Origin of the sequence: Methylosinus sp. Ce-a6, assembly GCF_009811655.1 — a bacterium.
Lineage (GTDB): Bacteria > Pseudomonadota > Alphaproteobacteria > Rhizobiales > Beijerinckiaceae > Methylosinus.
The window spans coordinates 110166-217916 of the sequence record NZ_BGJX01000002.1 but is presented as its reverse complement, the minus strand read 5'-3'; the positions used below and the strand labels follow the sequence as shown (position 1 = coordinate 217916).

Annotated in this window: 120 protein-coding genes and 1 tRNA gene (2 of these 121 running past the window's edge); 75 read left to right on the top strand and 46 right to left on the bottom strand. The window is 66.4% G+C overall.

The genetic code is table 11. The features are described from left to right. A protein-coding gene (locus Mspo_RS02510; protein WP_159726484.1) for a TonB-dependent receptor crosses the window boundary here: on the bottom strand, positions 1-2095 show its 5' portion. Its footprint begins 170 nt before the window's first position; only the first 2095 of its 2265 coding nucleotides appear in the window; the start codon lies at positions 2093-2095; the stop codon falls past the left edge of the window. Between the two features lie 114 nt (positions 2096-2209). Continuing rightward, the gene (gene nikR, locus Mspo_RS02505) at positions 2210-2668 is read right to left on the bottom strand and encodes a nickel-responsive transcriptional regulator NikR (RefSeq protein ID WP_159726482.1); all 459 of its coding nucleotides are present in this window, start codon (positions 2666-2668) and stop codon (positions 2210-2212) included. A gap of 171 nt (positions 2669-2839) precedes the next feature. Here nikR and Mspo_RS02500 point away from each other — a divergent pair, with 171 nt between their 5' ends. Then, complete coding sequence (locus Mspo_RS02500; RefSeq protein ID WP_244613063.1) at positions 2840-3958, top strand: HupE/UreJ family protein; 1119 nt, start codon at positions 2840-2842, stop codon at positions 3956-3958. A gap of 86 nt (positions 3959-4044) precedes the next feature. Here the strand turns inward: Mspo_RS02500 and Mspo_RS02495 are convergent, their stop codons facing one another. Further along, positions 4045-4224: a hypothetical protein gene (locus Mspo_RS02495; protein WP_159726480.1), complete on the bottom strand. Its 180-nt coding sequence runs from the start codon at positions 4222-4224 to the stop codon at positions 4045-4047. 156 nt (positions 4225-4380) lie between these two features. On the opposite strand from Mspo_RS02495, the gene Mspo_RS02490 reads away from it, so the two are divergent. After that, positions 4381-5085, top strand: a complete 705-nt coding sequence (locus Mspo_RS02490) for an RluA family pseudouridine synthase (protein ID WP_159726478.1) — start codon at positions 4381-4383, stop codon at positions 5083-5085. Further along, on the top strand, positions 5082-5726 hold the full coding sequence (locus tag Mspo_RS02485; protein WP_159726476.1) for a GDSL-type esterase/lipase family protein: 645 nt from the start codon (positions 5082-5084) through the stop codon (positions 5724-5726). Before Mspo_RS02490 ends, Mspo_RS02485 begins: the two co-directional genes overlap by 4 nt. On the opposite strand, the gene Mspo_RS02480 is transcribed toward Mspo_RS02485, so the two are convergent. The 3 genes from Mspo_RS02480 to Mspo_RS02470 form a co-directional block, all read right to left on the bottom strand. After that, positions 5692-6126 carry a heme-binding protein gene (locus tag Mspo_RS02480; RefSeq protein ID WP_159726474.1) on the bottom strand — a complete coding sequence of 145 codons (435 nt, stop codon included), beginning with the start codon at positions 6124-6126 and terminating at the stop codon, positions 5692-5694. The two genes, Mspo_RS02485 and Mspo_RS02480, sit on opposite strands and share 35 nt — an antisense overlap. 305 nt (positions 6127-6431) lie before the next feature. After that, complete coding sequence (locus Mspo_RS02475) at positions 6432-7745, bottom strand: cytochrome-c peroxidase (RefSeq protein ID WP_201281608.1); 1314 nt, start codon at positions 7743-7745, stop codon at positions 6432-6434. A 121-nt stretch (positions 7746-7866) separates the two neighbouring features. Further along, positions 7867-8370, bottom strand: coding sequence for a DUF2165 family protein (locus Mspo_RS02470; protein WP_159726472.1), 504 nt, complete (start codon positions 8368-8370; stop codon positions 7867-7869). Between the two features lie 366 nt (positions 8371-8736). Between Mspo_RS02470 and lysM the strand changes: the two genes are divergently transcribed. Next, the gene (gene lysM / locus Mspo_RS02465) at positions 8737-9234 is read left to right on the top strand and encodes a peptidoglycan-binding protein LysM (protein WP_159726470.1); all 498 of its coding nucleotides are present in this window, start codon (positions 8737-8739) and stop codon (positions 9232-9234) included. Between the two features lie 54 nt (positions 9235-9288). Here lysM and Mspo_RS02460 read toward each other — a convergent pair whose 3' ends face one another. Both Mspo_RS02460 and pyrE read right to left on the bottom strand, forming a co-directional pair. Then, complete coding sequence (locus Mspo_RS02460) at positions 9289-9618, bottom strand: cytochrome c (protein ID WP_159726468.1); 330 nt, start codon at positions 9616-9618, stop codon at positions 9289-9291. 11 nt (positions 9619-9629) lie between these two features. Continuing rightward, entirely contained in the window at positions 9630-10235 is a 606-nt protein-coding gene (pyrE, locus tag Mspo_RS02455) for an orotate phosphoribosyltransferase (RefSeq protein ID WP_159726466.1), read from the bottom strand. 346 nt (positions 10236-10581) lie between these two features. On the opposite strand from pyrE, the gene recA reads away from it, so the two are divergent. The 4 genes from recA (at position 10582) to Mspo_RS02435 (ending at position 16409) form a co-directional block, all read left to right on the top strand. Continuing rightward, positions 10582-11661: a recombinase RecA gene (gene recA / locus Mspo_RS02450; protein ID WP_159726464.1), complete on the top strand. Its 1080-nt coding sequence runs from the start codon at positions 10582-10584 to the stop codon at positions 11659-11661. Between the two features lie 336 nt (positions 11662-11997). Next, positions 11998-14664 carry an alanine--tRNA ligase gene (alaS, locus tag Mspo_RS02445; protein ID WP_159726462.1) on the top strand — a complete coding sequence of 889 codons (2667 nt, stop codon included), beginning with the start codon at positions 11998-12000 and terminating at the stop codon, positions 14662-14664. After that, complete coding sequence (locus Mspo_RS02440; protein WP_159726460.1) at positions 14661-15935, top strand: cyclic nucleotide-gated ion channel; 1275 nt, start codon at positions 14661-14663, stop codon at positions 15933-15935. Before alaS ends, Mspo_RS02440 begins: the two co-directional genes overlap by 4 nt. 45 nt (positions 15936-15980) lie before the next feature. Beyond that, positions 15981-16409, top strand: coding sequence for a universal stress protein (locus Mspo_RS02435; RefSeq protein WP_159726458.1), 429 nt, complete (start codon positions 15981-15983; stop codon positions 16407-16409). A gap of 25 nt (positions 16410-16434) precedes the next feature. Here Mspo_RS02435 and Mspo_RS02430 read toward each other — a convergent pair whose 3' ends face one another. Both Mspo_RS02430 and Mspo_RS02425 read right to left on the bottom strand, forming a co-directional pair. Continuing rightward, entirely contained in the window at positions 16435-16893 is a 459-nt protein-coding gene (locus Mspo_RS02430) for a hypothetical protein (protein ID WP_159726457.1), read from the bottom strand. Between the two features lie 53 nt (positions 16894-16946). After that, entirely contained in the window at positions 16947-17438 is a 492-nt protein-coding gene (locus tag Mspo_RS02425) for a Spy/CpxP family protein refolding chaperone (protein WP_159726455.1), read from the bottom strand. Between the two features lie 400 nt (positions 17439-17838). Here Mspo_RS02425 and Mspo_RS02420 point away from each other — a divergent pair, with 400 nt between their 5' ends. Then, positions 17839-18447, top strand: a complete 609-nt coding sequence (locus Mspo_RS02420; RefSeq protein ID WP_244613061.1) for a transglutaminase-like cysteine peptidase — start codon at positions 17839-17841, stop codon at positions 18445-18447. A 19-nt stretch (positions 18448-18466) separates the two neighbouring features. Here the strand turns inward: Mspo_RS02420 and Mspo_RS02415 are convergent, their stop codons facing one another. Next, positions 18467-18994 carry a gamma carbonic anhydrase family protein gene (locus Mspo_RS02415; RefSeq protein ID WP_159726451.1) on the bottom strand — a complete coding sequence of 176 codons (528 nt, stop codon included), beginning with the start codon at positions 18992-18994 and terminating at the stop codon, positions 18467-18469. A gap of 324 nt (positions 18995-19318) precedes the next feature. Between Mspo_RS02415 and Mspo_RS02410 the strand changes: the two genes are divergently transcribed. Beyond that, the gene (locus Mspo_RS02410; protein WP_159726449.1) at positions 19319-19975 is read left to right on the top strand and encodes a hypothetical protein; all 657 of its coding nucleotides are present in this window, start codon (positions 19319-19321) and stop codon (positions 19973-19975) included. Positions 19976-20041: 66 nt separating this feature from the next. Here the strand turns inward: Mspo_RS02410 and Mspo_RS02405 are convergent, their stop codons facing one another. Together Mspo_RS02405 and Mspo_RS02400 are read right to left on the bottom strand one after the other, a co-directional pair. Continuing rightward, on the bottom strand, positions 20042-20437 hold the full coding sequence (locus Mspo_RS02405; RefSeq protein ID WP_159726447.1) for a DUF3126 family protein: 396 nt from the start codon (positions 20435-20437) through the stop codon (positions 20042-20044). Between the two features lie 190 nt (positions 20438-20627). Further along, positions 20628-21161 carry a hypothetical protein gene (locus Mspo_RS02400; RefSeq protein ID WP_159726445.1) on the bottom strand — a complete coding sequence of 178 codons (534 nt, stop codon included), beginning with the start codon at positions 21159-21161 and terminating at the stop codon, positions 20628-20630. A 198-nt stretch (positions 21162-21359) separates the two neighbouring features. Here Mspo_RS02400 and Mspo_RS02395 point away from each other — a divergent pair, with 198 nt between their 5' ends. The 6 genes from Mspo_RS02395 (at position 21360) to Mspo_RS02370 (ending at position 26996) form a co-directional block, all read left to right on the top strand. Next, on the top strand, positions 21360-21977 hold the full coding sequence (locus Mspo_RS02395) for a DNA-3-methyladenine glycosylase I (protein ID WP_159726443.1): 618 nt from the start codon (positions 21360-21362) through the stop codon (positions 21975-21977). After that, the gene (locus tag Mspo_RS02390) at positions 21965-22585 is read left to right on the top strand and encodes an HD family hydrolase (RefSeq protein ID WP_159726441.1); all 621 of its coding nucleotides are present in this window, start codon (positions 21965-21967) and stop codon (positions 22583-22585) included. Before Mspo_RS02395 ends, Mspo_RS02390 begins: the two co-directional genes overlap by 13 nt. Positions 22586-22632: 47 nt before the next feature. After that, entirely contained in the window at positions 22633-23145 is a 513-nt protein-coding gene (locus Mspo_RS02385) for a tyrosine phosphatase family protein (RefSeq protein WP_159726439.1), read from the top strand. A 38-nt stretch (positions 23146-23183) separates the two neighbouring features. Next, on the top strand, positions 23184-24182 hold the full coding sequence (locus tag Mspo_RS02380; RefSeq protein WP_159726437.1) for an NAD regulator: 999 nt from the start codon (positions 23184-23186) through the stop codon (positions 24180-24182). A 76-nt stretch (positions 24183-24258) separates the two neighbouring features. Beyond that, on the top strand, positions 24259-25041 hold the full coding sequence (locus Mspo_RS02375; protein ID WP_159726435.1) for a hypothetical protein: 783 nt from the start codon (positions 24259-24261) through the stop codon (positions 25039-25041). Between the two features lie 320 nt (positions 25042-25361). Then, entirely contained in the window at positions 25362-26996 is a 1635-nt protein-coding gene (locus Mspo_RS02370; RefSeq protein ID WP_244613060.1) for a DUF882 domain-containing protein, read from the top strand. Positions 26997-27006: 10 nt separating this feature from the next. Here the strand turns inward: Mspo_RS02370 and Mspo_RS02365 are convergent, their stop codons facing one another. Continuing rightward, positions 27007-27639 (bottom strand): hypothetical protein, encoded by a 633-nt coding sequence (locus tag Mspo_RS02365; protein ID WP_159726431.1) that lies wholly within the window; start codon positions 27637-27639, stop codon positions 27007-27009. Between the two features lie 254 nt (positions 27640-27893). Between Mspo_RS02365 and Mspo_RS02360 the strand changes: the two genes are divergently transcribed. Beyond that, on the top strand, positions 27894-28193 hold the full coding sequence (locus Mspo_RS02360) for a hypothetical protein (RefSeq protein ID WP_306344916.1): 300 nt from the start codon (positions 27894-27896) through the stop codon (positions 28191-28193). A gap of 79 nt (positions 28194-28272) precedes the next feature. On the opposite strand, the gene Mspo_RS02355 is transcribed toward Mspo_RS02360, so the two are convergent. The 3 genes from Mspo_RS02355 to Mspo_RS02345 form a co-directional block, all read right to left on the bottom strand. Then, positions 28273-29625 (bottom strand): (Fe-S)-binding protein, encoded by a 1353-nt coding sequence (locus tag Mspo_RS02355; protein ID WP_159726427.1) that lies wholly within the window; start codon positions 29623-29625, stop codon positions 28273-28275. 135 nt (positions 29626-29760) lie between these two features. After that, positions 29761-30594 (bottom strand): class I SAM-dependent methyltransferase, encoded by an 834-nt coding sequence (locus Mspo_RS02350; protein ID WP_159726426.1) that lies wholly within the window; start codon positions 30592-30594, stop codon positions 29761-29763. 87 nt (positions 30595-30681) lie between these two features. After that, a complete protein-coding gene (locus tag Mspo_RS02345) occupies positions 30682-31488 on the bottom strand; it encodes a bifunctional 2-polyprenyl-6-hydroxyphenol methylase/3-demethylubiquinol 3-O-methyltransferase UbiG (protein WP_159726424.1) in 807 nt (268 codons plus the stop codon). Positions 31489-31653: 165 nt separating this feature from the next. On the opposite strand from Mspo_RS02345, the gene Mspo_RS02340 reads away from it, so the two are divergent. Beyond that, complete coding sequence (locus Mspo_RS02340) at positions 31654-32325, top strand: sulfate transporter family protein (protein WP_159726422.1); 672 nt, start codon at positions 31654-31656, stop codon at positions 32323-32325. 170 nt (positions 32326-32495) lie between these two features. On the opposite strand, the gene Mspo_RS02335 is transcribed toward Mspo_RS02340, so the two are convergent. Next, entirely contained in the window at positions 32496-33500 is a 1005-nt protein-coding gene (locus Mspo_RS02335) for a complex I NDUFA9 subunit family protein (protein WP_159726420.1), read from the bottom strand. A 186-nt stretch (positions 33501-33686) separates the two neighbouring features. Here Mspo_RS02335 and Mspo_RS02330 point away from each other — a divergent pair. The 8 genes from Mspo_RS02330 (at position 33687) to lptA (ending at position 39083) form a co-directional block, all read left to right on the top strand. After that, positions 33687-33771, top strand: a tRNA-Leu gene (locus tag Mspo_RS02330). 271 nt (positions 33772-34042) lie between these two features. Next, the gene (locus Mspo_RS02325; protein WP_201281607.1) at positions 34043-35440 is read left to right on the top strand and encodes an RtcB family protein; all 1398 of its coding nucleotides are present in this window, start codon (positions 34043-34045) and stop codon (positions 35438-35440) included. Positions 35441-35442: 2 nt separating this feature from the next. Continuing rightward, positions 35443-36036 (top strand): hypothetical protein, encoded by a 594-nt coding sequence (locus tag Mspo_RS02320; protein WP_159726416.1) that lies wholly within the window; start codon positions 35443-35445, stop codon positions 36034-36036. A 16-nt stretch (positions 36037-36052) separates the two neighbouring features. After that, positions 36053-36526 carry a CYTH domain-containing protein gene (locus tag Mspo_RS02315; RefSeq protein WP_159726414.1) on the top strand — a complete coding sequence of 158 codons (474 nt, stop codon included), beginning with the start codon at positions 36053-36055 and terminating at the stop codon, positions 36524-36526. 51 nt (positions 36527-36577) lie between these two features. Beyond that, the gene (locus Mspo_RS02310; RefSeq protein WP_244613059.1) at positions 36578-36892 is read left to right on the top strand and encodes a helix-turn-helix transcriptional regulator; all 315 of its coding nucleotides are present in this window, start codon (positions 36578-36580) and stop codon (positions 36890-36892) included. A gap of 78 nt (positions 36893-36970) precedes the next feature. Beyond that, complete coding sequence (locus tag Mspo_RS02305; protein WP_159726410.1) at positions 36971-37585, top strand: ribonuclease D; 615 nt, start codon at positions 36971-36973, stop codon at positions 37583-37585. A gap of 230 nt (positions 37586-37815) precedes the next feature. Then, positions 37816-38517 carry an LPS export ABC transporter periplasmic protein LptC gene (lptC, locus tag Mspo_RS02300; RefSeq protein ID WP_159726408.1) on the top strand — a complete coding sequence of 234 codons (702 nt, stop codon included), beginning with the start codon at positions 37816-37818 and terminating at the stop codon, positions 38515-38517. Next, positions 38514-39083, top strand: coding sequence for a lipopolysaccharide transport periplasmic protein LptA (lptA, locus tag Mspo_RS02295; RefSeq protein ID WP_159726406.1), 570 nt, complete (start codon positions 38514-38516; stop codon positions 39081-39083). Before lptC ends, lptA begins: the two co-directional genes overlap by 4 nt. A 188-nt stretch (positions 39084-39271) precedes the next feature. Here the strand turns inward: lptA and Mspo_RS02290 are convergent, their stop codons facing one another. From Mspo_RS02290 to Mspo_RS02275, 4 genes are all read right to left on the bottom strand, one after another. Then, on the bottom strand, positions 39272-39733 hold the full coding sequence (locus Mspo_RS02290; RefSeq protein ID WP_159726404.1) for a YbhB/YbcL family Raf kinase inhibitor-like protein: 462 nt from the start codon (positions 39731-39733) through the stop codon (positions 39272-39274). Positions 39734-39755: 22 nt separating this feature from the next. Next, on the bottom strand, positions 39756-40871 hold the full coding sequence (gene ald / locus Mspo_RS02285) for an alanine dehydrogenase (protein WP_159726402.1): 1116 nt from the start codon (positions 40869-40871) through the stop codon (positions 39756-39758). 12 nt (positions 40872-40883) lie between these two features. Beyond that, the gene (locus tag Mspo_RS02280; RefSeq protein WP_159726400.1) at positions 40884-41531 is read right to left on the bottom strand and encodes a phosphoribosyltransferase; all 648 of its coding nucleotides are present in this window, start codon (positions 41529-41531) and stop codon (positions 40884-40886) included. 75 nt (positions 41532-41606) lie between these two features. After that, entirely contained in the window at positions 41607-42173 is a 567-nt protein-coding gene (locus Mspo_RS02275; RefSeq protein ID WP_159726398.1) for a cold shock domain-containing protein, read from the bottom strand. A gap of 112 nt (positions 42174-42285) precedes the next feature. Here Mspo_RS02275 and Mspo_RS02270 point away from each other — a divergent pair, with 112 nt between their 5' ends. The 3 genes from Mspo_RS02270 to Mspo_RS02260 are packed head-to-tail and all read left to right on the top strand — an operon-like array spanning position 42286 to position 45888. Beyond that, a complete protein-coding gene (locus tag Mspo_RS02270) occupies positions 42286-42933 on the top strand; it encodes a dienelactone hydrolase family protein (protein WP_159726396.1) in 648 nt (215 codons plus the stop codon). A 31-nt stretch (positions 42934-42964) separates the two neighbouring features. Beyond that, positions 42965-44479: a ribose-phosphate pyrophosphokinase gene (locus tag Mspo_RS02265; RefSeq protein ID WP_201281606.1), complete on the top strand. Its 1515-nt coding sequence runs from the start codon at positions 42965-42967 to the stop codon at positions 44477-44479. Continuing rightward, positions 44476-45888 carry a nicotinate phosphoribosyltransferase gene (locus Mspo_RS02260; RefSeq protein ID WP_159726394.1) on the top strand — a complete coding sequence of 471 codons (1413 nt, stop codon included), beginning with the start codon at positions 44476-44478 and terminating at the stop codon, positions 45886-45888. The genes Mspo_RS02265 and Mspo_RS02260 overlap by 4 nt, the downstream gene beginning before the upstream one ends. On the opposite strand, the gene Mspo_RS02255 is transcribed toward Mspo_RS02260, so the two are convergent. After that, a complete protein-coding gene (locus Mspo_RS02255) occupies positions 45846-46883 on the bottom strand; it encodes a hypothetical protein (protein ID WP_244613057.1) in 1038 nt (345 codons plus the stop codon). The two genes, Mspo_RS02260 and Mspo_RS02255, sit on opposite strands and share 43 nt — an antisense overlap. Before the next feature lie 47 nt (positions 46884-46930). On the opposite strand from Mspo_RS02255, the gene Mspo_RS02250 reads away from it, so the two are divergent. Together Mspo_RS02250 and Mspo_RS02245 are read left to right on the top strand one after the other, a co-directional pair. Beyond that, a complete protein-coding gene (locus tag Mspo_RS02250; RefSeq protein ID WP_159726392.1) occupies positions 46931-47542 on the top strand; it encodes a nicotinamidase in 612 nt (203 codons plus the stop codon). A gap of 3 nt (positions 47543-47545) precedes the next feature. Further along, on the top strand, positions 47546-47947 hold the full coding sequence (locus Mspo_RS02245) for a DUF3775 domain-containing protein (protein ID WP_159726390.1): 402 nt from the start codon (positions 47546-47548) through the stop codon (positions 47945-47947). Between the two features lie 119 nt (positions 47948-48066). Here Mspo_RS02245 and Mspo_RS02240 read toward each other — a convergent pair whose 3' ends face one another. Beyond that, on the bottom strand, positions 48067-49023 hold the full coding sequence (locus Mspo_RS02240; RefSeq protein WP_159726388.1) for an endonuclease/exonuclease/phosphatase family protein: 957 nt from the start codon (positions 49021-49023) through the stop codon (positions 48067-48069). 66 nt (positions 49024-49089) lie between these two features. Further along, the gene (locus tag Mspo_RS02235) at positions 49090-49611 is read right to left on the bottom strand and encodes an Hsp20/alpha crystallin family protein (protein ID WP_159726386.1); all 522 of its coding nucleotides are present in this window, start codon (positions 49609-49611) and stop codon (positions 49090-49092) included. Positions 49612-49906: 295 nt separating this feature from the next. On the opposite strand from Mspo_RS02235, the gene Mspo_RS02230 reads away from it, so the two are divergent. Beyond that, complete coding sequence (locus Mspo_RS02230; RefSeq protein WP_159726576.1) at positions 49907-50830, top strand: metallophosphoesterase; 924 nt, start codon at positions 49907-49909, stop codon at positions 50828-50830. A 20-nt stretch (positions 50831-50850) separates the two neighbouring features. Here the strand turns inward: Mspo_RS02230 and Mspo_RS02225 are convergent, their stop codons facing one another. Further along, positions 50851-51339, bottom strand: coding sequence for a CDP-archaeol synthase (locus tag Mspo_RS02225; protein ID WP_159726384.1), 489 nt, complete (start codon positions 51337-51339; stop codon positions 50851-50853). Positions 51340-51504: 165 nt separating this feature from the next. On the opposite strand from Mspo_RS02225, the gene Mspo_RS02220 reads away from it, so the two are divergent. The 4 genes from Mspo_RS02220 (at position 51505) to Mspo_RS02205 (ending at position 54939) form a co-directional block, all read left to right on the top strand. Then, a complete protein-coding gene (locus tag Mspo_RS02220) occupies positions 51505-51699 on the top strand; it encodes a hypothetical protein (protein WP_159726382.1) in 195 nt (64 codons plus the stop codon). 103 nt (positions 51700-51802) lie between these two features. Further along, positions 51803-53335 (top strand): FAD-dependent oxidoreductase, encoded by a 1533-nt coding sequence (locus Mspo_RS02215; protein ID WP_159726380.1) that lies wholly within the window; start codon positions 51803-51805, stop codon positions 53333-53335. A 385-nt stretch (positions 53336-53720) separates the two neighbouring features. Continuing rightward, positions 53721-54131, top strand: a complete 411-nt coding sequence (locus Mspo_RS02210) for a MucR family transcriptional regulator (RefSeq protein ID WP_159726378.1) — start codon at positions 53721-53723, stop codon at positions 54129-54131. A gap of 265 nt (positions 54132-54396) precedes the next feature. Next, positions 54397-54939: a L,D-transpeptidase gene (locus tag Mspo_RS02205; protein ID WP_244613055.1), complete on the top strand. Its 543-nt coding sequence runs from the start codon at positions 54397-54399 to the stop codon at positions 54937-54939. Positions 54940-54992: 53 nt separating this feature from the next. On the opposite strand, the gene Mspo_RS02200 is transcribed toward Mspo_RS02205, so the two are convergent. Next, positions 54993-55370: a gamma-butyrobetaine hydroxylase-like domain-containing protein gene (locus Mspo_RS02200; RefSeq protein WP_159726376.1), complete on the bottom strand. Its 378-nt coding sequence runs from the start codon at positions 55368-55370 to the stop codon at positions 54993-54995. A gap of 231 nt (positions 55371-55601) precedes the next feature. Between Mspo_RS02200 and moaA the strand changes: the two genes are divergently transcribed. From moaA to Mspo_RS02120, 16 genes are all read left to right on the top strand, one after another. After that, entirely contained in the window at positions 55602-56642 is a 1041-nt protein-coding gene (gene moaA, locus Mspo_RS02195; protein ID WP_159726374.1) for a GTP 3',8-cyclase MoaA, read from the top strand. Next, a complete protein-coding gene (locus tag Mspo_RS02190) occupies positions 56639-57406 on the top strand; it encodes a transporter substrate-binding domain-containing protein (protein ID WP_159726372.1) in 768 nt (255 codons plus the stop codon). Before moaA ends, Mspo_RS02190 begins: the two co-directional genes overlap by 4 nt. A gap of 102 nt (positions 57407-57508) precedes the next feature. Beyond that, positions 57509-58399 carry an NAD(P)-dependent oxidoreductase gene (locus Mspo_RS02185; protein ID WP_159726370.1) on the top strand — a complete coding sequence of 297 codons (891 nt, stop codon included), beginning with the start codon at positions 57509-57511 and terminating at the stop codon, positions 58397-58399. 171 nt (positions 58400-58570) lie between these two features. Continuing rightward, positions 58571-58801, top strand: coding sequence for a hypothetical protein (locus tag Mspo_RS02180; protein WP_159726368.1), 231 nt, complete (start codon positions 58571-58573; stop codon positions 58799-58801). A gap of 166 nt (positions 58802-58967) precedes the next feature. Beyond that, entirely contained in the window at positions 58968-59813 is an 846-nt protein-coding gene (locus Mspo_RS02175) for a DUF692 domain-containing protein (RefSeq protein WP_159726366.1), read from the top strand. Then, complete coding sequence (locus Mspo_RS02170) at positions 59810-60601, top strand: DNA-binding domain-containing protein (RefSeq protein WP_159726364.1); 792 nt, start codon at positions 59810-59812, stop codon at positions 60599-60601. Before Mspo_RS02175 ends, Mspo_RS02170 begins: the two co-directional genes overlap by 4 nt. 400 nt (positions 60602-61001) lie before the next feature. Beyond that, positions 61002-61859 carry a 2,3,4,5-tetrahydropyridine-2,6-dicarboxylate N-succinyltransferase gene (gene dapD, locus Mspo_RS02165; protein ID WP_159726362.1) on the top strand — a complete coding sequence of 286 codons (858 nt, stop codon included), beginning with the start codon at positions 61002-61004 and terminating at the stop codon, positions 61857-61859. Further along, on the top strand, positions 61859-62341 hold the full coding sequence (locus Mspo_RS02160; protein ID WP_159726360.1) for a hypothetical protein: 483 nt from the start codon (positions 61859-61861) through the stop codon (positions 62339-62341). Before dapD ends, Mspo_RS02160 begins: the two co-directional genes overlap by 1 nt. A gap of 40 nt (positions 62342-62381) precedes the next feature. Then, positions 62382-62576 (top strand): type II toxin-antitoxin system HicA family toxin, encoded by a 195-nt coding sequence (locus Mspo_RS02155; RefSeq protein ID WP_159726358.1) that lies wholly within the window; start codon positions 62382-62384, stop codon positions 62574-62576. 5 nt (positions 62577-62581) lie between these two features. Continuing rightward, positions 62582-62869, top strand: a complete 288-nt coding sequence (locus tag Mspo_RS02150; protein WP_159726356.1) for a type II toxin-antitoxin system HicB family antitoxin — start codon at positions 62582-62584, stop codon at positions 62867-62869. Positions 62870-63013: 144 nt separating this feature from the next. Continuing rightward, positions 63014-64009 (top strand): HlyD family secretion protein, encoded by a 996-nt coding sequence (locus tag Mspo_RS02145; protein ID WP_159726354.1) that lies wholly within the window; start codon positions 63014-63016, stop codon positions 64007-64009. Next, positions 64006-64932, top strand: a complete 927-nt coding sequence (locus Mspo_RS02140; protein WP_159726352.1) for an ABC transporter ATP-binding protein — start codon at positions 64006-64008, stop codon at positions 64930-64932. Before Mspo_RS02145 ends, Mspo_RS02140 begins: the two co-directional genes overlap by 4 nt. Further along, positions 64929-66077: an ABC transporter permease gene (locus Mspo_RS02135; RefSeq protein ID WP_159726350.1), complete on the top strand. Its 1149-nt coding sequence runs from the start codon at positions 64929-64931 to the stop codon at positions 66075-66077. The genes Mspo_RS02140 and Mspo_RS02135 overlap by 4 nt, the downstream gene beginning before the upstream one ends. 151 nt (positions 66078-66228) lie before the next feature. Then, positions 66229-66408, top strand: coding sequence for a hypothetical protein (locus Mspo_RS02130; protein WP_159726348.1), 180 nt, complete (start codon positions 66229-66231; stop codon positions 66406-66408). Between the two features lie 33 nt (positions 66409-66441). After that, the gene (locus Mspo_RS02125) at positions 66442-66879 is read left to right on the top strand and encodes a hypothetical protein (protein ID WP_159726346.1); all 438 of its coding nucleotides are present in this window, start codon (positions 66442-66444) and stop codon (positions 66877-66879) included. A gap of 220 nt (positions 66880-67099) precedes the next feature. Continuing rightward, positions 67100-67405 carry an alkylphosphonate utilization protein gene (locus tag Mspo_RS02120; protein WP_159726344.1) on the top strand — a complete coding sequence of 102 codons (306 nt, stop codon included), beginning with the start codon at positions 67100-67102 and terminating at the stop codon, positions 67403-67405. A 21-nt stretch (positions 67406-67426) separates the two neighbouring features. On the opposite strand, the gene Mspo_RS02115 is transcribed toward Mspo_RS02120, so the two are convergent. Beyond that, a complete protein-coding gene (locus Mspo_RS02115) occupies positions 67427-67945 on the bottom strand; it encodes a TIGR00645 family protein (protein WP_159726342.1) in 519 nt (172 codons plus the stop codon). 618 nt (positions 67946-68563) lie between these two features. Between Mspo_RS02115 and Mspo_RS02110 the strand changes: the two genes are divergently transcribed. The 11 genes from Mspo_RS02110 (at position 68564) to Mspo_RS02060 (ending at position 78919) form a co-directional block, all read left to right on the top strand. Further along, positions 68564-70336 (top strand): acetolactate synthase 3 large subunit, encoded by a 1773-nt coding sequence (locus tag Mspo_RS02110; RefSeq protein ID WP_159726340.1) that lies wholly within the window; start codon positions 68564-68566, stop codon positions 70334-70336. An 85-nt stretch (positions 70337-70421) separates the two neighbouring features. Further along, positions 70422-70973, top strand: a complete 552-nt coding sequence (gene ilvN / locus Mspo_RS02105) for an acetolactate synthase small subunit (RefSeq protein WP_159726338.1) — start codon at positions 70422-70424, stop codon at positions 70971-70973. Positions 70974-71029: 56 nt separating this feature from the next. Continuing rightward, positions 71030-71308: an AbrB/MazE/SpoVT family DNA-binding domain-containing protein gene (locus Mspo_RS02100; RefSeq protein ID WP_159726336.1), complete on the top strand. Its 279-nt coding sequence runs from the start codon at positions 71030-71032 to the stop codon at positions 71306-71308. Next, entirely contained in the window at positions 71305-71688 is a 384-nt protein-coding gene (locus Mspo_RS02095; protein ID WP_159726334.1) for a type II toxin-antitoxin system PemK/MazF family toxin, read from the top strand. Before Mspo_RS02100 ends, Mspo_RS02095 begins: the two co-directional genes overlap by 4 nt. 143 nt (positions 71689-71831) lie before the next feature. Continuing rightward, positions 71832-72851, top strand: a complete 1020-nt coding sequence (gene ilvC, locus Mspo_RS02090; protein ID WP_159726332.1) for a ketol-acid reductoisomerase — start codon at positions 71832-71834, stop codon at positions 72849-72851. Between the two features lie 103 nt (positions 72852-72954). Next, positions 72955-73413, top strand: a complete 459-nt coding sequence (locus Mspo_RS02085; RefSeq protein WP_159726330.1) for a nuclear transport factor 2 family protein — start codon at positions 72955-72957, stop codon at positions 73411-73413. 29 nt (positions 73414-73442) lie between these two features. Then, positions 73443-73904, top strand: coding sequence for a nuclear transport factor 2 family protein (locus Mspo_RS02080; protein WP_159726328.1), 462 nt, complete (start codon positions 73443-73445; stop codon positions 73902-73904). Between the two features lie 13 nt (positions 73905-73917). Then, positions 73918-74829, top strand: a complete 912-nt coding sequence (locus tag Mspo_RS02075; RefSeq protein WP_159726326.1) for a PhzF family phenazine biosynthesis protein — start codon at positions 73918-73920, stop codon at positions 74827-74829. Further along, positions 74826-75536, top strand: coding sequence for an NUDIX hydrolase (locus tag Mspo_RS02070; protein ID WP_159726324.1), 711 nt, complete (start codon positions 74826-74828; stop codon positions 75534-75536). The genes Mspo_RS02075 and Mspo_RS02070 overlap by 4 nt, the downstream gene beginning before the upstream one ends. Before the next feature lie 46 nt (positions 75537-75582). Further along, positions 75583-77388 (top strand): 3-dehydroquinate synthase, encoded by a 1806-nt coding sequence (gene aroB, locus Mspo_RS02065; protein WP_244613053.1) that lies wholly within the window; start codon positions 75583-75585, stop codon positions 77386-77388. A 235-nt stretch (positions 77389-77623) separates the two neighbouring features. Further along, complete coding sequence (locus Mspo_RS02060; protein WP_159726570.1) at positions 77624-78919, top strand: HlyC/CorC family transporter; 1296 nt, start codon at positions 77624-77626, stop codon at positions 78917-78919. A gap of 359 nt (positions 78920-79278) precedes the next feature. Here the strand turns inward: Mspo_RS02060 and Mspo_RS02055 are convergent, their stop codons facing one another. Then, positions 79279-79962, bottom strand: a complete 684-nt coding sequence (locus Mspo_RS02055) for a GNAT family N-acetyltransferase (RefSeq protein WP_159726322.1) — start codon at positions 79960-79962, stop codon at positions 79279-79281. 78 nt (positions 79963-80040) lie between these two features. Between Mspo_RS02055 and Mspo_RS02050 the strand changes: the two genes are divergently transcribed. Next, complete coding sequence (locus Mspo_RS02050) at positions 80041-80697, top strand: DsbA family protein (RefSeq protein WP_159726320.1); 657 nt, start codon at positions 80041-80043, stop codon at positions 80695-80697. Positions 80698-80836: 139 nt separating this feature from the next. Here the strand turns inward: Mspo_RS02050 and Mspo_RS02045 are convergent, their stop codons facing one another. Then, positions 80837-81490 carry a response regulator transcription factor gene (locus Mspo_RS02045; RefSeq protein ID WP_159726318.1) on the bottom strand — a complete coding sequence of 218 codons (654 nt, stop codon included), beginning with the start codon at positions 81488-81490 and terminating at the stop codon, positions 80837-80839. After that, positions 81487-82896 carry a sensor histidine kinase gene (locus Mspo_RS02040; RefSeq protein WP_159726316.1) on the bottom strand — a complete coding sequence of 470 codons (1410 nt, stop codon included), beginning with the start codon at positions 82894-82896 and terminating at the stop codon, positions 81487-81489. Before Mspo_RS02040 ends, Mspo_RS02045 begins: the two co-directional genes overlap by 4 nt. Before the next feature lie 206 nt (positions 82897-83102). Here Mspo_RS02040 and Mspo_RS02035 point away from each other — a divergent pair, with 206 nt between their 5' ends. Further along, a complete protein-coding gene (locus tag Mspo_RS02035; protein ID WP_159726314.1) occupies positions 83103-83600 on the top strand; it encodes a hypothetical protein in 498 nt (165 codons plus the stop codon). 125 nt (positions 83601-83725) lie between these two features. Here the strand turns inward: Mspo_RS02035 and Mspo_RS02030 are convergent, their stop codons facing one another. The 3 genes from Mspo_RS02030 to Mspo_RS02020 form a co-directional block, all read right to left on the bottom strand. Next, on the bottom strand, positions 83726-85354 hold the full coding sequence (locus Mspo_RS02030; protein ID WP_159726312.1) for a CTP synthase: 1629 nt from the start codon (positions 85352-85354) through the stop codon (positions 83726-83728). Positions 85355-85479: 125 nt separating this feature from the next. Further along, positions 85480-86004 (bottom strand): preprotein translocase subunit SecG, encoded by a 525-nt coding sequence (secG, locus tag Mspo_RS02025; protein WP_159726310.1) that lies wholly within the window; start codon positions 86002-86004, stop codon positions 85480-85482. Positions 86005-86121: 117 nt separating this feature from the next. Next, a complete protein-coding gene (locus Mspo_RS02020) occupies positions 86122-86589 on the bottom strand; it encodes a hypothetical protein (RefSeq protein WP_159726308.1) in 468 nt (155 codons plus the stop codon). A 290-nt stretch (positions 86590-86879) separates the two neighbouring features. Between Mspo_RS02020 and leuB the strand changes: the two genes are divergently transcribed. Further along, positions 86880-87992 (top strand): 3-isopropylmalate dehydrogenase, encoded by a 1113-nt coding sequence (gene leuB, locus Mspo_RS02015; RefSeq protein ID WP_159726306.1) that lies wholly within the window; start codon positions 86880-86882, stop codon positions 87990-87992. Positions 87993-88099: 107 nt separating this feature from the next. Continuing rightward, entirely contained in the window at positions 88100-88396 is a 297-nt protein-coding gene (locus tag Mspo_RS02010) for a type II toxin-antitoxin system HicB family antitoxin (protein ID WP_159726304.1), read from the top strand. Here Mspo_RS02010 and Mspo_RS02005 read toward each other — a convergent pair whose 3' ends face one another. After that, the gene (locus Mspo_RS02005; protein ID WP_159726302.1) at positions 88397-88591 is read right to left on the bottom strand and encodes a type II toxin-antitoxin system HicA family toxin; all 195 of its coding nucleotides are present in this window, start codon (positions 88589-88591) and stop codon (positions 88397-88399) included. It lies immediately after the preceding gene. A gap of 302 nt (positions 88592-88893) precedes the next feature. Further along, positions 88894-90792, bottom strand: coding sequence for an ATP-dependent zinc metalloprotease FtsH (gene ftsH, locus Mspo_RS02000; RefSeq protein ID WP_159726300.1), 1899 nt, complete (start codon positions 90790-90792; stop codon positions 88894-88896). Positions 90793-90948: 156 nt separating this feature from the next. On the opposite strand from ftsH, the gene Mspo_RS01995 reads away from it, so the two are divergent. From Mspo_RS01995 to Mspo_RS01985, 3 genes are all read left to right on the top strand, one after another. Beyond that, entirely contained in the window at positions 90949-91368 is a 420-nt protein-coding gene (locus Mspo_RS01995; protein WP_159726298.1) for an archease, read from the top strand. Positions 91369-91495: 127 nt separating this feature from the next. Further along, positions 91496-92065: a DUF2939 domain-containing protein gene (locus Mspo_RS01990; protein WP_159726296.1), complete on the top strand. Its 570-nt coding sequence runs from the start codon at positions 91496-91498 to the stop codon at positions 92063-92065. Positions 92066-92152: 87 nt separating this feature from the next. After that, positions 92153-92551: a nuclear transport factor 2 family protein gene (locus Mspo_RS01985; protein WP_159726294.1), complete on the top strand. Its 399-nt coding sequence runs from the start codon at positions 92153-92155 to the stop codon at positions 92549-92551. A gap of 50 nt (positions 92552-92601) precedes the next feature. Here Mspo_RS01985 and Mspo_RS01980 read toward each other — a convergent pair whose 3' ends face one another. Then, positions 92602-92973, bottom strand: a complete 372-nt coding sequence (locus tag Mspo_RS01980) for a hypothetical protein (RefSeq protein WP_159726292.1) — start codon at positions 92971-92973, stop codon at positions 92602-92604. A gap of 222 nt (positions 92974-93195) precedes the next feature. Next, the gene (locus Mspo_RS01975) at positions 93196-94032 is read right to left on the bottom strand and encodes a hypothetical protein (protein ID WP_159726290.1); all 837 of its coding nucleotides are present in this window, start codon (positions 94030-94032) and stop codon (positions 93196-93198) included. A 309-nt stretch (positions 94033-94341) separates the two neighbouring features. Here Mspo_RS01975 and Mspo_RS01970 point away from each other — a divergent pair, with 309 nt between their 5' ends. Next, positions 94342-94647 carry a hypothetical protein gene (locus Mspo_RS01970; protein ID WP_159726288.1) on the top strand — a complete coding sequence of 102 codons (306 nt, stop codon included), beginning with the start codon at positions 94342-94344 and terminating at the stop codon, positions 94645-94647. A gap of 12 nt (positions 94648-94659) precedes the next feature. On the opposite strand, the gene Mspo_RS01965 is transcribed toward Mspo_RS01970, so the two are convergent. Next, positions 94660-94905, bottom strand: a complete 246-nt coding sequence (locus Mspo_RS01965; protein WP_159726286.1) for a hypothetical protein — start codon at positions 94903-94905, stop codon at positions 94660-94662. Positions 94906-95128: 223 nt separating this feature from the next. Here Mspo_RS01965 and Mspo_RS01960 point away from each other — a divergent pair, with 223 nt between their 5' ends. From Mspo_RS01960 to Mspo_RS01950, 3 genes are all read left to right on the top strand, one after another. Beyond that, the gene (locus Mspo_RS01960) at positions 95129-95605 is read left to right on the top strand and encodes a MarR family winged helix-turn-helix transcriptional regulator (RefSeq protein ID WP_159726284.1); all 477 of its coding nucleotides are present in this window, start codon (positions 95129-95131) and stop codon (positions 95603-95605) included. Between the two features lie 77 nt (positions 95606-95682). After that, positions 95683-98871, top strand: a complete 3189-nt coding sequence (locus tag Mspo_RS01955) for an efflux RND transporter permease subunit (protein ID WP_159726282.1) — start codon at positions 95683-95685, stop codon at positions 98869-98871. Continuing rightward, positions 98868-100145 (top strand): efflux RND transporter periplasmic adaptor subunit, encoded by a 1278-nt coding sequence (locus Mspo_RS01950; RefSeq protein WP_159726280.1) that lies wholly within the window; start codon positions 98868-98870, stop codon positions 100143-100145. Before Mspo_RS01955 ends, Mspo_RS01950 begins: the two co-directional genes overlap by 4 nt. Before the next feature lie 99 nt (positions 100146-100244). Here Mspo_RS01950 and Mspo_RS01945 read toward each other — a convergent pair whose 3' ends face one another. The 6 genes from Mspo_RS01945 to Mspo_RS01920 all read right to left on the bottom strand — a co-directional run bounded on the left by Mspo_RS01945 (position 100245) and on the right by Mspo_RS01920 (position 106919). Beyond that, on the bottom strand, positions 100245-100493 hold the full coding sequence (locus Mspo_RS01945; RefSeq protein WP_159726278.1) for an exodeoxyribonuclease VII small subunit: 249 nt from the start codon (positions 100491-100493) through the stop codon (positions 100245-100247). Positions 100494-100606: 113 nt separating this feature from the next. Further along, complete coding sequence (locus Mspo_RS01940) at positions 100607-101959, bottom strand: cytochrome P450 (RefSeq protein WP_159726276.1); 1353 nt, start codon at positions 101957-101959, stop codon at positions 100607-100609. A 131-nt stretch (positions 101960-102090) separates the two neighbouring features. Continuing rightward, complete coding sequence (locus tag Mspo_RS01935; RefSeq protein WP_159726274.1) at positions 102091-103716, bottom strand: hypothetical protein; 1626 nt, start codon at positions 103714-103716, stop codon at positions 102091-102093. 9 nt (positions 103717-103725) lie between these two features. Next, a complete protein-coding gene (locus Mspo_RS01930) occupies positions 103726-104706 on the bottom strand; it encodes a hypothetical protein (RefSeq protein WP_159726272.1) in 981 nt (326 codons plus the stop codon). A gap of 42 nt (positions 104707-104748) precedes the next feature. After that, positions 104749-105414 carry a hypothetical protein gene (locus tag Mspo_RS01925; RefSeq protein WP_159726270.1) on the bottom strand — a complete coding sequence of 222 codons (666 nt, stop codon included), beginning with the start codon at positions 105412-105414 and terminating at the stop codon, positions 104749-104751. Between the two features lie 101 nt (positions 105415-105515). Continuing rightward, positions 105516-106919, bottom strand: a complete 1404-nt coding sequence (locus Mspo_RS01920; RefSeq protein WP_159726268.1) for a cation diffusion facilitator family transporter — start codon at positions 106917-106919, stop codon at positions 105516-105518. 127 nt (positions 106920-107046) lie between these two features. On the opposite strand from Mspo_RS01920, the gene Mspo_RS01915 reads away from it, so the two are divergent. After that, on the top strand, positions 107047-107622 hold the full coding sequence (locus Mspo_RS01915) for a TlpA disulfide reductase family protein (RefSeq protein ID WP_244613051.1): 576 nt from the start codon (positions 107047-107049) through the stop codon (positions 107620-107622). Between the two features lie 73 nt (positions 107623-107695). Here Mspo_RS01915 and Mspo_RS01910 read toward each other — a convergent pair whose 3' ends face one another. Continuing rightward, positions 107696-107751, bottom strand: partial view of a cob(I)yrinic acid a,c-diamide adenosyltransferase gene (locus Mspo_RS01910; RefSeq protein WP_159726266.1) — the 3' end only. Its footprint extends 523 nt past the window's final position; only the last 56 of its 579 coding nucleotides appear in the window; its start codon lies beyond the right edge, outside the window; its stop codon occupies positions 107696-107698.

Sequence of the window (107751 nt, the reverse complement as noted above, 5' to 3'; positions counted from 1 at the left end):
GGTCCGAGCGCGAATTCGCGACATTGAACGCATCCGCCTGAATTCGCCAGCCATTGTCGAAGCGGTAGCCGATGCGCAGATTGAGGCTTCCCGTCGCCGGCGATTTGAAGACGCCGTCCTCGGTCAATGGCCGCGCGCCGAAGTAGCGGTAGCGCAGCGCGCCGAACCAGCCGGTCGTCTCGCCGATCTCGATCGCGCCCGTCGCCACGATGTTCGGCGCCTCCGGAATGAAATTGCCGGGCGCGTTGCCGACATAGGTCCCATATTCGAAGGAGCCCGGCTGCAGCAGATCGACCCAGGCGAGCGCCTGCAGCTGATCGACGCCGCGAAAGCGGGCGTGGGTCAGAGCGACGTCGCCGTCGAAATGCAGCCAGGAGGTCGGCGAATAATGATTGGCGATCTCGACGCCGTAGCGGCGGCTCGGGCGCCCGAAGACCGTGCTGCCGGTGTCGCCCTCGAAATGATTTTCCGAATCGAAGTCGAGCCACCAGAAGCTCACCGACGAATCGAGCCCGTCGATGATCTTCGTGCGCGCGCCGATCTCGGCGCCGCGTGATTTCACGAGCAATGGAGTCGACGCGACAAAGGAGCCGTCGGCGGGGCCGAGATGGGAGACTGTTCCGCGCGCGTCGGTCGAATGGAAGCCCTCGCCGAAATTCAGGAAGAATTCGGTCTGCGCGAAGGGGCCGAGAATAATCCCCGCTTTGGGGCTGGAGAGGCCCCCGCGCTTGGAGCCGGCGTTCCAGGGGCCGGTCCAGATCGGCATGCCGGTCGCCGGGTCCTTCGGCGCCGAGAAGGGATCTTGGACGCCGCCGACCGAGGCCGCGTAATAATCGAGCCGCACGCCGGCGACGGTGCGCAGCCACGGCGTCCAGCCTATCGTCGTATCGGTCCACAAGCCGACGCTGCCCTCCGCGACCTGATTATTGCTCACAGTGTCAAAGGGCTGGCGACGATAGGAGTCTTGCAGGCCGAGGCGGATATTGTCGTAGCGGCTCTGCAATCCGACGCGCGTCTCGAAGGAAAGGCCGGCGACGTCATATTCGACCGAATGTTGCGCATTGACGCCGAGCACGGTGCGGCGGTCGAATTGGCGGAACTGGTCGCCGATGTCGGGCTGCGCGAGGAAATAGCTGAAGTTGTTGTAGAGATCGAGCGTCGAGCGGATGGCGAAGGCTTCGACGCGCGTCGAATGCGCGCCCTCCGTCTGGCTCCAGCGCCCCGAGAGGCTGAAGCGCGACACGTCGCCGCCGTCGGTGCGGTCTATATTGCCCCAGAGCGGAATGACGCCGCCATAGACGGCGCGCTCGGGGATCTGATCGGTCGAATACCAGCGATTGGCGTAGGCCATTGCGGTGATGGAGACGCCATCCTGCTGCGTGCCGCGCGACCAGCGCAGGACGGAGTTGATCTTGCGCACCTCGTCCGGCCGCGTCCAGGGACCGCTGTAGATGTTGGATTCGACCGCGGCGAGCAGATTGCCGCCATTCGTCTCGAAGGATTTCATTCCGAGCAGGCGGCCATAGGCGAAGCTGCCGCCGGTCGCCGAGAAGAGCCCCGTGTCGACCTTGTCGATATATTGCATGTCGACGGCGCCGGCGGAGGCGAAATCGCCCCGGTCGGCGAAATAAGGGCCCTTGCGGACGAAGACCGAGGACAAGAGCTCCGGAATGAGGAAATTGGCGTCGGCGTAGCCCTGGCCATGGCCATGGGTGCGCATGTTGATCGGCATGCCGTCGAGGGTCAGCGCCAGATCGGCGCCGTGATCGAGCTGAAAGCCGCGCAGCATGTATTGATTGGCCTTGCCCTCGCCGCTGTGCTGGGTGACGACGAGGCCGGGAACGACTTCCAGCGCCTCGCCCGGGCGCGAGAAAGGAATGGCGTTGACCTGCGCGCCGGTCAGCAGCTTCTGGCTCGACGCCGTGATCGGAACGCCGCCCTCCGCCTTCGCCGGAGCCGCTGTCGAGGCGCCCGAGCCGCCGTCCGCGGCTCCGACGTCGATATCGGGAAGAGCTTCCTGAGCGACGCTCCCGCCGCTCCAAAAGGCGGCGGTCAAGACCAATGCGGACCATCCCGCGCGACGCCGGCTGTTCATGCTTCCCCCGAGGCCCGGTATGTTTTTTTTCTTATTCGATCATACGGTGGCGGCGCCGGTCAAGAAGGCGCTCCGCGGAATTGCCGCGGGCGTCACAATTTGGTCACAGCCGCGTCAGTCGTGGCTGTGGCTATGACGAGGCCGGCCCTCCGGCCCCTGGTCGACGGAATGCGCCTCCGCCGGCGCGACGACGAGCTGGCCGTAACGCACGCCGCGCTCGCCGATCACATGCCGCGCGAAATGCTCGACCTCCGATTTGCGGCCGCGCAGCAGCGAGACCTCGAGACAGGTCTCCGCGTCCACATGCACATGCAGAGCGGCGATGGAGAGATCGGCGTGGCTGTGATGGTCGTGCGTCAGCCGCTTCGACAATTGCCGCGTCTCGTGATCGTAGAGATAGACGAGCGCGCCGATGCAATGGCGGTCGCCGTCGTCGCTTTTCGGCTGTTTCGAAAGGCCCGCGCGCACGAGATCGCGCACCGCCTCGGATCGATTCTGATGCCCTCCGGCCTCCATATATCGGTCGAGAGCGGCCATGAGATCGTCGTCGATGGTCATGGTCACACGCTGCATATGGAACGCCCCCCGCGCCGTCGTCCAGGCTCTGCCGCATGTCCTTGTTTTTACCTATCCGAACGCGGCGCCGCAATCGCGGCCGCGACCGACGGCGGGCGCCTTGTCCATTTTCACGGCGTCGGGCATTGTGCGCGGCCTGTCCCTTAGGCTTTGCCGGAGTCCGCGAAAATGAGTTGGTCGTTGAAGCGCTTGCCGATCGTCGTCGCCGCTTTGCTCGCATTCGCCGCGCCGGCCTTCGCCCATACGGCCGATATTTCGACGGCCAGGATCGCGCCGGACAAGGACCATGGCTATCGGGTCGACGTCGGCTTTCTGGCGACCGATCTCGAGCGCATCTTCGCGGAGACGATGACGGAGCGCGCCGGGGCCGATCTTTCCCAGCCGGGCGTGCTGGAGACCGAGATCGGAAAGCTGATCCAGCGCCGCGTCTCCATGCATGACGCGGAGGGACACGCCTGCGCCGGCCATGTCGAATATGCGGGCGAGGATCCGACCAATGCCGACAGCGCATTGGTGAAGCTGAAGTTCGATTGCGCGAGCGTCCCCGGCCAGATCTTCTATGACGCCGCCAAGCTGCTGAAGGCGGCCGGCGCCAAGGCCAAGCATCTCGTCACGCTCAGCGGCGCGAACGCCGGCGAGACCATGCTCTATCCCGCCGATCCGCCGCTCGACCTTTCAAAGCCGCTGGAGACCGTCTGGCAGCTGATGTGGAAATTCACCCAGGCCGGCGTCGAGCATATTCTCACCGGCTATGACCACATCTCCTTTCTGATCGCCATTCTGCTGTGGGCGACGCGCGTCTGGCCGGTGGTGAAGATCGTCACCGCCTTCACCGTCTCCCATTCGGTCACTCTGTCGCTCGCCGCGCTCGATATCGTCACGCTGCCCTCGCAATGGGTGGAGGCGGCGATCGCCGCTTCGATCGTCTATGTCGCGGTCGAGAATTTCTTCTCGCGCCGCGTCGACGGACGCTGGCGCGACACGTTTCTCTTCGGCTTCGTTCACGGTTTCGGCTTCGCCAGCGGCCTGAAGGAGCTCGGCGTGCCGTCGGGCGCCGTGCTGCCGGCGCTCGCCTCCTTCAACATAGGCGTCGAGCTCGGCCAGGTGGCGATCGTGCTCGTCTTCGTGCCGCTGCTTCTCTTCATCGACAAGCAGACCCACGGCAAGCGCAGCGCGCGGCTCGTCTACTCTCTCTCGGCGGTCATCGCGCTGCTCGGCGCCTATTGGCTGCTGGAGCGTCTCGGCGTGCTGGCTTTCGTGCTGGCGCATGTCGGCCGTTCGGCCTGACGTGCGCCGCGGCGGGGCGTGGCCGCGGCGATGGCCGCGCCCCGTCCGAGCGAATTGCTCGGCGACGTCGTCACTGCGTCACGACATCATTTGGTGACGATGAAGGACCCGAGAATTGCTCCGAGCAGGGCGCCGATGATCACCGCCCCGATGGCGGCGGGAAAGCCCACGACGCCGGCTCCCGTCACCGCGCCGAGCACGGCTCCCACTCCCCCGAAAATATAGGCGTTTCGCGTCAGCATGCGGTCGACTTGGTCTTCGGCCATGGTTCTCTCCATCGGTCTGTATCGCGCGGTCTGTATCGCGAGCCCTGCGAGAAGGGCCGGTTCCGCCAGTCTCTAGCTAGCGCGCCAATAGCGGCGGCAAGGGCCGAAGGCGCCGAGGCGGGCGAAATCGCCGCAAATTTCGCGTAAGGTGACGCAATGACACCGGACGAACTCGTCTCGCGCCTCCTCTATAGGGACGGGCTGATGCTCGTCGTCGACAAGCCGGCGGGCCTTCCCGTGCATCGCGGCCCCAAGGGCGGCGAGAATCTCGAGGAGCATTTCGACGCGCTGCGTTTCGGACTGCCGCGCCCGCCGGCGCTCGCTCATCGGCTCGATCGCGACACCTCGGGCTGCCTCGTGCTCGGCCGCCATCGCAAGGCGCTGGAGCGGCTGGGCAAGCTGTTCCGCGACGGGCGCATGAAAAAAACCTATTGGGCGGTCGTCGAAGGCGCGCCGCAGGCGGAGGAAGGCCATATCGACATGGCGCTCGGCCGGCTCGATTCCTCGCGCGGCTGGTGGATGCGGCCCGATCCGCTGGGCCTGCCGGCGCAGACGGATTGGCGCGTCATGGGCCGCGGCCGCGACGCCGAGGGCAGGGACCTCGCCTTTGTCGAGCTGCGGCCGCATACGGGCCGCACGCATCAGCTGCGCGTCCACGCCCAAGCGATGGGCTGGCCGATTCTCGGCGATCCGGTCTATGGCCATGGCAAGCGCGAGGGCGCGCCGCCGCTGCATCTTCACGCGCGCGCGATCGACATACCGATGCGCGAGAACAAGGAGCGCGTCGCCGTCCGCGCCCCCGCGCCTTCACACATGCTCGCGGCGCTCGCCCTCTGCGGCTGGAGCGGCGAGGATGAATGACCGGGCCGCTTCGCATCTGCTTTTTCGGCGATAGTTTCGTCAACGGAACGGGCGACGACGACGGCCTCGGCTGGGTCGGCCGGCTCGTCTCGCGCGCGCGGCGCGCGGGTCGGGACGTCACCAGCTACAATCTCGGCGTTCGTCGCGACACGAGCCTCGACATCGCCGCGCGTTGGGAGGAGGAGGCGCGTCGCCGCCTGCCCGACAATTGCGACGCGCGTTTGCTGTTTTCCTTCGGCGCCAATGATTGCGCCGAGGACGAGGCGGGATGTGCGCGCATCTCGCTCGAGGCGACGCGCGCGGCCGCCGCGACCATTCTGCGTGGAGCGGCGTTGCGCGCGCCGGTTCTGATGGTCGGACCCTTTTTGCCGGGCGAGGCGCGCGTCGAAGCGCGCATCGATCGACTCTGCGACGAAATGCGCGGCCTCTGCGCCGAGCTGCGCATTCCTTATGTCGAGACGCGCTGTTTCATCGCGGGTTGCGCGGTCTTTCGGCGGGAGGCGGAGGCCGGCGACGGCGCCCACCCCAATCGCGGCGGCTATGAGGCGCTGGCCGATTTCATCGGCGCGGCGCCGGCCTGGGAGGCGTGGCTCGACGGCGTCTCGCTCATGTCCGCCAGGGATGCGCCGGCAGATCGCTGACGCCGACGACGGCGACGCCGGCCTTGGCGACGGCGTGGTCGTTCTCCACCGAGCTGCCGCTCACGCCGATCGCGCCGACGAGCACGCCGTCTTCATCCACGATGGGCAGGCCGCCGGGGAAAGTGATGAGCCCGTCATTGGAATGCTCGATGCCGAAGAGCGGGCCGCCCGGCTGCGACAATTTGCCGATCTCCCCGGTCGGCATGCCGAAGAAGACCGCCGTTTTCGCCTTCTTGATCGCAATGTCGATGCTGCCGACCCAAGCGTCGTCCATGCGATAGAAGGCCTTGAGATCGGCGCCGGAATCGACGACGGCGACGCACATTTTCGTGCCGAGCTCGGCGGCGCGTCTGCGAGCGGCGGTGATCGCGGCTTCCGCCGCGGCGATATTGACATGCATGGGAAGAGACCTCCTCGGCGAGCGAGCGCTTCGACACCCCTCAAATGGCTGCGTCGAAGGCGCTTTCAAGGGGTCGCCGCGAACGGCAGTTCGCGTAGATACAGCGCAATAGCGAGATATTTTCGCTTAGGCGCGAAAATCTCGCTGTCGGCAAGGCGCGTCACCTCTGCGCGATCGGCGGCGGCTGGTCGGAAACGCGTCGAGACAAAAGCCCAGAGTCTTTCCGTGTTTCAATGAAACACGGAAAGACTCAAAGAGGCGCCATCCGGCCCGATGCTCATGTCCTTTTCGCGGCGAAGGCGGCGCTATTTCTCGGCCTTGGGCAATGGCGCGGCGCGATCGCTCAGCGTGTGCAGAAAGGCGACGATCGCGTCGATCTCCGCATCGTCGAGCCGCGGCGTCTCGCCTGGCTTACGATCATAGGGGACTTCCTCGACATTCACATTGTGGCGGAACTTTTCCGGCAGATCGTCGTATTTCGCGGTCGCGCTGTCCTTCTTCGGATACCAGCGCGAAGGATCGGTGTCGCGCGTCGCATAGAAGGCGACGACGTCGCGCAGAGTCGTGAAGACGCCATTGTGCAGATACGGCCCCGTCACGGCGATATTGCGCAGCGTCGGCGCCTTGAACTGCCCGCAGAGGCTCTCGACATCGAAGCCCTCGGGCGCGACCTTGGCGAGGCCGTCGCGCACGCATAGGCCGAGATCGATGTGAGCGGGGTCCTTATTATCGGGGATCGCGGAATTGCGCGGCGCGCCCAGCGCGTCATAGCTGAAATCGGTGAAGAGCCAGTCCTGTGGGCGGCGCGACTTCTCCTCGCCGACATGGCAGGCGATGCAATTGCCTTTCTTCTTGTCCTTGAACAGCGCGAAGCCCTGCGCCTCTTGCGCCGTCAGTCTCTCGCGCCCGCGCAAAAAATCGTCGAATTTCGACGAGAAGGGATGGAACCGCTTCGAGCTCTCATAGGCCGCGACCGCGCGCGCCAGTCTCTCGAAAGCGGAATCGCTCTCGAATATCCTCTCGCCATAGACACGCCGCGCGAGATCGGCGTAGACGCCCGTTTTGATCTTCTCGACGACGGCCGCCTTGGACGGATTGTTCATCTCGCGCGGATTGAGCAGCGGCCCTTCGACCTGCGTGACGAGATCGTCCGCGCGTCCGTCCCAGAATTGCCCGCCGACGGGAACGGGCTTCGTCTCGCCGGTCGCCTCGTCCTTCTTCTTCATGAAGTGAAAGCGCGGGCTGAAGGAGACATAGGCGAGCGATGGCGTCTTGCGCGTTCCGAGCGCATCCGGCCGGCTGCCGCGCGCGAGAGCGGCGATGGGCGAGCCATTATTGCCTTGAAAGGCCTTGGACGGATCGTGACAGGAGGCGCAGGCGACGCCGGCTGGCTCGGAGAGGCGCTTATCCTCGAAAATCCTCTTGCCCAGCAGCTCGCGCGGCGAGAGGCCGGCGTCGTCCGCATTCCGCGCGTCGCTCGTCACGGTTTCGAGACCCGCGGCCGGCGCCGCGGCGGCGAGGAGAAAGAAAAACGCGCGCGACAAGATCGAGAGGCGCGATCGGATCGTGGGCGCCAGGACATTCTTCGCGTGCGCCAATAAATCCTCCACGAGCGCCATGAGAGACTCCAATCGAGAGAGCAGGCCCTCCGAATGAGCGAGGCGCGAAATCTAGTGAAGGAGCGATAATCCCGTCAAACTCCATGAATTGGATAGGTTCCAAACAATGCGCGTCGTCGCCTCAGGCGCGCTTGTCGCGAGCGGGCTCCGGCAGGGCGACGAAGACGAGGATGAAGCCGAGGGAGCCGATGAATCGAAAGGCCGGCTGCTGGAAGTTCCAATCCGCGGAACGCCACATCTGGAACCATTCTCCGCCGACGATCATGAAGCCGAAAAAATAGAGCGCGAAGCCGAGCGCGAGCCCGCCTATGGCGAATTGCTTCGCCGCGTCGAAAGTCGCCGCATCGTCCCGGCGTGCGCCAAAAAGCCGCAGCGCGCCATAGATGCAGAGCGCGCCATAGGCGAGCTCCGTCGCGATGATGGCGGCGTAGATCAGCCGATAGAGCATGTCGGAGAGGATGGCGCGGCTCATCAGAGCGGCGGAGGCATGGGTCGTGTCCATGGAGGCGACATGGCGAACGACCTCGAAATTCGTGTCATAGTCGAAAATATTGCCGAGCCCGCTGACGAGGCCGAGCAGGCCGGCGCAGGCGGCGAGCAAAATCTTGGCGGCGCGGACGATCATGCGTGCTTCCTTCCCAAGCTCGATCCCAAGCTCGATCCCAAGCTCGATCTATGTCACGGCCGTGACGCTTACGAGTGGGGTCGGCCCGTGATCGCGACGCTCGCGCAGAAATTTTTCGCTGTCGCTTTGCTCGTCCTTCTCGCCGGCGCGTCCTTCTCGGCGGCGCGCTGATCATCGTCTCGGACGCGCCCGCGGCGCGCTTTCTCCGCATTGCGATCCATGGGTCGCGCGCCTGCGGCCGCCGTGGTCTCCCTCGCGATCGAAACGCCTGAGCATGGCGCGCCCCATGTTGCGCCCCATGTAACGCCGCGCGGCGTCGTCTCGCGGCGCTCGCGTTCATGTCTGATCGCGAAGGAGGTCGAAGCAATGGGTCTCTTCAATTTCTGGAACCACTCGAAGAGCGGCGAGCCGATCGCCAAGGACGCGCCTTCGCCCAAGGGCGCGACCGACAGCGCGGCCGCTCCCGCCGACGAATTGAAGAAGGAGATCGAGAAGAAGGGTCTCGACGCCTCCAAGATCGAGATTTCGGTCGAGGGCGACAAGGTGAAGCTCGGCGGCAAGGCCGCCTCCACCAGCGACGCCGAGAAGATCGTGCTCGCCGTGGGCAACACCAAGGGCGTCTCTCAGGTCGAGAGCAATATCATCGTCGGCAAGCAGGAGACGGAGTCGCTCTTCTACAAGGTGCGTCAGGGCGACACGCTGTGGAAGATCGCCGAGACGCAATATGGCCAGGGCAAGGGCGGAAAATACGAGGAGATTTTCGCCGCCAACCGGCCGTTGCTCTCCGATCCCGACAAGATCTATCCCGGCCAGGTGCTGCGCATTCCCAAGGCGGAAGGCGCGGCCGGCCAGGCCAAGGCGTAAGGCCGGGTCGCTTCGCGCGGCTTCTCGAGGGAGCCGCGCGAAGCGGCCGGTCTGTCACTGCTTCGGCGTAAGGCCGACGATATAGGCGGAAAGCGAATCGATCTCGTACGGCGTCAGGATGAAATCGGGCATCTGCCGATGCGAGCTGCGCAGGAAGACCTTGATCGCGAGCTCTGTCGTCGAGGGCAGGCGCGCCACATCGACGAAGCTCGGCGCCTTGGAGGCTTCGTCCTTGGCGGGCGTCTTCTCGTCTATGCGGTGGCATTCGACGCAGAGCGAGGCGGCGAGGCGTCGGCCGGCCGCGGGATCGGTCGATTGCGCGGCCGCAGGCGCCGCCGCGGCGCCGATGATGGCGATGAGAAACATCGGCGTCGCGAATTTCATGCCCTTCTCCCTCAGATCGTGAAATCGGAGCGTTTGAAGATCGACACCAGCTCTATACCCTTTTCGGCGAGCTTTTCCGCCGCCCCTTCCTCGCGGTCGACGACGACCAGCGCGCGCGTCGCGCTCGCTTGCGGATGCTCCTCCCTCATGCCGGCGACGGCCTCCAATATGGAGCCGCCCGTCGTCGCCACATCGTCCACGATGAGCGCCGCGCCCGTCTCGGGCACATAGCCGTCTATGCGCTCCTTCGCGCCATGGCCCTTGGCCTCCTTGCGCACGAAGAAGGCCTCGACCGGAGCGCCCTTGGAGAAGCTCACCGCCGCGATCGCCGCCACCATGGGCACCGCCCCCACCGCGAGGCCGCCGACGCCCGCAATGGCCTGCGCCTTCATATAGTCCACGACGATGTCGGCGATGAGATGCGCGCCCTCGGGCAGCATGGTCGTCTGGCGGAGCTGGAAGAGATAATTGCTCTTGCGGCCCGAGGAGAGCGTGAAATCGCCGCGCAGCAGCGAATGGGTGTCGATCAGCCGATGCAGCCGCGCCCAGCGCGGATCGGCGGGATCGAGGACCGCGTCGGGACGGGAGGCGGCGCGCGCTTCGGCCGGATCGCTCATGTGCTGTCGAAACTCCGCTGTCGAAAGAAGAAAAACGCCGGGAGCCGGCCCCGGTCCCTTACGCCGAGGAACTCCCGGAGTTCAAGCCGGTTCCTTCCCCCTGTCCCGCGCCGGTGTCCAGCGCCGAGTCCCGCGCCGGCGCGGGGTCCCTCGGAAAAATCCGCGCGGAACAAAAAAAGAACTTGGCGAAGAGAACAAATGCGATACAATTCGCCCATCGATCTTCGCGTCCGATACCGATCCGATCCTCACAAGTCTTTCGCCGCTCTTTCGCCGCTCTCTCGCTCCTGGGGCCGCATCTCGCGTTGCGCCTGCCGCCCGACCCGTGCCAGAAGGAATCATCGCCGTGAGCCAAGCCAATCTCCGCCTCGTGGAAGGAACCTCCGTGGACAAGACCAAGGCGCTGGACGCCGCTTTGTCGCAGATCGAGCGGGCCTTCGGCAAAGGCTCGATCATGCGGCTCGGCAAGAATCAGAAAGCCGTCGAGATCGAGACGATCTCCACCGGCTCGCTCGGGCTCGACATAGCGCTCGGCGTCGGCGGCATGCCGCGCGGCCGCATCGTGGAAATCTACGGGCCGGAATCCTCGGGCAAGACCACGCTGGCGCTGCATGTGATCGCCGAGGCGCAGAAGAAGGGCGGCGTCTGCGCCTTCGTCGACGCCGAACATGCGCTCGATCCGGTCTACGCCCGCAAGCTCGGCGTCAATCTCGAGGAGCTGCTCATCTCCCAGCCCGACACGGGCGAGCAGGCGCTGGAGATCACCGACACTCTGGTGCGCTCCGGCGCGGTGGACGTGCTCATCATCGATTCGGTCGCCGCGCTGACGCCGCGCGCCGAGATCGAGGGCGAGATGGGCGAGGTGCAGCCCGGACTGCAAGCGCGGCTGATGAGCCAGGCGCTGCGCAAGCTCACCGCCTCTATTTCCCGCTCCAACACGCTCGTCATCTTCATCAATCAGATCCGCATGAAGATCGGCGTGATGTATGGCTCGCCGGAGACGACGACGGGCGGCAACGCCTTGAAGTTCTACGCATCCGTGCGGCTCGACATCCGCCGCATCGGCTCCATCAAGGACCGTGACGAGGTGACCGGCAATCAGACCCGGGTGAAGGTGGTCAAGAACAAGGTCGCGCCGCCTTTCAAGCAGGTCGAGTTCGACATCATGTATGGCGAGGGCGTCTCCAAGGTCGGCGAGCTCATCGATCTCGGCGTCAAGGCCGGCGTCGTCGAGAAATCCGGGGCCTGGTTCTCCCACGACAGCCAGCGTCTCGGCCAGGGTCGCGAGAACGCCAAGACCTTTCTCAAGCAGAACAAAGCGGTCGCCGAGCGGATCGAGCAGGCGATCCGCGAGAATTCGGGCCTCATCGCCGAGCGCATCCTCGACGCGGCGGGCGAGGAGGACGGCGAGGGCGGAGAAGAATAGGAGGCTCGCGGCGCATAGCGTTTCCACCTCCCCCTAGAGGGGGGAGGTCGAGCGCCGAAGGCGCTCGGGAGGGGATGACGCCCCGAGTCTCGGGGACTTACCCACCCCGGACGGCTTCGCCGTCCGACCCTCCCCCTGAAGGGGAGGGGAGAGCCGCCTTTCCGGCTTTTATCCGATTGCCCCGTTACTCATCCCGCGCGCGCTGTTCCACTTCGCCGGCAAATGCTCTAGAAGGGCTCGGTTCGCGCCGGGCCTTTTCCTCATACCCAGCGACGGTTACGGCCGAGGGCGCATCGAGAGGCTACGCAGCCGAACCAGCGGGCGACAAGAACCGATATGAGTGGCGTCAACCAGATACGAACGAGCTTCCTCGACTATTTCTCGCGCAATGGCCACGAGAAGGTCGCATCCTCGCCGCTCGTCCCGCAGAACGACCCCACGCTGATGTTCACCAACGCCGGCATGGTCCAGTTCAAAAATGTCTTCACCGGCTTCGAGAAGCGCCATTACGCGCGCGCCACCACGGCGCAGAAATGCATGCGCGCCGGCGGCAAGCACAATGATCTCGACAATGTCGGCTATACGGCGCGCCATCTGACCTTCTTCGAAATGCTCGGCAATTTCTCCTTCGGCGATTATTTCAAGGAAGGCGCGATCGAGCTCGCCTGGACCTTCGTCTCCCGCGAGCTCGCTTTGCCGCGCGATCGCCTGCTCGTCACCGTCTATCACGACGACGACGAGGCCTATTCTCTGTGGAAAAAGATCGCCGGCATTTCCGACGATCGCATCATCCGCATCCCGACCGCCGATAATTTCTGGAGCATGGGCGACGTCGGTCCCTGCGGACCCTGTTCCGAAATCTTTTTCGACCAGGGCGAGAGCGTAGCCGGCGGCCCGCCCGGCAGCGCCGACGAGGATGGCGACCGGTTCCTGGAATTCTGGAACCTCGTCTTCATGCAATATGACCAGACGGCGCCGGGCGAGCGCGCGCCGCTGCCGCGCCCGTCGATCGACACCGGAATGGGGCTCGAGCGGATCGCCGCTCTGCTGCAGGGCGTTCATTCCGTATTCGACATCGATCTCTTCCGCCGCCTCATCGGCGCCGTTGCGGATGCGACCAGCGTCGATCCCGCCGGCCCGCAGGCCGCGAGCCATCGCGTCATCGCCGATCATTTGCGCGCTTCGGCCTTTCTCGTCGCCGACGGCGTCACGCCGTCCAATGAAGGTCGCGGCTATGTGCTGCGCCGGATCATGCGCCGCGCCATGCGCCATGCGCAGCTGCTCGGCGCCGCCGAACCGCTGATGCATCGCCTCGTCGGCGAGCTCGTCTCCGAAATGAGCCTCGCTTATCCCGAGCTCGCCCGCGCCGAGAGCCTCATTCGCGACACTCTGCTGACCGAGGAGACGCGCTTCCGCCAGACGCTCGCGCGCGGCCTCGCCATTCTCGACGAGGAGAGCGCCTCCCTCGCCGCCGGCGCCAGCTTTTCCGGCGACACCGCCTTCAAGCTCTACGACACTTATGGCTTTCCGCTCGATCTCACAGAGGATGCGCTGCGCCCGCGTGGGATCGTCGTCGACAAGCCCGCCTTCGAAAAAGCCATGGAGCGCCAGCGCGCCGAGGCCCGCAAGGCCTGGGCCGGCTCGGGCGAGACGGCGACCGAGGCCGTCTGGTTCGCGCTCGAGGAGCGTCTCGGCGCGACCGAGTTCCTAGGCTATGAGACGGAGAAGGCCGAGGGCCAGATCGTCGCGTTGATCCACGAGGGCGCGGAGACCTTTCGGCTCGAGGCCGGCGCGCGCGGCGCGATCCTCCTCAATCAGACGCCTTTCTACGCCGAATCCGGCGGGCAGATCGGCGATATCGGCGTGATGCGCGCCAAGGGCGTCCGTTTTCGAGTCGCCAATACGCAAAAGAAAGTGGGCGGCCTCTTCGTCCATGAGGGCGTCGTCGAGGAAGGCGCGCTCGTTCCCGGCCTCGCGCTCGAGCTCGAGGTCGATCACGCCCGCCGCAATGCGGTCCGCGCCAACCATTCCGCGACGCATATTCTCCATGAGGCGCTGCGCCGCGTGCTCGGCGATCATGTCGCGCAAAAAGGCTCGCTCGTCGCGCCGGACCGGCTGCGCTTCGACTTCACCCATCCCAAGCCCTTGACCGAAGAAGAAATCGCCGCCGTCGAGCAGATCGCCAACGAGGTCGTGCAGGACAATGCGCCCGTGGACACGCGGCTGATGACCCAGGACGAAGCCATCCGCTCCGGCGCCCGCGCGCTGTTCGGCGAGAAATATGGCGACGAGGTCCGCGTCGTCGCCATGGGCCACGCGCCCGTCGACGCCGACCACGCCTTTTCCGTCGAGCTCTGCGGCGGCACGCATGTGCGCCGCACCGGCGACATCGGCCTCATCAGCATCGTCTCGCAGGGCGCGGTCGCCTCCGGCGTGCGCCGCATCGAGGCGAAGACGGCGGAGGAGGCGCGCGCGCAGCTCGTCGGCGAGTCGAAGGCGCTGCGCGAGATCGCCGCGCTCGTGCGCGCGCCGGTGGACGAAGCGCCGGCGCGGCTCGCGACGCTTCTCGAGGAGCGCAAGCAATTGGAGCGCGAGCTCGCCGAGGCCAAGCGCAAGCTCGCCATGGGCGGCGGCGGCAATGGCGAAGCGGCCCCGGTCCGCGACGTCGCCGGCGTGAAGCTCTTTTCCAAAGCGGTTGCGGGCATAGACGCCAAGGATTTGAAGTCCCTCGTCGACGACGCCAAGAAGACGCTCGGCTCCGGCGTCGTCGCCATCGCCAACGCCTCGGCCGACGGCAAGGCGGGAATCGTCGTCGGCGTCACCGCCGATCTCACCTCCCGCTTAAGCGCCATCGATCTGGTGCGCGTCGCCAGCGAGAAGCTCGGCGGCAAGGGCGGCGGCGGCCGGCCCGATCTCGCCCAGGCCGGCGGGCCAGACGCTTCCGCGCTCGAAGCCGCCCTCGCGGCGGTCGAGGAGACGCTGCGCCTCAAGGCGGCGCAGTGAGAGACGACGCGCCCTCGCCGCTCATTCGACTCCGCCGCCGCGTTCATTTTCTTCTCGACAGCGGCGGAGTCGGCGATCGCGCCGCGAGAAACGTCCATGGCGGGCTCGTCGCGCTCGTCATCCTCTCCGTCGCCGCGGTGATCCTCGAATCCGATCCCGACCATGCGGCGCGTTACGGCGCGATCTTCCGCGCCGTCGAATATGTCGCCATCGCCGCCTTCAGCGTCGAATATGCGCTGCGCATATGGAGCGCTCCAGACCATACGCTCTACGCCGCCATGCGGCCGGCGCAGGCGCGCCTCGCCTTCGTCGTCTCGGCGTCCGCGATCATCGATCTCGTCGCCATTCTGCCGTTCTATCTCTCTGTCGTCGGCGCGGCGGATTTGCGCATCCTCCTGTTCCTGCGCCTCGCGCGCTTCTTCAAGCTCGCGCGCTATTCGCCCGGCATACGCTCGATCTTCGCCGTGCTGGAGACGGAGCGCAAGGCGCTCGCCGCCTCCGGCATCGTGCTGTTCGGCGTCGTGCTGTTCATGGCGACCGCCATGCATGTCGTCGAGCATGACGCGCAGCCGGAGGCCTTCCGCTCCATTCCCGCCTCCATGTGGTGGGCGATCCAGACGATCGCGACGGTCGGCTATGGCGATGTGGTGCCGCATACGGCGGCCGGCCGCGTGATCGCGGCGATCTCCATGGTCATGGGCTTCGTCATGCTCGGCCTGCCCGTCGGCATCGTCGCCACCGCCTTTGCGGAGGAGATCCATCGCCGCGAATTCGTCGTCACCTGGAGCATGGTCGCCAAGGCGCCGCTGTTTTCGACGCTCGACGCCTCGGCGATCGCAGAGATCATGCGCTATCTGCGCGCCCAATCGCTGCCGGCCGGCGCGCTCATCGTGCGGCGGGGAGAGCCCGCCCATTCCATGTATTTCATCGCCGCGGGCGAGGTGGAGGTCGAGCTGCCGGACGGCCCCGTGCGGCTCGGCGAGGGGCAATTTTTCGGCGAGATCGCGCTCTTGCGCAAGACGCGGCGCACCGCCAATGTGCGGGCGGCGACGCCGACCAAGCTGCTGATCCTCGACGCCTTCGACCTCCATGTTTTCACGCAGCGCAATCCGGAGATCGGACGCCATATAGAGGCGGTCGCGGCGAAACGGTCCGAATTTCGTCCCGCGATCCGCGAGGGCGATCTGCGAGAGGGCGATCTGCGCGAGGGCGATCTGATTGAGGCGGAGATCGATCCGCGCGACATTCCGCCGCGCGCGGACGCCCCCTGACAAGCCAGAGCGCGAATCTTAGATCGAGTAGAGGAGGGAGCGGCCATGCATCAGAAAATTCTCATTCCACTCGATTTGACCGAACCCGAGCTGACGCGCCTCGCGCTCGACGAGGCGCTTTCCTTCGCCAAAGGCGCCGAGCAGCCGAAGCTCCGCCTCGTCAATGTGCAGTCGCTGGTGCCCGTCGCCTTCGTCGACTATATCCCGCCGAATTTCGACGAGGAGCTGCGCACCGCGGCCGAGCAGGAACTCGCCGACGTCGCCGCCAAGCTCGACTATCCTAAGAATCTGGTCACCACGGTGGTGCGCTTCGGCGCGATCTATCCGGAGGTTCTGGCGGAGGCGGAGGAATGGGGCGCCGATCTCATCGTCCTCGGCTCGCATCGGCCGGCGATGTCGACCTATCTGCTCGGCTCCAACGCCAAGACGATCGTGCGCCACGCCAAATGCTCGGTGCTGGTGGTGCGCCACTGAGGGCGGCGCGCCATTTGCGTCTAGATCAGTCCTTTCGCTCTTCCTTGGCGCGGACGCGCTCCCTCACGCATTCGCGCAAGAAGGCGCGCAGATTGGAGCGCTCCACGCCTCTCGCCGCCGCCTCCTGCCGGCACTGCTGGCGCTCGACGCGCGTCGAGACGCGGCCGAAATAGCATCGCCCCAGAAAAGTCTCGCGTTCGGGCCCGATCAGCCCGCGCTCATTGGCGCGCCCCTGGCAGGCGTGGCGGATGCGGCGCGCCTCGAATTTCGACAGGCGCTTGCGCGACGGCGCGGGCTCGCGCGCCGATTTGCCTGCGATCGGCGGGGCGCCGGGCGCGGCCTCGAGCCCCGGCGGCTTTTCGGCGCCATTGGCGGCGAAGGCGGGCGGCGCGAAGGCCGTGAGCAGGAGCGCGACGGCCAGGAGTTCCCAGCGCCCGATGCGTCGGGCGCGGCGGGCGCGCGGTGCGGCCGAAACGAGTTTCATTCATGCCTCTCGCGGCGATGGGCGGAAGAGTCTGACGTCCTGCGGCGGAAGGGCTAACCGTTCCGGTCCAAGCGAACGCCGCGACGGCGGAACAAATCACGAGCCCCGAGAACGTCGCGCGGGAGCACGCGATCCGCTATGCGCCGCTGCTCGTCGGAGAGCGAGGCGAAGAAGCTCGTCTCCGCGTCGGCGAGGGCGCGCAGATTCTCCGCGTGGCGGCTCAGCCGGTCGGCTCGGGCGCGCAGCGGCGCGCCGGGATCGCGCGGAGCGACGTCGCGATTGCGGTCGATCGCCGCGGCGACGATCGCCGCGTCGCGCTCCTGCTCCACGACATGCAATTGCTGCTGGAAGGCGGAGAACAGCCGTTCCTGCTCTCCCGAGAGGCGGAGCGCGAGCCGCCATTCCTCCATATGGGTCTCGAGCGGGCTGCTCCGTGCGACGAAGGGATTCCCCGCTGTGCGGGTGAGCGGCTCGGCGACCGGCGCGTCGGCGACGACGCAGGCGAGCAGGCTCGCCGCCAAAGCAATTGCGAAGCGCAGCAACATCCTCGTCGAACCTCGATGGAAACTCGGCCCGCGTTGCTAGGCCATCTTTGAGACGGAACCATGGCCGCCGCCGCAATTTCGTCTTTCGCTGCGGCCGAGGCAAGCCCGTTAACGATAAACCGGCCTCCACCGTTAACGAATATCGTCCCGGCGGGCAAAAACACGAGAGCCGCGGGAGGCCCCATGCGGGCGATCCGCCGCGAGATATTGCATATTTTCAACGAATTGGGAGAAAACACTAAAATTTTGCCTATTTTGGCGATGTCAAATTATACTTACAAAACATTCCATCAAATCTAAACATGTGCGACGAAAAACCGAGCTTTCCACTTACGCAGCGAGCAAAACAATAAATCTATTCTCGTCTCCACATCGGGAGGCGACGAAGATGTTGCGTAGAATGACGAGAGTGACGATGAGCGCGGCGCTGGCGGGGGCCATCTCCCTATGGGGAGCGTCGCCCGGCCAGGCGGCCTCCGAACCGCGGCTCCACGCCGCTCTCGGAGCGGAGACGAGCGTTCCTTACGGATGGCTGGATTTTTGTCATCGCTATCGCGGCGAATGCGACGTCGACGCCTCCGCGCCGCGCGACATCGATCTCACCGCGAAAGCCTATAAGGACATTCAGCGCATCAACGCCTATGTCAATCACGCGATCGAGCCCGTCTCCGACATGGAGCATTGGGGCGTCGTCGATCGATGGGACTATCCCACCGACGGCAAAGGCGATTGCGAGGACTACGCGCTGATGAAGCGCCGCTTGCTGGTCGAGCTCGGCTATCCCCGCGGCGCGCTGCTGATGACGGTGGTCAAGGAGAAGAATGGCGACGGCCATGCGATACTGACCGTGAAGACCACTCGCGGCGAATTCGTCCTCGACAATATGAGCGACGCCGTGAGGCCGTGGACCAATACGCCCTATCGTTTCGTCAAGCGGCAGTCGCAGCTCGATCAGAATATGTGGGTCGCGATCGATGATCCGAACGCTCCGCGCTTCGCGGCGCGCTGAAGGCGCGTCATGGCGACCGTCAGATCGGCTCCAGCCCTTTCGCATAGCGCTCGGCGTTCTCGACATAATGTCTCGCCGATTCGAGATGGCGCGCCAGCGCGCCCTCGTCGAGCGTGCGCACGACGCGCGCCGGCGCGCCGACGATCAGCGAATTATCGGGAAATTCCTTGTTCTCGGTGACGAGCGAATTGGCCCCGACGAGGCAGTTGCGGCCGATTTTCGCGCCATTGAGGATGGTCGCGCCCATGCCGATGAGGCTCGCCTCGCCGATCAGGCAGCCGTGCAGAATGACGCCATGGCCGATGGTGCAATCGGCGCCGATCGTCAGCGGAAAGCCCATATCGGTGTGGAGAATGCTGTTGTCCTGAATATTGGCGCGCGCGCCGATCGTGATCCATTCGTTGTCGCCGCGCAGCACGCAGCCGAACCAGATGTTGGCGTCCTCCTCTAGCTGCACGCGGCCGACGACATGAGCGTCGGGCGCAACGAAGAAGCGGCCGGAGGCCGGAAGGCGCGGCGCGACGCCGTCGAGTTTGTAGAGGGGCATGGTCCTCGTCTCCCGCGCCCCTCCGCCGGCCTCGGGGCGAGGCGCGCAGGGGCTTTGCCGGCTTTCTAGTGTCTTTTCATGCTTCATTGAAACATGAAAAGACACCAGACATCCGATCCGATTGGATCGGATTCCGGTCTAGTGGCCTGCGTCAATGAAAATGACGATGTTCGAGCCCCCTCCCCAACCCTCCCCCGCTGTCGAGTGACGCAGGCCACTAGCTTTTCTTGCTTGGAGCGAATTCTGATCGCTCGAACGATTCCGTTCGAGCGGAAAGCGCTCTAAGCTCGCCGAAGCCTCCTTCGTTCCTCTCTCCCGAGGGTCATGCGTCTCTTCCTCGTCGCGCTGGTTTTGGCGCTTCTCGCCGCTGGCGCCTATCGCCTCGTCCGAAAATCCGACGAGGCCGAGCCGGCGATCGTCGCCGCCAGCCTCGGCGACGCGCGCCTCGCCTATCCTCCCGCCTATGCGCGCGACGAATCGACGCGCTACGGCGGCGCCCTCGACCGTCTCTCCTTCATCGCCGTCGTCCCGGATTTCTCTCCGCCGCGGAAGCCCAGCGCCGATCCGCGCCGCCGCGCTTCGGAGGAGCTCGATCCGATGCGCGTCTTCGTCACCCTCTCGCCGCGCGACGAGGCGCTCGATCCCGCCGAGCGGCCCTCGCGCCTCTATGCGCGTTTTCTGGAGGGCGAAGTTTGGAGCGGGCCGGGCGGCCTGGTGATGCGCCGCTTCGAGCCGGGATCGCCTTACGAGCTCGAGCTGCTCTATCTCGCGCCGCCAGACGGCCGGGAATTCTTCGCGCGCTGCCCGCGCCGCGACGCGGGCTTCCTCGGCTCCGCGCCCTGCTTATGGGCGCTGCGCTGGAAGGGGCTCGATGTCGAAGCGCGCTTTTCCTCCGCGCTGCTGCGCGACTGGGAGGAGCTCGCGAGGGGGCTGCGCGCCTTTCTGGCCTCGATCGACGCCGCTTCGCCGCGGCCACGCTGAGACTTTCGGATTCTACCTTGTTTCCGACGCCGAACCAGCATCCGCTTCGGCTGGAAACGCGCGAGATCAGAACTCGTCGAGATCGAAGTCGAGAATGGCGATCTGCAGCGTATAGCTCTGCTGCTTGGGGTCGTCGGCGGAGATGACCCCTAGGAAATCCTCGCCGCTGTTGAGCTCTACGGAATCGGTCTTGCGGCCGCGCGGGGCGATCGTCAGCCTGTCGTTCTCGAACAGCTTGCGCAGATAGGACTGCAGCGTCTCGCGCCCGACGGGCAGCTTCATCGCGAAGGCGAAGGAGCGGTCGCCGTCCTCGTCGTCGAGGGAAATGGAGGCGATCTTGCGCTCGCCGAGGTGAACGGCCGCGTCGTCGGGGTTCTTGGGATCGGCGGTCACGCGAATCCCCTCATTGCCGAGCGACTGGCGCAAGAAGGCCTGCAGCTTCCGCAGTTCGATCTTGTCCAATTTCCGGTTCCCCCGCTTCTCGCGCTTGCTGTTGTCGCGCTTCTTGCCGAGCGCCTCGCCATCGTCTTTCGGCCCGCTGCCTGTGCCACGAAAAGCCGCCGCGCCGCAAGAGGCCGACAAGCCCGGTCACGAAAGGAAAAGCCCGGCGCGACGCGCCGGGCCTGTCGACGGTCTCGTTCTCGTCTGCGTTTCACTCGCCCTGGGCTTTGAGGCGCTTGTTGCACTCGCTCCAATATTTCGGCCAGCTGGCCTTGGGGTCGGCCTTCAGCAGCTCGGCCTTTTTCGCCTTCCATTCGGCCCCGCATTTCTTCTGCCGGGCGGCCTGGGCGGCCTTGCCCTCGGCGGGCTTGCCGGGCTTCGCCGCAGGAGCCGCGGTCGTCGGAGCCGGGGCGGGAGCGGGCGCCGGAGTCGGCGTGGCGGTGGGAGCCGGCGCGGGAGCCGGGGCGGGCTCGGGCGCCGCAGTGGGAGCGGGCGCAGGAGCAGGAGCCGGGGCCGCCGCGGCCGGCGCGGTCTCGGCGGGCTGCTCCGCGAGGCGGGCGCGGCAGGCCTTCAAAAAGTCCTGCCAGCTCTGCCCCTTCAATTCATTGGCGGCCTTGGCGGCTTGATATTGCGCGCCGCATTCCTTCAAAACATTCGCCTGCGCTTTCGCTTCACCCGCGGCCACGGCGGCCATGCCGATTGCGAGGGCGCCGGCCGCAGCGTAAGAGACGAGACGGATCGACATCAAATTTCTCCCTGGTGAGCGCCGTCGCCGATGAAGGTTCGTCGGCGCGAACGGCTCCCGACGGCCGCACTGCGAGCACGGCCTGTGCCAATTGTCTTGCATCGAGGCATGGGCCGCAAGTTCGCCTGGGCCGCAATGGGGATGTTATGAAACGCTCTTTCGGCTCAGATGGCGCGCGTCGCGCGCGAGGGAAGGGGCATGGCCGCTGCAAGAGAAAATCCGCGCGCCTGGCGCAACGCCTCGGCGCTCGTCCATCCCGATGGACTTTCGCGTTGTCCTTGGGCCGGTTACGATAAGCTCTACGTCGCCTATCACGATGAGGAGTGGGGCCGGCCGGAGCGGGATTCGCGCGCGCTCTACGAGAAGCTCGTTCTCGATGGTTTCCAGGCCGGGCTCTCGTGGATTTCCATCCTGCGTCGCCGAGAAGGGTTCCGCGCCGCTTTCGAAGGGTTCGATCCCTGTATCGTCGCGCGATTCGACGCGGCGCGCGTCGAAACTTTGATGCAAAATCAGGCAATCATCCGCAATCGCGCCAAGATCGAAGGCGCCGTCGCCTCGGCGCGCGTTTGGATCGAGATCGAGGAGCGCGTCGGATTTTCCAATTATCTCTGGGACTTCGTCGACGGCGCGCCGATCGTCAACCGCCCGCGCACGACGGCCGACGTGCCGACGCAGAGCGAAATCTCGCGCCGTCTCGCCAAGGATCTGAAAGCCCGCGGCTTCGCCTTCTGCGGCCCGACGATCGTCTACGCCTTCATGCAGGCGGTGGGCATGGTCGACGACCATCTGGCGGAGTGCCACAGATGCGCGGGATGAAGGCGGGAAAGGCCGAAGCGGCCCCCCGCGCCTGGCAGCGGATGCTGTCCGGCCGGCGGCTCGATCTGCTCGATCCTTCGCCGGTCGATGTGGAAATCGAGGATATCGCCCATGGGCTCGCCCGCGTCGCCCGCTGGAACGGCCAGACGCGCGGCCCACATATCTTCTCGGTCGCCCAGCACAGCCTCCTCGTCGAAGAGGTCGCCTGCGCCCTCGCGCCCGGGCTCGGGCGCGAGGGGCGGCTGTTCATGCTGCTCCATGACGCGCCGGAATATGTGATCGGCGACATGATCTCCCCCTTCAAAGCCGTCATCGGCGATACATACAAGAGCGTGGAGAAACGCATTCTGACGGCCATCCTGCTGCGCTTCGCTCTGCCGCCGGAGCCGGACCCCGCGCTGCTGCGCCTTTCCAAGCGGGCGGATCGCGCCGCGGCTTTTTTCGAGGCGGTGCGGCTCGCCGGCTTTACACGCGCCGAAGCCGAGCGCATCTTCGGCCGTCCGGCGCTGGCGCCCGACGTCTGCGCGCAGGCGTTGGAGCCGCTTTCGGTCGAAGCCGCGCAGCAGCGATTTCTGGCGCGTTTCGCGGCCGTCGATCGAGGCGAGTAGGGACGCATCGTGGTGAGGCGTCGAAGGTGAAACAGAGAAGGTGACTTATGGCGCGCCTCTACGTCTGTTCGCTTACGAAGGTCGTCGACACGGTGCGCGGCAGCGGCGCGCGCTCGCTCATCACCATTCTGACCGCCGGCGCCTCTCTGGCGCGCCCGAGCGAGATCGTCCCCGAGCGCCATTTGCGTCTCGCCGTCTCCGACATAGAGGCGGACAGGGAAGGCCATGTGCTCGCCAATTGCGAGCATATCGAGAATCTTCTCGCCTTCGCCGCCGCCTGGGACCGGCGCGAGCCGCTGGTCATCCATTGCTACGCCGGCGTCAGCCGCTCGCCGGCCGCGGCCTTCATTCTGGCCTGCGCGCTCGCGCCGCAGCGGGCTGAGGCGGAGCTCGCGCGCGAGCTGCGCCGCGCCTCGCCCACCGCCACGCCCAACCGCCGTCTCGTCGCGCTCGCCGACCGCATTCTCTCGCGCGAGGGCCGCATGACGGCGGCCATCGCCGAGATCGGCCGCGGCGCCGACTGCTACGAAGGCGCGCCCTTTGCGCTCGAGCTCGCCTGACGCCCATTCCATGACGAGCTTCCCATAACGAGCCGCCCGTGACGAGCTTCGACCATCCGCGCGAGCCGGAGGGACCGCTGCCGGTCGGCATCGGCCTCACCGCCGCGATCGTCGCCGTGCAGGAGGACGAGCCGCTCATCCTCACCGTCGCCGCCTCCGGCGAGGACGCGCGCGCCGCGCTTCCCTCCGGCCCTTTCGACCCCGTCCATCACCGCACTTTCGAGATCGGCCTGCGCGCCTGGGTCGCCGAGCAGACCGGCATGACGCTCGGCTATGTCGAGCAGCTCTATACTTTCGGCGACCGCGGCCGCCACGCCCGCGCCGGCGACCGCGATCCGCATGTCGTCTCGGTCGGCTATCTGGCGCTGACCCGCATCGCCGACGGGCAGGCGGGCGACATTCGCGGCTTTCGCAGCTGGTACGAATTCTTCCCCTGGGAGGATTGGCGCGGCGGCCGGCCCGAGCTGATGGAGACGACGATATTGCCAGGCCTCTCGGCCTGGGTGGAGGAGGCGCCGGACGCGCGCTCCTCCTCGGGGCTGAGGCGCCGCGATCGCGTCAATCTTCTGTTTCGCCCGCAAGGCAGGAGCCTCGACGAGGAGAATGCGCTCGAGCGCTACGAGCTGCTCTATGAGGCGGGCCTCGTCGAGGAGGCCTGGCGCGACGGCCGCGAGGCGGCTCTGAAGCGCGGCGCCAAGCCGCCGCCGCTCGGCGCGCCGATGCAGCACGATCATCGCCGCATTCTCGCCACCGCCATGGGCCGGCTGCGCGCCAAGATGAAATACCGCCCGGTGATCTTCGAGCTGATGCCGCCGACCTTCACTTTGACCGAGCTGCAACGCACGGTGGAGGCGATCGCCGGCCGCCATCTGCACAAGCAGAATTTCCGCCGTCTGGTGGAGACCTCCGCCGCCGTCGAGCCGACGGGGGGAGTGTCATTGAAGACCGGGGGCCGGCCCGCCGCGCTTTTTCATTTTCGCCGCAATGTCTTGCAAGAACGTCCTGCGCCGGGGCTGAGGGTCGGCATCAAAGGATGATCCGTTTTTAAGAGACTATTCACCATGACATGGTGAATTTTCTCGAATGGACATCGGTCGAGCGTAGGGGTGTTGCTTGGGTTATCTGTCGCCGCCGCCCGCTCCGGCGCCGGTCGTCGTCTATAAGGACGTGGGCGGCCTCGTCTCGGAGTATCAGGCGCAAACGGAAATCTATCGCCGCGAGGGGCGCGAGGTTCGTCTGCACGAATGCCGCTCCGCCTGCACGCTGGCGCTTAGCCTTCCCAATGTCTGCGTCTATCCGGACTCGCTGGTCAAATTCCATCTGGCCTATAACGCCATCGACCGCCAGACCGACGCCGGCGTCTCCGCCGAGCTCTTCAACTCCTATCCCGTCGCCGTCCGCGACCGGCTCGGCCATCTCACCCGCCAATATCGCGTGCTCACCGGTAATGAGCTGATCTCGCTCGGCGTTCGCAATTGCAACGGCGGCGACCGGACGATGATCGCCTCGGCCGGTCGCGGCGAGCGCGGCGCCCGGACGGTCGCCTCCGTCGCTCCCGCGTCCGATCCGCTCGGCGAGCTCGCTCAGAAAGTGCGTGGCGCCGTGTCGCAGGCATTCGCCGATCCTGCTTCGCCGCCGCAGCGGCCGATCCGCCTCGCTCTCGCGGAGCGCGATCGGCTCGCGGCGACCGGAGCCGTCGATCCGATGACGACGGCCTCCATCCGTCCCGACGGCGCCGCGCCCGCCGAGGCGCCGCAGCCGCCGCGCCGCCCGTCCGCGCTCGCCTTCGCCAGTCGCGACGCCGCGCCGGCGCCCGCGCCGCGCATCCCCGGCGGCCAGCCCATTCTCGCTTCCGGCGCCTTCGTCCTGCCGCTCACGGCCACGGCGCCGCATTGACTTTCAACCTGAACTCGACATTGTGACGCAACAGCGGCCGGGCCATTTTTCGCCATCATGTCGAAATAGCGTCCTTCGCTTAAGGCGAAACTGATTCGCCCGTCGCAGAAGAAACCGCGTCCGGCGGCGTTTCAGGCGCCGGCAGGGCGAAGCCGTGATCGATCGTCGGCGCGTTCGGCGTTCGCGTCCTGGAATTCCTCGTCGGGCCTCTCGCCCGTCGACCAGCGGAAAGAACAGACGTTTTGCACGATTGTCGGGAAGGCGCGCCTCTCCTCTCACGACGGTCTATCGCGCGGCTCGCGAGCGCCGTCGCGGCGCTGATGACAGCGTTGGCTCCGTCCTTCACCGAAGATGCGGTCGCCAATGGCGAGACGCGCACGCTCTATCTCTTCCACAGCCACACCAAAGAGCAGATCGCCGCGACCTATCTGGTCAATGGCCGCTACGACCCGTCCGTGCTGGAGCAGTTGAACTGGTTCCTGCGCGATTGGCGCCGCGACGAGCCGACCAAAATGGACCCGCGTCTCTTCGACGTCGTGTGGGAGGCCTATCGGCAGGCCGGCGCGACCGATCCGGTCCATGTCGTCTCCGCCTATCGCTCGCCGGAGACCAACGCCATGCTGCGCCGCCGCTCGCGCGCCGTGGCGAAATATTCGCAGCACATGCTCGGCAAGGCGATGGACACCACCATGCCCGGCATGTCCATGGAGCAGATCCGCGAGATCGGCATGCGTATGCAGCGCGGCGGCGTCGGCTATTATCCGACCGCCGGCACGCCTTTCGTGCATCTCGACGTCGGCGGCGTGCGCTCCTGGCCGCGCATGAGCTATGAGCAGCTCTCACGTCTGTTCCCGGACGGCAAGACCGTGCATCTGCCGGCCAATAATCAGCCGCTGGCGCGCTATGAGGAGGCCAAGGCCGAGATCGAGGCGCGCGGCAACGGCGCCTATGTGCCGGCCGTCGAGCGCCAGAGCAAGGGGCTGTTCGCCATGCTGTTCGGCGGCGGCGAGGAGGACGAGGACAGCGCGGTCGCAGCGGCTCCGCCGCCCGCTCCCCGCAGGCAATGGGCGTCGCTGGCGCCGCGCCGCTCGGGCCGTATCTCCGCCGAGGAGGAGGGCGCCGAGGCCGAGACGCCGAGCCGTCGCGAGCAGGAGCGCATCGTTTCGGCCGAGCGCGATCTGCCGCGCGGCGAGACCCAGCTGCGCGCCGGCCCCGCCGAGCCCCCCGTTGTGACGAGATCGGTGGAGCGGGGGCGGCCGACCGCCCTCGCGTCGCTCGACATTTCGGCCGCGGAGGCGAAGATCGACGGGAAGCTCGACGCAGCGCTCGCCGCGCCGCTGCCGCCCCGTCGGCCCATGTTTCTCTCGCTCGCGGGAGCGCCGCTGCCGCCGGCGAAGCCGAGCGAGCTCACGGCGCTGGCGAGCCTTCCGGCCGCCGCTCCGCCCGCGCGTCGGGCCGGCGGCGCCCTCGCCAGCCTCATCGATCTGAGCTCCGCCGGCCTGCGCGGCGGCGTCTCGGAGGAGGCGCGCAACATTCCGCAACCGTCGGCCGCGCATCTCGCGATCCCGGCCGTCGCCAAGCCGGAACCGCTGCTCGCTTATGCGTCCTCCGCCGCCCAATCCCTTCCCTATGAGAAGACGTCCGGCGAGCCGGCGGCCGCATCGCCGGACATGCGGATTTCCGCCGCCAGGCCGCCGGCGGCCAAACCCGCCGCGCCCAAGGTGGAGCTGGTGCCGGCGCGTCTCGACCGCTCGAATTTCCAGGCGCTGACGACGGGTGTCTCGGCGAGTCGCCTGCCCGGCGGCGGCGTGTTCGGAACCACTTTCGCCGCGCCGCGCTCCGCCGCCCGCGCCGACGCCGGACTGTTCTCGTCCTCGACGGCCAGCGGACAGGCGCAGGCCTTCGCCGGCCAAACGGCGATTCTGCCGACGGATCGCTTCGTTTCGCTGCGCTGAGCGCCCCTCGTCAGTCCTTTATCTCGGTCTGGATCGTGAAAATGTCATAGGGCGGGGCCGCCTCGCCATTGGCGAAGGGCTCCGCCTCGCCGATCGCGCCATCGGGCGAGACGGAGCGGCGGACCATGCCGCCGATCGCGCCGCCATAGACATGGATCGCGATCGAAATCTCATCCGCCCGCGCATTGGCGAGCGCCGTCTCGCCGCCCGCCTTGGAGAGCCGCGCTTCGACCGCGCCTTTCTCGAGCGCGCCGACGTGCTGCGATCCCGCGGGAAGCCGCCGCGCCACCGCGCCGCGCAAAACGCCCGCGATCTCCCAGACGCCCTGCTGCTCGAGCGCGAGGCCCGCGCCGGGCGCGAGCACGGAGGCGACGACGGCGAAGCGCTCCTCCCCGTCGCTGTAGAGCTGGAACTGCCGTCCGCGCGCAGGCAGGGCGACCGCGAAAACCATCGGAAGGCAGTCGTCGCTCACGACGAGGCGGGTCATCAGGTCGCGGCCGATGAGGAGGATCTCCCGCTCGCTGTCGGCGAGCTCGACCATGGACTGAATGTCCCAGATGAATCGCTTGAGCGCCGGCGGAACCGGGCCTCTCTCGCTGGTCGGCGGGGCGGCTTCGGCCGCATCGGTCGTTGTGGTCGTCATCGCTCTTCAAAAATGCAAGCGACGCGCCATGCGGCGAGCACTAGAGCGTTTCCAGCCGAAGTGGACGCCGATTCGGCGTCGGAAACGCGTCAAAACAAAAGCCTAGAGTCTTTCCGTGTTTCAATGAAACACGGAAAGACTTTAAGCGCCGCGATCTGGCGCCGCAATTGATTTCGGATCTTTCGCGCCTCTTTCGGCGCGATGGAGCCGGGCCGGTGATAAAGGACTATATTCCTGAGTTGAGCGAGGTCCGCATGGTCCGTCGCGCGCCGGAGCGGCCTTTCGCGCTCAATGCGACCGACGCTCGCTATGTCGAAGCCTGTCTGCGGGAGTTCGAGGCGGCCTTCGGCCTCGACGCTTTTCCGGGCGTCGCTTTCGCGGAAATCCCCGGGCGCGCGCTGATCGGCCGTTTCATCGACTGGTGGCGCGGCCTCGATCCCGAGGGCGAAGCGCAGCAGAACGCCCATTCGCGCCTGCCGGGCGCGATCCGCCTGCTCGACACGGTGTCGGCGCTGATGGAGGAGCTTTCCCAGCGGGGCGCGGGCGAGCGCTGAGACGGCGACGTTCAAAACTGTCCGATAGCCGACAAAGCCAGGACGGTTGCGTGCGAGGCGAGCCTTCAGGCTCGCCCTCTCAACGCGCCGCCAGCGCGTCCCGGAGCACCAGCGCGATATGGCGCGCCCTGCGGCCGCTGCCATGCTCGATCTGATGGCGGCAGGAGAAGCCATTGGCGATGAGCGGCGTTTCCGGCGCGGAGCCGCGCACGGCGGGCAGCAGCGAGAGATCGGCCATTTTCATCGAGGTCTCGTAATGCTCGGCCTCGAGGCCGAAGCTGCCGGCCATGCCGCAGCAGCTCGTCTCGATAATGTCGAAGGAGAAGCCCGGAATCCAGCCCAGCACTTTTTTCGTCGCCTTCATCGCGCCGAAGGCTTTCTGATGGCAATGGCCATGCACCAGCGCCTTGGGCAGGTCGAGCGGCTTCAGCGAAAGGCGCAGGCCGTTGTTCTGATATTCGCGGGCGAGGAATTCCTCGAGCAGATAGAGCTGCTTGCCGAGATCGCCGACTTCCGGCCCGAGCCCGAGGCTGTAGAGCTCGTCGCGCAGCGACAACAGGCAGGAGGGCTCGAGGCCGATGATCGGCGTCTTGGCGGCGATCTCGTCGCGGAAGGCGGCGAGCACGCGCTCCGCCTCGCCGCGCGCCTTCTTCACCATGCCGGTGGTGAGATAAGTGCGGCCGCAGCAGAGCGGCCGGTCGGGCTCGGAATCGGTCGGCGCGGGCTTGGCGATGCGCACGCCATACCCGGCGCGCTCCAGCACCTCGACGGCGGCCTCCGCGACATGCGGATCGAAGTGATGACAGAAAGTGTCGACGAAGAGAATCACCTCGCCGCGCGCGCCGGCGCCGGCCGTCGGGGCGGAACGCGCGAAGGCCGCGGGAGCGGGCTCCGGAATGGGGCGGCGGGCCGTGATCCCGAGCCACTTTTCGGCGAGCTTGGACAGAAAGCCCGAGCGATTGCGCAGCCGAATGGCGAAGCGCAGCAGCGCGCGATGGCGCCCCGTCCATTCCGGAACGCCGCCGAAGAGGCGCAGGCGCTTCGGCACGCCGACGATCTCGTGTCGCTGGGCGAGATATTCGGTCTTGATCAGCGTCATATCGACGGCGCTGGGACATTCCTTCTTGCAGGCCTTGCAGGAGACGCAGAGGTCCATCGCCTCGTCGAGGCGCGGATCGGCGAAGGCGCGCTCGTCGGACCCGTCATTGAGCGCGGCCTTGAAGGCGGCGACGCGCGCCTCTGTGGAATGCTTGACCTCGCCGGTGACGCGATAGCTCGGGCACATCACGCCCTTGCCGGACTTCTGACAGTCGCGGCTGTGCATGCAAACGGCCACCGCCTTGGCGTAATTGCCGCCCGTCGCCGGAATGCCGGAATAGGCGTCGCCGATGCCGTAAGTGTCGTACGCCGACCAGTCGAGAAACGTCTTCATGCCGCCCGTGCTTTAGAGGGGTGGGTCGTGAGATGGTGAGTGGCGAGTAGATTTGGCTGGGCCGTCTACTCGCCACTCACCATCTCACCCCTCACTCTCCCGCCTTCGGGCGGCATGAAAGCAATATTCGCGCCGTCAGGAGGCGGCGGGGGCCTCTTCGGCCGGCGCCGCGGCTTCCTCGGCGGGCGCGGGAGCGGCGGGCTTGCGGCCATAGGTGATGATCCACAGGCCGGCGCGCACCTGCTCGATCGCCTCATAGCCGGCGCGCGTAAAATAGGTCTCGAGCTCCTGCGGCGTCGAGGTCTTGCTGATCTGCGCCGGCCGCTCAAGCGGCGGCACCGCGCAATGCTCCTCGAAGAATTTCCAGCCGAGATCGGAGGTGATGTCGACATTGTCGACGAGCATGCGTCCGCCCGGCCGCAGAATGCGGAAGCCTTCCTTGATATAGCTGTAGCGATCCCACTCCTCGAGATGCATGAAGACGACCGTGCTGTAGACGACGTCGACGGAGGCGTCCGGCACGGCGGAGAGGTCGAAGCCGCTGCTCGCCACGGTGCGCACATTGTCGAAAGAAGCGAGCCGCTGGCGAATATGGCCGAGCATGTTCTCGGCGACGTCGACGCCGATCCATTCCTTGCAGATCGGCGCGAGGGCCGCGCCGACGCGGCCGACGCCGGCGCCGATCTCCAGCACCACATCGTCCGGCCCGACGCCCACGAAGGAGGTGAGCATGTCGCGCGTGCCCTCGCCCATCTGCCGATACAGATCTTCGTCGATATAGCCGCTGACGGCCATTTTCGCGTCGTTTTCGGAGACCGAGACGGAGTTCCAGATGGTCTTGTATTGACTGCGGTTGAGCTTGACGTGTTCGACCGGGAGCGGCTCGTTCTTCAACCCGACGAGGGAGCGAAGCGCGCGCAAGATGCGTCTGCCGATGGGGAGCCGCTTGGCGTTGTCCTGAATGCTCATACCATTCCTCTGTGAAGAGACGCCCGCTCGCGCGTTTTTGGCTCGAGCGCGCGCCTGTCGGATCAGGCGACGAAATCTCTGGCCGTCTCAGCCGGCGGCGCGGCTTCGTCTGGCGAATACGGAAAAGGTCGGAAGGACATTGACTGCGCGTCCGGGGTCGTCGGCGTGCACCGCGATCTCGCAATAGCCGAGCGCCCGGAGCACGGCGAGAATATCGTCCTTGTGCATCCAATTGGGGAAATCCATCGCGCCTCCGCAAAAGGCGACGCTGCGATCGCCATAGCCGCGCCTATAGAGACGCACGTCCATGCCCTCGAATCGCTCGACCGAACTGTGTTCGAGGCTGTCGTCCTCGACCATGACCGTCCACAGATAGATCGCATCGGCGCGTTCCGACATGGCGCGCAGCAGCCGCAAGGGCTCGCGCATGTGATAGAGCACGCCGCTCGCGACGATGAGATCATAGCGCTCGTCGGTCTGCTCGAGCCATTGCACGAAATCGCCGAGATAGAAGCGGGTGTTGGGAAAATCGAGAATTTCCCGCGTCACCAGACACTTCAAAAAGGCGAGCCGGTTCGCCTCCACCGCGTCCACATGCGCGCCCGCGCTCGCCAGCATATAGGTGTGCGCCGCCTCCAGCGGGCCGAGCTCCAGCGCCTTGCGACCGGTGAGATCGCCGTAGCGCTCGATGGCCCAGGTGATGCGCGGATCGTGAAAGGCCGGCAGCCGGCCGGCGGTGAGGCCGTATTCGACTGGAAAATGACAGTTCCAGCCCGGAATCGCGTCGACGGCGTTCTGAAAGGACGGCGCGCGCGTCTCCTCGCCCGAAAACAGATCGGAGATCGGAACCTCCTCGGAGCGGGGGCGCCGTCTGAACCAATGTCGTCCAATCAATGCCGAGACCTCGCCTTTCGAATCCGGGCCGCCCGTGCCCCTAGCACAAATTCCCCGACGGCGCCCGCCTGCGCCGCCGCCTCGCATCTTCGCGCGCGACCAGCGCGGCTTGCGCCCGCGGCCGCATCCCCCCATGTTGACGGCGACTTTCGCCTCGGAGCCCTCATGCTGCAAGCCGCCCTGGACGCCGTCCGTCAAATCTTCTCGCCGCCCTTCCGCAATGTCCTGCTCAAGAGCCTCGGCCTGACATTCGTCCTGCTGGCGCTCGCCTGGGCGGGGCTCGACCGGCTGGCGCTCTCCTTTCTCACCGCCGACAATTATTGGGTGCGGACGATCGTTTCCTTCGCGACCGGCGCCGGGCTCGTCCTCGGCCTCGCCTTTCTCATCGCGCCGATCTCCGTTCTCGTCGCCGGATTTTTCCTCGACGATCTCGCAGATATCGTCGAAACGGGGATCGATCCGCACGGGCCGCGCGGCCGCCCGCTGCCGGCCGGTCAGGCGATGGTCATGGCGCTGCGCTTCGCGCTGGTCTCGGCGGGCGTCAATCTCGTCGCGCTTTTGTTGCTGCTCGTGCCGGGCGTCAACGCCATCGTCTTCGTGCTCGCCAACGCCTATTTGTTCGGCCGGGAATATTTCGCCTTCGCGGCGACGCGTTATCGCTCGCTCGCGGAAGCCCGCGAATTGACCCGCCGCCATGCGACGACGCTGTTTCTCGCGGGCCTGTTCATCGCCGGCTTCGTCGCCGTGCCGGGGCTCAATCTGTTCACCCCGCTGTTCGGCGTCGCCTTCATGGTGCGTATGCACAGGATGCTGGCCGTCCCGCCGGCCCGCGCTTGACGCGTTCGGCGTCCGGAAACGCGTCAAAACAAAAGCCAAGAGCGTTTCCAGCCGAAGTGGACGCCGGTTCGGCGTCCGGAAGCGCGTCAAAACAAAAGCCGAGAGTCTTTCCGTGCTTCAATGAACCATGGAAAGACTCCGAAGCGCGGGCGCGCTGACGGCGGCGCGGCTCAGGCGAGCCGCTGCGCCTGATACTGGCCGGTCTTGCGGAAGCGGTAGAGATAGGAGGGGACGATCGCCTCGATCGCCGTCGGCGTGACGCCCAGCCCCTCCAGCGTCAGCCCGGCCGCCTTGGCCTCGGCGGAGACGACATTGTCATGGCGCAGCATCTCCACCTGATCGACGGTCGTCGTCAGCAGGCTCGGGAAGAGGCCGAGCGTCAGCCCGTGCAGCGTCTGCGTGACGCGCGCGACGAGCGCCCCGGTCGCGAAGGAGAGCGGCAGAATCTTGACGTCGCGCTCGGCGACTTTCAGCGCATATTCGACGATCTCGCGGAAGGTCCTCACCTCCGGGCCGCCGAGCTCATAGGTCGCGCCGGCCTTTGCGCGGCCGTCGACTGCGAGCGCCACGGCGCGCGCCACATCGCCCACATAGACCGGCTGGAAGCGGGTCGCCTCGCCGATGATGGGCTCGACCGGCAGATAGCGCGCGATCGCCGCGAAACGGTTGAAGAGCTGATCCTCCGGGCCGAAGACGACGGAGGGGCGCAAGATCACCGCGCCGGGGAAAGCGGCGCGAATCGCCTCCTCGCCCTCCGCCTTGGTGCGGGCGTAGACGGAACGGGAATTCTTATCCGCGCCGATGGCCGAGATATGGACGAGATGCTTCGCGCCCGCCGCGACGGCGGCCTCGGCGACGGCCTTCGCGCCTTGCGCATGGAGGCTCGAGAATTTCTGCTTGCCGCCCTCGGCCAGCACGCCGACCAGATTGACGACGGCCTCGGCCCCGCGCACGGCGGCGGCGACAGAAGCCGGATTGCGCAGATTGGCCTGCACGGGGAAGATCTGCCCGACCTTGCCCAGCGGTTGCAGGAAGAAGGCGAGGTCCGGCCGGCGGCAGGCGACGCGCACGCGCCATCCGTCCCGCGCGAGCGCCGCCACCACATGGCGCCCGATGAATCCCGACCCGCCGAACACCGTCACGAGCCGCCCGGTCTCGTTCACATCTGCGCTCATTCTTCGCCCCACGCCGAATTAAGGTCGAATTGCCGGGGCGCCAGAGGAAATCGCCCCGTTTCCGGCGGATGCTCTAGCGCGATTTGGCCGGAAAGGGAATGCGCCGGCAAGCGTGAGCGAGACGTGACAGCGGCGTGACGTTCCGCCATTGACAAGCCGCGCATCCGCCTCGTAAGAGAGCGCCGGGCCCAGGTGGCGGAATTGGTAGACGCGCTGGTTTCAGGTACCAGTGGTGAAAGCCGTGGAGGTTCGAGTCCTCTCCTGGGCACCAGTCATCTCATACGCGCCACTTCTCTCTCGGGCGCCCGTCATCCGAGTCGGCAGGCGATCGGCGAGATGCGCTCCGCCGAGGCCGAGCTTAAACCCTTCCGGCTTCGGCTCGCGTCCCGCCCCTCCTCGTCGTAAACCGAGCGACGACGCCTCCGCGCCGCGATCTTGTCGCGCTCCGCATCCTCTTTCGCCGGCCCTGCGCTAAATGTCGCGACGACGGCGCGAGGGACGCAAAGACGATGGATGTGTCGCGTTTCGAAAAAATCTCGGACATGGAATGGCGTATCGCGCCTCGCGGGGCGATGCGCGCGCCGGGAATCGTCTTCGCGACCGAGGCGCTCCTCGCCGAGATGGACGACAAGGTCTTCGAGCAGGTCGCCAATGTGGCGAAGCTCCCTGGAATCGTGCGCGCCTCCTACGCCATGCCGGACGCGCATTGGGGCTATGGCTTTCCGATCGGCGGCGTCGCCGCATTCGATCCGGAGGCGGGCGGAGTGGTCTCGGCCGGCGGCGTCGGCTTCGACGTGTCCTGCGGCGTCCGCCTGCATCCGACCGGCCTCTCCCGGGCGAGGATCGTCGCCGTTCAGCAGCAGCTCGCCGACGCGCTCTACGCCCATATTCCCGCCGGCGTCGGCTCGACGGGGACATTCGCGCTCGCGCCCGAGGAGATGGACGAAATGCTCGCGGGCGGCGCGCAATGGGCGCTCGCGCAGGGCTTCGGACGCCCAGAGGATCTGGAGCGCATAGAGGAGGGCGGCCGCGTCGAAGGCGCGGAGCCGGCCGCCGTCTCCGATCAGGCCAAGAAGCGCCAGCGCCGCGAGATGGGCACGCTCGGTTCCGGCAACCACTATCTCGAAGTGCAGGAGGTCGCCGAGATTTTCGACGCGGAAAAGGCCGCGGTCTTCGGCTTGCGGCCCGGCGAATGCTGTCTCGCCATCCATTGCGGCTCGCGCGGGCTCGGCCATCAGATCGGCACGGAATATTTGCGCGAGATGGTTCTGGCCGCCGATTCTCACGGGATCGAGCTGCCCGACCGCGAGCTCGCCTGCGCGCCGATCCGATCGGAGCTCGGCCGCCGCTATCTCGGCGCGATGCGCGCGGCGATAAATTGCGCACTCGCCAATCGCCAGATCATCGGCCATCTGACGCGCGAAATCTTCGCCCGCTTCTTTCCCGAAGCCGAGTTGCCGCTGATGTTCGACGTGTCGCACAACACCTGTAAGCCGGAGCCGCACGAGGTCGACGGGAAGATGCGGGAATTGTTCGTGCATCGCAAAGGCGCGACGCGCGCTCTGGGGCCGGGCGCGCCGGGCCTTCCGGCGGCGCTCGCGGCGGCCGGCCAGCCGGTGCTGATCGGCGGCAGCATGGGGACAGGCTCCTATGTTCTGGCCGGCGCGGCGACGAGCGAAGCGAAATCCTTCTCCTCCGCTTGCCATGGCGCCGGCCGGCGCATGAGCCGCCATGCGGCGACGCGCGCCTTCGGCGGCCGGCAGATCGTCGATCGGCTGCGGGCCGAGGGCGTCATCGTCGAGAGCCCGTCGCTGCGCGGCGTCGCCGAGGAAGCGCCGGCCGCCTATAAGGATGTCGGCGCCGTCGTCGACTGCGCCGAGGCCGCCGGCCTCGCGAAAAAGGTCGCATTCCTGCGGCCGCTCATTTGCGTGAAGGGGTGAGCATGGGCGCGGCCGCCACCCCCGCGCCGCGCTGGGAATGGCGCGTCTTCGGCGCCGATCTCGCGGCGCTGGAGGCGAGGCTCGGCTGGCCGACGAGCCCGCCCCGCCGCAGCGACGAAATCTATCTCTTGAATTCGACGACCCCGCATTCGGCGAAGATTCGCGACGGCGCGCTCGAGGTGAAGCGCCTGCTGCGCGTCGACGACGGCCTCGAGCTTTGGACGCCGGCCTTTCGAGGCTCATTTCCGCTGCCGGCGGCGCGCATCGCCGAGGCCGCCGCCGCCATGGCGCTTCCTCTCCATCGCCCGCTCGACGGCGCCTCCTACGACGAGGCGCGCTTTCTCGGCGGGATCGTCGCGCCATGCCCGGCGCTGCGGCCCGTGGCGGTGCGCAAGTCGCGAACGTGCTTCGCCTTTCGCGACTGCGCGGCGGAGTTCGTGCGGCTGCGGATCGGCCCGACGCCGATCGAGAGCGTCGCGCTCGAGTGCGAGGACGAGGAGCGCCTCGCCGAGGCGCTGCGCGCGCTCGACGCCGATCCGCGCCTCAACGTGAATTTTCCCAAAGGCGTCGAACGCGCCGCGGCGCTCGCGACCTGATGCGAGGAGGACGACAATGGGCGTCGAGATCGAGCGGAAATTTCTGGTCCAGCGCGAGCTCTGGCGGCCGCGCGACGACGGCGTCGCCTATCGCCAGGGCTATCTCTCCCGCGCCGAGGAGCGCGTGGTGCGCGTGCGCATCGCCGGCGGCGCCGCCTTTTTGACGATCAAGGGCCGCGCCTCCAACGTCTCGCGCTTCGAATTCGAATATCCCATTCCCGTGGAGGACGCCGAGGTCATGCTCGATCGGCTCTGCGAGCGGCCGCTCATCGAGAAGACGCGCTATGAGGAGACGTTCGGCGGCCACATCTGGACCGTCGACGTGTTCCAGGGCCAGAATGGCGGGCTGATCCTGGCCGAGATCGAGCTCGGCTCGGAGGAGGAGGTCTTCGACCGCCCCGGCTGGCTCGGCCGCGAGGTCTCCGACGATCCGCGTTATTTCAACTCGGAATTGTCGAAGCGGCCGTTCGGCTATTGGAACGCGCCGTAGGGCGATATCATGGCTTGCCGGAGCGAGTGCGGGAGCGATATTGTCGCCGCCATGCGGCTGATCGCGGCCGAGGCGGAGGAAGATGCGGCGGATGTCGTCATCTATGACGAACGCGAGGCGGAACTCGCGGCCGGACATGACGCGCGCCTCCCGCCGGAGGTCGGCGCCGCCCTGCTGCGCGGCGACAGTCTCTTGGAGGCGCTGCGCAATTGGCGCGACATGACTCAGCAGCAACTCGCTCGTCTGACCAATCTCGGACAGGGCTATATCAGCGATCTCGAATCCGGCCGCCGCAAGGGAACGCCGGAAACGCTCGCGCTCATCGCCGAGGCGTTGCGGGTCGATCCCGCATGGCTCGCGGCCTGACCGCCTGGCCCTTTTCGACAAAGCCCCCGCAAATCGGCTAAAGGTCGCTCACCACGACGAAAGCGAATCAGAAACCCCATGACCATCCGCCTGCATGCCGGCGATCTGCCGGACGGCGCCGATCTCGGCGCGGTCGTCGCCATCGATACGGAAACGCTCGGCCTCAATCCGCATCGCGACCGGCTCTGCCTCGTCCAGCTCTCCTCCGGCGACGGCGACGCCGATCTCGTGCGCATCGCGCCCGGCCAGACGCAGGCGCCCAATCTGACGCGCCTCCTCGCCGATCCGAAAGTGCTGAAGCTCTTCCATTTCGGGCGCTTCGACATCGCCATTCTGGCCAAGACCTTCGGCGTGACGGCCGAGCCCGTCTATTGCACCAAGATCGCCTCCAAGCTCGCCCGCACCTATACCGACCGGCACGGCCTGAAGGATATCGTGCGGGAACTGCTCGGCGTCGAAATCTCCAAGCAGCAGCAGTCCTCCGATTGGGGCGCGGCGACGCTCTCCGACGCACAGCTCGCCTATGCGGCCTCCGACGTGCTCTATCTCCATGCGCTGCGCGAGAAGCTCGACGCCATGCTCGTCCGCGAGGGCCGCGCCGATCTCGCCGCCCGCTGCTTCGAGTTCCTGCCGACGCGGGCGAGGCTCGATCTCGCGGGCTGGCCGGAGACCGATATTTTCTCGCATGAGTGATAGGGTTTCCGCGTGAATGCTTCGCGTTCCGCATGGTCGTCATTGCGAGGAGCGGAGCGACGAAGCAATCCTTCAGCCGCCCCACGGCGCTGGATTGCTTCGCTTCGCTCGCAATGACGGACGGGGCGATCTCGCTTCTTCGAGCGAAGCGATCACACGGAAACGATATGACGCCACGAATTCGCCATTCGGCCGGCGTTATCTCGCGGGCGTTCTCGAGCAGGGACCGGATGAACGACGCCTCGCCGCCGAGCGATAGACGCGATCGGCTCGCCTCCATCTTCACGCCGCGCCGCGTCGCGATTCCGCAGGCCCGGCGCCATTCCTTGCGCGTCGCCCGGCTGCGGCGCTGGCTGCTGTGGGGCAGCGGGGCGATACTCGCTACCGTGGCGATCGGCGTCGCCTTGCATTCCCTGCGCTTCCTGCCGGCCGATCTGCGCTTCGCGCGCATCGCCATGCAAGGCACGCGCATCACCATAGAGACCCCCAAGCTCGTCGGCTATCGCAAGGACGGCCGCCCCTATGAGCTGCGCGCCCGCGTCGGCATACAGGATATCGCCAAGCCCGATGTGTTCGAGCTCGAGCAGCTCGAGGTGCATATCCAGAGCGACAATGAGTCGAATGTCGTGCTGACGGCGGAAAAAGGCGTCTATGACGCCAAGAACGATCGCGCCGATCTCTCGGGCGGCGCCCATGTCTATGACGGCAAGCATTATGATCTGCGCACCGAGGCGGCGGCGATCGATTTTCGTGGCAATATCGTCACCTCGGATCATGCGACCAGGCTGACGCTGGACAGATCGGTGGTGACGGCGCAATCGGTCGAATTCTCGCAGAACGAGCGGCGCGCGACTTTTTCCGGCGCGGTGCATACGACGCTGCCCGGCGACGACGACGAGAAGGCCGGCGCGGCGCAAGGATCGCCTCAATGAAACTCTCTCATCGCTCTTTCCTCGGCGTTTCTCTCGCTCTGGCCGCGGCTCTGGCCGTCGCGCCGCTCGCCGCCAAAGGGCGCTCCGGCGGCGTGCTCCCCGGCGCGAGCGCCAAGGACCCCATCGACATAGACGCCGGCAAGCTCGATTATTTCGACAAAGAGCAGAAGCTCGTCTATTCCGGCGGCGTCGTCGTGGTGAACGGGCCTTCGACTCTGAAGGCCTCGCGCCTCATCCTCTTCCTCGACAAGGGCCAGCAGGCCCAGGAGAGCAATGGCGGCAGCGATCGCGTCCGCCACATCGACGCCGAAGGGCCGGTGACGCTCGTCTCCAAGGATCAGATCGGCGCCGGCGACCGCGCGAGCTACGACCGCGGCGAGAGCAAGGTCTATCTCGTCGGCAATGTGACGCTCACACAGGGCGACAGCGTCGTGAAGGGCGAGAAGCTCGTCTACGACACCGCGACCGGCCAGGCGACCGTGCTCGAAAAGCCCGGCCAGCGGGTGCGCAGCGTCTTCACGCCGAGCGAGGCGAAGGGCGACAAGAAAGAAAAAGGCGAGAAGTAGCAGCCGGCGTTCTCCGGCGGCGAAGAGCGCCGCCGATCGAGCGGCGCTTGCGGCGCGGCGAAAGCGTTTCCAGCCGAAGTGGACGCCGGTTCGGCGTTGGAAACGCGTCGAGACAAAAGCCGAGAGCGTTTCCAGCCGAAGTGGACGCCGGTTCGGCGTTGGAAACGCGTCGAGACAAAAGCCGGGGATCAGCGCCGATAGGTCCCGACGAGGATGGTCTCCTCGAGCCTAACGTCGGTCGCGGCGCGCTCCACCTCGAGGCAGGTCGGCTCCTTGCGCGGGACGGCGAGCGTCGAGGTCGACAGCGCCAGCAGGCGGAACCGATAGTGGTGGACGCCATGGCGCGGCGGCGGGCATGGCCCGCCATAGCCCGAGCGATCGAAATCGTTGATCCCCTGCGAGAAGCCGCGTTGCGGCCCGGGCCGTCCCGCGCCCTCGGGCAGTCCCGAGCCGTCGGGCGAGAGATCATAGACCGCCCAGTGGCGCCAGACGCCCGCCGGCGCGTCTGGATCGTCGCAGAGCAGAGCGAAGCTCTTCGTCTGCGCCGGCGCGCCGCTCCATTGCAATGGCGGCGATACATTCTCGCCGTCGCATGTATATTTCCGAGGAATTTCCGCTCCCTCGGCGAAGGCGGTCGATTGCAGGCGCATGGGCGCGCTCCTTCTCGCTTGTTCAAACTCTCGAGGCCCTCTCCGCCGGCGCAACGGGAAGGCCGAGCGCCGTGGCGACGGATGCGTTGACGATCTCCCCGCGCGCGACCGTGAGGCCGGCGGCAAGATGCGGATCCTCCCGCAACGCGCCGAGCCCTTTGTCGGCGAGCGCCAGCACGAAAGGCAGAATCGCGCTGGCGAGCGCGAATGTGGAGGTGCGCGGCACGGCGCCCGGCATATTGGTCACGCAATAATGAACGACGCTGTCGACGACATAGGTCGGATCGCTATGCGTCGTCGGATGCGACGTCTCGCAGCAGCCGCCTTGATCGATCGCCACATCGACGATGACCGAGCCCGGCTTCATGCCGGCGACCATGCCGCGGCTGACGAGCTTGGGCGCGGCGGCGCCCGGAATGAGCGCGGCGCCGATGACGAGATCGGCGCGGCGGACGAGCTCGGCGATGGCCGTCGGCGTCGAGAAGATCGTGCGCGCCGCATTGCCGAAACGTGCGGAGAGGCGACGCAACGGCTCGGCGCCGTGATCGGCGACGGTGACGCTCGCGCCCATGCCGAGCGCGATCATCGTCGCCTGCGTTCCCACCGCGCCCGCCCCCAGGATCAGCACCTCGGCCGGCGGCACGCCCGGCGCGCCGGAGAGCAGCACGCCGCGCCCGCCCATGGATTTTTCCAGGCATCGCGCGCCTGCTTGCGGGGCGAGGCGCCCGGCGATCTCCGACATGGGCGCGAGCAGCGGCAGGCCGCCGAATGGCGACGTCACCGTCTCATAGGCGACGCAGATCGCGCCGGAGCGCATGAGGTCCAGCGCTTGGCGACGGTCGGCGGCGAGATGCAGATAAGCGAAGAGGATCTGTCCCGGCCGCAATCGCTCGCGCTCCTCGGCCTGCGGCTCCTTCACCTTCACGACGAGATCGGCGGAGGAAAAGATCGGCTCCGGCCCTTCGACGATCGCGGCGCCGGCGGTCCGATAATCGTCGTCGGACATGCCCGCTCCGACGCCTGCGCCGCTCTCCACCATCACCAGATGGCCGCGCTGCGCGAGCTCATAGACGCCGGCCGGCGTCAGCGCCACGCGAAATTCATTGTCCTTGATTTCCTTGGGCGCGCCGACGCGCATGGCAGCCTCCGGTCACGATCGCGGCGCGAAGCGATCGAGGATCGCGATCACCTCGTCGTCGTCGATCTGGCGAAAATCCTCGTAGAAAAAACCGATCGCGCCGAAACTTCGATAATCCTCTAGACAGATGAGCTCGTCCGTCTCCCCGCGCAATAGCTCCAGCGCGTCGGTCGGCGCGACGGGGACGGCGAGAATGAGCTTGGCCGGACGCAGGTTCCTGACGGCGCGCAGCGCCGCCCGCGTCGTCGCCCCGGTCGCGACGCCGTCGTCCACGACGATGGCGAGCCTGCCCGCGGGATCGGGCCGCGCCCTGCCGCCGAGATAGAGCTTGCGCCGCCGCTCGATCTCCGCCCGCTCGCGCGCGCAGACGGCCTGAAAGACCGACTCGGTCACTTCCGCCGCCTGGATCACATCCTCGTTGCGGATGATGATCGGAGCGCCGCCGTCGGCGAGCGCGCCCATGGCGAGCTCGGGCTGATAGGGAACGCCGATCTTGCGCACGAGCACGAGATCGAGCGGCGCGTGCAGCCGCTCGGCGATATGCGCCGCGACGGGAACGCCGCCGCGCGGCAGCGCATAGACGACCGCAGGCTCGCCGGCATGGACGACGAGCGCCTCGGCGAGACGGCGGCCGGCGTCATCGCGGTCACGAAAAGGCATGGCGCCCCAACTCCGACGCGCAATAGCGACGCCCTCGATATAGGCGGTCGCGCCGCGAATGCGAGGCGCGCGGGCTCACGATGGCGCGCGCTCCCCGAGCGGCTGCACAGCGCTCGCCTGCGGACCTTCCTCGCCGTCTTCGGCGGCATAGCGCACGCGATCGCCGGGCTCGAGCGCCTCGAACCCGCCCCCCTCGACGCTATTGCGGTGAAAATAGAGCTCACGGCCGTTCTCGCCTTCGAGAAATCCATAGCCGTCCTCGCGCATCAGCCGCCGCACCACGCCGGTCGCCGGTTCGGCGTGCTGCTTCACATGTCCCTCGAGGCGCCGCGCCTGATCCTGCAGCCGCCGCCGCGCGCGCTTGAAGGCGTCGTTGAGCGCGAAGTCGAAATCCTGGTAGCGCTCGTCCTGCGGCGGCGTGCGCTCGACGATCGCCTCGCGTCCGTCCGGCAGGGCGAGGCGAATATTGATCTCATATTGCCCGCCGGTCTGATGACGCGCGCTCGGCGCCTTGACGACGACGCGGCAGGCGGTGACGCGGCCAAAGCGCGTCTCGAGCTCGTCTATATGGCGCAAGATGCGCGCCTGCGCCTGCGGCGAAGCCTCCATGCCCTGGAAGTCGATTTCCGGCGCCGTCTGCATGGCCGAGCCTCCCTTCTCGCAACGCGAATTTTTTGCCGCCTAACGACGGCGAGGTGATTAGATATAGGGCGGGCGCGGGGGCGCGCAGCGCGGCGACGTTACGGGAAAGGCCATGGCCGAGCCGGTCGCAGAATTCGAGGTCGCCGTCGGCCCGCGCGGCCTCGGCGCCTCCCTCGCCATTCCGCAGGATGCGCGCGGGCTGGTGATCTTCGCGCATGGCTCGGGCTCGTCGCGTTTCAGCCCGCGCAATGGCTTCGTCGCCGCCGCGCTGCGCGAGAAAGGCCTCGCCACGCTGCTGATGGATCTCCTGACCGAAGAGGAGGCGCAGGATCGCCGCAATGTCTTCGACATTCCTCTGCTCGCCGGGCGCGTCGTCGAGGCGATCGACTGGGCTGCGGCCGAGCCTGCGCTCGGCGAATTACCGATCGGCCTCTTCGGCGCGAGCACGGGCGCGGCGGCGGCGCTCGTCGCGGCGGCGGAGCGGCCCCGACGCGTGCGCGCCATCGTCTCGCGCGGCGGCCGGCCCGATCTCGCCGGCGATGCGCTCACGCGCGTTCGCGCGCCGACATTGCTCATCGTCGGCGGCCTCGATTTCGAAGTCCTTAATCTCAATCGCATCGCGCTGCGCCGCCTGCCCGACGCGCGCCTCGACGTGACGCCGGGGGCGACACATTTGTTCGAGGAGCCTGGAACTCTGGAGCAGGTCGTCGCGGCGGCGGCGAAGTGGTTCGCCGAGAAATTGGACCGCGAGCGGAGCTGAAGGCCATCTCCTCGTCTTCGAAGAGGCGCCCATGACGACCCTGGCCGAGACGCCGCCCTTCTTGAAGCGCCTCTTCGAGCGGCTCGATTTCGCGCCGCAGCCGATCGGCGCCCAAACGAGACATGCGCTCGAGCATTGGCTCGCGTCGCGGCGCGGCGTCGCGCCGACTTTCGCCGACGTCGTCGCCGATCTGCGCAATTGCGGCTTCGCCTTTCGCGCCGTTCCTGACGCGCGCGATTATGAGATTGTCATCGGCGCCAAGGCGGTCGCCCCGCTGCTCGGCGCCGTGACCGAGGGCGCGCGCTTGAGCGAGGCGCCCGATCGCCGCGGCGCGGTGCGCCTCAGACGCCTCTTCGACGAGGTCTTGCGGATCGGCGAGCCGGCGCTCGTCGAATTCACTCTCGTCGAAAAAGGCCGCGACCGCGCCGGCGTCGAGCTTCTCGCCGCGCCCCTCGCGCTGGCCGACGGCGCGCTCGGCGCCGTGCTCGGCGCGCTCGACATTCGACGCTATGAAGCGCCCGCGCCTGCGCGCGAAGCGCGCCCGCAGGGCGACGAGAGCATCCTCCTCTTCGCGCTCGGCTCGAGCCTTGCGCTCGGCGAAAGCGTGGCGCGCGAGCTCGCCGTTCCGCTCGCCCCGCATGAGGAGCGCCGTTTCGAGGATGGCGAGCGAAAGCTCCGCCCGCTCGTCGGCGTGCGCGGCAAGGACGCCTATGTCCTCGCGAGCCTCGAGGGCGAAGCGGGCGACAGCGGCGCGGACAAGCTCTTGCGCCTCGTCTTCTTCATCGGCGCGCTGCGCGACGCCGGCGCCGCGCGCGTCACCGCCATCGCGCCCTACCTCTGCTATGCGCGCAAGGATCGCCGCACCAAGCCGCAGGATCCGGTCGCGACGCGCTATGTCGCGCAAATTCTGGAAGCGGTCGGCGCGGATCGCATCGTCACCGTCGACGCGCATAATATCGCGGCTTTCGAGAACGCCTTTCGCATAGAGAGCGTCGCGCTCGACGCGCAGGCGCTGTTCGCACGCTATTTCGCGCAGCGGCTCGGCGCCGAGCCCGCCGCCGTCGTCTCGCCCGATCTCGGCGGCGAGAAGCGCGCCGAATTGTTCCGCCAGCGGCTCGAGACGATGCTCGCGCGGCCGGTGGCGAAAGGCTTCATGGACAAGCATCGCAGCATGGGCGAAGTGACCGGCGAGATCTTCGCCGGGGACATCGCCGGCCGCGCCGTCGTCATTCTCGACGATCTCATCAGCAGCGGCGGCACGATGGCGCGCGCGGCGCGCGCCTGCCGCGCCCATGGCGCGACGCGCATATTCCTCGCCGCGACGCATGGCCTCTTCACGCGCGACGCGGAAACGACGCTGCGCGAGGCGCCGATCGAAGAGATCGTCGTCACCGACACGGTCGCGCCGAGCGATGCGCATGAGCGCCTGCGCGGGCGCCTCGTCATCATCGGCGTCGCGCCGCTCGTCGCCGAGGCGATCGCTCGCCTGCACGGCGCGGGCTCGATCGACGAATTGCTCGAGACTGGTCCGAAAGGCGCGCCATGACGACATCTGCTCTCTTCGTCGATCTCTATGAGATCGCCATGCTGCGCGCCTATTTCGAGCTCGGCCTGGCGGAGCGCCGCGCGGCCTTCGGCCTCTTCGTGCGGCGCCTGCCGCCGTCGCGCAATTTCCTGCTCGCCTGCGGCCTCGCCGATCTGCTGAAGGAGCTGAAGGCCTTTCGCTATGAGGAAGACGATTTGCGCTATCTCGCTTCGCTTAGGCAATTTCCGGAGGATTTCCTCAATTGGCTCGCGCATTTTCGCTTCACCGGCGACATTCGCGCGCTGCCCGAGGGCACGCCCTTCTTCGCCAATGAGCCCATTCTCGAAGTCGAAGCGCCGATCGGCGAGGCGCAGATCGTCGAGACGCTGATTCTCAATCAGATCGGCCTGCAGACGATTCTCGCCTCCAAGGCGGCGCGCATGGTCTTCGCCGCGCGCGGACGCGCCATCGTCGATTTCGGCGCCCGGCGCGCGCAAGGTTTCGACGCGGCGGTGAAAGGCGCGCGCGCCTTCTATATCGCCGGCGTCGCCGCGACCTCCGATCTCGCGGCCGGCCGAGCGCATGACATTCCCGTCGCCGGAACCATGGCGCATAGTTTCGTCGAGGCCTGCCCGTCCGAGTCCGACGCATTCGAAGCCTATGCGCGCATCTTTCCCGGCACGACGCTGCTCGTCGACACTTACGACACGCTGGAGGGCGTGCGCGAAGTGGCCGCGCTGGCCGAGGAGATGGGCGATCAATTCGACGTCCGCGCGATCAGGCTCGACTCGGGCGATCTCGACGCGCTCTCGCGTCAGGCGCGGCGCATATTGGACGAGAGCGGGCTCGGCGCAGTGGAGATCGTCGCGAGCGGCGGGCTCGACGAGGCGCGCATCGAGCGCCTCGCCGCCTCCGGCGCGCCCATCGACGCTTTCGGCGTCGGCACGGAAATGGCGGCCTCGACCGACGCGCCCGCGCTCGACATCGCCTACAAGCTCGTCGAATTCGCCGGCGAAGGACGCATGAAGCTCTCGCCCGGCAAGCGCACCCTGCCCGGCCGCAAGCAGATATTCCGCCAGTTCCACGACGGCGTCGCCGTGCGCGACGTGATGGCGCGCGAGGGCGAGCGCTATTCCGGCGTTCCGCTGCTCGAGCCCGCGATGCGAGCAGGCGAGGTATCGGAGCCCTGCCCGAGCCTTTCGCGCATTCGCGAACATGCGCGCGCGGCCATGGCGGCGCTGCCGGCCGATGTGCGGGGGCTTTCGCCCTGCGCCGCGCCCTATCCGGTGACGATCAGCGTCGAACTCGCCGGATATGAGCGCGAGGTGGAGGCGCGCCTCGCGCGCGAGCGGCGCGCGCGCGCCGCGCCTCACGCGCGCGCCGCGCCTCAGCCCGCGTCCGCGAGACGCGCCTCCGCGAGCGCGAGATAGCGGCGCGCGAGCGGCGCCCATTCGTCTTTCCGGCGCGGCGCGGGATCGAGCAGATGCGCGAGCGCGAGACGCGCGCGCAACAGGGCGCGGCAGGCGCCATAGAGCGCGAAGAGCGGGCGCGGCGGCGCCTCGCCGAGCCGCTCCGCCGTCGCCGCGACGATCGCAGCGCCCGCCAGTGGCGCGCCGAGACAATCGCATTCGAGATCGAGAAAAGCGAGCTCGTCGAATGGATCGACTTGGCGCAATTGCGCGTTGAATTCGAGACAGTCGAAAATCGCCAGCGGCGCGCAAAAGCAAATATGCTCCGGCCTCAGATCGCCATGTCCGTCGACGATGCGCCTTTCGCGCACGCGCGCCTCGAGCGCCGGCGTCTGCGCGACGAGCAGGCGCTCGACGCGATCGAGCAGGGCGCGCGGACGGTCGTGGTCGAGCGCGAAATCGCGCATCGTGACGATGCGGCATGTCTCCGTATGCTCGCGGAAGAAACGCGCGACATAGTCGTGGGCGGACATGGCGGAGCGCGCGGCGGCTGCGTAGAATTCGCCGAGCCGCTCCGCGAGCGCCTCGATATTTTTCGCGGTGAGGCTCCCGTCGGCGATGAGCCGATCGAGCATGCGCTCGGCGGGCAGGCGTCTCATCTCGACGAGCCATTCGACGATCTCGCCCTCGCCGCCGATGGACATGTCTCCCGAAGGCGCGAGCGTGAGCGGGACGACGGCGAGATAGATCTGCGGCGCGAGCCTGCGGTTGAGGCGAAGCTCCTCGCGGCAATCGGCCTCGCGCGCGTCGATCGTCGAAAAATCGAGAAAAGCGAAGCGCACCGGCTTCTTCATTTTATAGGCGCGGTCTCCCGCGAGGAACACATAGGACATATGTGTCTCGACGATGTCGACGCGCGCCGGCGCGTGGCGATAGGCCGAAGGTTCGCCGAGGCGCGCGAGCTTCTCGGCGAGCGAGTGATGGTCGATTGTTTGTCGGTTCGTCTCCGGCTGCATGTCGGGACCGGTCGGCGTGGGTTGCGGCTTCGCAGGAGAGGGTCGCGATGGCGGGAAAGAAGATAGGGCTGCGCCCGACCGACGCATTGCTGATCGTCGATCTGCAGCTCGACTTTTTTTCGGGCGGTAAGCTCGCGGTGCCGCTGGCGGAAGAGATCCTGCCCATCGTCAACGGCCTCGTCGACGAAGCGCAGAGATCCGGAACGCAGATCGTCGTCTCGCGGGACTGGCATCCGCCGGACCATATCAGCTTCGTCGCGCAGGGCGGCGAGTGGCCGCAGCATTGCGTGCGCGGGACGAAGGGCGCGGAGCTGCACCCGGACCTTCGCCTGCCGCCCGGCGCGCTCTTCGTCTCCAAGGCCAAGCGGCCGGAGCGCGAGCAATATTCCGATTTCGACGGCACGAGTCTCGCCGAGGAGCTGCGCCGTCGCGCCATAGATCGCATCTTCGTCGTCGGCCTCGCCGAGGATTTCTGCGTGAAGGAGAGCGCGATCGACGCCGCGCGGCTCGGCTTCGAGACGCATGTGCTCCGCGCGGCGACGCGTCCTGTCACGCTCGAGGGCGGAGAGCGCGCGCGCGCGCAGATGCGCGCCGCGGGGGTGAGGGTGATCGAGCGCGTCTCCCCCCCATATGATGTCGATCACTTCTCGAGGACATGAGCCATGCCGGAGATCAATACGGACAAGGTTTGTTTCGTCATCGTCAAAGCGCGAGAGCTCGAATCCGAGGACGAGGGGGCGCAGCCCGACGCCTCCAATCCCTCGGACGACAAATTCGTGAGCGTGCTCACGGAAGAAGGCTGGTCGCCCAATCGCCGCGAGCTGGTCGAGTTCATCGAGGCGATGGATGACGACGAGCAGGCCGAGCTGGTGGCGCTCGTCTGGGTCGGGCGCGGCGATTTTACCGCCGATGATTGGGATTCCGCCGTCATTCAGGCGAAGGAGCGGCGCAAGGGGCCGACGTCGAAATATCTCATCGGCATTCCCCTGCTCGCGAGCTATCTCGAGGCGGGGCTCGACGAATTCGACGAGAGCTGCGAGGGCTTCGAGGACGATCGGCAATAGTCGTGATCGCTTCGCTTTCCGCAGGGTCGTCATCGCGCGGAGCAAGCGACGACGCGATCCAGGGGCCGCCCCACGACTGAAGGATCGCTTCGCTTCGCTCGCGATGACGGCCGAATGTATCAGAAGCGAAAGCTCGCGACGAGCGGCGCGTGCAGGGAGCCGAGGATCGGGTCCGGCGCCGTCGCCTCGTCGGCGAGGCCTTCGTTCATGATCGCGACCGCCTCGCATCGCGCCGCGAGCGCGGCCGACGCCAATATCTGATCGACGAGCGTATGTCTGCCGGCGTGGATCACGGTGAAGCGGGCGCGCTCCTCGACGCGGCTTCCGAGCGCGACGAGGCGGCGCGGCGCGAGCGCGTCTTGCTCATCCGCGCCCCATAGAATGCGCGCCGGCGCATCATAGGCGTCGCAATTGAAATCGCCGCAGACCGCGATCAGCGGCTCGCTCTCCTCGTCGAAGAGCCGCTCCACGAAGAGCCGCGCCTCGAGCGCCTGTCCCTCGCGCTTTTGGGCGGCGAGCCATTGGCCTTCCGCAAAGGCGCGGCTCGAATTGGGATGCGGCTCGCCCGGCAGCGGCACGGCGCGCGGCGCGCGCAGATGCAGATCGAGCACATGCAGCGGCGCGCCTTCGGGAAGCGCGATGCGCGCGTAGAGAATGGGGCGGTCGAAGACGACCTCGACCGCTCGCCCGGATACGCCTTTCTCGGCGGGCGGCGTCCAGCGCCAGGGCGCGACGATGTCGTGATGGAGCTGGCGCCGCTCGAGGATCGGCCAGCGCGAGAGGATCGCGAGATTGTGGATGTCCGCCGGCGCGTCGCCGCCCGGACGCACGGTCGTCGCGCGGAAAAATCGCTCGAAGGCGGCGCCCTCGACGAGGCGGTCGAGCGCGACGAAGCGGCGCGGCGCATGGGCCGCCTCTCGCTGCGCGTCCACTTCCTGCAGGCAGAGAATGTCGGCGTCGAGCGCGGCGAGCTGCGGACGCAATACGGCGAGACGCCGCTCGAATTCCTGCTGGGTCCGGGGCGACCAGTCCAAATTCTCTATGTTGAATGTCGCGAGGCGAAATCGGCCCGTCATTTCTTTGCAAGCCCGTTTCGCGCCCTCTCCCGCGCGCGGCGGGAGAGGAAGCTCGTTAGAGCCGGCTCATGCGGCCTTGATGTCGATGTTCTTCTCGGCCTTTTGCGCCGTCGCCGATTTCGGCAGGCGCACAGTGAGCACGCCTTTGGCGAAACTCGCGTCGATCTTGTCGGCTTCGACATTCTCCGGCACGCGGAAGGCGCGACGGAACGAGCCGTAGCGGCGTTCGGAGAGGAAATAGCCCTTGTCCTTCTCCTCGCGCTGCTCCTTCTTCTCGCCGCTGATGATGAGCGAGCCGTTGGAGAGCTTCACCTCGACATTCTTCTCGTCGAGACCGGGAAGCTCGGCGGTGATCTGATATTCCTTGTCCTTCTCCACGAGGTCGACGGCCGGCGTCGCCGCCCAGCCGATGCCGAAGCGACCGAAGGGCTCGAGATCGGGCGTCGTCCCTTTCGGGAAGGGCGCGTCCTCGAACAAGCGGTCGATCTGCCGCCGCAATATCTCCAGAGGATGCCAATCGAACAGGCCGTTGCTCGGCAGCGTCTCCTTCGACTCTTTCACAGGAACTCGGGTCTGCGCTTCCGCCATTTCCGCCTCCTATATCCGCATTGGGGCGTCCGGCGCTGCGCGCGCCGGCGCGTCGTCGCGCTCGCACGACGCCTGTGACGTAGGAGGGCCGAAGGAAAAAGCAATCGGGCGCGATTGGCGCAAGACCGCCGTCCGGGTGTTTCGACGCGAGCCGAACTTGCGGAAAAAGCGATTGAAAGCGCAAGCGTTTTCTTAAGACGCGAAGATGCATAGGCAAATTGTCGCAGCCGTTTATATTCGATCATGGGCGGAGCGCTGCGACGTGACGAACGAGCCGATCGACGAGGACGATATCATGCGAGCGCTGGAGGCGCGGCTCGGGCGGCTGCATGCGCGCCAAAGGCTCGGCATAGAGCGCGACCATGAGGCGCAGGTCTTCGGCCAGGGCCTCAATTTCTTCCATCCGGAGAATCTCGCGGCCTCGCCGCTGCTCGTCCGCGCGGCGCTGACCGCCGTCGGACTCTACCGCCGCGGCCTCGCCAACGCCGAGAAGGTCGTGCTGCGCGAGAACAGCCTCGTCAGCGCGAAGCTGCCGCATGCCTTCGACGGCTTCGCCATTTTGCATTTGAGCGATCTGCACGCCGATATGTGTCCCAAGGCGATGGCGCGCGTGCGGACGCTCGTCGACGATATTTCGTGTGACCTCTGCGTGCTGACCGGCGATTATCGCGGCGCGACGCATGGGCCGTATGAGGCGACGCTCGCCGCAATGGCGGAGCTGCGCGAGGCGATCCGCGCGCCGATCCTCGCCGTGCTCGGCAATCACGACACGATTTTGATGGCGCCGCGGCTCGAGCAGATGGGAATGCGCGTGTTGCTCAACGAGCGGGAGACGATCGTCCGCGCGGGCGCGCGCATTCATGTCGCCGGCATCGACGATGCGCATTACTTTCGCGTCGACAATATAGAGAAAGCCGGAGAGGGGATTCCCAACGGCGAATTCTCCATTCTTTTGTCGCACACGCCGGAGATTTATCGTCAGGCGGCCCATGCGGGCTTCGACGCGCTGCTCGCCGGCCACACCCATGGCGGACAGATCTGCCTGCCGGGCGGCGTCGCGCTCACGCTCGATTCGGTGCTGCCGCGCGCCTTCGGCGCCGGCGCGTGGCGATATCACGACATGCAGGGCTACACGTCGGTCGGCGCCGGCTCCTCCGTGCTGCCCGTGCGCTTCAACTGCCCGCCGGAGATCACGCTGCATCGCCTGCGGACCGCCTGACGCCGCCGCTCGGCGCGGCGTCAGAACGGGCGCTCGCGCACGCGCAGGTCGAACATGAGGCGCGAGAGCGCCTGCGAGCCGAAAAAGAACAAGGCCGTGACGACGACGATCTCCGCCGCGCCGAGCGCCGCCGAAGAGGCGATGGCGAGAAGCGGGACGAGCGCCTCCGGTATCTGATCGAGGCCCGGCGCGCGGCTGCTCTCCGCCAGGCCGAGCCGCCGCTTGACGAAGCTCGAGAAGAGATCGCCCGCCATCGCGAAGGCTCCGAGGCGCGCGCCGAGCGAAGCGGGCAGTCCGACCAGCGGCGCGCAGATCGCGGCCGCGAGCACGGCGAGGGCCAGCCCGCGCCATGTCTTCGTCGCGCCGAACAGCGGCCTTCCGTCGAAAAAGCGCGCGCCGCCGTCGATCGGGGGGGCGAAGGCCGCGCCCAGCGCCCGCTTGCCGATGATCGGCGCGCCATTGGCGACGATCAGCAGAAACAACAACCGCAGGATCAGGGTTCCATCCATGGCCGGGTCCTCGAATCTCACGCCAGGGCTCATGGCTCGTTGCGCCATATAGCGGGCGGTCTCCCACTGTCACGGCCTCCAATATTCCACTAATCTTGTTGACTTATGGAACGGCGCTCCTAGCATTGAACTCGGATTCGCTCCGATGGCTCTCGAGGATAGCGCATGACGAGCAATATCGATTTCGTATTCGTCGATCACATCGCCGTCGGCCTGCTCGTGACCGAAGGCGAATGCAAGCGGTTTTGCGGCGCCTCGACGGCGCTGTCTTCCCTCGAAGGCGCGCTTTTCGCCGATCTCGAGGAGGCGGAGACGATCGTCGCGCGGCATTTGCGCGGCTTGCGGGGTTGCGCGGGATAGGTTTCGCCCGCCGTGATCTTGTCGGGGAAGCGCAGGTCTCTATATTTCGCTCATTATCCGCGCCGGAAGGCGCGGAACTCGTGGCGCATCCTTCGAGGCGAAAATGGGCGAGGGCGCAGAGGCGGCCGGAGGGCCCGATTTCTCGCTCGGCGTCGCTGTCGCCGATGTGGCGGACGGCGCGGTCGTTTCCGGCCGCGTGGGCAGGGAGCCGGCGCTGCTCATTCGCCGCGGCGGCGAATTCTTCATCGTCGGCGCGCTCTGCACCCATTACCAGGGCCCGCTCGCGGAAGGCCTCGTCGTCGCCGACACGATCCGCTGCCCCTGGCATCACGCCTGCTTCGGCCTGCGCGACGGAAGGGCCTTGCGCGCGCCGGCGCTCGATCCCATTCCCTGCTGGCGCGTCGAGAGGCGCGGCGGTCATGTGTTCGCGATGGAGAAGATCGATGAGCCGGCCGAGCGCGAGCGCCCGCCCGTCCCGCCGCGGCTCGGACGCGTTGTGATCGTTGGCGGCGGGCCGGCCGGTCTCGCCGCCGCCCATGAGCTCCGGGACGATGGCTATACAGGTTCGCTCACGATCCTGACAGCCGACGCCGAGGCGCCTTATGACCGGCCGAATCTGTCGAAGGACTATCTCGCGGGCTCCGCGCCGGACGAATGGCTGCCGCTGCGCCCGCGCGGCTATTACGAGGATCGCCGGATAGAGCTGCTGCTCGCGACGCGCGCCCGCGCGATCGATCCCAACGCTCGCCTCGTCTGCCTCGAACATGGCGAGCCGCTGCGCTACGACGCCCTCCTGCTCGCGACGGGCGCGGAGCCGGTTCGGCTGCAAATTCCGGGCGCCGACCGGCCGCATGTGCATTATCTGCGCAATCTCGCCGACAGTCGCGCGATCATCGCCGCGGCGGCGGGCGCCTCGCGCGTCGCGGTGATCGGAGCGAGCTTCATCGGCCTCGAGGCGGCGGCCGCGCTACGCGAGCGCGGACTCGACATCCATGTCGTCGCGCCGGATGCGACGCCCATGCAGAAAACGCTCGGGGAAGAGGTCGGACGGCTCGTGCGCGTGGTTCATGAAGCGCGGGGCGTCGTCTTCCATCTCGGCGAGAGCGTCGCCTCGATCGGAGAGGATCATGTCGCGCTCGCGAGCGGAACGAAGATCGGAGCCGATCTCGTCGTCGTCGGAATCGGCGTTCGCCCGGTCGTGACGCTCGCCGAAGAGGCCGGCCTTGCGATCGATCGCGGCGTGCTCGTCGACGAGTATCTCGAAACCAGCGCGCCCGGCGTCTTCGCCGTGGGCGACATCGCGCGCTGGCCGGATCGCCGCAGCGGCGAGAAGATCCGGATCGAGCATTTCGTCACCGCCGAGCGGCAGGGCCAGACGGCGGCGCGCAACATGCTCGACGCCAAGGAGCGTTTCGAGGCGGCGCCTTTCTTCTGGAGCCGCCATTACGACATGACGATTTCCTATGTCGGGCACGCCCGCGCCTGGGATCGCATCGAGATCGCCGGCAGTCTCCAGAATAGGGACTGCGTCGTCACCTATTTCTGTCACGATCGCAGAATGGCCGTGGCGACGATCGGCCGCGATCTGGACAATCTGAGGGCCGAGGTGGAGTTCGAAGAATCCACCGGCGGTTGATCGAGTGTAATCTCCGTCGGAGCGCGGCGTTCGACTTCCTCTCTGGACATGAATCGGGTCCGCTTTTCTGCGGAAGAGCCGCCGGTTCCTTTCATGGGTTCGGCAGGCCCCGAGCCGCTCAAGTCAAATCTGAGCGTCTGCGGCCGCTCGATTGCCGCCCGTAGTTCTACGTAGCAGTCGCAGCAAATATTTATGCCCAGATTTAGTGGAACATCGTTAGGAATTAGTTGCGGGGGGTAGAGCATTGATGTATACACGGCAATGTCTTTGCGGTCGATACGGCGCAGACTTGCTCGCTTCCCGAGTATGCCGAGCTTCGCCTCTCCGGCCGCGACGCCCCGTCAGGATTACCGGCGCCGAAACGAGAAAGTGAAGAGTGATAGAGATGACATCGACGAACAACATCGAACTCGCGGCCGACATCGTTTCCGCCTATGTGAGCAATAACTCGGTGCCTGCCGGCGATCTCCCGGGCCTCATCAATGAAGTCTATGGCGCGCTCATGCGTGTCGGCTCCGGCGTGGTCGCCGAGCCGGTCGAAGCGCCGAAGCCCGCCGTCTCGGTGCGCAAGTCGGTGACCAACGATTACATCGTCTGCCTGGAAGACGGCAAGAAATTCAAGTCGCTCAAGCGCCATTTGCGCACGCAATACGGTCTGTCGCCGGAAGAGTATCGCGAGAAATGGGGTCTCGCGGCCGATTATCCGATGGTCGCGCCCAATTACGCCAAGGCGCGCTCCACGCTCGCCAAGCAAATGGGCCTCGGTCAGCAGCGCCGCCGCCGCGGCGGCCGCTGAGCCTCGAAACATCGGCCGAGGCGCGCCGCGGGCCGGCGCGCCGACGGACCGACAAGCGCGACACGCAACGCGACGCATCGAAATTTTTAAGATCATTCCGCGCGCTTTCGCATCGAGCGAAGGCGTGCGAAGAAACGGCGCCGGACGCAACATCCGGCCTCGTCCCGCGGCCGCTCCGGCGACCGCGGCTGGAGGATTGTCGTCACTTTAGGCGAATGGGGGGAAGCTCATGCGGCGTATCGCAGTTGCTCTGTGCATTTTATTTATGAGTTGCTCGGCCGGGTCTGCGTACGAAACAGGGGGCTTGGCCGGATTGTTCGATTTGAGTCCGCGCGGACAGATGGCCGAGGGCCGGCCGCAGGCGACAGCAGTCGCCCGCGAGATCGTGTCCTATCCCGGCGGCTATTCGCCCGGCACCATCATCGTCTCCACCAATGAACGCCGGCTCTATTACGTGCTCGGCAATAATCAGGCGATCCGCTATGGCGTCGGCGTCGGCCGGCCGGGCTTCGAATGGACGGGCACGCGCTATGTCTCCAGCAAGCGCGAATGGCCGGACTGGACGCCGCCGCCGCAAATGCTCCGCCGCCGTCCCGATCTGCCTCGGCACATGCAGGGCGGGCTCGCCAATCCGCTCGGCGCGCGCGCCATGTATCTCGGCGGCTCGCTCTACCGCATTCACGGCTCCAACGAGCCCGAGACCATCGGCCAGGCCGTTTCTTCCGGCTGCATTCGCATGACCAATGAGGATGTCGTCGACCTCTACGAGCGCGTGCGCGTGGGCGCGCGGGTCATCGTGACGCGCTGATCCACATCGTCGTCGTCGAGATCGCGCGCCGGGCGCAGGCCCGGCGCGCTTTTTCAACGCTCGCCCGGATGATCGCGGTCGAGGCCCTTTTCCGCGAGCTCCTGCTCATAGGCGGCGAAATCCGCCGCGCCGCCGGCGCCGAGCTCGTGCAGATAGGCCCAGGTATAGATGCCCGTATTGTGCAGATCGTCGAAATCGAGCCGCACGGCGTAATGGCCGACCGGCGCCACGCCGATGATGGCCACGTTGCGCTTGCCGCCCACCGTCTTGCGCTCCTCCGGCGAATGGCCCTGCACTTCGGCCGAGGGGCTGCGCACCCTCAGATGCTCGGCCGAAAGATCATAGCTCGTCCCATTCTCGAAGCTCACCCTGAGCTTGCGCCCCTCGTCCATGAGGCGTAGCTCGCTCGGCCAAATATCGGCGTCAGCCATGTCCCTCTCCCGATCCGCTCGTCGCCCCGCCTGCCCTCGAGAGCGCTTTCCGCTCGAACGGTGTCGTTCGAGCGACCAGAATTCGCTCTAGACGAAAAGCCGGACCAGTTTCCGATCGAATAGGATCGGACGCTGGTCGGGGGCTTCACGCGCGGCCGTTCCGTCAATATATAGGCTGAACCCTATAAGGGACCCTATACGCCGGACGAGACGCCGCAGACGGTCGACTGTATGAATCCGCATCCGAAAATCGCCTTCGATCCGACCGCCCCCGCGCCGCTCGTCGACCCGTTCGGACGGGCCGTCTCCTACCTGCGCGTCTCGGTGACGGATCGTTGCGATTTCCGCTGCGTCTACTGCATGTCTGAGCACATGCAATTTTTGCCCCGTCGCGACCTGCTGACGCTCGAGGAGCTGGATCGGCTCTGCTCGGCCTTCATCGAGCGGGGCGCGCGCAAGCTGCGCATCACCGGCGGCGAGCCCTTGATGCGGCGCGATATCCTCTCGCTGTTCGAGCGCCTCTCGCGCCATCTCCTCTCCGGCCGGCTCGAAGAGCTGACGCTCACCACCAATGGCTCGCAGCTCGATCGCTTCGCGCAGGCGCTCGCCGGTTGCGGCGTCAAGCGCGTCAATGTCTCGCTCGACACGCTCGATGCGGAGCGTTTCCGACAATTGACGCGCACCGGCGACCATGCGCGCGTGCTCGCCGGCGTCGAGGCGGCGCTGCGGGCGGGTCTTTCCGTGAAGCTGAACGCCGTGGCGCTGAAGGGCGTGAACGAGGACGAATTCGTCGCGCTGACCCGCTTCGCCCATGAGCGCGGCATGGACATGACCTTCATCGAGGTCATGCCGCTCGGCGAGCTCGACGGCGGCGAGCGCATCGATCAATATATCCCGCTCGCCCATGTGCGCGAGCGGCTCGCGGAGCGCTTCACGCTCGAGGAGATCGACTATCGCAGCGGCGGCCCGGCCCGCTATATGCGAATCGCCGAGACCGGCGGGCGCGTCGGCTTCATCACGCCGCTCTCGCATAATTTCTGCGAATCCTGCAATCGCGTGCGCGTGACATGCACCGGCACGCTGTTCATGTGCCTCGGCCAGGAGGACGCCGCCGATCTGCGCGCGCCGCTGCGCGCCGATCCGAGCGACGCAGCTCTCAACGCCGCCATAGACGAGGCGATCGCCCGCAAGCCCAAGGGGCATGATTTCGTCATCGATCGCGCGACGCGAGCGCCGGCGGTCGCGCGGCATATGAGCACGACCGGAGGATGATCCGGCGCCTCGCTCCCGCCGCGGCGGCCTTCGCCCTCCTTCTCGCTCCGGCGGCCGCCGAGCCCTTGCGCCTGCGCGTCGCCAGCGAGGGCGCGCGCCCGCCCTTCAACTATCTCGACGCCAATAATCAGCTCGCCGGCTTCGAGATCGATCTGACGCGCGAAATCTGCCGGCGCATCGAGGCCGACTGCGTCTTCGTCACGCAGGATTGGGAGAGCCTGGTCTCCGGCCTCGAGAACCGGCAATATAGTCTCATCGTCTCCGCCATGGAGATCGACGAGGAGCGGCTGCGCAAAATCGACTTCTCCAAGCCTTATGCGCATACGCTTTCCGCGCTGGTCGCCCAGCGGCAATCGCCGCTCGCCAGCGCCGAGCCGAAGGCGCTGCAGGGCGCGCGCATCGGCGTCGTCGCCGACGGGCCGCAGCAGGCCTATGCGGAAGACAAATTCAAGGAGAGCGAGATCCAGCGCTACGCCACGCTCGAAGCGGCCATGCTCGATCTCGCCGAAGGCCGCGTCGACGTCGTCGCCGAGGACAAGCTCACAGCGCTCGATTTTCTGCGCGAGCGCAAGGAAGGGCGCTGCTGCCGCGTCGTCGCCGATCTGCCGCAGGACCCGGCCTATTTCGGCGGCGGCTTCGGCTATGGCCTGCGCAAGGGCGACACGGCGCTGAAGAGCGCGCTCGACGCGGCGCTCGACGCGATCGTCGCGGACGGGACCTATCGGACGATCCGCAGCAGATATTTCGATTTCGACATTCGCTAGGGTCTTTTGTTTTGACGCGTTTCCGGACGCCGAACCGGCATCCGCTTCGGCTGGAAACGCTCTAGGCTCGCCCACGCGATCACCGGCAAAGGAACAAAGAGCATGAGCGCTTCCGATCTCACTGTCGCCTTCATCGGATTGGGCGTGATGGGCTATCCGATGGCCGGCCATCTCGTCACGCGCGGCGGGCATGAGGTCGTCGTCTATAATCGCACCGCCGAGAAGGCCGCGCGTTTCGCCGCGCGATTTTCCGCAAAGACGGCGCCGACGCCGCGCCTCGCGGCGGAAGGCGCGGATTTCGTCTTCGCCTGCGTCGGCAATGACGACGATCTGCGCCAGGTGACGATCGGCGAGGAGGGCGCCTTTCGCGGGCTGAAGCCGGGCGCGGTCTTCGTCGATCACACCACCGCCTCGGCCGAGGTCGCGCGCGAGCTCCATGCGCGCGCGAAGGAGCAAGGCTTCGGCTTCGTCGACGCGCCGGTCTCCGGCGGCCAGTCCGGCGCCGAGAATGGCGCGCTCACAGTGATGTGCGGCGGCGAGGCGGCGGATTTCGTCCGCATCGAGCCGGTCGTCGCGGCTTACGCGCGCGCCTGCCGGCTGATGGGGCCGCCCGGCGCCGGCCAGCTCACCAAAATGGTCAATCAGATTTGCATCGCCGGCCTCGTCCAGGGCCTCGCCGAGGCGCTGGATTTCGCGACGCGGGCCGGGCTCGACGGGGCGGCGGTCGTCGATCTCATCAAGAATGGCGCGGCGCAATCCTGGCAGATGGAGAACCGCCACGAGACGATGCTCGCCGGCGAGTTCGATTTCGGCTTCGCCGTCGAATGGATGCGCAAGGATCTGGCCATCTGCTTCGCCGAGGCCCGCCGCAATGGCGCGAGCCTGCCGGTCGCCGCACTCGTCGACCAGTTTTATGCGGAGGTGGAGCGCATGGGAGGCCGGCGCTGGGACACGTCGAGCCTCATCGCCCGGCTGCGCTCTCGAGCGACTTGAGTTCGCATGCTCTTTTCCGAAAAACGGGTCGCCTTTTCAGGACTATGCTCGAGCGCGGCCGCACGCTCGTCTTTCAAATCATTCCGCGAGTGCTATGGTCGCGCTGGGCCTGGGGAGGCCCAAATCGCGCCTTTCGTCCCCCGGACGGCGGGCGCAGATGGGAGAAGAAAAATGAAAAACAAGATCATTTCGGGCTCGACCATCGCCGCGACGGCGATCGCGCTGGCGCTCGCGGGCGGCGTTTCGACGCAGGCCGCCGCCAAGCATTCCAAACATGCTTGCAATATGGAAAAAGGCCAATGCGGCGGTAAGATGAAATGCATGACCAAGAAGGGCGTGTGCAAGCACCATAAGAGCCACAAGGCGTCCTGCAGCGCCAAGGGTTCCTGCGCCGGCCGTTAGAGCGTTTCCAGCCCGAGCGGGCGCCGGTTCGGCGTCCGGAAACGCGTCAAAACAAAAGCCTAGGGTCTTTCCCTAGGCGGATCGAAGGAAGCCGTCGATCGCGTCGTGACCGGCGCGATCGATCTCGCGGCGGGGGCGACGCGAAGGACAGGTGGAGCGCGACAAGATGAGCAGACCCGCCCCGTTGGGACACGGCCTCGGCCTGAGGCCGATCTATTACGATGAAATCCTCTCGACGCGCCCCGCCGTCGACTGGTTCGAGATCATCTCGGAAAACTACATGACCGGCGGCGGCCGGCCGACCGCCATGCTCGAGCGCGTGCGCGCCGATTATCCGATCGTCATGCATGGCGTCGCAATGTCGCTCGCCTCGACCGATCCGCTCGATTTCGACTATCTGCGCGGTCTGAAGGCGCTGGCCGAGCGCATCGAGCCGGCCTGGGTCTCCGACCATCTCGCCTGGACCGGCGTGCATGGCGTCACGCTGCATGATCTCCTGCCCATTCCCTATACGCGAGAGGCGCTCGCCCATGTCGCCGAGCGCGTGATGCGCGTGCAGGATTTCCTCGGCCGCAGGCTCGTCGTCGAGAACGCCTCCACTTACGTCGCCTTTCGCGAATCCGAGATGAGCGAATGGGCCTTCGTCAACGAGCTGGCGCGCCGCGCCGACTGCCTGCTGCTGCTCGACGTCAACAATGTCTTCGTCTCGAGCTTCAATCATGGCTTCGACGCCAATCAATTCATCGACGCCATCGATCCTGATCGCGTGGCGCAGTTCCATATGGCCGGCCACACCGACAATGGCACGCATCGCATCGACACGCATGACCAGCCGGTCTGCGACGAGGTCTGGGCGCTCTATGAACGGGCGCGGCGGCGCTTCGGCGCCGTCTCGACGATGATCGAGCGCGACGACAATTTTCCGCCCTTCGACGAATTGCTCGCCGAGCTCGGCCATATGCGCGAGATCGCCGCGCGCATAGACGCCGAAAACGCGCGGAGCGCCGCATGAGGCTCGCCGATCTGCAGGCCATGTTCCAGGCCGGCGTGCTGGCGGGCGCGGAGGATGGCGCGCGCATCCTCGAATCGGTCAAGAATTCGGCCCAGGCCGACCGCACCACCCTCTTCGGCGTCTATGTGAACGCCTATCGCGCCCGGCTCGCGGAATTTCTGGCGGCGGATTTCCCCGCTTTGCGCGCGCTCATCGGCGAAGACGCCTTCGACGATCTCGCCGCCGCCTATATAGAGGCGCAGCCCTCGCGCGAGCGCAACGCCCGCTGGTACACGACGCGCCTGCCGGATTTCCTGCGCGAGAGCGCGCAGTGGCGGGACGATGCGCGGGCGATCGACCTCGCCTCCTTCGAGCGCGCGCTCACCGACGCTTTCGACGCGCCGGACGCCGAGCCGCTGGCGATCGACGCGCTCGGCGCCTTCGCGCCCGACCAATGGCCGCGGCTTTCCTTCCGATTTCATCCGAGCCTCATATTGCTGGAGCTCGAGACCGGCACGATCGCGACGCATGAGGCGGCGGTGGAGCGGCAGGAGCCGCCGCCGCGCGGCGAGGGAAGGGGCCATGTCGCAGTATGGCGCGCCGATCTCGATCCCGTGCATTGCGAATTGGAGGCGGGCGAATTTCTCGCCCTGTCGCTGGCGATGGAGGGCCACGCCTTCGGCGACATCTGCCAGATGGCGGCGTTTCGCGACGCCGAGGAGGGCTCGGCCGAGCGCCTCGCGCAAATGCTCACCGGCTGGTTCCAGGAAGGGCTGGTGGTGGCCGCCGCCCCCCGCGAGGACGACTGACGCCGCGCGGCCGTCGCGCGCATTGGGTAAGTTATTGTGTGTGCTACGCAGAAACGCGGCGTGAAGCGGCGCGCCGGCCCGGCGCGGCGGTGGGAAAGAGGGCGTTCCATCCTCCCCTTCAGGCGGAGAGTCGGCCGGTCATAGCCCGGCGCTTGCGACGGGCGTTCTTTCAGAACGCCCTATGGCCGGACGGGGTGGGGTTCGACGCTCGAGACTCGGGGAATCACCCCCTCCCGAGCGCCTTCGGCCTCGACCTCCCCCCTCGAGGGCGAGGTGGAAACGCCTTTTCCGGCGCCTCGTCTCGTTCATCCGATTGCCCCGGGCGCGGCGCAGCGACATTGACAGTCGGGCCGCCGCGCGACAAACCCTTGACCCGATCCAGGGGGAGCTCGCGCCTTTCATGCCGCACACAGGTCTCGAAAACATCATCACCGCCGCCTTCGAGGACAGGGCCAATATCGACTCCTCCACGCAAGGCGACATTCGCCACGCGGTCGAGAGCGCGCTGCGTCTGCTCGACGCCGGCAAGCTGCGCGTCGCCCACAAGATTTCGGGCGAGACCGGACCTTCCTCCTGGAAGGTCGATCAATGGCTGAAGAAGGCTGTTCTGCTCTCCTTCCGCCTCAACGACATGAGCGTCATCGAGGGCGGGCCGGGCGGCGCGACCTGGTGGGATAAGGTCCCCTCCAAATTCGCCGGCTGGAGCGCGGCCGAGCACAAGGCGGCGGGCTTCCGCTCGGTGCCGGGGGCGATCGTGCGCCATTCGGCCTATGTCGCGCCGGGCGTGATCCTGATGCCTTCTTTCGTCAATCTCGGCGCCTTTGTGGACGCCGGGACGATGGTCGACACTTGGGCGACCGTCGGCTCCTGCGCGCAGATCGGCAAGAATGTGCATCTTTCTGGCGGCGTCGGCATTGGCGGAGTGCTGGAGCCGCTGCAGGCCGGCCCGACGATCATCGAGGACGATTGTTTCATCGGCGCCCGCTCGGAGATCGTCGAGGGCGTCGTCGTCGGCCAGGGATCGGTCATTTCCATGGGCGTCTTCATCGGCGCCTCGACCAAGGTGATCGACCGCGCCACCGGTAAGATCCATATCGGCTATGTGCCGCCCTATTCGGTCGTCGTCTCGGGCAATCTGCCGGGCAAGCCGCTGCCGGACGGCTCGGCCGGCCCGTCGCTCTATTGCGCAGTCATCGTCAAGACGGTGGACGCGCAGACGCGCGGCAAGACGGCGATCAACGAGCTGTTGAGGGACTGATGCCTCTGCCTTCGCGCGAGCGCCTGAGCTTCCTCTACCGAAAGGAGGAGGGACGCCTCGACCGCGCCGGCTGGCGCTTCGGCGTCGCCGGCCTGCTGGCGATCCTCGTCCCGATGACGCTGCTGTGGCTGGCGGTCTTCCCTTACACGGACCATGATCTGACGAAGGATCCTTTCTTCGTCTGGCAGACGGTCGCGGCTTACGCCTATCTCGTGGTCTATGCGCTGGCGATTTTTCTGATCGCCGTGAGCTTCGTCAATCTCTCGGCCAAGCGCCTGCGCGCGCTGGGCCGGCCGGCGCCGATCGCGCTCGCCGGCCTGCTTCCCCTCGCGGCGCTGGTGGCGGGCGCCATGCGCTGGCTGCAGCCGCGCGTCGCCGAGGTGATGCCCTATTGGCCCGTGACGCTCGCCGATCTCGCGCTCGCCGCGGTCGCGCTGTGGATGGCCTATGAGCTGGGCGTCAGAGAGGGCGGGGAGGGGTGAACCGGTCCCTCGCGGCCCCGCGCGATAAAGCAGGCGCCTTATGCTCACCAACAGCCGCGACATAAAACGCCGCTTGGAAAAGGAAGGTTGGGTGTTGGTCCGCGTGACCGGATCGCACCATGTCTTTCGAAATCCGAAAACGGGCGCCATAATCCCGTTGCCGCATCCGAAAAAAGATCTCGGCCAAGGTCTCGTCTGGACGATCTACAAGGCTGCGGGCTGGCCAAAAGACTGAATCCAATGACCCATTACGTCGCCATCGTCGAAGAAGAAGAGGGGAAGGCGGTCGGAGTCTGGTTTCCCGATCTGCCGGGCTGCGTTTCCGCCGGCGACACTCTCGACGAGGCGATGGCCAATGCCGCCGAAGCGCTGACGCTCTGGGTGGACGTCGCTCTCGAGCATGGCCGGTCGATACCCGTCGCGCGCAGCCTCGTCGATCTTAAGCGCGACCCTGACATTTCCCGAGAGCTGTCACAGTTCATGGTGGCGCTGATCCCCTTGCGGCCGCAGCTCGACGCCGCGCAATAGGCCCGACCGACCCTCTCCATCGAGAACAGCGCCTGGAGCGGGGTCTTGACCGCTCTCCTTCGGCGACTTAACAGCCTGATCCGGGGGAGGTTCGGATCGGGCGCAAGCTTTCCGCCGCGCTCCGTCCGCCGTTCGAGGACGGAAATGAGACGCTGGCTCCTGCTCGTCGCGCTGATCCCCGCCGCGCTCGCCCTCTGGCGGATGGGCGGCGACGCCAATGGCTCCGGCGCCTTTCTCGGCTATGTCGAGGGCGAGCTTCTCTATATCGGCCCGGTCGAGGGCGAGCGTCTCGCCCGGCTCGACGTCGAGGCCGGCAAAGCGGTGGCCGCCGGCGATCCGCTCTTTGCCATGGCCACCCCCGTGCTCGACCGGCAGCGCGCCGAGGCCGCCGCGCGGCTCGGCCAGATGCAGGCGCAGCTCGAAAATCTGCGCGCCTCCATGAACCGGCCGCAGCAGATCGCCGTGCTGCAGGCGGCGCTCGATCGCGCCCGCGTCGCGCTCGCGTTCTCGGCCGCCGAATATGAGCGCAAGCGCATTCTCTATTCCCATGGCAACGCGCCGAGATCGGCGCTCGATCAGGCGGTGATGGCGCAGGGTCGCGACAAGGCGGCGCTCGCCGAGGCGGAGCGCCAGATCGAGGTCGCGCGAATGCCGAGCCGCAATCAGGAGATCGTAGCCGCCGAAGCGGCGATCGTCGCGGCGGGCGCGCAGATCGAGCAGATCGACACGCGCATTGCGCGGCAGCGGGTGGCCGCGCCGGCCGCCGGCGTGGTGCAGGATATTTTCTTCCGCGCCGGCGAGATGGTGGCCGCGGGCCAGCCGGCGCTCTCCCTGCTGCCGCCGGAAAATCGCAAGGCGCGCTTCTATGTTCCGCAGGCGCGGCTCGTGGAGGCGCGGCTCGGCGCGCGCGTCGCCGTCGCCTGCGACGGCTGCGAGAAGGGCCTTTGGGGCCGCATCTCCTTCATCGCCCAGCGCGAGGAATATACGCCGCCGGTGATCTTCAGCGATCAGGAGCGCGCCAAGCTCGTCTTCAAGGTGGAGGCGCGGCTCGAGGAGAAGGCGCGCGAATTGCCGCTGGGCCTCCCCGTCCAGATCCGCTTTTCCCACCTCGGCCTTTCCGCAGAGGGCGCGGCGCCGTGAGCGGCGCCGACATCGCCATAGAGGCCGAGGGGCTCACCAAATCCTTCGGCGGCCGTAAGGTGGTCGACAATCTCACCATGCGCGTCGAGCGCGGCCGCATCCATGGCTTTCTCGGCCCCAATGGCAGCGGCAAGTCGACGACGATCCGAATGCTCTGCGGCTTGCTGACGCCCGATTCGGGGCGCGGCGCCTGCCTCGGCTACGATATTCGCACGCAGCAGAGCGAGATCAAGCGCAAGGTCGGCTATATGACGCAGCGCTTCTCTCTCTACGCCGATCTCTCGATCCGCGAGAATCTCGAATTCGTCGCGCGCATCTACGGCCTCGCGCGGCCTGTCGAGGCGGCGCGCGAGGCGCTCCTTCGGCTGGGCCTCGAAAAACGCGCCGAGCAGCTCGCCGGCGAGCTCTCCGGCGGCTGGAAGCAGCGCCTCGCCCTCGCCGCCTGCATATTGCCGCAGCCGGATCTGCTGCTGCTCGACGAGCCGACGGCGGGCGTCGATCCGAAAGCGCGCCGCGATTTCTGGGACGAGATCCATTCGCTCGCGGCGAACGGCCTCACCGTGCTCGTCTCCACCCATTACATGGACGAGGCGGAACGCTGCCACGAGATCGCCTATATCGCCGACGGGCGCCTCTTGGCGCAGGGGACGATCGCCGAGATCGTCTCCCGCTCGGGCCTCGCCACTTACGTCGTGACCGGCCCCGATCTCGAGGCGCTCGCGGCGCGGCTGAAGGCGACGAAGGGCGTCGATATGGTCGCGCCCTTCGGCATGGCGCTGCATGTCGCCGGGCGCGACGCCGCGCGCCTGTCCGAGATCGAGCGGGAATTCGGCGAGGGCGCGCCGCAGCAATGGACGCGCGGCGAGCCGTCGCTCGAAGATGTGTTCATCGACCTCATGACGCATTTAGAGGCGCGACGATGATCCTTGCGCGCCAGGCGCGCGCCTCGCTCGCGCGCATCCATGCGATGTTCGTGAAGGAGCTCATCCAGCTGCGCCGCGATCGCGTGACGCTCGCCATGATCGTCGGCATTCCGCTGATCCAGCTCCTGCTCTTCGGCTTCGCCATCAACGCCGATCCGAAGCATCTGGCGACGGCGCTCCTGGTGCAGGACGACGGGCCGCTGGCGCGCTCTTTCGTCGCCGCGCTGCGCGCCACCGATTATTTCGACATCATCACCGCCGCCGCGGACGAGAAGGACGCCGAGGGGCTGATCCTCTCCAATCGCGTGCAATTCGTCATCGAGATTCCGCCCGATTTCGGCCGGCGCGTGATCCGCGGCGAGAAGCCGCCGCTGCTCATCGTGGCCGACGCCACCGATCCCACGGCGACGGGAGGCGCCGTCTCGGCGGTGACGGCGGCGGCGTCGAGCGCGCTCGACCGCGAGCTCACCGGCCCGCTCGCGCGTTTGGCTCCGGCTCCGGCGCCCTTCGAGGTGCGCGTGCATCGCCGCTACAATCCCGCGGGCGAGACGCGCCGCAACATCGTGCCGGGCCTCATCGGCACCATCCTCACCATGACCATGCTTATCTACACCGCGCTTTCGGTGACGCGCGAGATCGAGCGCGGCACGATGGAGGCGCTGCTCGCCATGCCGGTGCGGCCGACCGAGATCATGCTCGGCAAGATCGCGCCCTATGTCGCCGTCGGCGGCGTGCAGATGGGCATCATTCTCCTCGTCGCGACGACGCTGTTCGGCGTGCCGATCGTCGGCTCGCTCCTCGTGCTCGGCCCGCTGACGCTTCTGTTCATCACCGCCAATCTCTCGGTCGGCTATACGTTCTCGACGATCGCCATCAATCAATTGCAGGCGATCCAGATGACCTTCTTCTTCTTTTTGCCCAATATGCTGCTGTCGGGATTCTTCTTTCCCTTCCGCGGGATGCCGCTGTGGGCGCAATATTTCGGCGAGGCGCTGCCGCTCACCCATTATCTGCGCATCGTGCGCTCGGTCATGCTGAAAGGTTCTAGCTTCGGTGAGCTCGCCGCCGACAGTCTGGCGCTCGGCGTCTTCACCATCGTCGCAATGGCGGTCGCGGTGATGCGCTTCCGCCAGACTCTGGACTGAGGCGGCGGGGCGCTCGACCGATTCCGTCCAGATATCGGCGTTGCATCCGGCGCTTGACCGGGCATTTTCCGCGCGCCAGGATAATCCCCGGCCGAACGGCTCTCGGCAGGAATTCTCGGATTGCGGCGGGACATGCTTCGGGGGGGCTTCGATGAACGCCACGACTCGGAATGTGCTGCTCCTCATAAGCGTCGCGACGCTCGGTTACGCCATCTGGTCATTTCTTGTTGCCAGCCGCTATCAGGCTCTCTGCCAGCTCTCCTATTGGTCCGCGACCGAGGCGCAGCTTCGCGCCTGCGACGATATGCGATCCGAGCTGCCGAGAAACTGATCCCGCAGGCGAGTTTTTTTCGAGGCGCCACGCATGAACGCCAGACGTTTCGCCTTTGTGGCGCCGCTGCTCGCTCTCACGGCGAACGCGCCGGCTCTCGCCAAGGAGATTCATCTCGAATGCAAGCGCCCCGATCGGACGCTCGCGATCGATATAGACACCGACCGGCTCTTCGTGCAGCTCATGTGGGGGCAGGGCGTGGCGGAGGAGTATCTGAACGGCGATTCCTATGTCTCCGGCCCGTCCGCCTCCGGCCAGACGCAGAAAGTGACCTATGCGGTCAGCATCGAGAAGGATGCGGTGAGCTTCGGCCAGGATCGCGTCTGCACGGCTGCGGGCGCGAGCGGCAAATGTCGGGACGAGCATAGCCGCAACCGGCTCGATACGGCCTCCGGCACGCTGAAATATGACGACGGCGGCGTCATCACACTGCTGACATGCGCGCCGGCGTCGCCAGGGCGCCGATTCTGATCGCCCGTGGCCTCATTCCCGACGCTCGCAAAGCGAGCGATCGGGAATTGAGAGCAACGACAGGAAAATTGCAACGGCGGCTCTGGATGCCCGGTCGGGCAGTCGGCCTGCCGGGAAGGACGGCGCCCTTGCGCCGAGGCGGCGGGGTCGCCTAAGAGAGCGCATTCGATGCGCCGACTTCTGCGTCGGCTCGAATTGAAAATCCGATGAAAGGGCTCGCATGGCCGACGACGATGACTATGTCTATGACGAGGCGAGCGGCGAATGGCTCCCGGCGTCGCAGCTCGCCGCCGCCCCAGCGGCGTCGCAGGCGAAGGTCGTGAAGGACGCGGCCGGCAATGTCCTCGCCGACGGCGATTCCGTCATCCTCATCAAGGATCTGAAGGTGAAGGGCGCCAATCAGACGCTGAAGCAGGGCACGGTCATCCGCTCGATCCGCCTCACCGAGGATTCGGAGGAGATCGACTGCCGCCACGACAGCATCAAAGGGCTGGTGCTGCGGACGGAATTCGTGAAGAAGCGTTGAGCCTCTCTCCCGGCTCCGTCGTCAATGCGCGTTGTCGGCGTGATTTTTCCCATGGCCGCCGGCGAGGCGCTCCGACAGAGCGAAGGCCAGGGTCGACACGACGAAGGTCAGATGAATGCCGAGATAGAAATACAGGTCCCGGTCATTCATATGCGGCACGTCCATGAAGGCTTCGAGCAGCTTGATCGCGGAGATGGCGACGATCGTCGAGAGGAGCTTGAGCTTCAGCTCGGAAAAGTCGATCGACCCCATCCAGTCCGGCCAGCCGGGCCGGCTCTCGGTGTCGACGTTGGAGACGAAATTCTCATAGACCGAGAGCATGACCGTCACGACGAGCGCGCCGGTGAGCGTCATGTCGATGAGGTCGAGCACGAGCAGCGTCATATTCGATTCGCTGGCGGTGACGAGATGCGCCGTCGCCTCGTAGAGATGGACGCCCGCCTTGTAGAGCAGCTCGAGCAGGCCCACCGCCAGCATGACGAAGAAGGGGGCGAGCAGCCAGCGCGACAGGAACAGGAAGGATTCGAACAAACGCTTCATCTTCGACTCGTTGGCGGGGAAAAGCCGCTGAGGCCTACACGAATTCGCTCCACCGGCCAAGCTCCCGTAGTCGCGCGTCCCGCTCCGCGGCCCCGATCACCCTCGCCCTCATGCCGAGGAGCCCGCGAAAGCGGGCGTCTCGAAGCGCGAGGGCGAGCTCCAGATTGCGGAATGAAAGTTAACGAGCAGACATGTTTCCAGCGTCATGGCCGCGCTTGTCGCGGCGCCACGACGCTCGGAAAGCCGGGAACAAGAGCGGAACAATGCCGCCTCTTCTCCCCGCGTGCCGCAATGTCCCGGCGTGGCTGCCCGCGACGAGCGCGGGCATGACGCGGCTGTATGGGAGTTGACCTGGATTCGGAGCCCTGCCCGCCCGCCGAATCGCCTTGACCCCTGCGGTCGTCTCCCGTAACCTCTGATCCGGTATTTCACCTGGAGTGGGCCGTGAAGGGCATTCTTCTCGTAGGCAGAGCGCTGGAGACGGAGCGGGGCTGAACCCGATCTTCCGCCGCTGGCGCTTATCCGAGGCCCTCCAGGGGGCCTTTTTTATTGCCTATGGGGCGCGCGCTCGGCGACGCCCGATGTCTCGAGGGTCGAGGAAAGCGGAGCTCGAAGAGTATGGCGAAGCAAATGACCGGAGCGGAAATGGTCGTCGAAGCCCTGAAGGACCAGGGCGTCGATTTGCTCTTCGGCTATCCCGGCGGCGCCGTCCTTCCGATCTATGACGTGCTCTTCCATCAGGAGAAGGTGCGGCACATTCTCGTGCGCCACGAGCAGGGCGCGGCCCATGCGGCGGAGGGCTACGCCCGCTCCTCCGGCAAGCCGGGCGTGCTGCTCGTCACCTCCGGCCCCGGCGCCACCAACACGATCACCGGCCTCACCGACGCGTTGATGGATTCCATCCCGCTCGTCTGCATCACCGGCCAGGTGCCGACCCATCTCATCGGCTCGGACGCCTTTCAGGAATGCGACACGGTCGGCATCACCCGCCACTGCACCAAGCATAATTATCTGGTGAAGAGCGTCGACGATCTGCCGCGCATCCTGCACGAGGCCTTCTACGTCGCCTCCAATGGGCGGCCGGGCCCCGTGGTCATCGACATTCCGAAGGATGTGCAATTTTCGACCGGGACCTATACGGGCCCGCGCAATGTGCATCACAAGACCTATCAGCCCAAGCTCGACGCCGATAATGACGCGATTCGCCGCGCGGCGAAGATGATGGCCGCCGCCAAGCGGCCGATCTTCTATACGGGCGGCGGCGTCATCAATTCCGGCCCGGCCGCCTCGACGCTGCTGCGCGAATTGGTCTCGCTCACCGGCTTTCCGATCACTTCGACGCTGATGGGCCTCGGCGCCTATCCGGGCTCGGGGCCGAACTGGCTCGGAATGCTCGGCATGCACGGCACTTTCGAGGCCAATAACGCCATGCACGATTGCGATCTGATGATCGCCGTCGGCGCGCGTTTCGACGATCGCATCACCGGGCGGCTCGACGCCTTCTCGCCGGGCTCCAAGAAGATCCATATCGACATCGACCGTTCCTCGATCAACAAGAATGTGAAGGTCGATCTGCCGATCGTCGGCGACTGCGCCCATGTGCTGGAGAGCCTCGTTCGCGTCTGGCGCGCGGAGGCGATGCACGCCGAGAAGCAGCCGCTCGACGCCTGGTGGAAGAAGATCGGCGAATGGCGGGAGCGCAAATCGCTCGCCTTCCGCAATTCGGACAAGGTCATCAAGCCGCAATACGCCGTGCAGCGGCTCTATGCGCTCACGAAAGATCGCGATCCCTACATCACCACCGAGGTGGGCCAGCATCAGATGTGGGCGGCCCAGCACTATCATTTCGACGAGCCCAATCGCTGGATGACCTCGGGCGGGCTCGGCACGATGGGCTACGGCCTGCCGGCGGCGATCGGCGCGCAGCTCGCGCATCCCAAATCGCTCGTCGTCGATATCGCCGGCGAAGCTTCGATCCTGATGAACATTCAGGAAATGTCGACGGCGATCCAATATCGCCTGCCGGTCAAGGTGTTCATCCTGAACAACGAATATATGGGCATGGTGCGCCAGTGGCAGGAGCTTCTGCATGGCGGGCGCTATTCGCACTCCTATTCGGAGGCGCTCCCCGATTTCGTGAAGCTCGCCGAGGCCTTCGGCGCCAAGGGCATACGCTGCTCCGACCCGGCCGATCTCGACCGCGCGATACAGGAGATGATCGACTATGACGGGCCGGTGATCTTCGACTGCCTGGTCGAGAAGAACGAGAATTGTTTCCCGATGATCCCTTCGGGCAAGGCGCATAACGACATGCTGCTCGCCGATCTCTCCGACGACGCCGGCGTCGAGCTCGGCTCGATCATCGACGAGAAGGGCAAGATGCTGGTGTGATGAGAGTGAGATCGTGAGTGGTGAGTAGTCGCCGCTCACTACCGACTACTCACTACTCACCACTCACTACTCTCTGGAAAGACACATGAACGCTCCCCTCACCCCGCCCTCGCCCTACTCGTCCCCGTCGTCGCGCTCCAATGTGGAGACGCATACGCTCGCCGTGCTGGTCGACAATGAGCCGGGCGTGCTGGCGCGCGTCGTCGGCCTGTTCTCGGGGCGCGGCTATAATATCGAGAGCCTGACGGTGGCCGAGGTCGCCCATGGCGAGCATCTCTCGCGCATCACCGTCGTCACCTCCGGCACGCCGGAGACGATCGAGCAGATTCATCATCAGCTCGAGCGGCTGGTGCCGGTCCATAAGGTCACCGATCTCACCGTCTCCGCCCGCTCGCTCGAGCGCGAGCTCGCCATGGTCAAGGTCAGGGGCAAGGGCGAGAATCGCAACGCCGCCCTCCAGCTCGGCGAGGCGTTCCGGGCGAGAGTCGTCGACGCCACGACCGAGAGCTTCATCTTCGAGCTGACTGGAAAGCCCGACAAAATCGACGAATTCGTCGATCTCATGCGACCGATCGGCCTCGTCGAGGTCTCGCGGACCGGGGTGGCGGCGATTTCGCGAGGGCCGGAGCCGATCTGAGTGGACGCGTGGGCGAGATGGATATACATTGTATATCTAGACAAGGAGGTCGAACCATGCGCGCCCGGGTGGCCAAATGGGGAAACAGCGTAGCGCTGCGTCTTCCCAGGGTTCTGGTCGAGGAGCTCGGCCTGAAACCGGGTCAGGAGGTGGAGCTGGTTCTCGAAGGGCGCGAAGCGCGCCTGAAGCCGATTCCTTCCTTTCCTGTCTACCGGCTCGAGGACCTCGTCGCAGAGATGAAGCGGCTCGGCCCGCAGAACGAGCCGCCTCTCGAGGATTGGGGCGCGGTCGAGGCGCCATGGCCCGATTATAAGGAAGGCCGCGATAGAGAATGAGCGCGTCGACGATCGCGTCTAATGAGACGATCGACTTGGGCGATCTGGTCTGGGTCGATTTCGATCCCGCGTTCGGCCATGAACAGGGCGGGCGCCGTCCGGCCCTGGTGATGTCGGTCGCGAGCTATAATGAGAGCTCGTCTTTCGTGCTGGTCTGTCCGATCACGCGAAGCGAGCGCTTTTGGCCATTCAAGGTCGGCTTGCCCTCCGGCGGGGCGATCGCGGGGGCGGTGCTCGTAGACCAGATCAAATCGATCGATAAGCGCCGGATTGTCTCGCCTGCGGCGGGACAGATCGACGAGCCCACCAAGAGCGAGGTCATCGCCAAGATCAGCCTGCTCATCGGACTCGACGCCGGCCGATACGCGCAGGCGTCGTAGCCATGCGCCGGAAGACCGCAGGTGACGCTGATTTCGCCCGCAGGCTTTGACGGCGGGCCAATGGCCGCTTAGAAGGCGGACCACATCATTCGACGGGACGGCCGAAGGAGAGCCTGTCCCGCAATTTCGGGGAACGGGCCAGCATGCGCGTCTATTACGATCGGGATGCCGACATTAATCTGATCAAGGGCAAGAAGGTCGCGGTGGTGGGCTATGGCAGCCAGGGCCACGCCCATGTCCTGAACCTCAAGGACTCCGGCGTCGGCGAGGTCGCGGTCGCGCTGCGCAAGGGCTCCGCCTCCGCCAAAAAGGCCGAGGGCGCCGGCGTCAAGGTGCTGGAAGTCGCCGAGGCCGCCAAATGGGCCGATGTCGTCATGATGCTGACGCCGGACGAGCTGCAGGGCGAGATCTATGCTTCCGAGCTCGCTCCGAATCTGAAGCCCGGCGCGGCGCTGTTCTTCGCCCATGGCCTCAACATCCATTTCAACCTCATCGAGCCGCGCAAGGATCTCGACGTCATCATGGTCGCGCCCAAGGGCCCGGGCCATACGGTGCGCGGCGAATATCTGAAGGGCGGCGGCGTCCCCTGCCTCATCGCCGTGCATCAGAACGCCTCCGGCAACGCGCTCGAGCTCGGCCTCTCCTACGCCTCGGCGATCGGCGGCGGCCGCGCCGGCATCATCGAGACCAGCTTCCGCGAGGAATGCGAGACCGATCTCTTCGGCGAGCAGGTCGTCCTCTGCGGCGGCCTCGTCGAGCTCATCCGCAACGGTTTCGAGACGCTGGTCGAGGCCGGCTATGCGCCGGAAATGGCTTATTTCGAATGCCTGCACGAGGTGAAGCTCATCGTCGACCTCATCTATGAGGGCGGCATCGCCAATATGAACTATTCGGTCTCCAACACGGCCGAATATGGTGAATATGTCACCGGTCCCCGCATCATCACCAAGGACACCAAGGCCGAGATGAAGCGCGTCCTCGAGGACATTCAGTCCGGCAAATTCACCCGCGACTGGATGCTCGAGAACAAGGTCAGCCAGACGTCGTTCAAGGCCACTCGCGCCCGCAACGCCGCTCATCCGATCGAGGAAGTCGGCGCCCGCCTGCGCGGCATGATGCCCTGGATCGGCAAGAACCGGCTGGTCGACAAGGACCGCAATTAGTCGCGTCGTTCGAAGGAGGGGGCCATCGGGAAGCTCAGCTCGGATCCGACGCGTCGTCGGCAGAGGAGCGGCGGAGCCGCCGCTCTCACGACGGGGGAGCGCGATGCAGCCGAAAATCGACGAGTCTGACGAGGAGCATCGTCGCGCGTTGAGACGCAACGTCTTCGATATCACGCGCCTGCGCATGGCGGGCAAGATCGACGAGATGTTGCGTTATTTCGCGCCGGACGTGATCGTTCACTATCACGCCACGAAAGAGGGCTTGTTTCTTCCCGGCGTCCTGCACGGACGCGAAGCGTTCAAAGAGAATATTCGTCTGACCGACGTCAATTACGAGCCGCTCGGCGGGGAGGTGTTCGACATACTTGTCGACGGCGAGATGACGGCGGTCAGATGGCGCAATTCCTGGCGCCATCGCAACTTCGGCTATACGGCGACGCTGGACATGGCGCATTTCCTGTCCTGGCGGAACGGAAAAGTCGCCGAAGTCTTCGAATATATGGACTATCACGGCTGGGGTCGCGCCGCCGCAGAGGCGCTGATCGAGCGCGACGAGCCTTAGCTCAGAGAGCGGCGGATCGAGGCGTTTGCATGACGAATTGCGAAGATTTCTTTTCTCGCCCGCCGGCCGGTCTCGATCGCGACGAGATTTTGCGCCGCATCGAGCTGCTCGCCGCCCAGCCCGCCGAGAACGGTGATTTCAGCGCCGTCCGGGATTTCTTCTCTGCGGACGTCGTCTGCGAATTCGTCGGCGACAAGTCTCGCATCCCCTACGCCGGCCGCCATATGGGCCTCGACGCGCTGCTCTCCATCCTGCGCGCGATCAATATCGACTTCTCCCAATCGGAGCCGAGCATCGACCATATCGTCATCGACGGCGGCCGCGTCGCGCTCCGGCGCAGCGTCCGCTGGCGTCATCGCGGCGCCGGCCTCGAGGGCCGCGTCGATCTCGCCGATTTCGTACGATTCGAGAACGGACTCATCGTCGAGCTGATCGAATTCCGCGATTCGATCACCATTCTCTCCATTCAGGGCGATGCGCCCTGGCCGTAAACGAGCAATTTCCATGTCCATGCGATTGCGCTTTTTCACGCTCGACGTCTTCACGACGCGCCGCTTCGCCGGCAATCCGCTCGCCGTCGTGCTCGGCGCCGACGGGCTCGACGGCGCGACCATGCAGACGATCGCCCGCGAGTTCAATCTGAGCGAGACCGTCTTCGCTCTGGAACCGCGCGATCCCGTGAACACGGCGCGGCTGCGCATCTTCACCCCGCTGCGCGAGCTGCCTTTCGCCGGCCATCCGACGATCGGCGCGGCGGTCCTGCTGGCCTCGCAGCGCGCGCCCGAGATGCTGGCGCGCAACGGCGTCGTCATCGCGCTGGAAGAAGAGATCGGCCTCGTCCGCTGCGAGGTCGTCAAGGACGCCTCCGGCGCGGTTCTGGCCCGCTTCGCCGCGCCGCGCCTGCCGATTCGCGGCGAGCGGACGCCGGAGGTCGAGCCGCTCGCGCTCGCGCTCGGTCTTTCAGCCGAGGACATCGGATTCGGCCGCCACATCCCCTCGAGCTTCTCGGTAGGGGTCGAGCTTCTCTTCGTTCCGATCCGCTCCCGCGCGGCGCTCGATCGCGCGCGGCCGGACTTTGCGGCGTTTCCGGCCATCATGGGCGAGGCCGTGGGCGCCTATCTCTACACGAGCGAAACGACGGAGCCCGCGAGCGCGGTCTCGGCCAGAATGTTCGCCAATGGGGTCGGCATAGGCGAGGACCCGGCGACCGGCGCGGCGGCGGCGGCCTTCGCCGGCGTCGCTCATGCTTTCGAGGCGCCGGAGGACGGCGAGCACGAATTCGTCATCGAGCAGGGATACGCCATGGGCCGGCCCTCGCGCATCGTCCTCGGCTCGCGGATCGAAGCGGGCCGCCTCGCCGCCGTCACCGTGGCGGGACATGCGGTCGAAGTGCAGCGCGGAGAGCTGGAAATATGAGCGGGCCGATCGAAATCGCCACGGTCTTTGGTCTGCGTTGCGTCGTCGAGCCGCACGCCTGGGCCTTCGACCGCAGCCGGAGCGAGGAGATCGACGCCCATTGGGCCGAGCGCCGCCGCGCCAATCCCGCGCTCTATGACGGGCCGATTCTGCTCGCCCATCACGTCTCGCGCGGCGAGGGCGGGACGCTCGGCGTCAAATTTTTTCCGACGCGCTTCTCGCGCTTCCTCGCCTGGCGGGACTTCGGCTTTCCGGACGCCGCCGTCTATAATTGCTTCTCCATGCCGGCGTTGCGCTCGGCCGACGGCGCATTTCTGCTCGGCGAGATGGGGCCGGACCATTCGGCCGCCGGCGCGATCTATTTCCCCGCCGGCACGCCGGACCCGAGCGATCTGCGCGACGGGCTCGTCGATCTCGAGGCCAATCTGCTGCGCGAGCTCGAGGAAGAGACCGGCGTCGCGCCTCAGGACGTGCGGCTCGCTCCGCAATGGACCATCGTCTTCGCCGGGCCGCGCGTCGCCTGCATGCGGATCGCGCAATCATCGCTTTCCGCCCTCGAGCTCGAAGCGCGCGTAAGCTCCTATATCGCCGCGCAGAAGAAGCCGGAGCTGGCTGGCGTGCGCATGGCGGCGCGGCGCGCCGATCTCGCCGAGCCGCGAATGCTCGACTTCATCCGCCGTTTTCTAGAGCCGCTGCTGCCCGAATGAGCGAAACGGGGCTGAATTTCCTGCGGGCGCAGTGTAGATTGCCGTCATGAGCAAAGTGCATGCGATCGGCGGCCAAATGATGGGCGGCCAAGCGGCGGCGCGGCCGGGCGGAGCGACTCCGCCCGAGGACAGCGCGCGCGCCATTCGCGGCGCGCTGCTCGGCCGCTCGCTCGTCCTCGTCGGCATGATGGGCTCGGGCAAGACCTCCATCGGCCAGCGCCTCGCGCAGCGGCTCGGCCTGCCGTTCAAGGACGCCGACGCCGAGATCGTCGCCGCCGCCGCCGGCATGTCGATCCCCGATATTTTCGCAAAATACGGCGAGGCGCATTTCCGCGATTGCGAGCGCCGCGTCATCGCGCGTCTGCTCGCCGGCGAGCCCTGCGTGCTGGCGACGGGCGGCGGCGCCTTCATGGACGAGACGACGCGCAATCGGGTGAAGGAGCGCGGCGTCTCGCTCTGGTTCGACGCCGCCCATGACGTTCTGCTGCGCCGCGTCCGCCGCAAGGGCGACCGGCCCTTGCTGCAGACGAGCGACCCCGCCGCCGTCTTGCGCCGGCTGATGGACGAGCGCTATCCCGTCTACCGCCAGGCCGACATCGCCGTGCTCTCCCGCGACGTGCCGCATGAGGCGATGGTCGAGGAGACGGTCGCGGCGCTGCACGCCTGGGCGGTGGGCGCGCCGGAGACGACACAAGGATTCAATCGCTTCATGACGTCACGAACGCCGCCCGCCGCCGTCGAGCCGCAGACCGTCGAGGTGGGGCTCGGCGACCGCGCCTATGACATCGTCATCGGCGCGGCCCTGCTCGAGCAGGCCGGCGACCATATCGCCCGAATCGCGCCGGGCGCGGCCTGCGCCGTCGTCACCGACGCCAATGTCGCGCGGCTGCAGCTCCCCGTGCTGCGCCACAGCCTCGAGAGAAGCGGCATTCGCACGACCTCCATCGTCGTGGAGCCGGGCGAAGGCTCGAAATCCTTCCCGGTCTTCCAGCGCGTCTGCGAGGAGATTCTCGAGGCGCGCATCGAGCGGCGCGACATTGTTCTGGCGCTCGGCGGCGGCGTCGTCGGCGATCTCGCCGGCTTCGCCGCGGCGAGCGTGCGGCGCGGCTCCCGCTTCGTGCAGGTTCCGACGACGCTGCTGGCGCAGGTCGATTCCTCCGTCGGCGGCAAGACCGGCATCAACACGCCGCAGGGCAAGAATCTCGTCGGCGCCTTCTATCAGCCCTCGCTCGTGCTGGCCGACGTCGACGCTCTGGCGACGCTGCCGCTGCGCGAGTTCCGCGCCGGCTACGCCGAGGTGGTGAAATACGGCCTCATCGACGACGCCTTCTTCTTCGAATGGCTGGAGAACAACGCTTCCGCCGTCTTCGCCGACCGCGCCGCGCGCGTCGAGGCGATCTCGGTGAGCTGCCGCTCCAAGGCCAAGATCGTCGCGCGTGACGAGACCGAGCAGGGCGACCGCGCGCTGCTCAATCTCGGCCATACCTTCGGTCACGCTTTCGAGCGGCTGGTCCGTTACGACAGCGACCGCCTCGTCCATGGCGAGGGCATCGCCATCGGCCTCGTCTGCGCCTTTCGCTTCTCGGCGCGGCTCGGCCTCTGCAGCCTGCAGGACGCCGAGCGCGTCGCCCGCCATTTGACGCGCGTCGGCCTGCCGACCCGCATCCACGACATTCCCGGCTGGCGCGACGACGCCGACGCGGTGCTCGACGCCATGTTCCAGGACAAGAAGGTCGAGAAGGGCGCGCTCACCTTCATTCTGGCGCGCGGCGTCGGCCGCTCCTTCGTCGCCAAGGGCGTGGACGTGGACGCGGTGCGCGGCTTCCTCAAAGACGAAATCGCCCGCGACTAGCGGCCTGCGTCAATGAAAGTGAAGATGTTCGAGCCCCCTCCCTCACCTCCCCCGCTGCGCGGGAGGGGTGAGGGAGGGAGCCTTCGGGTCTTCGGTTCGAGTGACGCAGGCCACTAGCGTCTTTCCATGTCTCATTGAAACATGGAGAGACGCTAGCCTTTTGTTTTGACGCGTTTCCAACGCCGAATTGGCGTCCACTTCGGCTGGAAACGCCATAGGCGCGAATAGGCTCACCATGCACGGCGGCGTCGAAGCGGGGCTCGAGAAGGTCGACATATGGGTCGCGGCCTTCGTCGTCCTATTGTGCGTTCTCCTGTCCGCCTTCTTCTCCGCCTCGGAGACGGCGCTGACCGCCGCCTCGCACGCCCATATGCATGCGCTGGAGAAGGAGGGCGATCGCCGCGCTTCCCTGGTCAACCGCCTGCTGCGCCAGCGCAATCGCATGATCGCGGCGCTGCTGCTCGGCAGCACTCTGGTCAATATCGGCGGCTCGGCCTTCACGACCAGCGTGCTCGTCTATCTGACGGGCGAGAGCGGCGCCGTCTACGCCACCATCATCATGACGGTGCTGCTGCTCGTCTTCGCCGAGGTGCTGCCGAAGACGGTGGCGATCAACCACCCCGACCGGCTGTCGCTGCGCGTCGCGCGCGTCATCAGCCTGTTCGTCGCCGTGTTCGGGCCGCTGCTCATCGCCGTGGAGGTTTTCGTGCGCGGCGTGCTGAAGCTCGTCGGCGTCGAGATCGGCCACGGCCGCACGCTGCTCTCGCCCTATGACGAGCTCAAGAGCGCCGTCGACATCATGCATGAGGAAGGAACCGTCGAGCGCAATTGGCGCGACATGTTCGGCGGCGTGCTCGATCTGCAGATCCTGCATGTCGCCGATGTGATGATCCATCGCACCAAGATGCGCACGATCGACGCGGACCTGCCGCCCGAGCAGATCGTGCGCGAGGTGCTGGCCTCGCCTTTCACGCGTATGCCGCTGTGGCGCGACCGGCCGGATAATTTCATCGGCGTCATCCACTCCAAGGATCTTTTGCGCGCGCTGGACGCGGCGGGGGCGGATTTTTCCAAGCTCGACATAGACGCGATCGCGCTCGAGCCCTGGTTCGTGCCGGAATCGACGACGCTCGAGGATCAGCTCGAGGCCTTTTTGAAGCGCAAGACGCATTTTGCGCTCGTCGTCGACGAATATGGCGAGGTGATGGGCCTCGTCACGCTCGAGGACATTCTCGAGGAGATCGTCGGCGACATTCGCGACGAGCATGATCTCGCCATGCAGGGCGTGCGCCCACAAGGGGACGGCTCGGTGCTCGTCGACGGCGCCGTGCCGCTGCGCGATTTGAACCGCGTCATGGAATGGAGCCTGCCGGACGAGGAGGCGACGACCATCGCCGGCCTCGTCATCCACGAGGCGGCGGCGATCCCGGAGGCCGGGCAGGTGTTCAATTTCCACGGCTTCCGCTTCGAGGTGCTGCGCAAGATGCGCAACCGCATCACGGTGCTGAAGGTGACGCCGGGGGAGACCTAATGTCTTTCCGAGTTTCATCGAAACACCGAAAGACTCTAAGTTTTCGTTTTAACGTGTTGTTTTCGTTTTAACGCGTTTTCAACGCCGAACCGGCGTCCACTTCGGCTGGAAATGCTTTAGAGCGCATTCGGACAAATCATGTCCGAATGCGCTCTAACGTTATTTGAATTCGCATGTTCTTTTCCGAAAACCGCTTCGCACTTTTCGGGAACCTGCTCCAGGAGGTTCCGCCCTCGAGCCCCAAACCCGTCGTTCACGGATCGTCTTCCAGACTGCTTTCCAAATCAGTGCATGTTTGCACTGTAGCCGCCATTCGGAGTATGAGGGCCGAACTTCCGGAACAAAGAGATGCCGGACGTTCAAGCCAGTGAGTGAGGACGCTGAACCTCATAGAATTGGCAAAGCTCATGACGCCCGCGAGCGGGCGCATAGACCATGCCCTCCCCGGTCGGCTTCATTCCACAAGCCCTCATGACGGCGATCGATGCGGCATTTGCCGGTTGCGCGGCGGCTTCGATCACGTCGAGGTCGAGCAGGTCGAAACCGGCCGCCAATGCTACTGGAGCAAGTTCTCTCATATAGCCCTTGCCATGGTGCTTTTCTCCAAACCAATAGCCGAGAGAACCGCGCCGATGATTCTCTTCGTCTCGATAGATCATCACCCACCCGATTAGGTCGCCGCTGGCCTTGTCGGTCGCCGCGAACGGCAGCGCATCGCCTCTGCGCGCCCAATCGCGGGCGGCCTCGATACGCGCAACCGCCATTTCGTAGGTGAAAGGGAAGGGCCAATAAGCAACCCATCGGCTGACTTCCGGCGTCATCATCATGGCCGTCGCAGCGGCGTCTTCGGCGCCGACACAGCGCAAACGGAGGCGGGCCGTTTCTAACGGCTGAAATGGATCGTTTCCCATGCTTTGATGATATTGCGGGTCGACGTCACAGACCAGCGCCGATGACTGTTTCCGGTCGAGTGTGGATGTGCGATCGCCCGATCCTGAAAGGCTCCTCTGGCGCGCAGCCGAAATTCGACCCTCTGTCGTCACCGATTCCCCACGCCCCCAAAATGCACTATGGTCGCGCCGGTTCCGCGACACTCATTCCGCGCCACTCATGGAGCGTCCATGCCCAGCTTCGACCTTCGTCTCACCCGTCGCGCCGCGCTCGCCGTCGCGGCCTCCGCCGCCATCGGCCTCGCCGGGCCGGCCTTCGCGCAGAAGGCGCCGAATGGCAAGGTTCCGGTCGACGAGCTGATGGGGCCGAACGCCCTGCCGGATATCGTCGAGGGCAAGGCCGACGCGCCGATCACCATCGTCGAATACGCCTCCATGACCTGCAGCCATTGCGCCGCCTTCCACAGGGACGTCTATCCGGCGCTGAAGAAGAACTTCATCGACACCGGCAAGGTGAAGTTCATTCTGCGCGAGTTCCCGCTCGATCCGCTGGCCACGGCGGCCTTCATGCTGGCGCGCAACGCCGGCGACAAGCGCGACGCCGTCGTCGATCTCTTGTTCGCCCAGCAGAAGAACTGGGCCTTCGTCGACAAGCCGCTCGACGGCCTCGCCAATGTGCTGAAGCAGACCGGGCTCGGCCAGGAGAAGTTCGAGGCGACGCTGAAAGATCAGCAGCTCTACGAGAATGTGAGCAAGGTGCGCGACCGCGCGGCGGAGAAGTTCGGCATCAATTCGACGCCGACCTTCTTCATCAACGGCGACAAATACAACGGCGAGATTCCCGAGGCCGATCTCGAGAAGATCCTGGCGGAGAAGGCGAAATCGTAGAGCGCGTCGGCGCGCCGTCTCATACGACGCAAGCCCCGCCCGTCATCACGAGCGAAGCGAAGCGGTCCAGAGTCGCGGGGCGGCCCTGGATTGCTTCGTCGCGGCGCTCCTCGCAATGACGATCGAGGTGGAGGCCGCGTCACACCGACTTCTCGGCGCCGACCAGGCCGGCGCCGATGGCGAGCCAGACGAGATGGGCGTCGGTGCGCGCGCCGACCTTGGATTTGATCTGATAATGATAGTTCTGCACGGTCTTGGTGCTGAGATTGAGCGCGCGAGCGATCTCCTCCGTCGTGCGGCCGGAGGCGACGAGGCGTAGAATCTCCGTCTCGCGCGGCCCGAGATCGTCGAGCGGCGAGCGGCCCTCGGCGAGACGCTCCGCCGCGATCTCCCGCGCTATGTCGTCGCCGAGCGCGCGGCCGCCGCCGGCGACCGTCTCCACCGCCCGCACCAGCTCCGCCGCCTCGCCGCCCTTGGTGACGAAGCCGTTGGCGCCGGCCTCGAAGGCCTTCAGCGCATAGGCCGCCGCATCATGCATGGTGACGACGAGAATGCGGGCGCGCTTGTCCCATTGCCTGATGTGGCGCACCGCCTCCAGCCCGCCCGCGCCCCCAGTGAGCTGGAGGTCCATCACCACCACGTCGGGCGAGAATTTGCGATAGGCCTGATAGGCGGAGGCCGCGCTGTCGGCCTCGCCGACGACGCGAAAGCCCGGCTGGCGCTCGAGCAGCCGGCGATAGCCTTCCCGCACGATCGGATGATCGTCGACGAGCAGGACCGAGACGCCGGTCACGCGGCGCGCCCCAGCGCGCCGGCGGGGCGGGCGGCGTTGGAATTCGCCGGCGCCAGCGGTATGCGCGCGGCGACGCAGACGCCGCGCGTGGCGCGGCCGATGGCGAGGCTGCCGCCGAAGGCCGAAACGCGCTCGCGCATTCCGAGCAGGCCATGGCCGGCGGAAAAATCGATGCGCGTCGGATCGCCGTCGCCATCGTCCTCCACGGTGAGCGCGACGACGCCGTCATTGGAGGCGAGACGCTCGACGCGCAGAAAGACTTCGCTCGGCCGTCCATGGCGCATGGCGTTGGTGAGGCATTCCTGGGCGATGCGGAAGACGCTCGTCGAGACGGCGGGCGGCACGCCGGCGAGATCGCCCATCAGATCGAGATGAACGACCGCGCGGGGCGCCGTCTGCGCGTTCCAGCCGGCGACGAGCTGCACGAGACAGGCCTCGAGGCCGAGCTCGTCGAGATCCTGCGAGCGCAGCCGCGCCAGCGCCTCGCGCAGAGTGGCGGTCATGCGCCGCGCGACCTTGCCGATCGAGCGCGCATCGGCGGCGAGATCGGGCCGATCCGAAGCCCCCGCCTCGATCGCCGCGGCGAAGGCGGTCGTCGCGGTGAGGCATTGGCCGAATTCGTCGTGGAGGTCGCGCGCCAGCGCCCGCCGCTCCTCCTCCTGCACCTCGAACAGGCGCTTCGTCAGCGCCATGCGCTCGGCCGTCGTCTGCCCCAGCCGCTCGGCGAGGTCGTTGGCCGCGCGGGCGATGAGGCCGAATTCGCCGCTGGTGAAAGATTTGATGCGGTGACGGTAATTGCCGTTCTCGAGCCGGCGCAGCCCGTCGACGATCGTCTGCGTCGGGGCGAGCGCATGGAAAATGGCCAGCGCCGCGAGCAGGCAGACGCCGACCGCCATCGACGCCGCGACGCCGGCGACGATGGAGATTTCGCGCCAGGCCTGGCGCACGGCGGCGCCCGGATCGGCGCGCGCGACGACGGCTCCGGTCTCCGGCTGGCGCACGGTGAGCGGGCGCGAGACGGGCGCCGGCGCGCCGAACAGAAGATCGAAGGCGCGCGCGAACCATTGCGGCGCCTCGGCGCCGACGCCGTCCATCTGGCTGCACAGAACGCGCGGCGTCTCCGCGCCCGGCGCGAAAGTGATGCAGACGCCGGGCGAGACGAGCTTCAGCGTCGTGAGCGACTCCCAATTGGGAATGGGGAGGATGTTGTCGCGCCTCATGCTGCCGCGCCAGAGAATCTCGCGCCAGAAGAGATTTTCGAGCTCATGCGCGACGCGCTCGGCGGAGCCGCGCGTCTCGGCGCGAATCGCGCGATTGGCGTCGTCCATCACCCAGCCGATGGCGAGCGCGAGGCAAAAGGCCACAATGGCGAAGAGGCGCATGATGAGGCGAATGATCAATTGCATCGAGCTCGGCTCCCGGCTCCTTCCCAGCGTCGCCGAGTAAAGCAGGATTTGCCTTCACCGCCAATGCGATCCAGCGGCGCTGCCGGGCCCGCCCCGGAAGATCGGGCAAAATGCCCGGCGCGCGGCGGTCCGCGCGCTCTTCGGCGTGACGAGCGCCGCGCGCGAGTATCGCGCCACTCCCCGAACGGGGCTTCGGAGATTTGACGATGAATCAGCATTCGATCGAGGCGCGCCTGCCGTCGCGCAACGCTTTTCTGCTCGGCTTCGCGACGCTGCTGCTGGGACTGGCGCTCGCCATCGCCTGGGTCCTGGGCGTGACCTTGTTCTATCCGGACGGAGAGCTCGCCCACGCCATTCCCCGGCGCGACGATCTCATCCGCGCCCATGTCGATTATCTGATGATGGCGCAGTTCGTGTTTCTGTTCGCGCTGCTGTTCCGCCAATATGCGATAAGGCCGCCGATTTGGGTGCTCGTGGCGATCTCATTCGGCGCCTTCAACAACCCGCTCGCCTTCGCGCTGCGCGCTCTGAAGCCGAAGCTCGATCCGGCGACTCTGCCTCCGGTCGAGCCGCATTTCCCGCTGATCGCCGGCGTGAGCTTTTCTCTGACGACGGTGGGATTTCTCGCGGCGGGCGTCCTCGCCGCCCGCGCGGCGTGGCGCGCGGGGAATGCGGCGGCGGCTCCCGTCACCGAAACTGAGTGATCGCTTCGCAGGACCGGCCTTTCGGCCGTCATCGCGAGCGAAGCGAAGGTGATTCAGAGTCGCAGGGCGGGCCCCTGGATTGCTTTGTCGCTACGCTCCTTGCAATGACGGGCGGAAGGCGCGCCTCACACCAGCCGGCTCTGCGCCTTGGCCGCCTCGATGAAGCTCGCGAAGAGCGGATGCGGCTCGAAGGGGCGCGACTTCAGCTCCGGGTGATATTGCACGCCGATGAACCAGGGATGGTCGGGAATCTCGACCGTCTCCGGCAAGAGCCCGTCCGGCGAGAGTCCGGCGAAGGAGAGGCCATGCGCCTCGAGCCGCTCGCGATAGGCGTCGTTCACCTCATAGCGGTGGCGGTGGCGCTCGGAAATATCCTGGCGGCCATAGATGGCGGCGATGCGCGAGCCGGGCTTCAAATGCGCGGGATAGGCGCCGAGCCGCATCGTGCCGCCGAGATCGCCGCCCGCCGCGCGCTGCTCCAGCGCATTGCCGCGCAGCCATTCCGTCATCAGGCCGACGACGGGCTCCTCGCAAGGGCCGAATTCGGTGGAATTGGCCTTCCCTATGCCGGCGAGCGCGCGCGCCGCCTCGATGACGGCCATCTGCATCCCGAAGCATATGCCGAAATAGGGGACATTGCGCTCGCGGGCGAAGCGCGCCGCGAGAATCTTGCCCTCCGCGCCGCGCTGGCCGAAGCCGCCGGGCACGAGAATGCCGTTCACATGCTCGAGATGGGCGGCCGGATCGGAGCTCTCGAAGACCTCCGATTCGATCCAGTCGAGATTGACCTTCACGCGATTGGCGATGCCGCCATGGGCCAAAGCCTCGATGAGGCTCTTATAGGCGTCCTTCATGCCCGTATATTTGCCGACGACGGCGATCGTCACCTCGCCCTCGGGATTGTTGACGCGCTGCGTCACTGCGTTCCAGCGGCTCATGTCGGGCTTGGGCGCCGGGTCTATGCCGAAGGCCGCGAGCACCTGCGCGTCGAGCCCGGCGGCGTGATAGGCGCGCGGCACGTCATAGATGTGCGCGGCGTCGCGCGCCTCGATCACCGCGCTCTCGCGGACGTTGCAGAAGAGGCCGAGCTTGCGCCTCTCCTCGCGGGGAATCTCGCGGTCGGTGCGGCAGAGCAGAATATCCGGCTGAATGCCGATGGAGCGCAGCTCCTTCACCGAATGCTGAGTCGGCTTGGTCTTCAGCTCGCCGGCGCTGGGGATGAAGGGCAGCAGCGTCAGATGGATATAGACGCAATGCTTCTCTGGCAGCTCATTGCCGAGCTGGCGGATCGCCTCGAAGAAGGGCTGGCCTTCGATGTCGCCGACCGTGCCGCCGATCTCGATCAGCGTGAAATCGACATGGTCGTTGCCCTCGAGGACGAACTCCTTGATGGCGTTGGTGACGTGGGGAATGACCTGGATCGTCGCGCCGAGATAGTCGCCGCGCCGCTCCTTGGCGATGATGTCCTGATAGATGCGCCCGGTCGTCACATTATCCTGCTTGCAGGCGGGACGGCCGGTGAAGCGCTCGTAATGGCCGAGATCGAGATCGGTCTCGGCGCCGTCGTCGGTGACGAAGACCTCGCCGTGCTGGTACGGACTCATCGTGCCAGGATCGACGTTGAGGTAGGGGTCGAGCTTGCGCAGTCTCACGGTATAGCCGCGCGCCTGCAGCAGCGCTCCGAGCACCGCCGACGCCAAGCCCTTGCCGAGTGAGGAGACCACGCCGCCGGTGATGAAGATGTACCGCGCCATGGGGCTTTACGCTTATCGCCTCTGGGTCGATTCGGAAAAGACTTTTTTCGTCGGCCGGCGGAATTCCACCGGCGCGTTCTCGCGCCGAAGCTGCGAAGCGGCGGCCGCCGCGACCGCCGAGACGCCTATCTCTGCTCGGCCGGAGCCTTGTCGGCGCCCTCGGCGGGCGCCTTGGCTTCGGGCGCTTTCGCGCCTTCCGGAGCCGGCGGGGTCGCCGGAGCGGCCTCCGGGGCCGGAGCGGCAGGCTGCTCGGCGGCCGGGGGCGTCGCGCCCGATGTCGCGCCCTGGCGCTGCTGCTGGGCCCGCTGCAGCTGCTCGAAGATGCTCTCTTTCTTGTCGGCCGGGGCGGCGGCGTTCGGCGCCGTCGCGGGCGCGCCGGTCGCCGGAACCTCCTTCAGCTCCAGCTTGGCGGGGTCCAATCCGTCGCCGCCGCGTTCCCAGGCCGGGAGCACGGTGAGAGCGATGCTCGTCAGGAAGAATATGGCGCCGAGAATGCCGGTGGCGCGGGTCAGCGCATTGGCCTGGCCGCGGCCCGTGAACAGGCCGCCGCCGCCGATGCCGAGCGCCCCGCCCTCCGACTTCTGGTAGAGGATCAGCACGACGAGAGCCACCACCACCATCAGGTGGATGACGATGATAACCTGCTGCATGAACGGCTTTCTCCCGGCGCTTCGGCTCCGCCCGACGAGGGCGGCCCGCGCATCTTCTTGTCGCGGGCCTTCTACACCAATTGCGCGGGCCTAGGGAAGGGGCGCGCTAGCCGCCGATCAGTAGATGTTGCCGTCCTGGCCCTTCCAGCCCTTGGGGTCCTGGTCGAAGCGCGTCTCGTCCTTGAACTCGATCTTCGCGCCGGGCTCGATATATTGACGGTCCCTGATCTCCTGATTGGAGACGGTCGTCGAGAAATATTGGCTCGTGGAGCAGCCGGCCTTCACGGCGCCGGTCGCGTCGGGCTTGCAATCGAGATTGGCGCCCTTGGGAAACTCCGCCGTCCCGGTGAAGTAGAATTCGACGCCCGCATGGCCGGCGCCCTCGACGTCCAGCCGCCAGAAGCGCGACACTTCGAAACTGGTGACCTTGGCGTCCGGATCGAACTTCTTTTTCAGGCGGTTCTCGAACACCGAGCGCGCATTGTCGGCGGTCGGCTCGCAGGAGAACAGACAGAAGGCCTCGGCGCGGCCGGCGGTGAGCGAAGCCGCGAGCAGCGCGGCCGCGACGATCTTCGATTTCGACATGAAACGCGTCTCCTCTTTTGTCGTTCTTATTTGCCGTTCTTATCTTCCGGGCTCGTCTTGTCTTCCGCGCTCGTCCTGCCGCGTGGTTCGGCGCCGCGAGGCGGGACGGGCGCGAAGCTCGCTCCTCATGGGGCTCGGAACGCAGGCTGCACGGCCGTCGCGATCCCGGCAAGCGCGCCTTCTCGGACAGATTGTCGCATCACGACGCATTTCTCCGCCTTGTTGCCTTGCGGCGGCGAGCGCCTTATTGACGGCGCGACCCCCAGGGAACCAGTCATAGAGAGGATTTCATGCCCGCCTACAAGCTCCTTCTGCTGCCCGGCGACGGCATCGGCCCGGAAATCATGGCCGAAGCCGAGAAGCTCGTCGCCTATTTGAGCAAGGCCGGCGTCGCCTCTTTCGAGACGGAGAAGGGCCTCGTCGGCGGCGCCGCCTATGACGCCCATGGCCAGGCGATCAGCGAAGCCGACATGGGTCTCGCAAAAAGCGCCGACGCCGTGCTGCTCGCCGCCGTCGGCGGGCCCAAATGGGACGGCGTGCCCTATGACGTGCGCCCGGAGGCCGGCCTCCTTCGCCTGCGCAAGGATCTCGGACTCTTCGCCAATCTGCGTCCGGCGATCTGCTATCCGGCGCTGGTCGAGGCGTCGTCGCTGAAGCCCGATCTCGTCGACGGGCTCGACATCATGATCGTGCGCGAATTGACCGGCGGCGTCTATTTCGGCGAGCCCAAGGAGATCATCGATCTCGGCAATGGCCAGAAGCGCGGCGTCGACACGCAGGTCTACGAGACCTATGAGATCGAGCGCATCGCCCGCATCGCCTTCGAGCTCGCCCGCAAGCGCTCCAACAAGGTGACCTCGTCGGAAAAGGCCAATGTGATGAAATCCGGCCTTCTGTGGCGCGAGGTGGTGACGGCGCTGCACGCGCGCGAATATTCCGATGTGAAGCTCGAGCATATGCTCGCCGACGCGCTCGGGATGCAGCTCGTGCGCCGGCCCAAGCAGTTCGACGTGATCGTCACCGACAATCTCTTCGGCGACCTGCTGTCGGACGTCGCCTCCATGCTGACCGGCTCGCTCGGCATGCTGCCCTCGGCGTCTCTCGGCGCGGAGGACGCGACGACCGGCAAACGCAAGGCGCTCTATGAGCCGTGCCACGGCTCCGCGCCCGACATCGCCGGCAAGAGCCTCGCCAATCCGATCGCCATGATCGGCTCCTTGGTGATGGCGCTGCGCTATTCCTTCGGCCTCGGCTCGGTCGCCGACGCCGTGGACAAGGCGATTTCCGACGTTCTCGCCGCCGGCCTGCGCACGGCCGATATCGCCGGGCCGGGCGTCGCGCCGGTTTCGACGAGTGAGATGGGCGACGCGATCCTGGCGGAGCTGAAGAAGACGTTTGGGTGAAAAAAACCAAGCGCCGGCGCCTGACGGCCTCGCTTTCGGGGCTGTCAGGCTCATAGCAAAAAGAGTGGAATGCGCTATTATTCCTCGGCTATGACACGGGGTGTCGCATGAAACCCTATATCGCCATCGTCCACCAGGAAGGCGACAGCGCCTATGGTGTGAGCTTTCCCGACGCGCCCGGCTGCTTTTCGGCCGCCGACGAGCTCGACGATCTGTTCGCCATGGCGACGGAGGCGCTGGAAGGCTGGACCGAGGGGATGATCGACGAAGGCCTTTCGATTCCGCCGACCCGCGATTTGTCCGAGATCAAGGTCGATCCGGAATGGGCGGAGAGTTTCGCCAACGCCGTTCTCATCATCGCTCTCCCGCCGCCGAACGCCCAATCGACACAGCGAGCGGCATGATCAGTCCTTGGCCCAGCCAGCCTGCCTATAAATGTTCCGCGCCGTGCCGATCGAGATGTCTTTCCTCGGATGCGGCACAGTCACGAGATTGCGACACCCGTCCTTCGCAAAGTGATGATGCGATCCGTCGACGCGGACGAGCCGCCAGCATTCGCGCTCCAGGCGGCGGATGATGTCGCGGCTGTTGGTGAGCATTTCTCGATCTCGCGATTTTGATCGCTATCTAGAAACGCGCAGTTCACGTTATATGCAATAACAGTCGCGAAGGGAGCGGATCAGCGCCCACAACGCGTGACGACGCGAAACCACTCCTGACCGCTCTCGACAGCGGGCGTCGATCGCTCGCGAACGTGTGGAAAAGTCCGCGACGGCGACCGTGCGGATCCTTCTCCGACTTGTGGGAAACCTCGTCCGACCGTGCTTCGAGAGGCTGCGTTCTCCGCAGCGCGGGAGTTAAGGAGCCGCGTTTGGCGCGCATCACGCAGGAACTTAATCTCTCAGCCGCCGCTCGCCGCGAAATGCGAGCCTGAAGGCTCGGCGTTCGACGCGCTCCCTGGACCGCGAGCCTTCAGTCTCGCCTCCACCTGCGCGTGGATCGGCTCCAGCTCCTCCTCCGTGAACGTCTCCTCCTCGAGCAGCCGCTTCGCCGCTTCTTCGTGAATGCTCGCGCACTCCTTCAAGATCCGTGTCGCCCCCGCAAAGGCCTCGTCCACCAGCTCCCGCACGGCGCGGTCGATGCGCGCGCTCGTCTCCTCGCTCGCCTCGGAGCGGCGCTGACCGAGATCGGCGATATCGAGATAGCGCGGCCGCTCGGCGATATAGGAGGCCTGTCCGACGGAAGGCTCCATGCCGTAGCGCGTCGCCATGGCGCGGGCCATTTCGGTCGCGCGCTGGAGATCGTCGGCGGCGCCGGTCGTCGCCTCGTGGAACACATTCATCTCCGCCGCGCGCCCGCCGAGCAGAACCGTCATGCGGTTCATGAGCTCCGTGCGCGTCATGAGGTAGCGGTCCTCGGTCGGCATCTGCATCGTATAGCCGAGCGCGCCCATGCCGCGCGGAATGATCGACACTTTCTTGATCGGGTCCATGTCGGGCAGCGCCATGGCGACGATCGCATGGCCCATCTCGTGAAAGGCGACGATGCGCCGCTCGCGCGGATGCAGCAGCCGATTGCGCTTCTCGGGTCCGGCGATCACACGTTCGATCGCCGAGGTGAAATCGTCGAGCGTCACCGAGGCCGCGCGCCGCCGCGTCGCTAATGTCGCCGCCTCATTGACGAGATTGGCGAGATCGGCGCCGGTGAAGCCCGGCGTCATCGCGGCGATCTCGCTCGGATCGACATCGGCGCCGAGCTTGATCTTCTTCAAATGCACTTTCAGTATCGCGACGCGGCCGATCTTGTCCGGCCGATCGACGGAAATCTGCCGATCGAAACGGCCCGCGCGCAGCAGCGCCGGATCGAGCACCTCGGGCCTGTTGGTGGCGGCGAGCAGCACGACGCCCGAGGAGGGATCGAAGCCGTCGAGCTCGGCGAGCAATTGATTGAGCGTCTGCTCCTTCTCGTCATGTCCGCCGGATAGCCCCGATATTCCGCGCGCGCGGCCGAGCGCGTCCAATTCGTCGATGAAGATGATGCAGGGCGCGGACGCCCGCGCCTGCGCGAAGAGATCGCGCACGCGCGCGGCGCCGACGCCGACGAACATCTCGACGAATTCCGAGCCGGTGATGGAGAAGAAGGGAACGCCTGCTTCTCCCGCCACGGCGCGCGCGAGCAGAGTCTTGCCCGTGCCGGGCGGTCCGACGAGAAGAATGCCTTTGGGTATGCGCGCGCCGAGACGTCCATAGGTCGTCGGGTCCTTCAGAAAGGCGACGATCTCCTGCAGCTCCTCCTTCGCCTCGTCGACGCCGGCGACATCGGCGAAGCCGACCTTCACATCCGTCTCGACGAACACTTTGGCGCGGCTCTGGCCGATCTGCATGACGGAGCCGAGGCCTTGCGTCATGCGGCGCGACAAGAAGCTCCAGACGATGAAGAACAGAGCGATCGGCACGACCCAGGACAGCAGCGTCGAGATCCAGGTGTTTTCGACGACGCCCGAATATTTGACCTTCGCCGCCTCGAGCTCGGCGGCGATGTCGGTCGGCACGCGCACGGCGACGATCTGCTTGCGCCCGTCTTTCATCGGCTCCTCGAGCGTCGCGCGCACGATGTCGCTGCCGACCTCGACGGATGCGATCTTGCTCTCGCGCAGGAGAGACTCGAACTCGCTGTAGGGAACGACCTCGGTCTGGCGATAGACCGTCCACATCTGCTGCAGGATGAGAACGCCGATGAGGGCGAGAAGGAAATAGGCGATGTGGAAAGACCAGGCCTTGTCTTTCGTGGGTTTTTCCATGATCGGCCTCGTCCTCTCTATATGTCGCGTAGCGAGCCGTCCTTCGCGTCCTCGGCGGCTTCGACCACGAAGACAGCGAGCCCAGGACAGGCGGCTCGCGCGAAAAGCGCTACTCATATAGGAGCCGCCGCGAGCTTATCCACTCGGAACGGACCCATGGCGTCGGATTGGGAGCATTTTCCGCATGGCGCGGACATAGGCGTTCGCGGCTTCGGCGAAACGCCGGCGAAGGCCTTCGAGCGGGCGGCGCTCGCCATGACCGCGGTCGTGACCGACCCCGCGCTCGTAGCGCCGCGTGAGAGCGTCACGGTCGAGGCCATGGCCCCGACCCTCGACATTCTGCTCGTCGATTTCTTGAACGCTCTCGTGTTCGAGATGGCCGAGCGCGGGATGCTGTTTTCCGTCTTTGCGGCGACGATCGACGGCGGCCGCCTGACGGCGACCGCGCGGGGCGAGAGCGTGTCGCGGGAGCGCCATGCGCCCGGCGTCGAGATCAAAGGCGCGACCTTCACCGAGCTCGCCGTCGTCGAGGACGCGCCGGGTCGTTGGCGCGCGCAATGCGTCGTCGATGTGTGACGATCGGCGCCGGCGAGCCGAAACGGCGCGGGGCTCTGCTTTCGGGGCTTGCAACGCGACGTCGAGATGGACGAGAAGCGAGGACCGCCGCGCGATCCTTCGACGCGCGGCCGCCGAGGGATGGAACATGCGACGCGCTATTTTCGCTGTCTTCGCGCTTCTCGTTCTGGCGGCGCTCTCTGCCGGATACGCCGTCCTCTCGCTGCGTGAGCTCGAGGCGGGCGTGAGAGCGGGAAACGCCGAGGCCATATCCGGCCATGTCGATTTTCCCGCCGTGCGGGCGTCGATCAAGGAGCAGCTCTCGACGATCGTCATGGCGCGCGCGCTCGACGAGGCCGACCGGAATCGCGGCCCCGGCGGGCGGCTCGGCGCCGGATTGCTGGCGGCGATCGGCCCGGCGCTGATCGACACGGCTGTCGACCGCTTCGTCTCGCCCGCCGCCATAGGGGCCCTGCTGTCGAGGCGCGCCCCGACGGCCGGCGGCGGCGGCGAAGGCGGCGAGCGGAAGGAGCTCGATCTCAGACGCTTCGCGGATCGTTTCGAGCTCATGTCGCCGACGCGATTCCGCATCACCCATAAAGACGGCGTCGCCATCGTCTTCGCCCTCTCGGACTGGACGTGGAAAGTCGCCGATATCCGCATTCCGCCGGATATTTTGAAAAAGATCGTGCGTCCGGATGCTGGCGGGCGCCTGTGATCGGCTCTTTGCGCGGGCGCGTCGGCCATTCGCCTTGGTCCACTTCTCTTATTGCCATCGGGCGAAGCTCGGCGCATTCTTCGCGCCATGTCGGACGAAGCGTCTCTTCTCGCGGCCAACGCCGCCTATTATCGCGCCTTCGTCGCCGCTGATCTGGATGGCATGGCGGCGATCTGGGGCGATGACGAAGTCTGCTGCATCCATCCGGGCTGGCCGCCGATCTTCGGGCGTGAGCAGGTCTTGGCCTCCTATCGCGACATTCTGCGCAACCCTATGCAGGAGCCCGTTCTTCGCCGCAGCGAGCGCGCGCTGATCTGCGGCTCCGAGGGACGCGTCGTCTGCATGGAGATGGTGGGGCAGTCGGCGCTCGTCGCCACCAACGGCTTCCGGCTCGTGGACGGCGCCTGGCGGCTCGTGCATCATCAGGCGAGCCCGCTGATGGTCCAGAGCGAGCCGCCCCCGCCGCCGCCGCGCTCATTGCACTGAGCGAAGGAGACGGAACGGGCGCCTCGTTCGTCCCGTATCGATTCTTCAGATCACGGCCACCAGATCGGCGCGATGCCGTCGCGATAGGGCAGCACTTCGAAGCGACGGCGGTTCGGCAGCGTCTCCTGCATGTGCCAGCTGCGCTGATTGTCCTCCACCGGCTGATAGGCGAAATAGGTCGTTTCCTGCACATAGCGATTGGTGGAGCCGACCGGCACGACCGGGCCGGGGTCGAGCCAGCTGCGGCGCGGAACGACGAGCGGCTGGCGCACATAGGGGATGGGGCCCGTCGCCACGATGATGGGCGTCGCTACGACGCCCTGACGATGCGCCGCGCGATGCGGCTTGGCGAGCGCCTCGCCCGCCGTCGCAAGGGCGAGAAGGCAGGCGAAACCGGCCGACAAACTGACGAAATGACGCATCCTCATCTCCTGATTCCGATATCGACCGGATCATAACCAATCATCTCGCCGGGCGATACCGGCGCTCGCTCGGCGCGCCTCACGAAAGCTGAAGGCGATCCGGCGAATGCGTCGGGCCGCCCCTAGAGTCTCAACACGGAAAGACTCTAGGCTTTTGTTTCAACGCGTTTCCGACGCCGAACCGGCGTCCACTTCGGCTGGAAACGCTCTAAGGGATCACGCTCAATGGCGCGCGGCGCGCTTTTTCTGCGCCGGCTTGGCGGGCTCCGCTTCGCTCGCGGGAGCGGCGGCGAGGCAGCCCGGCCCGTCGATCCTGGGGAAGGAGCGGAGAAGCGCCTTGTTCGCGCCGGAGGGCAGATAATAGACGCGGTCGAGCAGGCATCCGACGGCGCGGCGGTCCATGGGCTTTGTTCCGGCTCCGCAGGCGAGGCCCGCCATCTCCATCGACAGGCTGGCGTTGACGAGGCGCACGGCGAGGCAGGAGCGCTCGCCCGTGGCGGCGGCGGCGACGCCGCCTTCGCGTAGCGACAGCTTGATCTCCGCGGCCTCGAAGGCGCCGGCGCGGGTCACGAGCGGCGTCGGCTGGCCGATGCGGACAACCGCGAGGCCGGCCTGGGCGGCGTGGCGCGCCACATCGAGGAAGAAATCCGAATTGCCGAGCTTCTCGCCGGCAGGCTGCAGAATGTCGAGCCGCAGATAGGGCCTGCCATTGTCGATCGCGCCGAAGGCGTGCGTCTCCTGACGCCCGCCCGAGGGGAGCGGCGGATCGAGGGTGATCTTCGGCTCCTTGTCGAGCTCCGGCGCCTCGAGCGCGAAGGCGGCGGCGCGTTCCGGGGCGACGGCGGGCGCGGGAGCGCGAACGGGCGCGGCGACGGCCGGCGGCTCGGCTGTGGCGGTCGCCGCCGCCTGCTGCTGCGGCGCGCGGACGAACAGGAGAGATCCCGACAGCACGAGAAGCGCCGCGACGCCCATCATCGTGGCGGCGAGACTGCCGAGAGGGCGCGCCCTCAGCGGGCCGGACGCATAGGGGAGGTCATCGCCGGAAACCGACAAACTCATGACGCAACTCCAACCGCCCGCCGCGAACGGGCTTCACATTACGATCGGGCCATGCGTCCCGAAAACCACCTGATCCGCCCCTGAACATTGGCGCTAAGCGTAAACATTCCGTTGAACATAGTTGAGTTTTCGTTCGCCCTCGCGCGCCGCGGACCGATACGGCGGAGCGACGCGGCGGTCTCGCGGATCGCGCCGAGCGGCCGAGACGAGACAAATTTCGGCCAAGAAGCTCACAGAAGAGAGAAAGGGTCGGATCCGACGATCTGCGCGGCCACCGTCGCGCGCGTCTTGTAACGTCGAGGAAATGAAATGAAGATTTTCGCAACGGCGGCCATCGCGACCTTGATCTCTTTTCCCGCCTGTGCGGAAAAAGTCGCAGTGGGCTGCCAGCTCGTGGCCCAATACGGCGAAGATCAAGTCGGTTATCTTCTGAGCGAGGCGCGCCCGGTCATCGGCGATCAGGAGACCAATCGCATCTATGGCCATTACGTCAGCCTGCGCGCCGCCTGCCAATACGACGGCAACGCCACCCGCGTGGTGAATGTGCCTCCCGCCTTGCGAGATCTGCTCGCTCAGAACGGCGTCGACATCCGCCGTTTCGCTCGGCGGCTCTGAGGGCCTTGGCCGTCAGCGGCGGCGGCCGCGCTTCTTGGCGCCCGCGGCGCCCTCGATCTGCGCGCGGCAGGCGCGGCTGAGCCCGCCCATGTTGGATTTCAGGCAGCTCTCCACGGCGGCGGCGTCGGGCACATAGCGCTCGCAGAATTTATAGGCGTCGTCCGTGCAGGCCGAGCGCTGGCGGGCCGTTCCGCGCGTCGCGGCTTCGGCGACCGCCGCGCCGACCAGCAAGAGTGCGCAAGCCAATAGCAGCCTCATCCTCGGTTCTCCTCGCTTTGGACGCGCATTCGGACGGCGCCGAATTGCCGTAATCCCAATTCTAGGCGCGGGGGCTCCCCGCCAATCGACTCGTGCGTTCATCCTAAATAGGGCCGAACCGGCCGTTCGGCGGGCCGCCGGCTCGGGCGAGGCTTGAATTCGGCGCGGCGATGCTATTTAGTAAGCAGGCTTATCGAAAGCCATGCTATAGAAAGCGCGCCTAATGTCCTCGCCGCCGCCGACGACTTTCTGCTTTCTGCTGCATGACGCGGCGCGGCTCATGCGCAAGCGCTTCGAGCAGAACGCCCGCGAATTGGGCCTGACGCGAGCGCAGACCCAGGCCCTGGCCTATCTGGCGCGCAATGAGGGCGTCAGCCAGTGCGTGCTCGCCGATATGCTCGATCTGGAGCCGATCACGCTCGGCCGCACCATCGACCGGTTGCAGGCGCTGGGCCTCGTCGAGCGACGGCCGCATGAGACCGACTGGCGCGTCTGGCTGCTGTTTCTGACCGAAGCGGCCTGGCCGGTGGTCGAGGCGATCGCCCCGATCTCCGAAGCGACGCGCCAGGAGGCGCTGGCCGGCGTCAGCGAGGAGGACCGGGCGACCTTGATGCGCGTGCTGGAGACGGCGCGCGCCAATCTCATCGAGAAAATGAGCTGTTCCGTGAAGAAGCCGAAGGCGAGGAGCGCGAGCGGCTGAGCGGCGATCCGATTGCGGACGAGGCGAGAGCGATGCGGACAACGGCGCCCGCATCGGAGTGAAAGTGGAAGACGTCCATGGAACTCGTCAAATATGCGCTCAAGTTTCGGCTGACGTTCTACGTTCTGGCCATTCTGACGACCTTCCTCGGCGGCGCGGCGATCGTGTCGACGCCCAAGGACGTGTTTCCCAACGTCGATATTCCGGTCGTGACGGTCATCTGGACCTATACGGGCCTCTCCACCGCGGAGATGGAGAGTCGCGTCACCACCTACGCCGAGCTCTCCACATCGAACAATGTCAACGGCATTCGCAATATGGAGAGCCAGACGCTGCAAGGCGTCGCGGTCATCAAGATCTATTTCCAGCCGGATGTGAACATAGAGCTCGCCATAGCGCAGGTCGTCTCGGCGATGAACTCCATCCGCGCGCTGATGCCGCCCGGCATCAATCCGCCGACGGTGGTGCGCTATTCGGCCTCGCAAGTGCCGGTCATTCAGCTCGCGCTCTCCAGCAAGAGCCTCAATGAGCAGCAGCTCTACGACATGGGCCTCTATCGCGTGCGCCAGCAGCTGACGACGACGCCGGGCGTCACTCTGCCGACGCCCTGGGGCGGCAAGCAGCGCCAGATCATGGTCGATCTCGACACGGCGACGTTGCAGGCGCGCGGCCTCACGCCGCTCGACGTCGTCAACGCCGTCACCGCCGGCAATCTGGTGGTTCCTTCGGGCCTGGTGAAATTCGGCGATCTGCAATATGTCGTGCGCCTCAATTCGACGCCCGACGCGCTGATGACGCTCAACAATATTCCGATCCGCGTCGCCGGCGGCGCGCCGCTGCTCGTTCGCGACGTCGCGCAAGTGAGGGACGGCAGCCCGCCGCAGCAGAACATCGTGCGCGTCGACGGCGCGCGCTCGGTGCTGCTGACGATATTGAAGAACGGCAACGCCTCGACGCTCAATGTCGTCGAGAATGTGAAGGCCGGCATCGCCAAGCTGCGCGAGGCGATTCCGAAGGACACGCAGATCGCCGAATTGTTCGACCAGTCGGTCTTCGTCTCCAATGCGATCTCGGACGTGCTGCACGAGGGCGTCATCGCCGCCGGCCTCACCGCGCTGATGATCCTCTTGTTCCTCGGCTCGTGGCGCTCGACGCTGATCGTCGTCATCTCCATTCCGCTGTCGATCCTGACCTCGCTCGCCGTGCTCAGCGCGCTCGGCCATACGATCAACATCATGACGCTCGGCGGCCTCGCGCTCGCGGTCGGCATATTGGTCGACGACGCGACTGTGGCGATCGAGAACACCTATCGCCTGTTCGAGGAAGGCAAGGAGTTTCGCCATGCGGTGGCGGAGGGCGCGGCCGGCATCGCCAAGCCGGCGTTCATCTCCACGCTCGCCATTTGCGCGGCCTTCGTCTCGGTGATCTTCCTGACCGACGCCGCGCGCTATCTCTTCGTGCCGCAGGCGCTCGCCGTCGTCTTCGCCATGCTCGCCTCTTATTTCCTGTCGCGAACGCTCGTGCCCATATTGATGGACCAGCTGCTCGCGCATGAGCATCATGCGGCGCAAGAGCGCGAGAGCGACGCGCGGCTCTCCGGATTTTCCGGCGCGCTGACGCGCGTCCAGCTCGGTTTCGAGCATGGTTTCGAGCGAATGCGCGGCCAATATGCGCTGCTGCTCGCCGCCGTGTTGCGATATCGGGCCCGCACGCTCGCTTTCGTCGCCGGCGTCCTCGCCTTCGGCGCCTTTTTGTTCGTCTCGGTCGGCGAGGATTATTATCCGCAGATCGATTCGGGCCAGATGACGCTGCATGTGCGCGGCCGCTCGGGCCTTCGCATAGAGGAGGCCGAGCGCCTCTTCCAGAAGGTCGAGGATGTGATCCGCGAGGTGATCCCGGAACGCGATCTCGCCCTCGTCATCGACAATATCGGCCTGCCGCAGATCACCTATAATCACGCCTTCTCGGACGGCACCACGGTCGCCTATGGCGACGGGCAGATCATGATCTCGCTCGCCCATGGCCATGCGCCCACCGCCGTCTATATGCGGCGGCTGCGCGAGCTCCTGCCGCAGCGCTTTCCCGATTCGATCTTCTATTTCCAGCCGGCGGACATCGTCACGCAGATATTGAACTTCGGCCTGCCGGCGCCGATCGCCGTGCGCGTCGTGGGTCGCGACGCGGCGGGCAACAAGCTCATCGTGCGCAAGCTGCTCGAGCGGGTCAGCCGCGTGCGCGGCGTCGTCGACGCGCATATTCATCAAATTCTCGACGCGCCGGATTTCCGCGTCGACATCGATCGGTGGAAAGGGCAGCAGCTCGGCGTCAGCGTCCAGCAGGTCGCCACCAATGTGAACGTCTCGTTGAGCTCGTCCTTCCAGGTGACGCCGAACTTCTGGTCGGACCCGACGACGGGCATTCCTTATCAAGTGGCGGTGCAGACGCCGGAATATCGCATCGCTTCGCTCGACGCCTTCGCCAACACGCCCGTGTCCGATCTGACCGGCGCCGGATCCGCGCAGGTCGATCTTTTGACCAATGTCGCGCGTTGGACGCGCGGCGCGGAGCAGACCGTCGCCACCCATTCCAACACGCAGCCGACCTATGACGTCTACGCCAATATACAGGACCGCGATCTCGGCGGCGTCGAGAAGGATTTGCGCAAGGCGATCGCCGAGATCGAGCCGGAGCTGAAACCCGGCAACTATATCGTCCTGCGCGGCCAGATCGAGAGCAAGAACCAGGCCTTCGCGCGCATCGGCCTCGGCCTCGTCGCCTCGATGGTGTTCGTCTATCTGCTGATGGTGGTGAACTTCCAGAGCTGGGGCGATCCTTTCGTCGTCATTCTCGCTCTGCCGATCGCCTTCTGCGGCATCGTCTTCGCGCTGTTCGTCACCGGCACGACCTTCTCCATTCCGTCATTGATGGGCGCCATCATGTCGGTCGGCGTCGCCTCCGCCAATTCCATCCTGCTCGTCACCTTCGCGCGCGAGCATCGCGAGGCGACGGGCGTCTCGGCGCATGAGGCGGCGATCGAGGCCGGGATGACCCGCATTCGGCCGGTCATCATGACGGCGGCGGCGATGTTCGTCGGCCTTTTGCCCATGGCGCTGTCAATCGGCGAAGGCGCCGAGCAGAACGCGGCGCTCGCGCGCGCGGTGATGGGCGGCGTCGCCTTCGGCACATGTTCGACTTTGCTCTTCGTGCCCTTCCTCTATTCGATTTTGCGGCGCGCGGACGTGCAGCCCTCGAGGGATTATCTATGACCGAGATGTCGCAGCCGCATGGACGGCAGCTCGCTTCCACCGGCGTCGGCGTGCGCGAGGCGCCGCCGCCGCGCCTACGCAAGCTGCCCTTCCTCATCCTTCTCGCTCTGCTCCTTCTCGTGCTCTTCATCGGCATATTCCGCCATGCCGCGCGCGAGCGCGAGGCCGTGGTCTTCCAGCAGGAGCAGGCCAATGCGCCGCTGAGCCTGCGCGCGACCAGAGTGACGAAGGTCGCCGGACCCATTCATGTGGAGCTGCCCGGCCAGACGCTCGCCTGGGAGCAGGCGCGCGTCTACGCCCGCGCGACGGGCTATATCGCCGAGCGCCGCGCCGACATCGGAACGAAGCTGAAGGCGGGCGATCTGCTCGTGCGCGTCGCCGCGCCCGATCTCGATCAGCAATATGCGCAGGCGCAGGCGCAGCTCGAGCTCTACAAGGCGCAGCTCCAGCAGGCCAAGGCGCAGGTGGACCAGACCAAGGCCAATCTCAACCTCGCCAAGCTCACCTTCGGCCGCAGCTCGCAGCTCGTCAAAAACAATTACGAGAGCAAGCAGAGCAATGACATCAACGCCGCCAATGTGGAGACGCAGACGGCCAATCTCGCCGCCGCGCAGGCGGGCGTCGAGGTGGCTCAGGCCAATATCGCCGCGGCGCAGGCCAATGTGAATCGGCTGAAGCAGCTCGTCGAGTTCAAAGATGTGAAGGCGCCGTTCAAAGGCGTGGTGACGGCGCGCGACACGGAAATCGGCGATCTCGTCACCGCCGACGCCAATAGCGGGACGCCGCTCTTCACCATGGCGCGCGACGACATTCTGCGCGTGCAGGTGTCCGTGCCGCAATCCGAGGCAGTGGGGCTGACCGATGGGCTCGAGGCCAAGGTGCTGCCGCCGGAGCTGGCGGGCAAGAGCTTCACCGGCAAGGTCGCGCGCAACGCCTCGTCGCTCGCCGCCGCCTCGCGCACGCTGCTGACCGAGGTCGATGTGCCCAATCCGACAGGGGAGCTCAGGCCGGGAATGTTCGTGCGCGTGGTGCTCGACATTCCGCGCCCGCGGCCGCTGGTCAATATTCCGGCGCCGTCGATCCTGTTCGGCGCCGATGGGCCGCGCGTCGTCGTCATCGAGAAGGACGATGTCGTGCGGGTCGCGAAGATCGGCATCGCCCGCGATCTCGGCACGACCGTCGACGTCGATCAGGGATTGAAGGGCGACGAGACGATCGCGCTCGATCCCCCCGTCGATATTCGCGACGGCCGCAAGGTGACGATCCGCAAGTGAAGGTCGCGCGAAAAGCGAGCCTGAAGGCTCGCGGTCCAGGGCGCGCGTCGGACCGTGAGCCTTCAGGCTCGCATCCTGCGCGTGTGGCAAAGCCGAGCCCTATTCGACGTCGAGCGGCTGGGTTCCCTTGGGCGCGCCGTCGGCGCCGAGCGTGATCTTCTCGATGCGCGCCTCGGCCTCGCGCAGCAGCGCGTCGCAGCGCTTCTTCAGCGCCTCGCCGCGTTCATAGAGCCTCACCGAATCGTCGAGCGAGACGCTCGCTTTCTCGAGCTTGCCGACGATCTCCTCGAGCTCCTGAATCGCTTTTTCGAAGGGCAGCGCGTCTATATCGGAATTGGCGTCGGACACTTGGTTTCCCTTCGGCTCGAGGTCGCGGGGCCTTCAATCCATTCCCTCTCCTCGCTCGCGGGGAGAAGGAACGGCCGGGCGCCACGCGAAAACAATCCGCGCGGGAGACCCCGTCAGTCGCTCTCTACCACGAAATGCTGTGGGAAGGGCGTCGCGCCGTCGATCTGGCCGGCCGCGCCGGAAGCGCGGCGCAGGTTCGGCCGCGCCAGCACGGGCCGCAGAATGGCCGGGATCACCGCGCGATTGATATAGGCGCCGAAGCAGGTGTGCAGGCCATAGCCCCAGAGAATGTAATCGCCCCAGGGGCGATCGACGCGGAACTCGTTCGGCTTCTCGATCTGGAACGGATCGAACATGGCCGAGAGATTGGCGGCGAGCACCATGGCGCCCTCGGGAATCTTGCGGGCGCGGAGCGTGTTGGCGGCGATCGTCGTCGTGCGGTTGGCGCGGCGATAGATGACCGGATTGACCGGGTTGAAGCGCAGCGCCTCGAACAGATAGGCGCCGAGCAGCGCCGCGTCGCCGGCCGTCGCCGCGGCATGGGCGCCGGCGAGCGCTTCGGGCCGGTCGAGCAATTGGTCGAGCGCCTGCACCGAGGCTTTGGAAATGGTCGGGATCGCGCCGATGACGAGGCCGATGAGATTGTTGCGAATGGCGAGATCGTCGAACTCCGGCGCGCCCTTCTGCAGCTCCAGCGCGCGGCCGAGCACATCGTCCTTCGTCTCGCCGCTCGCCTTGCGCGCGGCGATGGCCGCGTCGATCGCCTTGCGCAGCTCGGCTGCGGCCATCAGCGCCTTGGTCTCGATCGCCGGATCGCCTTTGAGATCGACGAACAGCCACCAGAAAAGGATCGTCGCCCATTGGATCGCGTCCGTCTCGGCCTGAGCGGAGACGCCGAAATAGTCGGAGACGATCGCGGCGGGAACGCGCAGCGTCAAATCCTGCGGCACGTCGATGCGCGTCGGAAAGGCGGAGGCGTAGGCCTCGGCGCGGGCGCGTGCGAGCGGCGTCACCAAGGTCTCGACGTCGTCGCGGCGCATGGCGAGCTTCATCAGCGAGGTGTCGTGCTGATATTGCGCGGTGTTCTGCATGCCGAGGAAGAAATTGGCGCCGCCGGTGATGGCGCGCATCTTGGGCTCGTAGACGACGGCGAAATCCGCTTCGCGGTCGAGCACCTCGATCACATCCGAGGCGCGCGTGACAACCGCCGTGCCGCTGTTCTCATAGCTGGTGATGAGCTGCTTGGAGATGACGAAATTGGGCAGCGCGGCGCGCAGCACGGCGAAAGCCTTGATCTGCGAGCTCGGCAGGGTGAGCGCGCCGAGCGCTCGCTCCTTCAGCGTTCCCTCGCCGGTGACGAGCGCGCGGAGCGTCACGGCCAGCAAGGAGAAGAAGGCGACGATAGCGTCGACGAGCGTCAGCGCATAGGCGCGCAGAGCGGCGACAATATTGTTCAAAAAGGTCATCGTCTTCCATCCTGCTGTCAGTCTCAGGGGCGCAAACGCCGGAAGGGCCGTCTCACCCTGCCCTCGAGGGGGAGGCGGAAGCGCCTCGTCCTCGATCTTTCTGTCGTTCACCCGATCGTCCGGTCTCGTCCTCAGGTGGGATCGACAGTGCCCATGCCGATCATGCGCAGAGCAGTGAGGCTCGGCACGAAGAAATAGTCGCCGCCGCGCGTCTCCACGAATTGCGGCAGGCCCTCGGCGATATAGGGGGGCTTGCCCGACGAGGGGTCGGAGGGCACCACGAATTTCGCCTTGGGCCCGTTGCGCTTGCGGGCGTATTCGTCCTCGGTTTCGGCGCCTTGCGAATGATTGCCGACGATGGGGCAGGTGTCATTGCCCGCGCGCGCGTCGACGCCGTAATGAATCCATTGCTGCTGGACGAATTCGAACTGCCGCGCCAAGCTCGAGCAGACGACCAGCATGACGATGCCATGCTCGTCCTTGTCCGCGGTGTCCGGGCCCGAGGAGCCGTAGGGCAGGCCGCGGCGCAGAATGCGGCGGCGATTGTTGAGCACGGAGCCCGCCGCCTGCTTGGGCTGGCCGGCCGCGATCCATGGGTCGAGCGCGTCGCGCGTGTTGACGCGTCGCGTATGCGAGGTCATCGGGCATTTGCCGCCATCGGGATCGTCGCGATAGGTGAAGTCGACGAGCTGCCGCTCGCGCTCCGGCGAGTCCTCCGGATATTTCTGATTGAACTCCTGCCAGGCGGCGAAATCCTTCGCCTTGGCGAGCGGCACGCCGTCCGACCAGCGGCCGGCCATTTTGGCCACCAGCGTCTCGCGCGCGATATCGATCTCGAGCCCCCAGACAGCGGCGAATTTCTCGGCCTGATCGTCGATGAATTTGCGCCAGGAGGCGACATTCTCGTGCAGCTTGCGATAGGCGAGGAAAGTGCCGTTGCGGCTGAAGGCGAGCGGCATGGCCGAGCCGGGAATCTCCTGCGCCTCGTCCGGATAGCCGAGCAGGAATTCGCCGGTCGCCAGCGCGCGCCAATTGCCGTTTCCGTCGACGGCGCCCTGGCCGATCGCCGCCGCCTGCGTCTGCTCGGCGGCATATTGCCCCTCGAACACCGGATCGCTGATGCCGTCGGAGAAGCCGAAATGCTCTTTCGGCGTCGGCCGCCCCTGCGCGTCGAAGAGGGCGGTCAGGTCCTGATAGAGCGGCTGGTTCGCATGGCCCGGCGGATTATGGCCGCCGCGCACCTCGACCCGGTTTTGCTTGCCGAGCGCGACGATCTGCTCAGTCACCGCGTCGAGATCCGCGGGGCTCGCCGTGTAACGCTGGTTGAGCACGAGGAGGATATGCACGGCGCTCTCAGGCTTCGCCGGCTGCCACGCCTCGTCCCATTTCGACTGCCAGCCCGCGCCGGAGAAATCGTCGCCGAGCATGCGCGCGCGCTTGGCCATGCCGTCGATGAATTCGTCCGGCATGCCGCGCAGCGTGCGCGTCGGCACGCCGAGCATGAGCAGGCCGTAGAAGGTGAAGGCGATGTTGACCGCGATCGCCGGCGGCTCGGCGTCGCCGGAGCCTCGGCTCGCCAGCGCCGAGGTGACGCGCGGAAGCAGCTGCGTCACGAAATGGCGGCCATTGGCGGCGCGCGCCTTCTCGCTGTCGCCGCCGATGGTCAGCAGGATGGTGCGGCCCTTGAAATAGCCCTGCTTCGGGTAAGCGTCGAGAATATTGCCCTGAATATCCGCGAGGTCGAGAACGACTGACATTTTCCGCCCCTAGATTCCGATTGAGCCGGCCTGTTGCGTCGGCTCTGCGACGTTTTCCGGCTTGTTGGCGTCGATGAAAGACTTGAAAGAGTCGTAGAGGCGCTGCGCCGAAGCCTCGTCCTCGCCCACCGCGTCCAATTGCCGGTCGATGGCGAAGCGCGTGAATTGGCGACGCAGATAGAGCGCCTTCAGAACCTCCGGCAGAGTGGAGTTCGGCGCCGCGGGGAAGGGCTTCTTGCCGAAGTCGAGAATATAGAGGACGATCGCCGCGCCGCCGACGAGCACGCCGCCGGCGATCGCCAGCAGGAACCACAGCCCGCGCAGAAAATCCGGAAACAGCCACCAATAGAGCGCCGCGAAGACGACGAAGGCGATGCCGGCGAAGGCGAGACCCAGAGTCTTCAGCGGGACGCTCGGCAGCTGATCCGCCGGCACGCCGTCGAGCCAATAATCGTGGAACGGCATCGTCGTCTCGATCTGGCAATCGGCGATATATTTGGCGAAGCTCGCGGCGTCGGTGACGCGCGCCTCGAAGCCGAGGCAATATTTGAAGACCTCTTTGAGCTCGGCCTCCGATTTCGTCCAGAGCTCGCGCAGATAGGAGTCGCGTTCGGAGTCGGCGCCGCTCGCCGCGTCGAAATCCGAAGCGAAAAACAGGAAAGGACAGGAAAGGTGATCTTGCGGCTGCGCGATCACCGGGTTGAGCATATCCTTGTATTTCTGGTCGATCGACAACTCCGGGCCGACCGCGACGAGCAGCGTGTTGGGCTGCTCGCGCCCATTGTAGGCGACGTCGTCTATGACGACGAAACGCGCGAAATGATTGCGCGTGCTGCGCGCGAAGGGGCTCCGCTCGCCGCGCGGCAGCAGCGACAGCCGTTTCCGCAGCGCATGCACGGGCGAGGTCGCGACGCCGTCGTCTGCGATCGGCGCCGTGCCGATCGGAATGAGCGTCGTGAGAAAATAGGCTCCGCTATCGAAGGTCGGCATGACGGCCTCTTTTAAAGAGAATTCTGGCGTCGAAAACGCAAATCAGCGCGCCGAAAGCGCGAGATCGCCGGCGAATTCCAGATAATCTTCGCGATTGATCTCGGCGTTTTCCGTGTCGTTGCTGGCGACCGGCGCATGGCCTTCATAGCCGAGGTCGTTCTGCACGCTGACGAGGCGCTCGACGTAGAGCTTTCGGAATTCCTGCGGCGTCGCGGAGGCATGGCTCTTCTGCAGATCGAGCAGCGCGCGCCGCACGCGCAGGGCCGCCTTCACATCCGGCTGCGCCGCGCCCGGAACCGAGTTGTAGTAGTAATTCGTGTCGATCTGATTGGCGCGAATATAATCCTTGAACGGCGTGATCGGCACCGAATGTGGATATTTCGTGCTCGTGTACCAGAGCAGATCGAGGCCGTTGGGCAGGCCGTCGGCGAAGGCGTCGATATATTGATCCCAGGTTCCGTTGAAATTGCTGCAGAACAGCAGATAGTCATTGGCGAGCGTCTGCTTGCCCTGGCCGAGATCGGGCCATTGGTCGCGCTTGACGATGGCCCAGCGCGCGAAGTGGATGAAGGAGAGGCCGAGCAATCCGCCGAGGGAGGTCGGGATCGATCGGGAGATCATGAAGCTGAATCGATTGAACCACGTCCGCCACGGCTTCATCGGCGTAATGACGTTCATTCCATAGGCTTTGCCCGTGACATTCGACATGATCGCGGCCCCGAGAAATACATTCGATTATTCCCGGCTACGGATAGCTGCATTCGGGCTAAAAGACAATACGCGGCCCCGCGCGAAAGCGCTCGGAATGTTCACGAATGGTCGTATATTTCTGCATGTCCCGCAATTCGCAGGATGTTCGGAAATTCACCGCGCATCGCGCGCTCCACTTCGTCCACGGCCGCATGCGTCGCGTCGACGGACAGCGCCGGATCGACGCAGCAATGATAATTGACGACGAGCCCGTCCTGCGTCTCCCGCGCGCGGACGTCGTGGACATGCGTCATTTTTCCGCCCTCGGCGGCGTGACGCGCGAGCGCGTCGGCGATCGCGTCGAGCGTCTGCGGCGGCGCGTCCTGGCCCGTCAGCAGATGCGGCTCGGAGGGCTCGATGTGAGTCTCGATCTCGATCGCCTCGCCGAATTCCTCGCGGATCGCCTGTTCGAGATCGGAGGCGATCGCATGGGCGCGCCCATGCGACATGGCGCCGTCGAGCTCGAGGTCGAGCGTGATCGAGAGCCGCTCGCCGACGAGCTGCGCGATGATGTGATGCACCTGGAGGCGCCGCCGCGCGGCGACGAGCAGGATGCGCTCCAGCACGGTCTCGTCGTCGAGCGCGATCGGATAGGCGGCGAGGGCGATCTCCGCTCCCGGCGCCGCGCGGAGGATGGCCGCGTTCGCCTCTTCCTTGATGCGGGCGGCGCGCTCGAGCGGCAGCGTCCGCGCGACGCGCAGCACCGCCTCGCCCATCACCTTCGGTCCGGCGGTGCGCAGGCGCAGGCTCTCCACCGCGATGACGCCGGGGGTGGCGCGCAATATCTCCCGGATCTGCGGCACGAGCTCCTGCGGCGCGGCGTCGAGCAGCGTCGCCACCGTGCGGCTGCCGAGCCGGAAACCCGCGACGGCGATGAAGGCGGCGACGCCGAAGGCCGCCAGCGCGTCGCCCTGCGGAAAGCCGAGGCGCGTCGCCGCGAGGCCGCAGATCACGAGACCGGACGAGACGAGATCGCTCGCAAAATGCAGCGCGTCGGCCGCGAGCGCGTCGCTCTGCGTCTCCTTCGCGATGGCGTTCAGGCGTCGCGAGCGCACGAAATCGACGACGATGGAGAGGCCGAGCACGGCGAAGACGGGCCAGCCCGCGCCGATCTCTATATCCGAATCGCCGAGCCGCTGCGCCGCCTGGCCGGCGACGACGAGCGCGAGGCCGAAGAGGAGCCCGGTCTCGATGAGCGCGGCGAGCGATTCGACCTTGCCATGGCCGTAATGGTGCTTTTCGTCCGCCGGCTTCTCGGCCTGGCGCACGGCGAAATAGGTGAGCACAGTGGCGGCGACGTCGGCCGCGGAATGGCCGGCCTCGGACATCAGCGCCAGCGAGCCGGAGGCGAGGCCGGCGGCGAGCTTGGCGAGCGTCAGCGCCGCGCTCGCGGCGATCGAGGCCTTCGCGGCCGCCGTCTTGCGGGCCGTCGCGTCAATGGAGGGGTCGACTGTTTCGGACATCGAGCTATCGGATGGTCGGCGTCCCCGCGCGCCGCTCGTCCCAGGCTTAACAACATGAAGGCGAAGGAGCAATCGCCGATGGTCGGGGCCGGGGAGCGCGGCTCTCTCGTCGGGCGCGCTCCTCTCGATGAGGGCCGCGACGCTCGCCTCCGCCGCCGAATTCCGCTATGTGGTGGAAAAGAACGGCAGAACGAGGGGATTTTCCGACATGCGCGCGATGAGACATGCGCTGTTCGCCGTCGCCGTCCTGGCCGCCTGCGCGGCGGCGCAACCGGCGCGGTCCGAGGCGTTCGCGCCTTTTTCGCGCGGCTCTTTCGAGAGCATTCGCAAGGCCCATGCGGGTCGTCCGCTCATCGTGCATTTCTGGTCGATCGCCTGCTCGATCTGCGTCGCCGAGCTCCCCGATTGGGGCAGGCTCGCGCGCGAGACGCAAGGAGTCGATTTCGTCTTCGTCAACACCGATGGGGAGAGCGACCGCCGTCGCGTCGAGAGCCGCATCGACAAGGCGGGACTGCGGCAGGCGGTCAATTTCGCCTTCGCCGACCGCTTCGTGGAGCGGCTCTATTTCGAGGTGGACCGCGTTTGGCAGGGCGAGCTGCCTTTCACCGCTCTCGTCGCGGCCGACGGCGGGAGCAGGACGGTGATCGGCGCCCTCGACGATATGGAGCTCGAACGCTGGCTCGAGACCAAGGGCCGGCGCTGAGCGGAGGCGTCTTATTCCGGAGGGATCGTCGTCGCAAAGAACGACGGGAAGCGGCGGCGGCAGGGGCGGAAGGTCAGCGCGTCGCGCCCGGCGTCCACAGCACGTCGCCGGCATCCTTATTGGCGTAGC

Coding starts and splice junctions, on each gene's coding strand:
- nikR (WP_159726482.1), bottom strand. CDS start 2,668: ATGCAGCGTGTGACCATGACCATCGACGACGATCTCATGGCCGCTCTC.
- Mspo_RS02500 (WP_244613063.1), top strand. CDS start 2,840: ATGAGTTGGTCGTTGAAGCGCTTGCCGATCGTCGTCGCCGCTTTGCTC.
- Mspo_RS02495 (WP_159726480.1), bottom strand. CDS start 4,224: ATGGCCGAAGACCAAGTCGACCGCATGCTGACGCGAAACGCCTATATT.
- Mspo_RS02490 (WP_159726478.1), top strand. CDS start 4,381: ATGACACCGGACGAACTCGTCTCGCGCCTCCTCTATAGGGACGGGCTG.
- Mspo_RS02485 (WP_159726476.1), top strand. CDS start 5,082: ATGACCGGGCCGCTTCGCATCTGCTTTTTCGGCGATAGTTTCGTCAAC.
- Mspo_RS02480 (WP_159726474.1), bottom strand. CDS start 6,126: ATGCATGTCAATATCGCCGCGGCGGAAGCCGCGATCACCGCCGCTCGC.
- Mspo_RS02475 (WP_201281608.1), bottom strand. CDS start 7,745: ATGGCGCTCGTGGAGGATTTATTGGCGCACGCGAAGAATGTCCTGGCG.
- Mspo_RS02470 (WP_159726472.1), bottom strand. CDS start 8,370: ATGATCGTCCGCGCCGCCAAGATTTTGCTCGCCGCCTGCGCCGGCCTG.
- lysM (WP_159726470.1), top strand. CDS start 8,737: ATGGGTCTCTTCAATTTCTGGAACCACTCGAAGAGCGGCGAGCCGATC.
- Mspo_RS02460 (WP_159726468.1), bottom strand. CDS start 9,618: ATGAAATTCGCGACGCCGATGTTTCTCATCGCCATCATCGGCGCCGCG.
- pyrE (WP_159726466.1), bottom strand. CDS start 10,235: ATGAGCGATCCGGCCGAAGCGCGCGCCGCCTCCCGTCCCGACGCGGTC.
- alaS (WP_159726462.1), top strand. CDS start 11,998: ATGAGTGGCGTCAACCAGATACGAACGAGCTTCCTCGACTATTTCTCG.
- Mspo_RS02435 (WP_159726458.1), top strand. CDS start 15,981: ATGCATCAGAAAATTCTCATTCCACTCGATTTGACCGAACCCGAGCTG.
- Mspo_RS02430 (WP_159726457.1), bottom strand. CDS start 16,893: ATGAAACTCGTTTCGGCCGCACCGCGCGCCCGCCGCGCCCGACGCATC.
- Mspo_RS02425 (WP_159726455.1), bottom strand. CDS start 17,438: ATGTTGCTGCGCTTCGCAATTGCTTTGGCGGCGAGCCTGCTCGCCTGC.
- Mspo_RS02420 (WP_244613061.1), top strand. CDS start 17,839: ATGACGAGAGTGACGATGAGCGCGGCGCTGGCGGGGGCCATCTCCCTA.
- Mspo_RS02415 (WP_159726451.1), bottom strand. CDS start 18,994: ATGCCCCTCTACAAACTCGACGGCGTCGCGCCGCGCCTTCCGGCCTCC.
- Mspo_RS02410 (WP_159726449.1), top strand. CDS start 19,319: ATGCGTCTCTTCCTCGTCGCGCTGGTTTTGGCGCTTCTCGCCGCTGGC.
- Mspo_RS02400 (WP_159726445.1), bottom strand. CDS start 21,161: ATGTCGATCCGTCTCGTCTCTTACGCTGCGGCCGGCGCCCTCGCAATC.
- Mspo_RS02395 (WP_159726443.1), top strand. CDS start 21,360: ATGGCCGCTGCAAGAGAAAATCCGCGCGCCTGGCGCAACGCCTCGGCG.
- Mspo_RS02390 (WP_159726441.1), top strand. CDS start 21,965: ATGCGCGGGATGAAGGCGGGAAAGGCCGAAGCGGCCCCCCGCGCCTGG.
- Mspo_RS02385 (WP_159726439.1), top strand. CDS start 22,633: ATGGCGCGCCTCTACGTCTGTTCGCTTACGAAGGTCGTCGACACGGTG.
- Mspo_RS02370 (WP_244613060.1), top strand. CDS start 25,362: ATGACAGCGTTGGCTCCGTCCTTCACCGAAGATGCGGTCGCCAATGGC.
- Mspo_RS02365 (WP_159726431.1), bottom strand. CDS start 27,639: ATGACGACCACAACGACCGATGCGGCCGAAGCCGCCCCGCCGACCAGC.
- Mspo_RS02360 (WP_306344916.1), top strand. CDS start 27,894: ATGGTCCGTCGCGCGCCGGAGCGGCCTTTCGCGCTCAATGCGACCGAC.
- Mspo_RS02355 (WP_159726427.1), bottom strand. CDS start 29,625: ATGAAGACGTTTCTCGACTGGTCGGCGTACGACACTTACGGCATCGGC.
- Mspo_RS02350 (WP_159726426.1), bottom strand. CDS start 30,594: ATGAGCATTCAGGACAACGCCAAGCGGCTCCCCATCGGCAGACGCATC.
- Mspo_RS02340 (WP_159726422.1), top strand. CDS start 31,654: ATGCTGCAAGCCGCCCTGGACGCCGTCCGTCAAATCTTCTCGCCGCCC.
- Mspo_RS02335 (WP_159726420.1), bottom strand. CDS start 33,500: ATGAGCGCAGATGTGAACGAGACCGGGCGGCTCGTGACGGTGTTCGGC.
- Mspo_RS02325 (WP_201281607.1), top strand. CDS start 34,043: ATGGAATGGCGTATCGCGCCTCGCGGGGCGATGCGCGCGCCGGGAATC.
- Mspo_RS02320 (WP_159726416.1), top strand. CDS start 35,443: ATGGGCGCGGCCGCCACCCCCGCGCCGCGCTGGGAATGGCGCGTCTTC.
- Mspo_RS02315 (WP_159726414.1), top strand. CDS start 36,053: ATGGGCGTCGAGATCGAGCGGAAATTTCTGGTCCAGCGCGAGCTCTGG.
- Mspo_RS02310 (WP_244613059.1), top strand. CDS start 36,578: ATGCGGCTGATCGCGGCCGAGGCGGAGGAAGATGCGGCGGATGTCGTC.
- Mspo_RS02305 (WP_159726410.1), top strand. CDS start 36,971: ATGACCATCCGCCTGCATGCCGGCGATCTGCCGGACGGCGCCGATCTC.
- lptC (WP_159726408.1), top strand. CDS start 37,816: ATGAACGACGCCTCGCCGCCGAGCGATAGACGCGATCGGCTCGCCTCC.
- lptA (WP_159726406.1), top strand. CDS start 38,514: ATGAAACTCTCTCATCGCTCTTTCCTCGGCGTTTCTCTCGCTCTGGCC.
- Mspo_RS02290 (WP_159726404.1), bottom strand. CDS start 39,733: ATGCGCCTGCAATCGACCGCCTTCGCCGAGGGAGCGGAAATTCCTCGG.
- ald (WP_159726402.1), bottom strand. CDS start 40,871: ATGCGCGTCGGCGCGCCCAAGGAAATCAAGGACAATGAATTTCGCGTG.
- Mspo_RS02280 (WP_159726400.1), bottom strand. CDS start 41,531: ATGCCTTTTCGTGACCGCGATGACGCCGGCCGCCGTCTCGCCGAGGCG.
- Mspo_RS02275 (WP_159726398.1), bottom strand. CDS start 42,173: ATGCAGACGGCGCCGGAAATCGACTTCCAGGGCATGGAGGCTTCGCCG.
- Mspo_RS02270 (WP_159726396.1), top strand. CDS start 42,286: ATGGCCGAGCCGGTCGCAGAATTCGAGGTCGCCGTCGGCCCGCGCGGC.
- Mspo_RS02265 (WP_201281606.1), top strand. CDS start 42,965: ATGACGACCCTGGCCGAGACGCCGCCCTTCTTGAAGCGCCTCTTCGAG.
- Mspo_RS02260 (WP_159726394.1), top strand. CDS start 44,476: ATGACGACATCTGCTCTCTTCGTCGATCTCTATGAGATCGCCATGCTG.
- Mspo_RS02255 (WP_244613057.1), bottom strand. CDS start 46,883: ATGCAGCCGGAGACGAACCGACAAACAATCGACCATCACTCGCTCGCC.
- Mspo_RS02250 (WP_159726392.1), top strand. CDS start 46,931: ATGGCGGGAAAGAAGATAGGGCTGCGCCCGACCGACGCATTGCTGATC.
- Mspo_RS02245 (WP_159726390.1), top strand. CDS start 47,546: ATGCCGGAGATCAATACGGACAAGGTTTGTTTCGTCATCGTCAAAGCG.
- Mspo_RS02240 (WP_159726388.1), bottom strand. CDS start 49,023: ATGACGGGCCGATTTCGCCTCGCGACATTCAACATAGAGAATTTGGAC.
- Mspo_RS02235 (WP_159726386.1), bottom strand. CDS start 49,611: ATGGCGGAAGCGCAGACCCGAGTTCCTGTGAAAGAGTCGAAGGAGACG.
- Mspo_RS02230 (WP_159726576.1), top strand. CDS start 49,907: ATGCGAGCGCTGGAGGCGCGGCTCGGGCGGCTGCATGCGCGCCAAAGG.
- Mspo_RS02225 (WP_159726384.1), bottom strand. CDS start 51,339: ATGGATGGAACCCTGATCCTGCGGTTGTTGTTTCTGCTGATCGTCGCC.
- Mspo_RS02220 (WP_159726382.1), top strand. CDS start 51,505: ATGACGAGCAATATCGATTTCGTATTCGTCGATCACATCGCCGTCGGC.
- Mspo_RS02215 (WP_159726380.1), top strand. CDS start 51,803: ATGGGCGAGGGCGCAGAGGCGGCCGGAGGGCCCGATTTCTCGCTCGGC.
- Mspo_RS02210 (WP_159726378.1), top strand. CDS start 53,721: ATGACATCGACGAACAACATCGAACTCGCGGCCGACATCGTTTCCGCC.
- Mspo_RS02205 (WP_244613055.1), top strand. CDS start 54,397: ATGAGTTGCTCGGCCGGGTCTGCGTACGAAACAGGGGGCTTGGCCGGA.
- Mspo_RS02200 (WP_159726376.1), bottom strand. CDS start 55,370: ATGGCTGACGCCGATATTTGGCCGAGCGAGCTACGCCTCATGGACGAG.
- moaA (WP_159726374.1), top strand. CDS start 55,602: ATGAATCCGCATCCGAAAATCGCCTTCGATCCGACCGCCCCCGCGCCG.
- Mspo_RS02190 (WP_159726372.1), top strand. CDS start 56,639: ATGATCCGGCGCCTCGCTCCCGCCGCGGCGGCCTTCGCCCTCCTTCTC.
- Mspo_RS02185 (WP_159726370.1), top strand. CDS start 57,509: ATGAGCGCTTCCGATCTCACTGTCGCCTTCATCGGATTGGGCGTGATG.
- Mspo_RS02180 (WP_159726368.1), top strand. CDS start 58,571: ATGAAAAACAAGATCATTTCGGGCTCGACCATCGCCGCGACGGCGATC.
- Mspo_RS02175 (WP_159726366.1), top strand. CDS start 58,968: ATGAGCAGACCCGCCCCGTTGGGACACGGCCTCGGCCTGAGGCCGATC.
- Mspo_RS02170 (WP_159726364.1), top strand. CDS start 59,810: ATGAGGCTCGCCGATCTGCAGGCCATGTTCCAGGCCGGCGTGCTGGCG.
- dapD (WP_159726362.1), top strand. CDS start 61,002: ATGCCGCACACAGGTCTCGAAAACATCATCACCGCCGCCTTCGAGGAC.
- Mspo_RS02160 (WP_159726360.1), top strand. CDS start 61,859: ATGCCTCTGCCTTCGCGCGAGCGCCTGAGCTTCCTCTACCGAAAGGAG.
- Mspo_RS02155 (WP_159726358.1), top strand. CDS start 62,382: ATGCTCACCAACAGCCGCGACATAAAACGCCGCTTGGAAAAGGAAGGT.
- Mspo_RS02150 (WP_159726356.1), top strand. CDS start 62,582: ATGACCCATTACGTCGCCATCGTCGAAGAAGAAGAGGGGAAGGCGGTC.
- Mspo_RS02145 (WP_159726354.1), top strand. CDS start 63,014: ATGAGACGCTGGCTCCTGCTCGTCGCGCTGATCCCCGCCGCGCTCGCC.
- Mspo_RS02135 (WP_159726350.1), top strand. CDS start 64,929: ATGATCCTTGCGCGCCAGGCGCGCGCCTCGCTCGCGCGCATCCATGCG.
- Mspo_RS02130 (WP_159726348.1), top strand. CDS start 66,229: ATGAACGCCACGACTCGGAATGTGCTGCTCCTCATAAGCGTCGCGACG.
- Mspo_RS02125 (WP_159726346.1), top strand. CDS start 66,442: ATGAACGCCAGACGTTTCGCCTTTGTGGCGCCGCTGCTCGCTCTCACG.
- Mspo_RS02120 (WP_159726344.1), top strand. CDS start 67,100: ATGGCCGACGACGATGACTATGTCTATGACGAGGCGAGCGGCGAATGG.
- Mspo_RS02115 (WP_159726342.1), bottom strand. CDS start 67,945: ATGAAGCGTTTGTTCGAATCCTTCCTGTTCCTGTCGCGCTGGCTGCTC.
- Mspo_RS02110 (WP_159726340.1), top strand. CDS start 68,564: ATGGCGAAGCAAATGACCGGAGCGGAAATGGTCGTCGAAGCCCTGAAG.
- ilvN (WP_159726338.1), top strand. CDS start 70,422: ATGAACGCTCCCCTCACCCCGCCCTCGCCCTACTCGTCCCCGTCGTCG.
- Mspo_RS02100 (WP_159726336.1), top strand. CDS start 71,030: ATGCGCGCCCGGGTGGCCAAATGGGGAAACAGCGTAGCGCTGCGTCTT.
- Mspo_RS02095 (WP_159726334.1), top strand. CDS start 71,305: ATGAGCGCGTCGACGATCGCGTCTAATGAGACGATCGACTTGGGCGAT.
- ilvC (WP_159726332.1), top strand. CDS start 71,832: ATGCGCGTCTATTACGATCGGGATGCCGACATTAATCTGATCAAGGGC.
- Mspo_RS02085 (WP_159726330.1), top strand. CDS start 72,955: ATGCAGCCGAAAATCGACGAGTCTGACGAGGAGCATCGTCGCGCGTTG.
- Mspo_RS02080 (WP_159726328.1), top strand. CDS start 73,443: ATGACGAATTGCGAAGATTTCTTTTCTCGCCCGCCGGCCGGTCTCGAT.
- Mspo_RS02075 (WP_159726326.1), top strand. CDS start 73,918: ATGTCCATGCGATTGCGCTTTTTCACGCTCGACGTCTTCACGACGCGC.
- Mspo_RS02070 (WP_159726324.1), top strand. CDS start 74,826: ATGAGCGGGCCGATCGAAATCGCCACGGTCTTTGGTCTGCGTTGCGTC.
- aroB (WP_244613053.1), top strand. CDS start 75,583: ATGAGCAAAGTGCATGCGATCGGCGGCCAAATGATGGGCGGCCAAGCG.
- Mspo_RS02060 (WP_159726570.1), top strand. CDS start 77,624: ATGCACGGCGGCGTCGAAGCGGGGCTCGAGAAGGTCGACATATGGGTC.
- Mspo_RS02050 (WP_159726320.1), top strand. CDS start 80,041: ATGCCCAGCTTCGACCTTCGTCTCACCCGTCGCGCCGCGCTCGCCGTC.
- Mspo_RS02040 (WP_159726316.1), bottom strand. CDS start 82,896: ATGCAATTGATCATTCGCCTCATCATGCGCCTCTTCGCCATTGTGGCC.
- Mspo_RS02035 (WP_159726314.1), top strand. CDS start 83,103: ATGAATCAGCATTCGATCGAGGCGCGCCTGCCGTCGCGCAACGCTTTT.
- Mspo_RS02030 (WP_159726312.1), bottom strand. CDS start 85,354: ATGGCGCGGTACATCTTCATCACCGGCGGCGTGGTCTCCTCACTCGGC.
- secG (WP_159726310.1), bottom strand. CDS start 86,004: ATGCAGCAGGTTATCATCGTCATCCACCTGATGGTGGTGGTGGCTCTC.
- Mspo_RS02020 (WP_159726308.1), bottom strand. CDS start 86,589: ATGTCGAAATCGAAGATCGTCGCGGCCGCGCTGCTCGCGGCTTCGCTC.
- leuB (WP_159726306.1), top strand. CDS start 86,880: ATGCCCGCCTACAAGCTCCTTCTGCTGCCCGGCGACGGCATCGGCCCG.
- Mspo_RS02010 (WP_159726304.1), top strand. CDS start 88,100: ATGAAACCCTATATCGCCATCGTCCACCAGGAAGGCGACAGCGCCTAT.
- Mspo_RS02005 (WP_159726302.1), bottom strand. CDS start 88,591: ATGCTCACCAACAGCCGCGACATCATCCGCCGCCTGGAGCGCGAATGC.
- ftsH (WP_159726300.1), bottom strand. CDS start 90,792: ATGGAAAAACCCACGAAAGACAAGGCCTGGTCTTTCCACATCGCCTAT.
- Mspo_RS01995 (WP_159726298.1), top strand. CDS start 90,949: ATGGCGTCGGATTGGGAGCATTTTCCGCATGGCGCGGACATAGGCGTT.
- Mspo_RS01990 (WP_159726296.1), top strand. CDS start 91,496: ATGCGACGCGCTATTTTCGCTGTCTTCGCGCTTCTCGTTCTGGCGGCG.
- Mspo_RS01985 (WP_159726294.1), top strand. CDS start 92,153: ATGTCGGACGAAGCGTCTCTTCTCGCGGCCAACGCCGCCTATTATCGC.
- Mspo_RS01980 (WP_159726292.1), bottom strand. CDS start 92,973: ATGCGTCATTTCGTCAGTTTGTCGGCCGGTTTCGCCTGCCTTCTCGCC.
- Mspo_RS01975 (WP_159726290.1), bottom strand. CDS start 94,032: ATGAGTTTGTCGGTTTCCGGCGATGACCTCCCCTATGCGTCCGGCCCG.
- Mspo_RS01970 (WP_159726288.1), top strand. CDS start 94,342: ATGAAGATTTTCGCAACGGCGGCCATCGCGACCTTGATCTCTTTTCCC.
- Mspo_RS01965 (WP_159726286.1), bottom strand. CDS start 94,905: ATGAGGCTGCTATTGGCTTGCGCACTCTTGCTGGTCGGCGCGGCGGTC.
- Mspo_RS01960 (WP_159726284.1), top strand. CDS start 95,129: ATGTCCTCGCCGCCGCCGACGACTTTCTGCTTTCTGCTGCATGACGCG.
- Mspo_RS01955 (WP_159726282.1), top strand. CDS start 95,683: ATGGAACTCGTCAAATATGCGCTCAAGTTTCGGCTGACGTTCTACGTT.
- Mspo_RS01950 (WP_159726280.1), top strand. CDS start 98,868: ATGACCGAGATGTCGCAGCCGCATGGACGGCAGCTCGCTTCCACCGGC.
- Mspo_RS01940 (WP_159726276.1), bottom strand. CDS start 101,959: ATGACCTTTTTGAACAATATTGTCGCCGCTCTGCGCGCCTATGCGCTG.
- Mspo_RS01935 (WP_159726274.1), bottom strand. CDS start 103,716: ATGTCAGTCGTTCTCGACCTCGCGGATATTCAGGGCAATATTCTCGAC.
- Mspo_RS01930 (WP_159726272.1), bottom strand. CDS start 104,706: ATGCCGACCTTCGATAGCGGAGCCTATTTTCTCACGACGCTCATTCCG.
- Mspo_RS01925 (WP_159726270.1), bottom strand. CDS start 105,414: ATGTCGAATGTCACGGGCAAAGCCTATGGAATGAACGTCATTACGCCG.
- Mspo_RS01920 (WP_159726268.1), bottom strand. CDS start 106,919: ATGTCCGAAACAGTCGACCCCTCCATTGACGCGACGGCCCGCAAGACG.
- Mspo_RS01915 (WP_244613051.1), top strand. CDS start 107,047: ATGAGGGCCGCGACGCTCGCCTCCGCCGCCGAATTCCGCTATGTGGTG.